Consider the following 115,001-nt stretch of genomic DNA (forward strand, 5'->3'; position numbering starts at 1 on the left):
GATGGACATCAGCAGGACCAGGTTGTCGCCCCCGTCGGTCATGAAGATCGCCCGGCCGTGGAACGAGGTCACCACGACGGCGAAGAGGACCGACAGGACACGGGTCCGCCAGCCCAGCATGAACAGTGCGGCCGTGACCAGCGCCAGCACATAGCAGAGCTCGAAGTAGGCGCGGCTGTCGGACAGGGCCAGAACGCTGAACCAGCCCGTCTGCTCGAAGAGCTGGTGTGCCAGGGCGGGCGTCCACGCAGAACCCGGACCCCAGATCTCGTCACGGTGCGGGAACTCGCGCAGCAGAAAGATCAGGTAGAGCAGTCCGTAGCCGATGCGCAGCACCGACGCCGCGTACAGGGACACCGGGCGGCCGGTCAGGAGGGCCCACACGGCGGTGATCCGGTCGGCCGGCCACCGGCCGACGCCGGCGGACGCGGTCCTCCGCGCCTCAATTTCCACGGCGGGTCACCTTCCACCAGGGCAGGAGCCGGTTCTCGACCGGCGTCGGCGGCCGATTGCCGGCGGCGGGGCCGAGCACGGGGATGGGCAGTGTGACGACGCGGAGCTGGATGAAGTCGAAGGTGCCGTCCTTGCGGGCGGCGGCGCGGTCCGCGGCGATGTTGACCAGGTACTTCTGCATCATCAGGGCACGTTCGGTACGCGCCTTGTCGTCTCCTCCGTGCGAGTCGACGTAGCCGGCCCAGGCACGGCGCAACATGTTCTGTGCCGTGTGGCTCGGGAACGGATCATGCACGACTGCGGAACGGTCCACGGCGGTCAGGTCGAACCAGGGACTCACCTGAACCGATCCGTCGGAGCCGGTGTGCGCGGTTCTCGCCAGAATCTGCCGGTTGACGGCTTCGGGGTCCGGAGCGAAGAGCCGCCAGTTCTGTTCGAAGAAGGGGTACACCCAGGCATTGATCAGCGGGCTGTATCGCTTGGAGACGGTGTTGGCCGGTGCCACGTGGAGGAACACCAGAATCACGTGGACGACACTCACCGTCAGGCACAGGACCACGGTGGTGCACAGTCCGGATTTCAGCGCACGGGCACCTCTCGACAACTTGGGCGGCACGACCGTCGCGTCAGGATATTCCTGCACGACCGGACCTGATTCGGAGTGCTGAACTTCCTTCACATCCGCTGAGTCAATTCCGCGCGACACGGCGTACCCTGTCTTTCTCATTTCAGCTGCTCGCACCTGCTTTCTGCGTCGGCTGCCCCCGACGGCGCGCGGCGGACTCGATGAGAATTCCGCCGCGCGCCGTCATCCGGGGAGCGAGCTGACCGCAGTGCGCTGCCTAGCCCTCGTAACCCTGGGAGTGGTCGTCGCCCTCGTGGCCCTGGGGCACGTCGTCGTAGCCGAAGTTCTCGTCGGACTGCTTGCCGTGCTCGTCCCGGCCGTGGTCGTCCCGGCCGTGGTCATACTTACCGTGCTCGTCCCGGCCGTGGTCGTACTTGCCGTGGTCCTCCCGGCCGTGGTCGAACTCGCCGTGGGCGGGCTTACCGGGGTGGATGTACTGCCCGAGGTCGAGCTTGCCGCCGTGATCCGGCTTTCCGTTGCCACCGTGCCCCGGTCCGCCCGGCCCACCCGGTCCGCCCGGCGCATGGTCGTTCCCGCCGGGGCCGTTTCCGCCGGTGGTGTTTCCGGCGCTGTTGCCCGCGGTGTTCCCACCGGTGGTGTTCCCGGCGGTGTTGCCCGCGTTGTTCCCAGCGGTGTTGCCCGCGGTGTTTCCGGACGAGTTACCGGCGGTGTTGCCCGACGTACCACCGGTCCCGACGATGGGCCCGCCCAGGACGCCACCAGTGACGAGGCCACCGCTGACGAGGCCGCCGCCGAGGAGCCCTCCACTGGTGGCCGTGCCTGCGGTCGTACCGGTGGTGGTGCCTGCGGTCGTACCGGTGGTCGTTCCCGCCGTCGCTCCGCCAGTGGTGGAGGCCGCGCACGCGCCGAGGAAGATCCGGTTGTTGTTGAGGGTCACAGACCCTACCTCGGCCAGCAACCGGCCCTCGACGTTCGTTCCCTGGTTCACGGTGATCGAGTTCTCGGCCATGAGAGTGCCCACGAAGCTGGTGGTGACACCGAGCGACGCGTCTTCGCCGATCTGCCAGAACACGTTGCACGCCGAAGCGCCGTTGGTGAGGAGAATCCGGCTGGAGGTCGCCGTCGTCAGGGACTCGGGAATCTGGAACACCCAGACCGCGTCGGAGCTGCCCTGACCGTCGAGGACCAGGTCGCCGGTGATGCCGACACCGACTGTGGCGTGGTAGACGCCGGGAAGCAGCGCCGGGCCTCCGCCGATTCCCGCCGGAAGCGCGAAGTCCACGGCCTGGCCGGCGGCGTTGTTGAACGCCCCTAGCAGGTCGGACTTGGCCTGGAGGGCCGCAGCGTCCGCAGCGTGGATGGCGCCTCCCACCTGGCCGGGCGGGAATCCGGTGATGGCCGGATTCGGGTGCGTCCCGAGGTCGTGGGCGAGTACCGAGTTGCCGGTGTTGGTGACTCCCTGACCCGCCAGGACGGAGTAACTGGCGATGGTGCCCAGAGGCACGGGCAATGCGATCGCCGACGCCGCCGTCGGCGTCAGGAAGACCATCGCAGCGGAAACCGTCACCGCGAGGGCGGAGGCCAGCACGCCGGACAGCGTGCGGCGGTCAGCTGCTTGAGGGATCTTCAGATTCATCAAAAGGCCATTTTCTGTGGGGGCCGTGGCGTACCGGGCCCTACCGATCACCCGGAAGCCTTCTCACTGCTGCCGCATATTACGCAGAAATATCCTCACCCCGGCATCGACGAGACAGCGGACAATTCGCGCTCATTCAAACAGCGCACAGTGGTGCGTAAATAATTTCATTTACAATTCCGACTGAGCGCACGCCCTCGAACGGGCGGCGCCGTCGGCAACGGAATGCCCCCGTTGGGCACCGCGCAGACGGTGTTCGTCAGCCGGGTCGCTGGGTGCGGTTCTCCTGGGCGAGCCCGTCCGGGTGGGCTGCCGTACGCAGCCCGAGCCCGAGCGAAAGCACCGGGGCGCGTAGCACCACGGGGTCCGACGGCCGGAGAAGCTGCTGGTCCGACGGCCGACGAACCAGCCCGATATCCTGCCGGCCCCACGACAGGAAGGCGTTGCGAAGCGCCGAGTCGGCTTGTTCCACCAACGTCGCCCCCAGCGAGGCGTGATGGCCGGCGAGCAGGCGCTGCTGTAGGCGGTGGGCGAGGCCCTGGTCGTCCGTGTGCGGGTGTACCAAGGTCTCGGTGATCGCGAAGACGTGACCGGACGCCGTGAGCTGCTCGACGCTCCGCGGAAGGGGCCCGTCGGACCCCCGGCACCACGTCCCCTCGCGCCATACCGGGAATCCGTAGGCGCACCCGGCGAAGGCGGTGCTCTCCGCGATCAGCAGGGCGAAGCCGGGCCGCCGGATGGCGCCGGTCAGCCGTCGCGGAACTTCCGGTCCGGTCAACCGAGTTCCTGCCCTGGGTTCCTGAACGCGGTTCCTGAACGCGGTTCCTGAACGCGGTTCCTGAACGCGGTTCCTGAACGCGGTTCCTGAACGCGGTTCCTGAACGCCTATTCCGGCACCGGAGTGCGTGCTGAGCGATTCGATGGGCTACCAGCCGGGAGCACCGGGCAGTACGCGCGTCCGGTCGGTGGGGGTGACGCCGGTGGCCGCGAGAATCCGTTCGGCCGAGGCGTCGTTGTCGTCCCGTACGGCCATGGCCATCGCGGCGCGAGCGAGCGAGGGAGCCGTCTGCGGAGGGATCACCAGGAACATGAAGTGGTCCTGGTCGCCCCGAGTGACGATCATGGTGTCGTCACCGACGGCCGACCAGTCGATGCGGACGGTACGACCGTCTACGACCAGATGCCCCGGCCTCTCGTCCCAGGCGCCCGCGTCGAGGCCGACACGGGCGAGAGGACCCAGCCGGGTGGTCAACGTGGCGAGCAGTCCGGACAGTTGGCTCTCGAGGTCGCGTGACCGCGGCCACCACGCGCCGTCGAACGTTCCCGTGCGCTTGGGCGTCGTCTCCATCCGCAGGACCGCTGTACCGGGGAGTACCGGCTCGGTGCTGGTGTCCGCCAGAAGCCTGATGGGGATCACGAGGGCTCACCCCGCTCCCTTCCCGGTGCGGCGCTCCCGGGCGGCCTCCCGGGAGCGGCCGTGGTGGGGGTGGCGACGCGGTCGCTGGTCTGCCGGTTGGCCAGGTGGATGAGGAGCACGCCCAGCGCGATCATCGCCATGACCACGACCACGGTCCCGAAGGTCTCCATCGTCCTCACATGCCCATCGGCCGAGTCGGGGTCGCGGCGGGTGCGACGGCTTGATCTCCGCCCTCGGGCATGACTGCCCGTATCCGTGGCCGTGCGGCGGGAACGCGGGCCCCATGCCCTCCCTCGGAGTCCCAGACGGCCTCCAGAGACCGGTCGGTCTCCCACGCCGTCCTCAGGCGCACGGCCTGTTCCATCAACCGGCTCGCGGTCGAGGTGCCAAGGGGGTTGCTTGCGGCGGACATCAGCCAGGCAGCTGAGACGGGGTCCGTCTGCGGCGGGATCACCAGAAGGTTCCAGCGGCCCACGCGGTAGGAGAGCAGGAGCAGTTCGTGCGGGTCCTGCTCGGTCAGGAACCAGCCCACCTTCACCACATGCCCGGCGACGGGCACCTTGCGCGGGACGGCCGGCCAATGGGTGGGATTCACCGTGACCCGGGTGATCCGCCCCCACCGCGGCTCCAGCACCGCGGTCAGGGAGGGGAGTTCCGCCCCGAGATCGCGGGAGCGGGGCCACCATGCGCCGTCCAGAAGGGCCGGCACGGCGCCGACAGGAGCCAGCGACAGGCGCAGAGAGGAAGAAGCGGGGGAGGACGACGCAGGCCGGTCCTCGATTGTCGGCGAGAGGGAAATGGTCGCAGCCATGACGCGAACCCTGCCCCGGGCCGACCACGGTCGGCCTGGCCTATTCGATCGCCGAAAACGACACGAGCGTGGTAGCCGGTGCGCGGAATATCCTCGGTATTTTCAGCGTACTCCTCGGCCAGGCCGAACGGTCCGTGCCGTCGGCGGCCGGTCCGCACACGCTGCCCCGTGAGGCGAGGTCCCGGCCCCGTGACGGTGACTCGGCGCGTGCCGGTGAGAGCGCCGGTCACACGCCCCGCCGGGACCGCCGAGCGGAGTAGGGTCGAGGTACCGGGAGCACTTCGCACACCAGATCAGACGCTGATGCCGTTCTCGGCGAGCAGCAGGACCGGAACGTCGAAGACGGGCCCGGGGACAGGTTCGCGCCATGACCGCAACCAGCAGACGTACAGCCGTCATTGACCGGGCCTTCCCACATGTCCTGCGCCCGAGGGAGGTGAGGACGTGGAGACCGTCGTCGTCGCCGCGGCACTGATCGTCGCCGTGATCGCCATGAGTATCGTGATCCACCAGCTCAACACTCAGCACGACGCGAGGATCGCTGCCTACCGCTACAGCGATGCGCTGCCGGGAATCGGCCGCCTGCGGGCGAAGAACCGACGAGCGACGAAGCCGCCCACGGTCGCCGACGACGAGCCGGGCGGTGCCACGGGTGATTCGGCCCGTGCCCCGGCGGAAGCAGTGGGCAGGCCGAGGAGGCGCGAGTCCGTGGAGCCGCCGGAACCGCTCACTGGCGGGAACGTCGACGTGCGCCTCGTCGCCTCGACGCCCGAGGCCGCCCGCCAGGTCGCCGAGGTTCTCCGTCGTCACTTCGCCTCGTCCGAGCAGCGCAGCTACCCCGTCGGCACGGAGGCCGGCGGAACCCGCCTCCACCTCACGGTGGACACTGCCCGCGCCGCAGAGCCTGCCCGCTCCTGGCTGGCAACCAGTCAGTCCTCCGGAAGCGGCCGTACGCAGACGGATGAGATCTGACCCGCGAGATCCGCGAGATCCGCGAGATGCCTGATGCCCGAAATGTGCACCAGGCATAGCATGAAGGTGGGTCGGCACACTCTCACGTGCGACCGACCCGGAAGGGCGACCCCGGTGTGTATACGCCGGGGTCGTTGAAGCACGGCGGGCGCGGCCACCGGAAGGAGGGCGAGATCCGCTCCGCCGACGTCCCGGGTGACGCGCCCATGGAGGCGTGGACCCGTAGGGGCACGGGACGGCACTGTGGAGGGTCTGCGCGAACACCGCTACGGACCGGCATGGCCACTGTCAGCCTCTCCGATCAGCACCGGCACCCCGACGCTGGACCGCTCACCGGCGGCGTGTCTGTGTCCATGGTCCCGGTATCCCTGGTGGTGACGGCATCGGGGAGGACGTGCCGCCCATGACGTAGTCAGCGCGTTGGACCGGTCGGCGATGTGAGCCTGTGCCGGTCGACGGCGTCGTCCCACCATCGCTGCTCGCCGTTGCCCCTCGGGACGGAGCCTCGAGGGACGAGGTGTGCGCTTGCGTCGGGGCACCGCGTCCGGATACGTGGCCGGGGCGCTGGACGCGTCGGCGCCAGTCCGGGCGGCGCCGCTCCACCGGTTGCGCTTCGACGCAAGGCCGGGACACCGGGCACCTGGCGAACACGGCGTAGACGCAGCAACCCCGATGAGTTCCCCATGCCAGGGGGCGAAGGGAAGCAGACAGCGATGACGGACGGTGGGCGCAGACCGGACAGGGTCGGGGTGGACCGGTCGGAGGGGTTCGGCGAACGACTGCTGGGAGTGCTGCTGGACCGTTCCCATGATCTGCCGCCGCAGTTGATCGCCCCACTCGTCGCGGAAGAGGTGGCCAGGGTCGGGGGCCGGGACGTCTCCATCCTCCTGCAGGACTACGAACAGGTGCTTCTGGTGCCGCTGCCGGGCCGGAGGCTGAAGGTCGGCAGCCCCGAGCCGGTCGAGGACTCCCCCGCGGGACAGGCGTTCCTGGGCCGCAGAACGGTGGAGGCGCCGGAGAACGGCAGTGTGCGGATGTACCTGCCGCTGCTGGACGGCAGCGACCAGATCGGCGCGATGGCCGTCACCCTGGACAGCGTCGACGACGACGACCGTCGGTTGCTGCGCAGACTCGCCGGTCTGGTCGCGGACATGATCGTCACCAAGGACGCCTACACCGACCAGTTCTTCCAGGCCCGCCGCAGTTCCCCGATGAGTGTGGCCGCGGAGATCCAGTGGTCATTGCTGCCCCCACTGTCGATGACCACTCCGCAGGTCGAGGTGGCCGGGATCCTCGAGCCCGCCTACGACGTGGCCGGCGACAGCTTCGACTACGCCCTCAACGGCGACATCCTGCACGTGGCCATGCTCGACGCGATGGGCCACGGGCTGGACGCGGCGACCATGGCCACGGTGGCGATCGGCGCCTATCGCCACACACGACGGGCCCATACCGATCTGTCCCTGGTGTACGCGTTCATGGACATGGCCATCAATGAGCAGTTCGGCCACGACCACTTCGTCACCGCCCAGATGATGACCCTGGACATCACCACCGGCCGGCTGCTGTGGGTCAACGCCGGTCACCCGGCCCCGCTCCTGATCCGGGACCGCGCGGTGGCGGACCGGCTGGAGAGCCCGACCACGTTGCCGGTCGGCTTCGGCGGCCAGGAGCCGGTGGTCAGCGAGCGGATGCTGCAACCCGGGGACCGGGTGCTGTGCTTCACCGACGGTCTGATCGAGGAACACCAGGCCGGCGGAGCACAGTTCGGGGAGGAGCAGCTCATCGAGTGGACCAACCGGATTCTCCACGACCGCACGCAGGTACGGGCGGTGGTACGCGCCCTCTCCCACGCCCTGAAACAGGAACGCGGCGGCACCACGACCGACGACGCGACCATCTTCCTGATCGAGTGGCGGGGCGGCGACGCCGATCACCTCGCCACCCTCGACTGAGCCCGCCGGGAATTCGGCCTTCGAGCCCGCTTCGAGCGGTTCCGCACCGCGGTCGAGGCGAAGTACCCGGCAGCTCCCGAGGCGGCGCCGTGCCGTCTGCCTCCTCCGGAGAGTTCCACCGTGACCACGGACACCGCGGTTCGCCCTGCGCCCTCGGAGAAGTCCGGCAGTGACTTCGCCCGGTTGTCGAGAAAGATCGATGATGCCGGCCTGCTGGGCGCCGTCCCGGCCATTGCGCACTGCGGATCACAGCGGTGGCCGGGCTCTACGTCCGCGGGTGGGTCGCCCTCGCGCTCATCGGCGACAGTTGGTGGACACCGGCGGTCGCCGCCTTCCTGGCCGTTGTCTTCGGCCAGGTCGCCCTGCTCGCCCGTGCAGCAGCCCACCGCCAGGTTTTCCGCCGACCCCGAGTACGGCCGCAGGCAGAGGACGCCACCACCGGCTGAAGGCGTGTCCGGCGGGACCGGTTCCCGCGGCCGGTACTCAGGACTGGTTGTCCGCGTCGACGTACGTCCTGGCGGTGTGGGTGATGAAGTCTCGGCTGTCGTCCGGAGTGAGGGCCTGCGCCTGGAGGTGGTCGTGCATCACGCCGTAGTGCCGCACGTCGGACGGTTTCTCCAGGTAGAGACCGCTGGTGAACCGTTCCAGGTACACCACCCCCGCCTCGGGACTGTCGGCGAACCACAGGATGGAGAACTGTCCTGACAGGCCCGGGTGAGCGCCGGCCGTGTAGGGAAGAACCTGCACCGTGATGTGCGGCTCCGCGCTGAGTGCCTTCAGGTGCTCCAGTTGTTCACGCATGATGTCCAGGCTGCCGACGACACGGCGCAGTGCCGATTCGTCGAGGATGACCCACAGGCGCAGCGGGCAGGCCGGGTCGTAGATCCGGTGCTGGCGGCGCAGCCGCACCTTGAGGTGTGTGGCGGCCTGTTCGGCAGTGAGCCGAGGGATCGTTTCGCCGATGACGGCCTGGGCGTAGGCGGGGGTCTGCAGCAGATCGGGCACCATCATGGGCGCGTGAGTGTGCAGCGAGGCTGCCTCCGTCTCCAGGCCGATGTAGACGCTGTCGGAGAGGTCGCCATAGGGGTGCCACCAGCCTCGCTGACCGGATTCTCTGGCCATCTCCATCAGGGAGTCGATGACCTGCTCGTCCGTCACTTCGTAGATCACACACAGGTCGCGCACATCGCGAGGGCTGATGGCACGGTTGCCGTTCTCCAGATGACTGATCTTGGGCTGGGAGACCATGAGCCGCTCAGCCACTTCTGTGCTCTTCAACCCCCTGGTCACGCGGAGCCGACGAAGCTCGGCCCCGAGACGACGTCTCCTGACAGTGGGATTGGTCTTCGCCGCCACGCGCGGTGTACCTCCGGATCCAAATGGCTGTGCCGGAAGGCAGGTTGCCATGGCAACCGGGATGTTGATTACGCGAAATGCCGCCGTCATCACCAACAGCCCAAACGGACTCTTACGTTGGCAATTGCCTTGGCTGAAGGACCTCCCACGCACAGAGGTCAGGCGTCAACGTCCAGTCCCGACCGGGTCGCACAGTCGACATGGCGTGCCTTTCAGAGCGCACAACCACGGTTGACAGCGGTGCTACCGGGCCCCACTCCGGCAGCAGGCAACGGACCTGCGCACGTCAGAAATCTCGAGGCCACGCAAGGGCCGTCGATTCCAGGCTGAGGTCCACGCGCGCGTGCTCACCCGTCGCTCTTGTCGGGGAGGTACGCGCGCGTGGCCCGGCGTCGGCGTCGGCGTCGGCGTCAGCTGTCGCCCTTGCGGGAGCCGAGGGTGAGGTCGACGGTGTGGGACTTGCCGCCGCGCTCGTAGGTGATCGTGACCTTGTCGCCGGGCTGGTGGGTCCAGATCTCGCCGATGAGGGTCGGGCCGCTGTCGATCACCATGTCGTCGAGCTTGACGATGACGTCGCCGGGCTTGAGGCCGGCCTGGTCCGCCGGGCCGCCCGACTCGACCGCGGAGGCTCCGCCCTCGGCAGTGTCGGTGATCTTCGCGCCCTCCGTGGAGTCCGCCAGGGAGACGGACGCGCCGATCTTCGCGTACACCGGCTCGCCGGTCTTGATCAGCTGCTGGGCGACGTACCTGGCCTGGTTGATCGGGATGGCGAAGCCGAGGCCGATCGAGCCGGACTGGGTGGTGCCGCCCAGGCCGCCGCTGCCGGTGGACTGGATCGCGGAGTTGATGCCGATGACGTTGCCCGAGGCGTCCAGCAGCGGCCCGCCGGAGTTGCCGGGGTTGATCGAGGCGTCCGTCTGGAGGGCGCTCATGTAGGAGGCGGCGCTGCTGGTGCCGTCGCTGGAGGCCACCGGGCGGTTCTTCGCGCTGATGATGCCCGTCGTGACCGTGTTGGACAGGCCGAAGGGGGCGCCGATCGCGATCGTCGAGTCGCCGACCGCCACCTTGTCGGAGTCGCCGAGGGTGAGCGGCTTCAGGTCCGAGGGGGCGTTCTTGAGCTTGATGACGGCGACGTCGTAGCCCTGTGCGTGTCCGACGACCTCGGCGTCGTACTTCTTGCCGTCCGGGAAGGTGGCCGTGACCTTGCCGCCGTCGACCGCGTCCGCGACGACGTGGTTGTTGGTGATGATGTGGCCCTGGGTGTCGAAGACGAAGCCGGTGCCGGTGCCGCCCTCGCCGCTGCTGGACTCGGCCTCGATGGTGACCGTGCTGGGCAGCGACTTGGCGGCCACCCCGGCGACCGTGCCCGGGTCGCGCTTGACGTCGCCGCCGTTGGTGGAGGCGGAGACGGTCGTCGAGCCGGTGTCGTCGTCGTTCTTGGCCAGCGTGTAGCCGAGTCCGCCGCCCAGGCCGCCCGCGACCAGCGCGGCGACCAGGATCGCGGCGACGAGCCCGCCCCGGCCACGGCCCGACTTGGGCGCCGGCTGCTGGTAGGAGGCACCCCAGCCGGTTCCCTCGGGACCACCGGGGCCGCCCGGACCACCGAGCCCACCGGTACCGCCGGCAGCGACGTCGCCGGGGCCGGGGGTGCCGTACGCGTGCGTGCTCGCGCCGGCGTCGGCGTAGAGGGGTGTTGTCGGGGCCGGGTTCGGCCAGTCGTCGATGGCGGCCGGAGCTCCCAGAGGGGCCGTTGACGCCTGCGGAGCGGCCGGTGGCGGCCAGTCGCCGTCGGCCGGGGCCGGCGGCGCTCCCTGGGGCGCGGTGGGCGGCGGCCAGTGGCCCTCGGGCGCGCCCGCGGGGGCGTGACCGGCTTCCGGTGCCTGCGCGGGCGCCGCCGGGAGCGGAGTCGTGGGCGCGCCGGCGTCGGGCGCGGGCGCCTGCGGGAAGGCCGAGGGAGATTCCACCGGCACGGGGGGTGCGGACGGGGCCGGGGGTACCTGAGTGCCCTCGCTCTTGCCCTCGTTCTCGGTGCTCACAGCTCTTCTCCTCGATCCACGGCTGTTGTCGTCGGTCGCACTGGGTCACGCTCGTCAACGCTTGTCGCGTTTTCGCGCGCTTTGTCGTCGACCCGGCGCGCTGAAGCTGTGCATGTGCTTTTGTACGTCTCAGCTTTTCCCACGGGCCGTCAGAGCACCATAAGCGGTGGCTGTGGGTCCTTGGCCATTCCTTATATAGGTCATTACGCACAATAAGTGCGCATCATCGAAACATCTCAGAGGGTTCTCAGACGACCGGGCGCCGATGGCACCATGACGCGGTGACCCACGCACGGCAGCACCACATTCAAGTCGTCGCCCACCGCGGGGCTTCCGAGGAGGCCCCCGAGCACACCCTGGCCGCGTACAAGAAGGCGATCGAGGACGGTGCGGACGCCCTCGAGTGCGACGTGCGGCTGACCGCGGACGGCCATCTCGTCTGCGTACACGACCGTCGCGTCAACCGTACGTCGAACGGCCGTGGGGCGGTCTCCGCCCTGGAGCTCGCCGACCTCGCGGCGCTGGACTTCGGCTCCTGGAAGACACGGGAGGCCCGCGAGGCCTGGCACGCGCGCGAGGAGGACCCCGACTGGGAGGTCCGGCCCGAGGACCGTGAGGAGACCTCCGTCCTGACCCTCGAGCGGCTGCTGGAGCTCGTCTCCGACGCGGGGCGCCGGGTGGAACTGGCCATCGAGACCAAGCATCCGACGCGCTGGGCCGGACAGGTGGAGGAGCGGCTGCTGGTGCTGCTGAAGCGGTTCGGCCTGGACGCGCCGGCCTCGGCGGCCGAGTCCCCGGTGCGGATCATGAGCTTCTCGGCCCGCTCGCTGCATCGCGTGCGTGCCGCCGCGCCCACGGTGCCGACGGTCTACCTGATGCAGTTCGTCTCGCCCCGGCTGCGCGACGGGCGGCTGCCCGCCGGGGTCGGGATCGCCGGTCCCTCGATCCGGATCGTGCGCAACCACCCGGCGTACATCGAGCGCCTCAAGGGGGCCGGCCACCGGGTGCACGTGTGGACCGTGAACGAGCCGGAGGACGTCGATCTCTGCGTCGAGCTGGGCATCGACGCCATCATCACCAACCGCCCGCGCGACGTGCTGCGCCGACTGGGTCGCTGAGCCCCACTCGTCGGAAGTCACAGAAGTCACAGAAGTCACAGAAGCCTCGTCCATACCTCTTGACCCCACAGCGCCGTTACAGCATCCTCCGTTCTCAGCCATACCGTCCAAATTCAGCCACTCGCTGACAGGCCCCTCACAGGGAGTGCTCCGGCGCGTTCGGTCCGTGTTCGATCATGACGAATGCGTCTCCGGGGCCGCATTGGCCGGTTTCCGGTACAGGCCAATGGGGCATTCACACCGTGGCGTGGGGCGAAGGAGGTCTCGGGGGTGGCGTTGGTGGTGGCACAGGAGGTGCCCGCGTCGTCGAGCATGGCCGTACCCCATGGCCCTGCGGGCGTGGGGAACGCGAGACACCGCATGCGTGATCAGTTGCGCACGGGTGGGGTGTCGGAATCGGTCATCGACGACGCCGTACTGATCCTTTCCGAGCTCTTGAGCAATGCGTGCAAGCACGGCAGGCCCCTGGGCGACGCCCTGGCCGGGGACGGCGACGTCCGGGCCGCGTGGCGCGTCGATCCGGGTGGCCGGCTGGTGGTCGAGGTCACCGACGGCGGCGGCCCGACCCGTCCGGCCCCGGCCACCCCGTCCGTCACCGCGCACGGCGGCCGCGGGCTCAACATCATCACGGCACTGGCCGACGACTGGGGCGTCCGGGACGACGCCCGCGGCGAGGTCACGGTGTGGGTCATCGTCCACGCGGACGTCTACGACCCCGACGCGGGCTGCCGGCGCGACGACTTCGCGTCCAGGGTCGCGGCTCCTTCGGTGGCGTCGATGCCCGGCCTGAACTTCGCGGACGCGTTCGACGACCTGGACTGACCGGAGACGGCCGGAGACGAGCGCAGGCGGCCAGACAACTCGGAGACCGGCCGGGGACACTCGGAGACCGGTCGGGGCCGGTCGGGGCCGGTCGGGGCCCGTCGGAGCCGGTCGGGGCCCGTCGGAGCCGGTCGGGGAAAGGCAGAGACGGCCCGGGAGATCCGCAGGGCGGAGCGCGGTGATCGTTGTCCACAGCCCCCGCGTCGTCCACAGGTTCCCGTGCCGGAGCGTGCGAACGGCTAGGCTCCCGCCGTACCAGACGAGCCGTACCCGGGAGACACCCAGATGGCCAAGAAGCGACCCCAGACGACGGCCAAGCGGCCGCAGCTCACCGACGCGGACATCCCGGTCGTCGGCGCGCGGGAGCCCTGCCCGTGCGGCAGCGGCCGCCGCTACAAGGCCTGTCACGGCCGGGCCGCCGCGCATGCCGTGACCGAGCTGGTCCAGCGACCCTTCGAGGGCCTGCCGGGCGAGGGCGACTGGGTGGCGCTGCGTGAGCTGGTGCCGGCCGCCACGGTCACGCTGACGCTGAAGGGCGGTCTGCCCGAGGGCGTCCCGTCCGTCACGCTCGCCACCGTGCTGCCGATGGCCTGGCCCGCCCTGCGCCGCGACGACGGCTCCGTGCTGCTCGGCCTGCAGAACGACACGCCGTCGGGCGACATCAGCCGCGACCTGGCCGACACCCTGCGGCGGGCGCTGGAGGCGGACCCCGGCACTCCGGTGACGGCACGCCGGGCCCCGGCCGACGGCCCGCGGATGCAGGATCTGCTCGACGCCGAAGGCGTGTTCGAGCCAGTTGTGCACAGCGGCTTCGAGTTCTGGGTCCCGGACCCGGAGAACGCCGCGCCGGAGGTGGCCGCCTCCCTGGAGCGGGCCAACGCGGCGGCGATCCCGACGGTGAAGCTGACCGGTGTGGACGCCGCGTACTGGTGCGAGACGCCGGAGAAGAACCACCTGCGCTGGGTCATGCCGCACCCGGAGGAGCGGCTTTTGGACGCCCTCGCGCGACTGCACGCGGCGGGCCGTTCGAGCCTCGGGGAGGGCACGCGCCTGGTCGGCTCCTTCCGGGCGCACGGTCTGACGGTGCCGGTCTGGGACCTGCCGAGCGCGGTCACGGCGGACGACGTGGAGAAGCCGGCCACCGAGTTCGCCGAACGGCTCGCCACCGCTCTGGCCTCGGACGCGCCGCTCACGGCCGACGAGCGCCGCGCGCGCGGCGGCCTGACCAACCGACAGGTGACGCTCAGCTGACACACAGGTACGGACCCCGGCCGAACCGACCGACCGGTCAGCGCCCCTTGCGTCGGCGTGCTGCGTGACTCCGCTCACAACTACCGCCCGCGCAGGGTGAGTCGACGCGAGAAGCGCCGATTCGCCGGTGTCCGGAATACCGATGAAAACAAGAGATCGAATTTGCGTGGAGCAGATCTCTTGTTACCGTTCGAGTTGCCCGGTTGCTGATGCATCCCCCGTCGTCAGCAACCGGGTTTTTCCGTGTCCGGCTCCGTTTACAGTGCGCGGTCGCACGTCAACTGCCCGCTTTCGCCCGGGAGTTGCTCCCGGAGCGCAGCAGCAGCGGCCCGTCGTCGGTCGCTCGCGCGAACTCCGCGACCGCCGTGTACGACGCCGGTTCGCCCCGGGTCCGCTCATGGGGCGTCTCGCAGGATTCCGGCTCGTCCTCGGCGCCCACCGCGCAGCGCGTCCGCACGGTGCGCCCCTCGGGCCCCATGAGGCTCAGGAAGGCGTCCAGGGCGCGTCCGGTGGCGTTGCGGTAGTAGGTGCGCGCCCAGCTGTCCTCACCCTGGGACAGCACGCAGGTCTGCGCCTCCACGCCGTCGGGGGAGGTGAGTTCGGGGCCGCAGCGGGCGGCGGTGGCCAGCCCCAGGCCGAGCAGCAGCGGGGACCGGGAGGGTTCGACGGGCGGCGCCTTCGGATCCGTGCCGCCGGTGGCACGTGTATCGGCCACTTCGACCGGTCCGGCCGTACGCCCTTCGTCGCCGGCCGGCCCCGCGGACGCCATGGCCAGAGGTAGCGCGATCGCGCCTGCCACGGCGCCCCCGAGGGCGAGGAGACGAAGGTTCATGTAGCGGAAGATAGAGGGCGGACGCCGGTGTCCTGTCCGGCGCGCGCCCGACACCCCTACAACTCGGGTGCGCTCACACCCGTACGAGTGAGGGCGTCGACGACGGCGTCCACCACGGCCTCGACGTCGGGCACCCAGGGCGAGGCCGAACCGGGCAGCGGCGCGCGCTCCCACCAGATGTCGCCACGGCCCGTCTCGGACGGGGGCAGGGCGATGTAGCCGCCCTCGCCGTGGAAGCGCAGGGAGCCGGGCACGAAGTCCTTGGCGTAGAGCAGCTCACCCAGCTGCTCCATCGTGTACGGCCGGACAAGGATCGACCAGCGGGTGGGCGAGGCGACCACCGGGCCGAGGCGTATGCCCTGCCCGTCGAGCGCCACGAGCGCGCGCGAGGCCGCGAGGGCGGGGAGGCTGACCGCGCAGGGGGCTGTGTCCCCGGTGGCCAGGATGATCGGTGCGGTCGGCCGGTTGGTCCACCACCAGCGCACCATGCGCGCTTCGGTGGTGGCCGCGAGAAGGCCGGGGTCGAAGGGGTGAGCACCGGGGACCGTGCACTCCGGGTCGGGACAGCCGCAGCGGGAACGCCCCTGCGGGTCCGCCGGCACGCCCGGGAGGACGGGCCACTGCCAGTCCGTCGCGAAGGTCAGGGCCGAGTCGATCAACTCAGGTCCTCTGTCGCGGGACTGGGACAGGAGCCTGCGTCGCTTTCCGAGGATCTCGCGCATGAGCGCTCGTTCCTTTCCGTTGCACCGCTGGCAACACCGTGGGCCACATCACATCATGTGTCGATCACTTCACTGTGCGTACCTGTTGGCGCATCACACCCCTGTACCTGTACGGGACAGGGGGAACCCCTCAGGGTCGAGCGGTGGCTGCTTGCGCGGCCACTCCGTCCGACGTGCATCCATCTGGTGCCTGGGCGTGGCGTGGGGTGGCGAAGTCTGGCGTTTACCGTCGCGCGTATTTCTCTCCGCCTCCGCCACGGGAGGATGGGGCACGGTCGTCGATGACTATGACGCCCGGGCCGGTCACCAGGTTCCGGAAGGCTCCCTACGAGCTCCCGACGACACCTGGCCCTTACCGAGTACGTACCCACCAAGACCGCTGTGACGCTCCGTGGAGCAAGCCCAGTCGACCGCAATCACCCCTTACCCGAGGCATTTTTAAGCCAACTTTACGATTACGCAAGGGAGCCGGAAGAACTGTGCCCGATTCTCCCGAAGACCCCACGGACACCAGCAATCCCAGCAGGACAATGCTGGACATCCCCTCACGAGTGCGTGTACATGTGGAGACACCGCTAGCGGCGCAGAATGACATGGGGGTTTGCGATGCTTTTGAGCAATACGCTCCGGTCCGAGAGCCGGACGCCATGAACGCCCCTCACCCTCCGAAAGTGGCTGGAATCGATTCAACGGTTCCCTCGCCCGCACACACTGTCGCGCCCGCGCCCGCCACCCCGGGCACCCCGGGCACCCCGACGGTCCCTGCGGCCCCCTCCGGCGCACCCGGCTCCACCGGCCCGAACGCTCTCCTGACGGACCGGCTCGCCGGCTGGGTCTCCGATCTCACCACCCTCCACGAACTCACCGAACGCCTGACCCGCACGGACGCCCTGCCGGACGCCCTCCAGGAGCTGCTGCACGCGGGAGCCGCCCTCGTGGGCGCCCGGCGCGGTCTCGTCGTCTTCGAGCCCGCCGACCGGCTCGGACCGGACAGCATGATCGGACTGGGGCTCGGCCGCGCCGACCTCGGTCATATCGAGACCGTGCCGCGCAGCGCCCTGTCCTACGGCCGCATCCTCGAGGGGCTGCCCGGCGGCGAGGGGGAGATCGCCGAGCCCGACCTGTTCGCCGAGGACGGCATGGACCCCCGCCACCGCGAAGTGGCCGCCCGCCTCGGCTACGCCGCCAGCTACGCGCTGCCCCTGGAGACGGACGGCGCTCCCGGCCGCCTGGGCGCGGCCGTATGGCTCTACGCCGAACCCGCGGAGCCGGACGAACGTCAGCGCCACCTGATCGGCCTGTACATCCGGTACGCCGCCGAACACCTGGCGCGGCTCCTGGAACTCGAACGCACGCGCGCGTGCATGAAGACGATGGCCGAGGAACTGCTGCCCTCCCGGCTGCCGCGCGTGCCCGGCGTCCAGCTCGCCGCCCGGCATCACACCGGCCCGCGCGGCGGCGGCGACTGGTACGACGCGCTGCCCCTGCCGGACGCCGCCCTGGGCCTCGCCGTCGGGTCCGTCACCGGGTCCGGGCCGAGCGCGGTCGCCGCGATGGGCAGGCTGCGCGCCTCCTTGCGGGCGTACGCCGTGATGGAGGGCGAGGACCCCGTCGCCGTCCTGTCAGACCTGGAGCTGCTGCTCCGGCTGACCGAGCCCGCCCGGTCCGCCACCGCCCTGTTCGCCTACTGCGAACCCGCCCTTCGCAAGATCACTCTGGCCGGCGCCGGGCACTGCCCGCCGCTGCTGGTCGGCGAGCGGCGCACGGAGTTCGCGGAGACCTCCGTCTCCGCCCCGCTGGGCATGCTGGCCTGCTGGGAGGCGCCGAGCGTCGAGCTGGAGGCCGAACCGGGCGAGACGGTTCTGCTCTACACGGACGGCCTGCTGCACCGCACCGGCGACCCCGTCGACCGCGCCTTCGCCCGGCTGCACGCGGCTGCCGCCGGGGTCCCGAAGCAGCTGCGGCACGACCCGGGCGCGATCGCCGACCACGTGCTGCGCACGCTCCTGCCGGACGGGGCGGCCGAGCGGGACAGCGACGAGGACGTGGTGCTGCTGGCGGCCCGATTCGAGTAGCGCGGCGGTGACATCGGGTGACCGGCCCGGCAACAGGTCCATCGGCGCTGGGCCCCCTTACGTACGTCCGTACGATGGAGGGGGTCCAGTGCCGTATCAAGGAGGATGACCGTGGCCGACGAGCTCACCCCGGCTGTGCCGGATGACGCTGCTGCCGCAGCGGGCCCGGAGACTGAGTCCGAGGAGCCCACCAAGCAGCGGAAGAACGGCCTGTACCCAGGCGTCTCCGACGAGCTGGCCGAGAGCATGAAGTCCGGCTGGGCCGACACGGAACTGCGTGACCTGGAGCCGATCGCCCAGGCCGCCGAGACCGCCGCCCGCCGCGCCGCGCTCTCCGCGCGCTTCCCCGGCGAGCGCCTGGTAATTCCCGCGGGCAACCTGAGGACCCGCTCGAACGACACGGAATACGCCTTCCGCGCCTCCGTCGAGTACGCGTACCTCACCGGCAACCAGACGGAGGACGGCGTCCTCGTACTGGAGCCCGTCGCCGACGGCCACAAGGCCACGATCTACCTGCTGCCGCGCTCCGACCGCGAGAACGGCGAGTTCTGGCTGTCCGGTCAGGGCGAGCTGTGGGTCGGCCGCCGGCACTCGCTCACCGAGGCGGCGCAGCTGTACGGCATCCCGGCCTCCGACGTGCGCGAGCTGGCGGACCGGCTGCGCGAGGCCACCGGCCCGGTACGGGTCGTGCGCGGCCACGACGCGGGCATCGAGGCGGCCCTGACCGACAAGGTCACCGCCGAGCGCGACGCCGAACTGCGCGTCTTCCTCTCCGAGGCCCGCCTCGTCAAGGACGACTTCGAGATCGGCGAGCTCCAGAAGGCCGTCGACTCGACGGTCCGCGGCTTCGAGGACGTCGTGAAGGTCCTCGACAAGGCCGAGGCGACGAGCGAGCGCTACATCGAGGGCACGTTCTTCCTGCGCGCACGCGTGGAGGGCAACGACATCGGCTACGGCACCATCGCCGCCGCCGGTCCGCACGCCTGCACGCTGCACTGGGTACGCAACGACGGCCCGGTCCGCTCCGGCGACCTGCTGCTGCTCGACGCGGGCGTGGAGACCCACACCCTCTACACGGCCGACGTCACGCGCACGCTGCCGATCAACGGCACGTACACGGCGATCCAGAAGAAGATCTACGACGCCGTGTACGACGCCCAGGAGGCCGGCATCGAGGCCGTCAAGCCCGGCGGCAAGTACCGCGACTTCCACGACGCGGCACAGCGCGTGCTGGCCGAACGGCTCGTCGAGTGGGGCCTGGTCGAGGGCCCGGTCGAGCGGGTCCTGGAGCTCGGCCTCCAGCGCCGCTGGACGCTGCACGGCACCGGTCACATGCTCGGCATGGACGTCCACGACTGCGCCGCCGCGCGCGTGGAGTCGTACGTCGACGGGACGCTGGAGCCCGGCATGGTGCTGACGGTCGAACCCGGGCTGTACTTCCAGGCCGACGACCTGACGGTGCCCGAGGAGTACCGGGGGATCGGCGTCCGGATCGAGGACGACATCCTCGTCACCCAGGACGGCAACCGGAACCTGTCGGACGGCCTGCCGCGCCGCTCCGACGAGGTCGAGGCCTGGATGGCTTCGCTGAAGGGCTGACACATCGATGGTCGACGGCCGGGTACTGACGGGTGCCCGGCCATCGACATGTCCAGGGGGATCCGGTGGATCCGGGGGACCGTCCAGGGGGGACTGTGTGAACGACTTCTGGTCCGGGGTCGGCGTCGACCTGCATCTGGAACCGGATGCCGCCGAAGGGCGGCGGGCCGGGCTGGAGCGGGCTCTGCGGGACGCCGTGCGGGAGGGGAGGCTGGCGCCCGGCAGCCGGCTGCCGGCCACCCGGCGGCTCGCGGCCGAGACCGGCATCTCGCGCAACACGGTGAAGGCCGCCTACGACCAGCTGGTCGCCGAGGGCTATCTGACGGCGCGGCAGGGCTCGGGCACCCGGGTCGCGGCCCTGCCCTCCGACGCCGCCGAACCGACGGGCGCCGCCGCACGCGCGCGTGAGCCGCGTTTCGACCTGCGGCCCGGGAGCCCGGACGTGGGGGCGTTCCCGGCCGCGGCCTGGCTGCGCGCGCTGCGCCGGGCCATCGCGACGGCGCCCTCACTGGCGTACGACTACGGCGACCCGCGCGGCCGCATCGAGCTGCGCACCGCCCTCTCGGGGTATCTGGGGCGGGCGCGGGGCGTCATCGCACCGCCGGAGCGGATCGTGATCACCTCCGGGTACGTGCAGGGCCTCGCGCTCCTCACGCGCGTGCTGGGCGACGCCGGGATCGCGATGGAGGACCCGGGGCTGCCCTTCCACCGCGAGGTCGTACGACACAACGGCGGGACCGTGACGCCGGTTCCGGTGGACGAGCGCGGGGTGCGCGTCGGGGAACTGGGCGACGCCGGGGCCGTGGTCGTCACGCCCGCGCACCAGTACCCGACCGGTGTGACGCTGCATCCGGGGCGGCGACGGGCGCTGACCGAGTGGGCACGCGCGCGTGACGGGCTGATCGTCGAGGACGACTACGACGGGGAGTTCCGCTACGACCGGCAGCCGGTCGGCGCGCTCCAGGGGATGGCGCCGGGGCAGGTCGTCTATCTGGGCACCGCCTCCAAGACGCTCGGGCCCGCGCTGCGGCTCGGCTGGATGGTGCTGCCGCCGCAGCTGGTGGACGCGGTCGCCGACGCCAAGCTGCACAGCGACCACCACACCGAGTCCATCGGGCAGCTCGCGCTCACCGAGCTGATCCACAGCCACGCCTACGACCGGCACGTGCGCGCGTGCCGGCTGCGATACCGCCGCCGCAGGGACCTGCTCCTGGAACGGGTGGGCGCGCGCCGGGGCGTGCGCGGGATCGCGGCCGGGCTGCACGCGCTGGTGGAGGTCGACGACGAGGCGGAGGTGCTCGCGCGCGCCGAGGCGGAGGGGCTCGCGGTGGGCCGTCTCGGCGAGCACTGGCACACTCCCGGCGCGGGACGTCCCCAAGGGCTGGTCGTGGGGTACGGGACGCCCCGGGAGCGGCTGTATCCGGAGGCGCTGGACGTACTGACGAAGGTCCTGGGCCTGAACTGACCGGGACCGGACCCGGCGGCCTTGACGACGGCGCGGCCGACGACCTGGTCGACGGGCCCCACGCCGTGATTCCTGTCCGACCCGAACCCGCCCCGGCCACGGATCCGGTCCGGGTCCGACGGGGACCGGCCACGGGTCCGACGGGGACCGGCCACGGGTCCGACGGGGACCGGCCACGGGTCCGACCGGGACCGGCCACGGGTCCGACGGGGACCGGCCTCAGATCAGACCAGGGTCGGACGGGATCGGCCTCGGAACGAACCCGGATCGGCCCCGGGTCTGCCCCGGATTGGACCAGCTTCACGGCCTGTGATTGGTGCTGTCGAGCGGCCCACTGCGGATCTAGCGTCATCGGTATGTCGAAGACTCGCCCAAGGCGGCTGCTCGCTCTCGCCCAGTTGAGCAATTCGGTCGGGGACGGCGCGTACTACACGACGTCGGCCCTGTACTTCACCCAGGTGATCGGTCTCGCCCCCGCGCGTGTGGGCCTCGGGCTCACCCTCGGGTGGGCGGTCGGCTCACTGGCCGGGGTGCCGCTGGGGCGACTGGCCGACCGGCGCGGGGCGCGTGGGACGGCGGTGCTGCTGGCCCTCGCGACCGGGCTCGCGGTGGCCTCCTTCACCCTCGTGCGCGGGTTCGTGCCGTTCGTGCTCGTGGCGTGCGGGTACGCGGCCGCGCAGTCGGGGCTCGCGGCGGCCCGGCAGTCCCTGCTGGCCGGGCTGGTGCCCGCCGGGGAGCGGACGGGGCTGCTCGCGCGGCTCCAGGCGACGCTGAACGCGGGTCTGGCGGTGGGCGCCGGGCTCGGCGGGCTCGCGCTGCACGCCGGGACACGGGACGCGTACCTCGCGGTGTTCGTGGTCGACGCGGTGAGCTTCCTGGTGTGCGCCTCGCTGCTCGCCGGACTGCCCCGGGTGGCCCCTGGAGGCGTCCGTCCGCGCGGGAGCGGCCTGGGCGTGCTGCGGGACCGGCCGTACGCCCTGGTGGCGCTCCTGAACACCGTGCTGCTGCTGCGGATGCCGCTGCTCAGTCTGGTGCTGCCGCTGTGGATCACCGAGCGGACCGGGGCGCCCGCCTGGCTGGTCTCCGCGCTGTTCGTGCTCAACACCGCCGTGGTGACGGTGTTCCAGGTACGGGCGGCGCGTGGCGTGACGGGACTGGCGAGCGCCACGCGCGCGGTGCGCCGGGCGGGCTGGGTGATGTGCGCCGCGTGCGCGGTGTTCGCCCTGTCCGCGGGTGCCTCGCCGTGGGTTGCGACGGGCGTGCTGGTGCTGGGGTCGGTGCTGCAGGTGGTCGCGGAGATGGGGCAGTCCGCGGGCTCCTGGCAGCTCTCCTTCGACCTGGCGCCGGCCGACCGCGTAGGCGAGTACCAGGGGTTGTTCGGCACCGGCGTCACGGTGGCCCGTACCCTCGGCCCGCTGGTCCTGACCTGGCTGCTGGTCGAGTGGGGCACGCCGGGCTGGCTGCTGCTGGGCGCGGCGATGGTCGCGGCGTCGTACGCGATGGGCCCGGCGGCCCGGCGGGCCGCAGCCGACCGGACGACCGAGCCCCCGGTCGCGTTGATCCCGGCGACCTGACGGCACCGCACACCCTGAGCACGCACTGAGCACGCCCTGAGGCGGCTTGAAGAGCCCCGTCCTCGTCCGGCTCAGGCCGCCCGGGTGAGTACGGCGACGGGCAGGGCGTCCACGAAGAGCGCGCCCGCCAGGAGGCCCGCGCTGCCGCGTGGGCTCCACGCGCGCGTGTGGAGGTCGGTGTCGAGGTCGGAGAGGGCCGCGCGGCCTGCCGGGGTCGCCGTACCGCCCGCCTCCAGGATGCCGCGGGCACCGGCCTGCACATGACGCAGACCCAGGGGGCCCGCGGTGTGCAGGAGTTCGGTGTCCTGGAGCGTCGACATGACGGTGAGCAGGGCGTCGAGTCGCGCCTCGGGCTCGTCCGCGCCGGCCGAGCGGGCCGCGGCGAGCGCGTCCAGGGCCCGCCGTACGTGCGGGAATCCGGCGCGTGCCTCGCCGCGGGCGCCGGCCGCGCCGTACTTCGCCGAGACCGTCGCGCCTCGCGAGGGCCGCCGTGGAGCCGCCCGGTCGGGGTGGGCGGCGATCCGCTTGGCGGTCGCGGCGACGTCGACGCCCCGCGCGCGGGTGTCGAGGGCGGCCGCCGCGACCAGCAGGCCGAGCGTCCACAGCGCGCCCCGGTGCCCGCCGCCGGCGAGGCCCACCGAGTGTTCGGTGCACCTCCCGATCGCGCCCAGCTCCGCGCGGAGCCGGGGCGTGGGTTCGCCGGTGCGGCGGGCGGCCGCGGCCATCGCCGCGAGGCCGGGTGCGAGCGCCTTGGCCGACCAGCGCAGCCCGCAGTGGTCCTTGCGGGTGACGCGGGCGGCCAGGTCGCGTGGGTCGGGCAGGCCCGGCTTGGGAGCCAGGGCCAGTTGCCCCGTCAGCGCGGCCACCGCGGCCCGCGCGAGCGCCTCGTCCTCACGGCTTGTCATGTCCCGACCTTATGAGGAGGCGGAGGCCGACGGGGCGTCACTCGGCGGGGTGCCCGTCGGGGCTTCGCCGCTCGGGGGCGTGCCGCCGCCTCCGCTGCCCGCGCCGGTGCTCTCGGCGTCGGGGTCGACACCCAGGGTGATGGACCCCTTGTAGCCCTTGGAGGGGTCGGCCTTGTGCACGGCCTTCAGGGTCAGCAGGCCGCTGGAGGTGCCACCGCCGTCGTAGACCATGTCGTTGTCGAGGGTGGTGTAGCTGCCGGAGTGCCGGGAGTAGGGCTCCAGCGTGAAGATCTCCTCGGCGACGTCGTCGGGGAAGAAGAGCTGGCCGGTGTAGTTGACCTTGCCGCCCTCGTAGGTGCCGTCCTCCTTCTCGCCGCCCGTGTGCACCTTGAGGTGGATGTGGCAGGTGCGCGGGGTGTACCAGCCCGGGAAGATCGTCTCGAACTTGACGACCCCGTTGGCGTTGGCGATCTGGTAGCCACGCAGGTACGTGTTGTCGTCGGCGGTGGAGCCGTCCTCGCTCTCCGCCGGGGCCGAGCCGCCGGGGTTGGCGGTCGTGTAGCCGGAGTAGTAGCCCCAGGCGTCGCAGTGCCAGATCTCGACGGCGGCTCCGGGGACCGGCGTGCAGCCGTCGGTGGCGTCGACGACGGTGAGGCGCAGGGTCAGCGGCACACCGCTCTTGCCCTCGGTGATGTCCTTGCGCACCAAGGCACCGTCGAGGTAGTAGGGCCCTTCCGTGACGCTCGTCATCAGCGTCATGCAGCTGCTGCTCGTCGAGGTCGAGGTGGCGGACGCCGACGCGCTCGCCTCGGTGTCCGCGGCCGTGTCCGCGAAGGCCGACTGGTACCCGGCGACGGCGAGTCCGCCGGCCGCGACCGTGCCGCCGGTCACCGCGAGGGCGCGACGCCGGGTGATGGTGGAGTCTTTGTGGTTTCCCGTCATGAACATGAACGTAGGAACGCCACCAGTCAGCGGCATGGGGGAACGCTGAGAGGAACCTGTGAGTGCTGAGAAAGCTGAACTCCCGCTGCCGGAAGGACTCCTACCGGCCCTGACCGGCCAAGATCGGCGCCCGGCGCGCCTGACGGACGGTCAGACGGCCATGAGAGGAGCGTCCTTGCGCCACTTGAGGATCTTGTCGAAACTCACCACCGCGCCGTTGCGCCCCGGCTTGTTGCCGATGTGGACATGGTCGGCGAGTTCCTGGATGAGGTAGAGGCCGCGGCCGTGCTCGGCGTAGGTGTCGCTGTGGACGGAGCGGTCGGCCCGGGAGGTGCGCCCGCCGGCGAAACCCGGCCCCGAGTCGGCGACTTCGATGCGGCACTTCTCGCCGTCGAGATAGGCGGTGACGCGGTACGCCTCCGAACAGCCGCCGCGCGCGGCGCCCCCGCCGTGCTCGACGGCGTTGGCACAGGCCTCGCTCAGGGCGACGGAGAGGTCGTAACTGACGTCGGGATCGACGCCCGCCGTCTCCATCGTGCCGAGCAGCAGGCGGCGGGCGAGCGGAACGCTCGCGGCATCACGCCGCAGATGGAGTGACCACCAGATGCTCATGCTCCAGCCTCCAGGCCGCGGCTCGACATACCGATACGTATTGCCCCTCAAGGCCCTGCGTAAGCGCGAATTCCACGTGATGCCGCCCATATGGGGGATGCCCGCGGCTATGAAATCGGTGTATGTAGGACTCAGGGTCATCAGTCGCACCAGTCATCACAGAAGGTGATCTTCCGCATCGTACGGAATCTTGTGGACCTGCCGTATGGCCGCGGTGAGGCCAGTGCGATGATGAGCCCGCCATGACTGCCCCCCACAGCGAGCGCTCAGGTCGCGATCTACGGCTGCTGCGGGCCTCGGTGTTCGCCGCGGTCTGCGTCGTGCTGGCCGCGGCCGGGCACACCATCGCCTCCTGCGCCACGGTTCCGCTGTGGACACTGGGCGCGGGATTCCTGGGCGCCCTCGCGGTCGTGGTACCGCTCGCCGGACGCGAGCGCTCGCTGCCGGGCATAGCGGTGCTCCTCGCGGTCGGGCAGACCGTGCTGCACACGCTGTTCGGACTCGGCCAGCACACCGCCTCGGTCACTGCTTCCGTCACCGCTTCCGCCTCCACCACGGCGTCGGCCATGTCCGACGCCACGCTCGTCGCCCGGGCGGCCCGGCTGGTGTGCGGGGCAACGGCGGCGGCGATCAGCCCCGCCCAGGCCCAGCGGATCCTCGTCGACGCCCGGCTCTACACGAGCGGTGGCGACGGCGACGCCGCCGCGGGCGCTGCGGACATGAGCGGCATGAGCGGGATGGGATCCGCGCACCACCCCGCGGACGCACTGACCACCGCCGGCACCTCGATGTCCCTGCTGCCGTCCCTGCCCATGCTGCTCGGCCACCTCCTCGCGGCCGTCGCCGCCGGATGGCTGCTGCGGCGCGGCGACACGGCCCTGCTGCGGTTGCTCGCCCTGTCGGCCCACGGCATCGCCGAGGGGGCGCTCGTACGCTCCCTGCGCGGGGCGCTCGCACTGGCGCGCGCCCTGCTCGCCGGGCTGCCCGCCGTACCCGGGGCGGGACCGCGCGTACCGCGCACCGCCCTGCTCGCGACAGCGCCCGCACCCCGTACCACCGCACTCCAGCACTCGGTGATCAGGCGCGGCCCGCCGGACGTATCCCTTCTCGTCCTCGCTGCCTGACGCGACACGACCAGCACTCCACCGCACCCGGGGGGAACGGCCGCTGTCGTGCGGCACGCGCGCGTGCGCACCTCCGTGCCCACGCCTCTCTCACCCGCAGATTCACTCAGAGTGGAGTGCTCGCTGTCATGAAGGCCTCTCGTATCGCCTCCCGCGTCGCCGCCGCCGCTGCCGTCGCCGGTTCCGCCGTTCTCGTCCTGTCCTCGCCCGCCTTCGCGCACGTCAGCGTCGCCGCCGAGGGCACCGCCGCCAAGGGCGGCTACGCGGTCGTCGACTTCAAGGTTCCCAACGAGCGGGACAACGCCTCGACCACCAGGCTCGAGGTCACCTTCCCGACCGACCACCCGCTGGCCTCCGCGATGCCGGAGCCGATCAACGGCTGGAAGATCGAGGTCACCAAGTCGAAGCTCGCCAAGCCCATCGAGCTGCACGGCAAGCAGATCTCCGAGGCCGTCTCCAAGATCACCTGGACCGCCACCGGCAAGGGCATCGAGGCCGGCTACTTCCAGAAGTTCCCGGTCTCCGTCGGCGCGCTCCCCGAGGACGCCGACGAACTCGTCTTCAAGGCGATCCAGACGTACTCCAACAAGGAGGTCGTGCGCTGGATCGAGGTCCAGGAGGACGGCGCGGAGGAGCCGGAGAACCCGGCCCCCGTGCTCGCCCTGGCCGCCGCCTCCGAGGACGAGCACTCCCACGGCACGACCGCCGAGGACGCCTCCGACGAGTCCGCCGACGACGCCAAGGCGGCCGCCTCGACGACCGAGGCGGCCTCCGACTCCGACAGCAGTGACACCACCGCCCGGGTCCTCGGCGTGGTCGGCATCGTCGTCGGCGCAGCCGGTGTGGCGTACGGCGTCCTCGCCGGCCGCCGCCGGACCACGACCGAGGCCTGAGCCCCACCCCCGCGTCGGGCGGCCGTCGTCGCCCGACGCCTGCTTCTCGACGGTGCGCACCGGGGCCGTACGCACGCCCCTGTCGTACAACCCGCCCCGTACACCCCGGTGCGCGCCGGAGTTCACACATCTGGGACATTTTTCTATGCGCAAGAAGACGTTCGCCGTGGCCGCGCTGCTCGCCGCCGCCACCCTCACCCTCTCCGCCTGCGGCAGCGGCGACAGCGGCGGCAGCCCCGTCGCCGTCGTCTCCGAGGACGGCAAGCAGCAGGCCGCGACCGTGCTCGACCAGCCCTTCACCAAGCCCGACCTGGTCCTCACCGACACCCAGGGCAAGAGCTACGACCTCCGCAAGGAGACCGCGGGCCACCCGACGCTGATCTACTTCGGCTACACCAACTGCCCGGACGTCTGCCCGCTGACGATGAACAACATCGCCGTCGCCAAGAAGCAGCTGTCCCAGGCCGAGCAGGACGAGCTGCGCGTCGTCTTCGTCACCACCGACCCGGACCGCGACACCCCGGCCGCGCTCGGCAAGTGGCTCAAGGGCATCGACGCGCAGGTCGTCGGCCTGACCGGGAAGTTCGCGACCATCCAGGCCGCCGCCCGCACCCTCGGCATCTCCGTCGAGGCGCCGCACAAGGACAAGAACGGCAAGATCGTCTCCACCCACGGCACCCAGGTCGTCGCCTTCTCCCCGAAGACCGACGGGGGATACCTCCTGTACGGCGAGGACGCCACCGTCGACGACTACACCAAGGACCTCCCCAAGATCGTCAAGGGCGCGAACCCGTGAGGCGTGCGAAGCCCGCCGGGCCCGTCCGGCTGCTCGCCGCGCCCCTCACCGTGATCACCGGGGCGCTGCTGCTCACGGGGTGCGGGTCGGACTCCGACGGGCGGGCCGAACTGTCCGTCCGGGCCGCCTACATCCCGCAGCCCGTCTCGGACACCATGGCCGCCGGCTTCCTGACCATCGTCAACAAGGGCGGTACGAAGGACGAGCTGACCTCCGTGACGAGCACCGCGGCGGACAGCGTCACCCTCCACGAGACCGTCGGGTCGTCGATGGAGGAGGTCACGTCCCTGGACGTGCCCGCGCACGGTCAACTCGTGTTCAAGAGCGGCGGGAACCACCTGATGTTCGAGAAGCTGAAGAGCAAGCCGGTACGGGGCAGGACGGTGACCGTCGAGCTGCACTTCGCCGCGTCCGACCCCGTCGAGGTCGAGATTCCGGTGGAGTCCGCCACGTACAACCCGAAGACCGGCCACTGAGGGAGGGACCACCTTGACGCAGACCATCGTCCCCCGCGTCCGGATGCTCGTGCTGCTGTTCCTGGCGGTCACCGGTGCGCTCCTGGCCGCCGCCGGGCCCGCATCCGCGCACGCCGCGCTGACCGGCAGCGACCCCGCGCAGGGGGTGGTGGTCGACAAGGCGCCCACACAGGTGTCGCTGACCTTCTCCGAGACCGTCTCCATGAACGACGACTCGCTGCGCGTCCTGGACCCCAAGGGCACCCGGGTCGACACCGGCAAGCCGTCCGAGGTCAGCGGCACGACCTACGCCGTGCAACTGCACTCGGGGCTGCCCGACGGCACCTACACGGTGACCTACCAGGTGGTGTCCGCCGACAGCCATCCCGTCGCCGGCGCCTACACCTTCTCCATCGGCTCCCCTTCCAAGACCAGCGTCTCGGTGTCCGACCAGGCGGCCGGCGGAGGCGTCGTCGGCTGGCTCTACGGCTTCGGCCGGTACGTGTCGTACGCCGGGTTCATCGTGATGACCGGCGGGGCCGCCTTCGTGCTCGCCTGCTGGCAGCGTGGCACCGGTGTACGGGCCCTGCAGCGGCTCGTCGTCTCCGGCTGGGTCGCGATGACCGCGGCCACCCTGTTCCTGCTTCTCCTGCGCGGCTCCTACACCAGCTCCGGCAAGGCCGGTGACATCTTCGACCTCGACCTCCTCGGGGAGGTCCTCCAGACCAAGACGGGCGCGGCCCTGGTGTCGCGGCTGCTGCTGCTCGCCGCGGCCGCGCTGTTCATCGCCGTGCTCTTCGGCGCGTACGACAAGCGCGAGGGCGAGGAGAAGCGGGACCTGACCTTCGGACTCGCCATCGGCGGAACCGTCGTGGCCGCCGGACTCGCGGCCAGCTGGGCCATGGCCGAGCACGCCTCGACCGGACTCCAGCCCGGCATCGCCATGCCGGTCGACGTGCTGCACCTGCTGGCGGTCGCGACCTGGCTCGGCGGACTCACCGCACTCCTCGTCGCCCTGTACCGGGCACCCGCCGACCGGCCCGTCGAGGCCCCCGCCGCACGCCGCTTCTCCCGGCTGGCCTTCAGCAGCGTCCTCGTCGTGGTCGCCACCGGCACCTACCAGTCCTGGCGCCAGCTCGGCTCCTGGTCCGCGTTCACCGACACCCGCTACGGCCAGCTGCTGCTCGTCAAGATCGGACTCGTGGCGCTGCTCGTCGGCGTCGCGTCGGTCTCACGGCGGTGGACGGCACGGCTGGCGGACACGACCACCAAGGAAGCGGTACGCGAGTCCGCACCCGAGAAGGAACGCGTCACGGCGTCGGCCGCGACCGGCGACACCGTCAAGCAGGCGTCCGGCGACGCCGAGCCCGGCTCCGGGAACGCCAAGCGGGCCGCGCAGCTCGCCCGGCAGCGGGCCGCCGTCGACGCCACCCGGCAGAAGCGGCAACGGGACGCCGACCCCCAACGCTTCGGCCTGCGCCGCTCGGTGCTCGCCGAGGCCGGCGTCGCCGTCGTGCTGCTCGCCGTCACGACCGTCCTGACCTCGACCGAACCCGGCCGTACGGAGCAGGACGCCGCTGCGGCCGGCCGGGCCTCGTCCTCCTCCTCGTCCTCCACGGGGGACTCCGCGTCGGGCGCCCTGACCCTGGACATGTCCTTCGACACCGGCGGCACGGACGGCAAGGGCGTGGTCAGCGTCGACCTCGACCCCGCGCGCACCGGCGCCAACGAGATGCACGTCTATGTGACCCGCCCCAACGGCCGCGCCTTCGACGTGCCCGAGGTCAAGGTCGCCTTCACCCTCGAAGCCAAGGACATCGGGCCGCTGCCCGTCACCCCCGACCACATCACGACCGGCCACTGGTCGGCGAACGGCGTGCAGATCCCCATGGCCGGCGAGTGGGAGATCTCCGTGACCGTGCGGACCTCCGACATCGACCAGGTGACCGTCTCCAAGAACGCGCAGATCGGCTGAACCGCACCATGCCCGACCAGTCCATTCCGCAGTCCCGCCCCGAGGCCCGCACCCCCGTGGACACAGAGGAGGGTGCCCCCTCGGACACCCCCTCCCCCGTCGAGGGTTCCGAGGGGCTGACGCGGCGCAGGCTGCTCGGCACCGCCGGCGCCACCGGGCTCGCGCTCGGCGCGGCCGGCGGGGCCGTCGGCTACACGGCCGCGCCCTCACAGGCGACCCCGCTGTCCTCGATCGGCGCCGGCGAGGCGATGTTCCACGTGAAACATCAGCCGGGCATCACCCAGGGTCTCCAGGCCCGCGGCCATCTCGTCGCCTTCGACCTCGCCGCCGGCACGGGCCGCAAGGAGGCCGCCGCGCTGCTGCGCCGCTGGTCGGAGACGGCCCGGCGGCTGATGGCGGGCGAGGCCACCGCCACCGACGACACCGACGTGGCCCGGGACGCCGGACCCTCCTCGCTGACGGTCACCTTCGGTTTCGGCAACAGCTTCTTCACCCGCACCGGCCTGGAGAAGCAGCGCCCGGTCGCCCTGGACCCGCTCCCCGACTTCTCCTCCGACCACCTCGACAAGACGCGCAGCAACGGCGACCTGTGGGTGCAGATCGGCGCGAACGACGCCCTGGTCGCCTTTCACGCCCTGCGCGCGATCCAGAAGGACGCGGGCGCGGCGGCCAGGGTCCGCTGGCAGATGAACGGCTTCAACCGGACGCCGGGCGCCACCGCCCACCCCATGACGGCCCGCAACCTGATGGGTCAGCTGGACGGCACCCGCAATCCCAAGCCCACCGAGTCGGACTTCGACCAGCGCATCTTCGTCCCGGCGGACAGCACGAAGGACCCGGCATGGATGGCTGACGGCTCCTACGCCGTCGTACGCCGTATCCGCATGCTCCTCGACGACTGGGAGAAGCTCTCGGGAAAGGCGCAGGAGCAGGTCATCGGGCGCCGCAAGACCGACGGGGCCGCGCTGTCCGGCGGCACCGAGACGACCGCGATGGACCTGGAGAAGACCGACGCGAACGGCGATCTGGTCGTCCCCATCAACGCGCACGCCCGTATCACCCGCCCCGACCAGAACGGCGGCGCCGCCATGCTGCGGCGACCCTTCTCCTACCACGACGGCATCGACCCGGACGGCACCCCGGACGCGGGCCTGTTGTTCGTCTGCTGGCAGGCGGACCCGTTGCGCGGCTTCGTCACCGTGCAGCGCAAGCTGGACCGCGGCGACGCCCTGTCGCGGTACATCCGCCACGAGGCGAGCGGTCTGTACGCGGTGCCGGGCGGGGCGGCGAAGGGCGAGTACGTGGGGCAGCGCCTGCTGGAGGCGTGAACCCCGGGGCGGGAAGACCGGGGCTTGACGCCCGAGGCTCGACGTCCGGGACGGGAAGGCCGGGAGCCGGAAAGGCCGGGAGCCGGAAAGGCCGGGACGGGAAGTTACGCCTCCCCGGGCGGATTCATTCCTGCGTGGGGCTGTCCTGATACACGTACACCTGCTTCGGCAAGGGCCATTAGGGTGAGGTCATGCCAGCGAGCTATGCGTATCTCGGCCCCGAGGGCACCTTCACGGAGGTCGCCCTGCGCACGCTTCCGGAGTCGGCCACCCGCCAGCTGATCCCGTACGTGTCGGTGCAGTCCGCGCTGGACGCGGTGCGCACCGGCGAGGCCGAGGCCGCCTTCGTGCCCATCGAGAACTCCGTCGAGGGCGGGATCACCACGACCCTGGACGAGCTGGTCGCGGGCACCCCGCTGATGATCTACCGCGAGGTGTTGCTGTCGATCACCTTCGCGCTGCTGGTCCGGCCCGGCACGAAGCTCGCTGACATCAAGACGGTCTCCGCACATCCGGCCGCGCAGCCGCAGGTCCGCAACTGGCTGAAGGCGAACCTGCCGGAAGCCGCCTGGGAGTCGGCCGCCTCGAACGCGGACGCGGCCCGGCTGGTCCAGGAGGGCCGTTACGACGCCGCCTTCGCGGGCGAGTTCGCGGCCGCCCGGTACGGGCTGACCGCCCTGGAGACCGAGATCCACGACGCCGAGAACGCCCAGACCCGCTTCGTGCTGGTGGGCAGGCCCGCCCGGCCCGCGGCACCGACCGGCGCGGACAAGACGTCCATCGTCCTGTGGCAGCGCGACGACCACCCCGGTGGCCTGCGCGACCTGCTGGGCGAGTTCGCGACCCGGGGCGTCAACCTCATGCTGCTCCAGTCCCGCCCGACCGGCGCCGGTATCGGCAACTACTGCTTCTGCGTCGACGCCGAGGGCCACATCTCCGACCGCCGGATGGCCGAGGCACTCATGGGGCTGAAGCGGATCTGCCGTGAGGTGCGCTTCCTGGGCTCGTACCCCCGCGCGGAAGTCAGCGTGGCGGACGTGGCGGCTCCGCTGCCCGGGACCTCGGACAGGGAGTTCGTGACGGCGGCGGACTGGGTGGCGCGCTGCCAGGACGGCCGGTTCTAGAAGCCGTCCCGGCCGGTCCTGTCTGCACATCCGGCCGGTCCTATCTGCACATCTTCGTTATCCACAGAAGTTATCCACAGGGCCGCTTCTCGACCTGGGGACAAGTCGACAACGAAGTGCCACCCGGTCGACAAATCGCCCTACAGCGCCCTGCTGAGGCCCCCACCCCTAGGGTCACCCTTCGCCCACTTGTTTCCTTCCGTTTCCTTCGATCAACCCTTTGGGGCGGCCCATTTCCACCCGAAAGAGGGTCGGGGTCGGGTTTGGGCAAGGAATTACCCAACCCGCACGGCGGTATCGGAATGATCAATTCCCATGTCCACAGATCTTTCGCACACCCTGTGGATAACCGTTCGGGGAGCGGGGCCACCTGTGGACAACACCTCCCCCAAGTCCCCCCTCTCGCAAGGGAATCGAGTCAACGAGGCGCCCGCCTCATGCCCCGTCCCAGGGAGTGAGACACTTTTTATTGACACGTTGGGCAATTCACTCATAACGCAACGTAAGCCATGATTCGGAACGGGTCGCGCACGGTGCGGAATGGTGTCGTGAGCCGCAACCCCGCACGGGTAGCCTTGGCCGCGTGATTGACCTTCGCCTGCTCCGTGAGGACCCCGACCGTGCGCGCGCTTCCCAGCGTGCCCGTGGAGAGGACGTCGCGCTCGTCGACTCCCTCCTGTCCGCCGACGAGCGGCGCAGGTCGTCCGGCGTCCGCTTCGACGAGCTGCGCGCCGAGCAGAAGTCGCTCGGCAAGCTCATCCCCAAGGCCTCCGCGGACGAGAAGGCCGAGCTCCTGAAGAAGGCGAGCCAGCTCGCCGCCGACGTCAAGGTGGCCGACGCCGAGCGCGACGCCGCCGACACCGAGACACAGGAGCTCCTCCAGCGGCTCGGCAACCTCGTGCACCCCGACGTGCCCGTGGGCGGCGAAGAAGACTTCGTCACCCTCGAGACGCACGGCGCGATCCGCGACTTCGGCGCCGAGGGCTTCGAGCCCAAGGACCACCTGGAGCTCGGTCAGATCCTCGGCGCGATCGACGTCGAGCGCGGCGCGAAGGTCTCCGGCTCCCGCTTCTACTTCCTCACCGGCGTCGGCGCCCTGCTCGAGCTGGCCCTGGTCAACGCGGCGATCGCCCAGGCCACGGCCGCCGGCTTCACGCCGATGCTCACCCCGGCCCTGGTCCGCCCCCAGTCCATGGCGGGCACCGGCTTCCTCGGGCAGGCGGCCCAGGACGTCTACCACCTCGACAAGGACGACCTCTACCTGGTCGGCACCTCCGAGGTCCCCCTCGCCGCGTACCACATGGACGAGATCATCGACGCGGACAAGCTCCCGCTGCGCTACGCGGGCTTCTCGCCCTGCTTCCGCCGCGAGGCCGGCTCGCACGGCAAGGACACCAAGGGCATCTTCCGCGTCCACCAGTTCGACAAGGTCGAGATGTTCTCGTACGTCAAGCCCGAGGACTCGCAGGCCGAGCACCAGCGTCTGCTGGCGTGGGAGAAGCAGTGGCTGTCCTCGCTGGAGCTGCCGTTCCGGGTCATCGACGTCGCCTCCGGTGACCTCGGCTCCTCGGCCGCCCGCAAGTTCGACTGCGAGGCGTGGATCCCGACGCAGGGCAAGTACCGCGAGCTGACCTCGACCTCGGACTGCACCGAGTTCCAGTCCCGCCGGCTGTCGATCCGTGTCCGCGAGGGCAAGCAGGTCCGCCCGCTGGCCACGCTCAACGGCACGCTGTGCGCCGTCCCGCGCACGATCGTCGCGATCCTGGAGAACCACCAGCAGGCCGACGGTTCCGTCTACGTGCCCGAGGTGCTGCGCCCGTACCTCGGCGGCCGGGAGATCCTGGAGCCGGTGGCCAAGTGACCACCGCGTTCCCCTACCGCCTGATCGCGACCGACCTCGACGGGACGCTGCTGCGCTCCGACGACTCGATCTCGCAGCGCACCCGTGACGCCCTCGCCGCGGCCACCGCGGCGGGGGCCGCGCACATCGTGGTGACGGGCCGCGGGGTCCCCTGGACCCGGCACATCCTCGACGACCTCGGCTACGACGGCCTCGCGGTCTGCGGCCAGGGCGCCCAGGTCTACGACGCCGGCGCGCACCGCCTGCTGACCTCGGTGACCCTGGACCGGCAGCTCGCCGGTGTGGCGCTGGCCAAGATCGAGGCGGAGATCGGCCCGCTGTACCTGGCGGCCAGCCGCGACGGCCTGGACGGGGATGTGCTGGTCGGCCCCGGTTACGCCCTCACCGGCGCGCTGCCGTCGACGCCGTTCACAGATGCGTCCGACCTCTGGTCCGCCCCGCTGAGCAAGATCTACATACAGCATCCCGAGCTGTCGGACGACGCGCTGGCCGCGGCGGCCCGACGGGCCGCGGGCGGCTTCGTCACGGTCGCGATGGCGGGCGCGGGCATCGTGGAGCTGCTCCCCCTGGGCCTCTCCAAGGCCACGGGCCTCTCCCTCGCGGCCCGCCGCCTGGGCCTCAAGGCCGCTGACACGATCGCCTTCGGCGACATGCCCAACGACATCCCGATGTTCGCCTGGGCGTCCCGCAGCGTAGCCATGGCCAACGCCCATGAGGAACTGAAGGCCGTAGCCGACGAGGTAACCACCTCCAACGACGACGACGGCATCGCCGTCACCCTGGAAGGCATGCTGTCCGCATAGGTATTGCGGTGCTGTGTGGGTTGCGGGGGCGAGGCTGGTGCTCACCCCCCACCCCGCCAAGCCGAACGACCGCGGACGATCAGAGACGCGAGCGCGGCGGCGTGGGCGGACGCCCGACCGCCGTAGACGATCAGGAGCAGGGGGACGCGGTAACCGCAAACCCGACGGCCCGCGCCGACCGCCGAAGACGATCAGGGGCGTCCGCACGCAGGCGCGGACGCAACAGTCGAGCCGACCGCCGTAGGCGATCAGGACCACGGGGATGCGAAGGTCGCGCCGCCCGCCGTAGGCGATCAGGGGCGTCCACACGGAGCGCGGACGCAACGGGTGGGCCGATCGCCGTAGGCGATCAGGGCCGTCCGCACGCAGGCGCGGACGCAACGGGTGGGCCCATCGCCGTAGGCGATCAGGGCCGTCCGCACGCAGGCGCGGACGCAACGGGTGGGCCCATCGCCGTAGGCGATCAGGGGCGCGGGGAACTGCGCGACCAGCCACGACGGGCCCGCACCCAGAATCCCATCAGCACCACCCGCCGAGCTGACGAGCTGACGACCTGACGACCTGACGGCGCCACCAGGCCGACCCACCGGCACGACTCCCGCCAAGTCCCAGTGACAACGCCTCGCGGAGGATGCACGGATCGAACGTGCGCGAGGTTACCCCCGACCACGGCTTAGCAAGCCGGTGCCTTGCCTCTCGGCCAATCCTCCGGGTGGGCGGCCCACGCGAGAGCGACCATTCGCGTGCTCGAAGCGGCCGCCCCGGGCAGCTCCCCTGTACGGAACGGGTTCGACGGAGGGCTAACTACTCCGGAACCCGCCCCTGGCTGCCCTGAAGGGAACTCGACGGACTGCCGTGCATGGACATCGTCGAGCTCCTCCCAGTCTGTGGCACCGGATCCCTTCCGGCCCCGCGGGTACAACCACTGTGCCCATGGGACGAGTTGGGCGCCACCGAATAAAACGCCCGTGCGAGGACCCGGGCCGAGCGACGGCTACCGGCGGCGCCACCGGCGTCGGCGCGCCTTGCTGAAGAACCAGCCCGCGGGCGGGTCGTCGGAGCGCCAGGGCTGCGGCTCGGGCTCCTCCGTCCGCCAGCGAGCGGTCAGCATCCGGGCCCGGGCGGACGGTTCGGACGTCTCGGCGGACCGTATGAAGTCCTCGTCCAGGACAAGGTCGTTCCAGACCTCACCCTCGGCCCGCTCGCGACCACCGCTCAACGCATCGTCGTCCGCCATCCCCGTCCTCCTGGTCATGTCCGTGCCGCCCAGTGTGCCGGGGCGCAGGTGAGGCCACCGTCAAGAAGCGGCCGCCCCGCCCCGCCCCCGGCAGGGCCGGTCACTCCTCGCCGGCGAGCGTCAGCGCCCGCAGCTTCTGTCCCGCGTACCAGGTGGCCAGCACGGTCACCACGACCAGCAGCACCGTCGCCGTGGTCAGTCCGACGTCCGAGGTGACGAGGTCACCACCCGCCACCTTGTGGGCGACGGCCAGCGACCACTGCTGGACGCTGAGCGTGCGCGCGCCCGGGACCAGGGAGCCGAACAGGGCCTCCCAGACGAGGGCGTAGACGAGGCCGAAGACCACCGCGTGCCGGGACACCGTGCCCAGCAGCAGGAAGACCGCCGCGTAGGCGATGGAGGAGACCAGCGCGGCCACCGTGTAGGCGACGGCGATCTGCTGGCCGTTGCCGTTGAGGATGAAGCCGGCGATGAGCGTGGGCAGCGCCGAGAACACCATCGTCACCGCGATCGCCACGATCAGCTTGGTGAAGATGATCGTCGGCCGCTTCAGCGGCTTGGACAGCAGGTACACCACGGAACCGTCGTCGATCTCCGGGCCGATCGCGCCCGTGCCCGCGATGACACCGATGATCGGCACCATCGTGGCGAGCGCGAGCCCGCCGAGCAGGTCGGACGCCGTCTGGTCGTCGGCGCCGGCGAGGCCGCGCACCACCACGGAGATCGCGATCAGCAGCAGGGGCAGGGCGCCCAGGATGAGGGCCCGGCGACGGCCGAGCAGGGCCCGGTAGGTGAGCCGGGCGACTGTGGGGTCGTACATCAGGGCCTCCTACGCCGTGACCAGGTAAGAGAACACGGACTCGAGGGACTCGTCGGACGGCGAGACCGTCAGCAGCCGGATGCCGTGGTCCCTGGCGACCCTCGGCAACAGCGCGGTGAAGCGGCCGAAGTCGACGGCCTGGACGCGCAAGGCGCCCTCGGCGAGGTCGACTTCGATGCCGGACGTGGACGGGTCGGCGATCAGCGCGGCCGCGAGAGCGCGGTCGTCACTGGATCGCACCAGGTAGCGGTGCGGGCGGTCGGTCATCAGACGGCGGATCCGGCGGAAGTCGCCGCTGGCCGCGTGCCTGCCCGCGACGACGACCTCGATGTGCCAGGCGAGTTGCTCGACCTCTTCGAGGATGTGCGAGGAGAACAGCACGGTGCGGCCCTCGTCGCCCATGCGCCGCAGCAGGTCCATGAGCTGCATGCGCTGGCGCGGGTCCATGCCGTTGAAGGGCTCGTCGAGCAGCAGCAGCGACGGGTCGTGGACCAGGGCGGACGCCATCTTCACGCGCTGCCGCATGCCCTTGGAGTACGTGGAGATCTTGCGGTCCTGCGCGTACTCCATCTCGACCGTGGCCAGTGCCTTCTGCGCGGCCTTGGCGCTCAGGCCGTGCAACTCGGCGTTGGCGACGACGAATTCGCGGCCGGTGAGGAAGTCGTACATCGCCTCGCGTTCGGGGACGATGCCGATGTGCTGGTAGATCGCCTCGTTGCGCCAGACCGGCCGGCCGTCGAGGGTGACCGTGCCGGTGGAGGGGGCCAGGAAGCCGCCCATCATGTTGATGAGCGTGGACTTTCCGGCGCCGTTGGGGCCGAGCAGGCCGGTGACGCCGGGGCCGATGGTCATGGTGATGTCGTTGACGGCGACCACGTTGCCGAACCAGCGGGAGACGTGGTCGATGCTGAGCGTGGTCACAGTCCGACCCTTCGGTAGCGGCGCATCAGGAGGCCGTAGCTCGCGGCGATGAGGCCGAGGACGACGAGGACGTAGACGACGCCCTCCCCGTCCGACGGGCCGATCCCGCCCGGGAAGGCGGAGGTGGCGCCCAGGAACGCGGACTGCACGCCGTCGATGAGGGTGACCGGCGAGAACAGGCCGATCCAGGGAATGGAACCGGTGCTGTTCTGCGCGTCGGCGATGGCCTGGAGCGTGGAGACGGCGCCGTAGGAGATGGTCAGGACGGCGATGACGGCGGCGATGCCGAAGCCGCGCCGCGGGGTGACCGAGGCGATGACCAGGCCGAGGCCGGCGAAGAGCAGCGAGAGCAGGGCCACGGAGACGAGTCCTTGAGCGAATCCCTCGGTCTGGTCGGCGAAGTCGAGCTTGGCCAGCAGCGCGCCGATGTACAGCACGAGCAGCGGGGCCGCGGTGAGGACGAAGAGTGCCGAGGCCAGCGCCGCGAACTTCGCGCGTACGTAGTCCGAGGTCTCGATGGGCCGCGAGAAGTACAGCGGCACGGTCTTGAAGCGGAGGTCGCGCGAGACGGACTGGGGCGCCTGCGAGGCGACGTACAGGCTGATGACGGCCTGCATGACGATCGCGTACCGCGTGTAGTCCACGGGGAGTTCGTCCGCCTTGGTGGCTACGGCGACGGCGACCATGATGGCCGCGGGCACGCACATCACCACGAAGAGCAGCATCGGCAGCACCTTCGACTTCACCGAGCGGCCGAGGCCGTAGGCGCCGCGCAGGGACTGCGAGTAGAGGGAGCGGCGGGCGTAGGCGCGGCCCAGACGGGGGCCGTCGTAGCTGCGGTAGCCGATGTTGTGGATGCGGGTCTGGTCACCCGAGGGGGCGGTGACCGGGTGTTCAACTGCCATGGCCGACGGTCTCCTTCCGCTGCTGGTCGTTGCTGGCGTCGCTGTCCGTGAAGACCTCGGAGATGTGGTGCCTGCGCTGTTCCATGCGCACCAGGCCGAGGCCGAGGCCGGCGACCACGTCCCGGACGACGTCGTAGGTGTCCTCGCTCTGCGCGGTCAGCAGCAGGACGTGTCCTGCACCCGGCAGGGCGCTGTTCGCGTCCAGAACGTCCACCCCGCGCGCGTGCAGCGCCTCGCGGACCGCGCGGGTGCCGTCCGGGTGGTCGTCGGTGTCGGTGACCTCGATCGCGAGGGTGGTGGTGGTCTGCGTGAAGTCGGTGGTGGAGCTGGAGCGCAGGAGCTTGCCGCCGTCGACGACGACGACGTGGTCGCAGGTGCGCTCCAGTTCGCCCAGCAGATGGGAGGTGACCAGGACCGAGATGCCGAAGTCGGTGTAGATACGGCGGATCAGGCCCAGCATCTCGTCCCGGCCGACCGGGTCGAGGCCGTTGGTCGGTTCGTCCAGGAAGACCAGCTGCGGGTCGTGGACGAGGGCCTGGGCGAGCTTCACGCGCTGCTTCATGCCGGTGGAGTAGCCGCCGATGGGGCGGTAGCGCTCCTCGTACAGGCCGACATGGCGCAGGGTGTCCGCGGTGCGCTCACGCGCGGCGGTGGGCGGCAGGCCGGACATGCGTGCCATGTGCACGACGAACTCGGTGGCCGAGACGTCGGGCGGCAGGCAGTCGTGCTCCGGCATGTAGCCGACCCGCTCGCGGATGTCGGCGCCCTTGCTCGCGACGTCGAGGCCGAGCACCTCGGCTCGGCCCTCCGTTGCGGGCGACAGACCCAGCAGGATCTTGATCAATGTGGACTTGCCGGCCCCGTTGGCTCCGACGAGTCCGGTCACACCGGGCCCGACGTCCACAGAGAGCCGGTCAAGAGCGGTCACCCGGGGGAACCGCTTGCTCAGGCTTTCGGTCGCGATCACAGTCACGTCATCGAAATTAGTGACGCACGCCACGAAAATCGTCAGACCTCAGAGCCGTCTTCGCCTCAGACCTCAGATGTACGGGTCCGTAGGGGATGCCATGCCTGAGAGCTACGGGGGCGCCCACTGCGGGTTTTCCACAGGCCCCGAACCCGCCTATTGACGCGGCCTCTAACAACTGTCACATTCGGCGATGTCAAGTTACGGGCACGTAGCGCAGTCGACGGGGACCGGGTGGGACGGGGTGGCATGACGACGGCACCGACGGCGGGGACCCGCGAACTCTCCGCCGAGCTGCGGGGATTCAGACGGGTGCAGCGGCTGGCGTACGAATGCGCGCAGGCGGTGGCCGACGCACTGCGACCGGGTGTGACGGAGCGCGAGGCGGCGCGGATGCAGCGGGAGTGGCTGCGCGAGCGGGGCGTGCGTGACTGGTTCCACCTGCCGTTCGCCTGGTTCGGGGACCGCACCGCGTTCACCGGCTTCCGCGTCCCGTTGCAGTTCTTCCCCACCGGCCGCCGACTGGAGCCGGGGATGCCGTTCATCCTCGACCTGGCACCGGTGTACGAGGGGTACACGGCGGACATCGGCTACTCGGGCGCGCTCGGCGCCCATCCGGTGCAGGAGAAGCTGATGGCCGACCTCGCGGCACACCGGGAGCTGATCCTGCGCGAGGTGCGCGAGCGTCGGTCGCTGCGTGAGATCTACGCCGACGTGGACCGCCTCATGGTCCGCCAGGGCTACGCCAACCGGCATCGCGCGTATCCCTTCGGCGTGATCGCGCACAAGGTGGACCGGGTCGGCGAGCGCCGTTTCTCGCCCCGGCTGTTCGGGTTCGGCACGCAGTCCCTCAAGGGCCTGCTGTCCGACGCGCTGCACGGCCACCGGGAGGGCTGGTCGCCGCTGTGGTCGCCGTACCGCTTCTCCGACCATCCGCCGCGGCCGGGCCTGTGGGCGGTCGAACCCCACCTCGGCTTCCGGGGCACGGGCGCGAAGTTCGAGGAGATCCTCGTCGTCACCGACTCCGATGATCCCGAGGAGAGCGCCTTCTGGCTGGACGACGATGTGCCGCATGTCCGGCGCTGGGCAAGCAGGGAAGCGACCACGGACGCGGCAGGGAAGGCGGAGGGGAAGTGACGTTGCCAGAGGGCGCGCGTGAGCGGCGGGTGCGGACCGGCGGGATCGAACTGTGCGTGGCCGAGCTGGGGGATCCCGGTCGGCCGACGGTCGTCCTGGTGCACGGCTATCCGGACAGCAAGGAGGTGTGGTCCGAGGTCGCGTCCCGGCTGGCGGACCGCCACGGGCTCCATGTGGTGCTGTACGACGTCCGGGGGCACGGCCGTTCCGGCGCGCCGAAGCCGCTGCGGGGCGGGTTCACCCTGGAGAAGCTCACGGACGACTTCCTGGCGGTCGTGGACGCGGTCAGCCCGGACCGGCCGGTGCACCTCGTGGGGCACGACTGGGGCTCGGTGCAGTCGTGGGAGTTCGTGACCGTCGAACGCACCAGGGGCCGCATCGCTTCCTTCACCTCGATGTCCGGGCCGTCCCTGGACCACTTCGGCCACTGGATCAACAAGCGTCTGACCAGGCCGACTCCGCGCCGGGTCGGCCAGCTCCTCGGCCAGGGCGCCAAGTCCTGGTACGTGTACCTGCTGCACACCCCCGTCCTGCCCGAACTGGCCTGGCGCGGTCCGCTCGGCAAGCGCTGGCCGGGCATCCTGCGGCGGATCGAGAAGGTCCCCGCGGGCGACTACCCGACGTCGTCGCTGAGTTCGGACGCGGCGCACGGAGCCTGGCTGTACCGGGACAACGTACGGCCCCGCCTGCGCCGCCCGCGTCCGGACGCGCACGCGCACGCGCCCGTGCAGCTCATCACGCCTTCGGGGGACCGGTTCCTGTCGGAGCGGCTGTACGACGAACTGGATGACTGGGTCCCCCGGTTGACCCGGCGCACCCTCCCGGCCGGGCACTGGATCCCGCGCACCCGACCCGACCGGCTCGCCTCCTGGATCGACGACTTCGTCCTGTCGGTCGAGAGGGAGCGGGAGGCCGAGGCGGCGGGAGAGGCCCGGGGGGACGGGACGGCCGGTCCGGTGCGCAAGGCCGCCACCGGCCGGTACGCCGAGCGCTTCGGCGGTCAGCTGGTACTGGTCACCGGTGCGGGCAGCGGCATCGGACGGGCCACGGCGTTCGCGTTCGCCGAGGCGGGCGCCCGGGTGATCGCCGTCGACCGGGACGCCGAGGGTGCGTCCCGCACCGCCGAGATGTCGCTTCTGATCGGCGCACCCGAGGCCTGGGCGGAGGCGGTGGACGTCTCCGACGAGCAGGCGATGGAGAAACTCGCGGCGAAGGTCCACGCGGAACACGGCGTGGTGGACGTGCTGGTGAACAACGCGGGCATCGGGCTGTCGGGCTCGTTCTTCGACACGACGTCCGAGGACTGGCGCAGGGTCCTGGACGTCAACCTGTGGGGCGTCATCCATGGTTGCCGTCTCTTCGGCCGGCAGATGGCCGAGCGGGGGCAGGGCGGCCATATCGTCAACACCGCCTCGGCGGCCGCCTACCAGCCGTCCAAGGCACTGCCCGCCTACAGCACCTCCAAGGCGGCGGTCCTGATGCTCAGCGAGTGCCTGCGCGCGGAACTGGCCGACCAGGACATCGGCGTCACCGCGATATGCCCCGGCCTGGTGAACACCAACATCACCGCCACGGCGACCTTCGTGGGAGTGGACGCGCAGGAGGAGCGACGCCGTCAGAATCGCTCCACGCGCGTGTACGGGCTGCGCAACTACCCGCCGGAGAAGGTCGCGGACGCCATTCTGCGGGCGGTCGCGCTCAACAAGGCGATGGTTCCGGTCACCCCGGAGGCGCGGGCATCGTATGCCCTGTCGCGTTTCCTTGCCCCGGGCGGTGCGGGCGCTGGCACGGGTGGGACCGCCGCTGTGAGCCGCCGCACGGCACTGCGGCGGCCGCCCGCGCACCCGGTATCAGCCACGGCAACGACCTTCGGGGAAACGGCGACTTGACCACTGTCCCGCCCGCCCGGCCCCCGTACCGGATAGAGACGCTCGCCCATCTCACCGGCGCCACCGTCCGCACCATCCGCGCCTACCAGGACCGTGGTCTGCTCCCCCGCCCCGAACGTCAGGGGCGGGCCAACCACTACTCCGACGCCCATCGCACCCGCCTCCACCAGATCGCCGGCCTCCTCGACCGCGGCTATACCCTCGCCTCCGTCAAGGAACTCCTGGAAGCCCACGACACCGGCCGTGGCCTGGGCGGTGTCCTGGGGCTGGTCGCCGAGGTCGACGGTCCGTGGACCGACGAGGAGCCCTCCCGCGTCTCCCGCACCGACCTGGCCGCCCGCTTCGGCGGCACCGCCGACGACGGGGCGATCGCCGACGCCGTGGCGCTCGGCGTGCTGGAACCCGTCCCCGGCGACGAGGACGTCTTCCTCGTGCCCAGCCCCCAAGAGCTGTCGGTGGCGGTGGAGTTGCACGCCGCCGGGGTCCCCCTGGGCGCGATCACCGCGCATCTGCGGGAGTTGAGGGGCCAGGTCGAGCAGATCGCGGCCCGTTTCCTGGAGTTCACCACCGAGCATGTCTTCGCTCGCTGTCTCGACGGACCGCACCACCCGACCGACGCCGACGTGACCGAGGCGGCCTCGCTCGTCCGACGGCTGCGCCCGCTCGCCCGGCAGACCGTGGACGCCGAACTGGCGTGGACCATGCGCCTGTTCGCCGGCCGCCACCTGCGTCGGCACCTGGGCGCGGGCGATACCCCGCCACCCCCGTCGGGAACGCGGTCGGTCCCGATTCCGGTGGAGACGATGCGGGCCGTGGAGACCCTCGTTGGACCGGAGCGGGTTGCGGGTTTTTTCGCGCTCGCGGCCGAACGTGATTTGAACGTCCGGGCCTTGGACCGTCTTGTCTCAAGTCATGGGCCATCAGATAATTTTGATGAAGAGAGTTGAGGAGACTGTCGGTTATCCACAGAAACGCCAACTGATCTGTGGATAAACACAGTTGGCTGTGGACCAAACCTCCGCCCCCAAAACAAAGTGCGTGATCTGTGTCTCTCGCGTCATGCTGAGCGGATGAACGAAATGGACAGGGACGAGAGACGCACCGTGAAGGTGTCGAAGTACCTCTCGAAACACCTGCGGCACCAGCCCGAGCGGATCGGCCTGACGCTCGACGAGGCCGGCTGGGTGGAGATCGACGAGCTGATCGCGGCCTGCGCCGCGCACGGATTCCGCTTCACCCGTGACGAGCTGGACCACGTCGTCGCCGCCAACGACAAGAAGCGCTTCGCGATCGACGGCACCCGGATCCGCGCCAGCCAGGGTCACAGCGTCGAGGTCGACCTCGGGCTGCCCCCGGCGACCCCGCCCGTGTACCTCTACCACGGGACCGTGAGCCGCTCCCTGGACGCGATCCGCGCCGAGGGGCTGCGGCCCATGAACCGGCACGACGTGCACCTCTCGGCCGACCGGGAGACCGCCACCCGGGTCGGAGCGCGCCGGGGCCGCCCCGTGGTCCTCGCCGTCGACGCGGGAGCCATGCACCGCGACGGCCATGTCTTCCACGTCAGCGCGAACGGCGTGTGGCTGACGAAGTCCGTACCCCCGCGATACCTGCGCATTCCGGAACGGCACTGAGGCGCGTCTTCGGCTGCCGCGCCACGTCCGCCTTCGGCATGATCACAGGTATGGACCACCTTCCCACCACTGAGGCCGCCGTCACCGCCCTCCGGTCGATCGCCGCCCAGTACGCGCTCGAGATCACGGTCGCCCACGACATCGGCGCAGATCAGACCTCCCGCCGCACCTCAGCCGGCGTCGGCGTCACCACCGACCCGGACGGCTCGCTGCCGCACGAGGCCTACGTCGAGCTCGGCGGCCGCCCGAGCGTCAGCGTGCGGCTCTACCCCGACGACGACGCCCTGATCACCGTCGACGGCGTGGAGTGCCCCGATGTCGACCGCGACGACGTCCCCGCGTTTCTCCGCTCTCTCTACGACGGCCACGCCTGGGTGAAGAACCGGCGCTTCCCGCCCGCCCACTTCCTGATGGTGCCGCTGCCGCAGGACCGCGTGCACAAGGAATTCATCCTGGTCGGCCTCAGCCCGTGGCTGAGGGGACGCGCACGGTGACTGTTTCACGTGAAACACGGTCGCCCGCATAGGCTCGATGACATGACTCTGCGCCTGAGCACCGTGATCCTCCCGTACCTCCGTTGGCACGAAGGGGGCCGTTCCACCTGGACACGGGCCGAGCAGCTCGGCTTCGACACGGCGTACACCTACGACCACCTGTCCTGGCGCACCTTCCGCGACGGCCCGTGGTTCGGGGCGATCCCGACGCTGACCGCCGCCGCGGCCGTCACCGACCGCCTCCGGCTGGGCACGCTGGTGACCTCGCCGAACTTCCGGCACCCGGTGACCCTCGCCAAGGAACTGATCTCCCTGGACGACGTCTCCGCCGGCCGGGTGACCCTGGGGATCGGCGCGGGCGGCACCGGCTTCGACGCCACCGCCCTCGGTCAGGAACCGTGGACCCCGCGCGAGCGGGCCGACCGCCTCGCCGAGTTCGTCCCGCTGCTGGACCGGTTGCTCACCGAGGACTCCGTGTCGTACGAGGGCGACCACTACTCGGCGCACGAGGCGCGCAACATCCCCGGCTGCGTCCAGCGCCCCCGGCTGCCCTTCGCGGTCGCCGCGACCGGACCCCGCGGGCTGCGCCTCGCCGCGCGGTACGGACAGGCCTGGGTGACCACCGGTGACCCCAAGCTCTACGAGAACGGCACCCCCGAGCAGTCGGCTCAGGCCATTCGCGGCCAGGTGGAGAAGCTCACCGACGCCTGTGCCGAGATCGGACGGGACGCGCAGGAGCTGGACAAGATCCTGCTCACCGGGTTCACCCCGGACCGCGGCGGTCCGCTGGAGTCCCTGGACGCCTTCGTCGACTTCGCGGGCCGGCACCGGGAGCTCGGCTTCACGGAGATCGTGGTCCACTGGCCCATCGCCGACTCCGTCTTCGCCGCGGACGAGAAGGTCTTCGAGCAGATCGCCATGGAGGCCCCGGCGCAACTGCGCTGACCACGGCATCAGGTCATCCGCCGCCCGGCGGTGTCCCCTGTCTGCGGGCTCGCGCCCGACCGTGCGGGCATATGCGCGAGAATGGCCCGGTGACCTCAGCGATTCGACAGCCCGAGACCCCGGCCGCCACCCTCCCGCCCCGGCTGATCGCCACCGATCTCGACGGCACTCTGCTGCGCGACGACAAGTCGGTGTCGCCACGCACGGTCGCCGCCCTCGCCGCCGCCGAGGAGGCGGGCATCGAGGTCTTCTTCGTCACCGGCCGCCCGGCCCGCTGGATGGACGTCGTCAGCGAGCACGTCCACGGGCACGGCCTCGCGATCTGCGGCAACGGCGCCGCCGTGGTCGACCTGCACGGCGGCCCCGGCGCCCACCGGTTCGTGAAGGTGCGCGAGCTGGCGCGCGAGAACGCGCTGGACGCCGTACGGCTGCTGCGGGAGGCGGCGCCCGGCACGATGTACGCCATCGAGCAGACGTACGGCTTCTACCAGGAGCCGGAGTATCCCAAGATGCACCTGGAGATACCCGACACCCTCGCGCCGGCCGAGCGACTGCTGGCGCCGGACGCACCCGGGGCCGGTGAGCCGGTGCTGAAGATCCTCGCGTTCCACCCCACGATCGACCCCGACGCCTTCCTCGCCGTCGCCCGGCTGGCCATCGGCGACCGCGCCAACGTCACCCGCTCCAGCCCCAGTGCCCTGCTGGAGATCAGCGGCCCCGAAGTCTCCAAGGCCAGCACCCTCGCCCTGTGCTGCGCGGAACGCGGCATCTCCCACGAGGAGGTCGTCGCCTTCGGGGACATGCCGAACGACGTCGAGATGCTCACCTGGGCCGGCCGGTCGTACGCGATGGGCAACGCGCACCCGGACGTGCTCGCGGCGGCCTCCGGACATACCGTCGCCAACAACGAGGACGGGGTCGCCGTCGTCATCGAGCGGCTGATCGCCGAGCGGCAGTAGCTCTCCCTCAAGGAACGTCAGCCCTGCTCCCGCTCCACCGGCAGCCACAGTTCGGCGTCGGCCTCGGCCCCGTCCGCGGACAGCCGGGTGCGCAGGATCTCCGGGCCGGGGCGGCCGCGGTACGGGTTGGACGGGAACCACTGCGTGAACACATCCCGCCACAGCTCCTGGATGGCCTGCGGGGCCGGCCCGGAGGTGGTGAAGACGGCCCAGGTGCCGCCCGGTACGGCCAGGGCGGTCGTGTCCTCGGGGGCGGCCGCGGACGTGATCACCCCTTGGTAGTAGTCGAGTTGGGTGCCCTCGGCCCGGCTCGGATCCAGGTCGTCGCAGACCGCGACGATGCCCTGTGGTTCCTGGTCCGACAGCTTCTCCAGGCGCTCCAGGACCTGCCGGTCGATCCCGCGGACGAAGTCGATGATCGCCTGGTTCGGCCCCGAGTGCACCAAGGGGACCCGGGCCTTGAGGCCGACGACGGTGAAGGCCGGCCGGTCCACTATGCGATACCTCATGCTGCTGCTCCCTTCGACGGTGAGGCGGAAGGCCAGCCGGGGCTGGGAGACGAGCGCGGCGCCGGTACGGCGGGCCTCGCCCGGCCCGACGCCGTGCACGGCACGGAACGCCCGCGCGAAGGCCTCGCCCGAGCCATAGCCGTAGCGCACCGCGATCTCCAGCAGTGAGTCCCCTCCGGCGAGCACCTCGGCGCCCGCGACGGTGAGCCGCCTGCGCCGTACGTACTCCGACAAAGGCATGCCGGCCAGCGCGGAGAACATCCGGCGCAGGTGGTACTCCGAGGTGGCCGCGCCGTGCGCCAGCGCAGTCACGTCGATCGGCTCGTCGAGGTGGCTCTCGATGTACTCCATGGCCTGGTTGAGCCGCTCCAGCACTCCGGTCTCCTTCCGCCGTTGCGAGCACCACGCTAGGCGGCGGACGTCCGGCGGGACCCGACATCCTGTGCCCGGTCAAGTCGGGTGCGCGGGAAGAACCTCAGGGCTTCAGCCGACGGGAGCTCCGCGAGCCGCCAGCCAGGGCACCGGGTCGAGCGCCGAGCCCGCGTCGGGCGTGACCCGCACCTCGAAGTGCAGATGCGGACCGGTCGAGTTGCCCGAGGTGCCCGACTGCCCGATCCACTGCCCGGTGGTCACCCCGTCGCCCTGGTCGACGGTGACGGCGGCGAGATGGGCGTACTGCGTGTAGTAGCCGTCGGAATGCCGCACCACGACCTCGATGCCGAACGGGCCCCCGCACGACACCCGCACCACGCGGCCCGCACCGACCGCCCGCACCGGCGTCCCGATCGGCACCGCGAAGTCCTGACCGGTGTGCCGGTTCGCCCAGCGCGTGCCACCGCTGCCGAAGGCGGCGGACAGGGCGTACGTCTCGACCGGTGTGACCCAGTCGCTCACGAAGTGCGTCGGCGGCTGGTCCAGGCGCACGGCCCCGCGGCAGGCGCCCGCCGCCACCGACGCGTCCGCCCGGCCCTGCAACTGCCACCGCGCCTGCTCGAGCTTTCCGTCGATGTCCTTCTTCAGCCGCGCGAGCTCCAGAGCACGCCGCTCCACCGCCTGCCAGGCCTCGACGGCCTTCGCCTCGTCGGCGGCCAGCCGTGTCTCCGCCCGCCGGTTCTTGCCGATCGCGTTGTCGACGGCGAGGTTCGCCTGCGAGAAGACGTGCTGCCCGCGCATCAGCTTGTCGGGGCTGCCCGCCAGGACCAGCTGCGCGACGACCGGCAGCCCGCCGCCACCGCGGTACTGGGCGCGGGCGATGCGCCCCAGGTCCTCGCGCAGCACGGCGATCTCGCGCCGCTCCCGGGTGAGGAGTTCCTCCACGTGCCGGGCCTGCCCCTGCTGCTTCTCCGCCTCGCGCCGGCCCGCCTCGTACCGCTGGGTCGTCACCGCGGCATCCTCGTACAACCGCGCCACCTGCGCGCTGATCCGGGAGTCCGAGCCTTCGCCGGGCTCCCCCTCGGCGGCGTGTGTCCGGGTCGCGAGCAGCCCGGACACACACAGCAGAACCGGAACGAGCAGGACACGGCGGCGAGGTGAGCGCATGTCAGCGATCGTGACCCGGCTACCGGGCCCGAGTCCTGTTCAAGTCGTACGCCTGGGGGACGCCCTGCCCCTGATGGCTCAGTACGGCGCCTGCCACACCAACGTCGTACGGGCGCCGTCGGCCCCGGTTCCCGGGCCGTGCGCGATGTCGCCGCCGAGCGCCTCGGCACGCCGCCGCAGGTTCCGCAGACCGCAGTTCCGGGGAACGGGAAGCGGATGCGTGGACATGCCCTGAGCCTGGTCAGACCTTTCGTCACGGAAAGCCGGACCTGGTCCGGCGGTCATCGCGCCGCCACCAACAGCTCCGTGGCCTCCTCCCGTTCGGCCATCCTCCGCAAAGGTCCCTCGACGGCCGTCAGCGCCGCGTAGGAACCCCGCTGCACCACCCGTCCCTCGTCCAGCACGACCACCTCGTCGACCGCCTCGAGGCCGGCCAGCCGGTGAGTGATGAGCAGTGTCGTACGACCCTCGGTCGCGGCCAGCAGGTCCTGGGTGAGAGCGTCGGCGGTCGGCAGATCCAGATGCTCGGCCGGCTCGTCGAGCACCAGGACGGGGAAGTCGGCGAGCAACGCCCGGGCCAGCGCGAGCCGCTGCCGCTGCCCGCCGGACAGCCGGGCACCGTGCTCGCCCACGAGCGTGTCGAGCCCGTCGGGCAGACCGTCGGCCCACTCCAGCAGCCGGACCCGCGCCAGCGCGACCCGCAGCTCCTCCTCGCCCGCCCCCTTCTTCGCGAGCAGGAGGTTCTCGCGGACCGAGCTGTCGAAGAGGTGCGCGTCCTGCGCGCACAGCCCGACCAGCCGGCGTACGTCGTCGCCGTCCAGGGCACACGCGTCCACCCCGCCGAGCATGTACGAGCCCCCGCCCGCGTCCAGGAACCGCAGCAGCACCTGCGCCAGCGTGGTCTTGCCGGACCCGGAGGGCCCGACGACGGCGATCCGTTGTCCTTGCGTCAGGGTGAGGTCGACCTCGGCGAGCGCGTCCCGGCCCTGCCCGGCGTGCCGGGCGGCCAGCCCCTTGAGGACCAGCGGGAAGGGCGACGCGGGCGCCTGACGGGGACTCTCCGGCTCGCGCACGGGCTCGGGGGAGTCCAGGACCTCGTACACCCGCTCGGCGCTCCTGCGCACCCGTTGGCGGTACTGCACGGCCAGGGGCAGCCCCAGGACGGCTTCGAAGGCGGCCAGCGGGGTGAGGACGACCACGGCCATGGTCACCCCGCTCAGCCGTCCGTCGGCGACGGCCTGGGCGCCCACGAGGGCGGCGGCCGTGACGGTCAGCCCGGAGACGAGCGCGGTCAGCCCGTCGCCGAGGGCGGTGGCGGTCGCCGCGCGTGAGGCGATCCGGGTGAGCACGGAGTCGGCCGCGCGCACCCCCGCGGTACGGACGGGCAACGCGCCCGCGACGGTCAGCTCGGCGGTGCCGGTGAGCAGGTCGGCCGTGCGGGTGGCGAGCACCCCTCGGGCGGGGGCGAGCCGGCGCTCGGCCCGGCGCGCCACGGCACCGGTGACCAGGGGAACACCGACCCCGGCCGTCAGCAGCCCGGCGGCGAGCACCGCCCCGGCCTCGGGCAGCAGCCATGCCGTGAAGGCGACGGACCCGGCCGAGACGACGACCGCGGAACCGGCGGGCAGCAGCCAGCGCAGCCAGTAGTCCTGGAGGGCGTCCACATCGGCGACCAGCCGCGTCAGCAGGTCACCCCGACGGGTCGAGCGCAGCCCCGCGGGCGCCAACCGCTCCAGCCGGCGCCAGACGGCGACCCGGGTGTCGGCCAGCATCCGCAGCACGGCGTCGTGCGACACGAGCCGCTCCGCGTAGCGGAACACCGCCCGTCCGATACCGAAGGTGCGGGTCGCCGTCACGGCCACCATCAGGTACAGCACCGGTGGCTGCTGCGAGGCCCGCGAGATGAGCCATCCGGAGGTGGCCATGAGGCCTACGGCACTGCCGAGGGCAAGGCTGCCGAGCAGCAACGCGAGGGCCAGCCGGCCGCGTCGGGCACCGGCCATGGCGCGGACCCGGGCGAGGACGTCACCGCCGGTCACGGCGAGCCCCGTCCCGGACTCGCCGGTGACGGGCCGGGCAGCCGCCTCTTCCAGCGGGGCGGGAGTGCTCTTGGACACGGCCCCGACATGCGCGAATGTCTCGGCCTCGGTCAGCCGCACCACGCGGTCCGCCACCGCCAGCAGCGCCGGCCGGTGCACGACCAGCAGGACCGTCCGCCCGGCCGCGAGGCGCCGCACGGCCGCCACCACCTCGGCCTCGGTCTCCCCGTCGAGCGCGGCCGTCGGCTCGTCCAGCAGCAGCACGGGCCGGTCCGCGAGGAACGCCCTGGCCAGCGCCAGCCGCTGCCGCTGCCCGGCGGACAGCCCGGCCCCGTCCTCGCCGAGCACCGTGTCGGCTCCGGCGGGCAGTGCCTCGACGAACTCCAGCGCCCCCGCGTCCGCCAGCGCCCGGCGTACGGCCGCGTCGTCGGCGTCGGGACGCGCCAGCCGTACGTTCTCGTCGACGGTCCCGGCGTAGAGGTGCGGGCGCTGCGGCACCCACGCGACCTGAGAGCGCCACTGCTCCAGGTCGGCCGCCGCGAGGTCGACTCCCCCGGCCAGCACCCGGCCCTCGGCCGGCCGCACGAACCCCAGCAGTGCGTTCAGCAGGGTCGACTTGCCCGCACCGCTCGGCCCGACCAGCGCGACCGTCTCACCGGGTTCCACGGTGAACGACACGTTCGTGACAGCGTCGGCGGAGCGCCCGGGGAAGCGGACGGTCACGCCCTCGAAGGCCACCCCTCCCTCGGCCACCGCGACCGTGCCCGACGCCGGTGCCGGCGTCTCCAGCACTTCGAAGATCTCCTCGGCGGCAGCCAGCCCCTCGGCCGCCGCGTGGTACTGCGCCCCGACCTGCCGCAGCGGGAGATACGCCTCCGGCGCGAGCACGAGAATCACCAGGCCGATGTACAGGTCCATCTCACCGTGCACGAGCCGCATGCCGATCGTCACAGCCACCAGGGCAACCGAGAGCGTCGACAGCAACTCCAGCGCGAACGACGAGATAAAGGCGATCCGCAGCGTCCGCATGGTCGCCTGCCGGTACTCGCCGGTGATGCGCCGGATCGACTCGGCCTGCGCCTTGGCCCGCCCGAACACCTTGAGCGTGGGCAGCCCGGCGACAACGTCCAGGAAGTGCCCGGACAGCCGGGACAGCAGCCGCCACTGACGGTCCATCCGCGACTGTGTGGCCCAACCGATCAGCACCATGAAGACCGGGATCAGGGGCAGGGTGCCGACGATGATCGCGGCGGACACCCAGTCCTCGGTCACAATCCGCGCGAGCACCGCGACCGGTACGACCACCGCCAGCCCCAGCTGCGGCAGATAGCGCGAGAAGTAGTCGTCGAGGGCGTCCACACCCCGCGTGGCGAGGGCGACCAGCGAACCGGTGCGCCGACCGCTGAGCCAGTTCGGCCCCAACGCGGTGGCCCGCTCCAACAGCCGCCCCCGCAGCTCCGACTTCACGGCGGCGCTCGCGCGGTGCGCGGCGAGTTCGGTGAGCCAGGCCACCAGCGCCCGGCCGACCGCCACAGCCACCAACAGCAGCAGGGGAGTGCGCAGTTCGGCGATGGACAGGCCGTGCTGGAAGGCTCCCACCACGACCTCGGCGATGAGCATCGCCTGGGCGATGACCAGGGCCGCTCCGACGGCACCCAGACCGACGACCGCCACCAGGAAGAGGCGGGTGGCGCGGGCGTACCGGAGGAGACGCGGGTCGATCGGTTTCACGTGAAACACCCTCTTCTCAAAGAGCATGTTCCACGTGAAACACGCTCTTTCCTCATGGGGTGTGTTTCACGTGAAACACACCCCACATCAGACTCAGTGCACGGCCTCGGCGATGTGCTGCGTACCGATCCGCTTGCGGAACACCCAGTACGTCCAGCCCTGGTAGAGCAGCACGACCGGGGTGGCGATCCCCGCACACCAGGTCATGATCTTCAGGGTGTAAGGGCTCGACGAGGCGTTGGTCACCGTGAGGCTCCAGCTCTCGTCGAGCGTGGACGGCATGACGTTCGGAAAGAGCGTCAGGAAGAGCATCGCCACGGCAGCCACGATGGTGACGCCGGAGAGCGCGAACGACCAGCCCTCACGTCCCGCCTGGTTGGCCACGAGCGCCGCGACCAGGGCGCCGACCGCCACGACCAGGGCGACCAGGCTCTTGGCGTCACCGCTGTCGATCTGCGTCCACAGCAGGAAGATCGAAGCGAACACGGCGGTCGCGAGCCCCACCTTCAGCGCCAGCTTCCGTGCCCGTTCCCGGATGTCGCCGACGGTCTTGAGGGCCGTGAACACCGCGCCGTGGAAGGTGAACAGTGTCAGGGTCACCAGCCCGCCGAGCAGCGCGTGCGGGTTGAGCAGGTCCCAGAGATTGCCCACGTACTCGAAGTCCTGGTCGATCTTGACGCCGCCCACGATGTTGCCGAAGGCGACGCCCCACAGGAACGCGGGAAGGAGCGAGGTCCAGAAGATCGCGGTCTCCCAGTTGCGCTGCCAGCTCTCCTCGGGCCGCTTCGCCCGGTACTCGAAGGCGACGCCCCGCACGATCAGACAGACCAGGATGAGCAGCAGGGGAAGGTAGAAGCCGGAGAAGAGCGTGGCGTACCACTCGGGGAAGGCGGCGAAGGTAGCGCCGCCCGCCGTGAGCAGCCACACCTCGTTGCCGTCCCAGACGGGCCCGATGGTGTTGATGAGCACCCGCCGCTCGGGCCGGTCACGCGCGAGCAGCTTGGTGAGGATGCCGACCCCGAAGTCGAAGCCCTCCAGGAAGAAGTAGCCGGTCCACAGGACGGCGATCAGGACGAACCAGACGTCGTGCAGTTCCATGTCTGTGCAGCTCCCTCGGCCTAGTAGGAGAAGGCCATCGGCTTGTCGGCGTCCCGGGAGTCGCCGCCGATCTTCGTGGGCGGGTTGAGGTCGGCCTCGGTGAGCTCGGGAGGGCCGGCCTTCACGTACTTCACCAGCAGCTTGACCTCGATGACGGCGAGGACCGCGTAGAGCGCCGTGAAGACGATCATCGACGTGAGGACCTCGCCCTGGGAGACCCCGGGAGAGACCGCGTCACGGGTCTGCAGGACGCCGTAGACGACCCAGGGCTGGCGGCCCATCTCGGTGAAGATCCAGCCCCAGGAGTTGGCTATCAGCGGGAAGCCCAGGGTCCAGATCGCCGCCAGCCAGTAGAGCTTGGTGAGCTTGGGGCTGAGCGCCTTGTTCCTGAACAGCACCACATGCGGCACCTCGTCCTCGCCGACCCTCAGGTGCTGCGGCAGCAGGAACTTCTTGCGGGTGAGCCAGAGTCCTGCCATGCCGATCGCGAAGGACGACATGCCGAAGCCGATCATCCAGCGGAAGCCCCAGTAGGCGACGGGGATGTTCGGCCGGTAGTCGCCGGGACCGTACTTCTCCTGTTCGGCCTTGTTCACGTCGTTGATGCCGGGGACGTACGAGCTGAAGTCGTCGTTCGCGAGAAAGGACAGCAGGCCCGGGATCTCTATGGCGACCTTGTTGTGCCCCTCCTCGACGTCGCCGTAGGCGAAGACCGAGAACGGCGCGGGCGCCTCGCCGTCCCACAGGGCCTCGGCGGCGGCCATCTTCATCGGCTGCTGCTTGAACATCACCTTGCCCAGGACGTCGCCGCTGACGGCGGTGAGCAGACCGGCGATGACCACGGTGACCAGGCCCAGCCGCAGTGAGGTCTTCATCACCGGGATGTGCTTCTTGCGGTACAGGTGGAAGGCGGCGATGCCGACCACGAAGGCGCCGCCGGTGAGGAAGGCCGCGGACATGGTGTGGAAGACCTGGCTGAGCGCGGTGTTCTGGGTCAGCACGGCCCAGAAGTCGGTGAGCTCGGCCCTCCCCTTCTCCTTGTTGATCCGGTAGCCGACGGGGTGCTGCATCCACGAGTTGGCCGCGAGGATGAAGTACGCCGACAGGATCGTGCCGATCGAGACCATCCATATGCAGGCCAGGTGGATCTTCTTCGGCAGCTTGTCCCAGCCGAAGATCCACAGACCGATGAAGGTGGACTCGAAGAAGAAGGCGATCAGGGCCTCGAAGGCGAGCGGGGCGCCGAAGACGTCTCCGACGAAGCGCGAGTAGTCGGACCAGTTCATGCCGAACTGGAACTCCTGCACGATGCCGGTGACGACACCCATGGCGATGTTGATCAGGAAGAGCTTGCCCCAGAACTTCGTCGCCCTGAGGTACTTCTCGTTCTCCGTGCGCACCCAGGCGGTCTGCAGCCCGGCGGTGAGGGCCGCGAGGGAGATCGTCAGGGGGACGAAGAGGAAGTGGTAGACGGTGGTGATGCCGAACTGCCAGCGCGCCAGTGTCTCCGGCGCCAAAGCCAGGTCCACGTCGTCACTCCTTACCTCACGCTCGTGGATCACGCTTGTGAAAGCGTTCACATTCACAAGCCAGTATGCCGCACCGATTTTCGATAGGCGAAGGGGGGTCCCCGCCTACTCGCGGAAACCCCCCTGTGACCCCTGCTGACCAGCTGAAACCGGCCCAGGCGACTCGCTACAGGTCCTTGCGGAACCCCTCCGCCACCTTCAGGAAGATGTCGTTCGCCTCGTTCTCCCCGACCGTCACCCGCACACCCTCACCCGGGAACGGCCGCACCACGACGCCCGCCTGCTCACACGCGGCCGCGAAGGGAATCGTCTGCTCGCCCAGCCGCAGCCACACGAAGTTGGCCTGGGTCTCGGGCACCGTCCAGCCCTGCGCGCGCAGCCCCTCGACCACCCGGAGGCGCTCGCACACCAGGGAACCGACCCGGCCGAGCAACGCGTCCTCGGCGCGCAGCGAGGCGATCGCGGCCTCCTGCGCGAGCTGGCTCACACCGAACGGCACCGCCGTCTTGCGCAGGGCCTCCGCTACCGGCTCGTGGGCGATGGCGAAGCCGACGCGCAGGCCGGCGAGGCCGTAAGCCTTGGAGAAGGTCCGCAGGACACAGACATTGGGCCGCTTCCGGTACAGCTCCACACCGTCCGGCACCTCGGGGTCACGGATGAACTCCCGGTACGCCTCGTCGAGCACGACCAGCACGTCACGCGGCACCCGGTCGAGGAACCGTTCCAGCTCGGCCCGCTTCACGACGGTGCCCGTGGGGTTGTTGGGGTTGCAGACGAAGATCAGCCGGGTCCGCTCGGTGATCGCGTCGGCCATCGCGTCCAGGTCGTGCACATCCCCCGGCGTCAGCGGCACCTGCACGGCCGTCGCGCCGCTGATCTGCGTGACGATCGGGTAGGCCTCGAAGGACCGCCAGGCGTAGATCACCTCGTCGCCGGGGCCCGAGGTGGCCTGGACGAGCTGCTGGGCGACACCGACCGAGCCGGTGCCCGTGGCCAGGTGGGAGGCGGGGACGCCGAACCGGTCGGACAGCTCGTTGATCAGAACCGTGCAGGCCAGGTCCGGGTAGCGGTTGAAGGAGGCGGCCGCCGCCGTCACCGTCTCCATCACGCCCGGCAGCGGCGGATAGGGGTTCTCGTTGGAGGACAGCTTGTAGGCCACGGGGCCACTGCCCGCGGCCGGCTTGCCCGGCTTGTAGGTGGGGATCCCCTCCAGCTCGGCGCGCAGCTTGGGGCTCGTCTCGCTCACCGCAGTCCTCCTCGTGACCACCACCGGCTTCAATACTGCTCACCTTATGAGGATTCGGCGCGGGTGCGTACAGGTGAGCAGGGACCGACGCCTCAAACGGAGGGACCTCTGCGACTTCTGAGGACGAAGCCGCACGAAGGCGTACGCGCCTGGGGGCGCGCTGCACATATATCTACGCGCCCGTGGTGCACTCCGTGGCGCGCATCCCTCGTGCAGGTGAGTTGAGACCTCTTCGAGACATCGGTGCGTTGGCAGGCTCATCCGTGCCAACACGTCACGTCCTGGTATCGAGTGCGTCAACTGCCTTTCTTTCCAAGGCACTTGACCCCTTCTGGCCTTGCAGAAACGTGCCTGTCAACGCGTGCATATGCGTCCGCCCTACCCCACCGAATGAGCCCTACTATCGGCTCGCCATGACAGCAGCAGGGAAGCACCAGGTGAGCCGCGCGGAAACCTCACGCCGAGGCAGCCGGCCGGGCCGGGCGGGCATCAGGGACGTGGCCGCCGCCGCCGGAGTCTCCATCACGACCGTCTCCGACGCCCTCAACGGCAAGGGCAGGCTCCCGGACGCCACCCGACGCCATGTCCGCGAGGTCGCCGACCGACTTGGCTACCGCCCCTCGGCGGCGGCCCGAACCCTCCGTACCGGCAAGTCGGGCCTCATCGGCCTGACCGTGACGACCTACGGGGATGAACCTTTCACCTTCACCGAGTTCGCGTACTTCGCGGAGATGGCGCGCGCCGCCACCTCCGCCGCGCTCGCCCGCGGCTACGCGCTCGTCATCCTCCCCGCGACCTCGCGCCACGACGTGTGGTCCAACGTCGCCTTGGACGGCACGGTCGTGATCGACCCCTCCGACCAGGATCCGGTGGTCAGCGAGCTGGTCCGGCAGGGTTTACCGGTCGTCTCGGACGGCCGCCCGGCCGGCACGCTCCCGGTCACCGCTTGGGTGGACAACGACCACGAAGCCGCCGTCCTCGACATCCTCGACCACCTGGCCGACGCCGGCGCCCGCCGCATCGGCCTCCTCACCGGCACCACCACGGACACGTACACACACCTGTCGACCAGCGCGTACCTGCGGTGGTGCGAGCGGGTCGGCCAGGACCCGGTCTACGAGGCCTACCCCGCACACGACCCTTGCGCGGGCGCGGTCGCCGCCGACCGGCTACTGGCCCGCCCCGACCGCCCGGACGCCGTCTACGGCCTGTTCGACCCCAACGGAACCGACCTGCTCGCCGCGGCCCGCCGCTACGGGCTGCGGGTCCCCGAGGACCTGCTGATCGTGTGCTGCAGCGAGTCCACGGTGTACGCCAACACCGAGCCGCCCGTCACGACCCTCTCACTGAAGCCGCGCCGCATCGGCACGGCGGTGGTGCAACTCCTGATCGACGCTATCGAGGGCGACGAGACGGACCGCCCGGTCGAGCAGGTCATACCGACCGAACTGTTCGTACGCACCTCTTCGCAGCGACGCCCCCCTCGGACCACGGTCAGCCCACCCCGGGCGCCGGAGGAGAAGTAGCCCGCCGCCGCTCCCCACGACCGACACCAAGGCTCGGTTCCGTGGGGAGCGGCGGCTTGTTCGGGGGGCGGTGGTTCGGGGGGCCGATGGGGGCTGTGGGGCGGTGAGGTCCGTTCGCGGTGGCTTGGGCGGGAGGGCCGGGGGAGGTCGGACGGGCCGGGGGGGCCGGGCAGTCCGGGGCGGATCGGGCGGATCGCGTCAACGAAAGTTGGCGGGAGGCACGTACGGGCGGTTTACGGCAGTGCCGGAGACATCGGACGTCGCTTCGGCCACAGCCGTCCGATCGGCCTTGCGCCGGCCGCCGAAATCGCCCCTGCCCGGCCGATGCCGTCCCCCGGTCCGTCCGACGGAGCAGCCCGCGAGGGTGAGGTGCGGGTGCGGGCAAGGTACGCGCCGGGTGAGGGCGGGCTGCCGAAGCCCGGCCCAATCGGGGCGAAAGCCGCGATGAACTGGAGTCTTGCTCCGATTCACCACCCCTGGGTCATCACACGGCACGATCCGCATTCCTATGATGGACGCACGGCACCGCGGGCCGCTGCGACCAGGCAGCCCGAAGGGTGCAGATGCGGCGCGATGGTGGAGGGGTCTGATGACTCAGGGGGCCGGTCAGGGACCCGAGGTGGAGCGGACGGCGACGTTGCGCGACTTCCGGGTGCCCGCGTACGTCCATGAGACCGGTCCGTACGACCCCGGCACAGACCCGGGCAATGCCGCGCCGCCGCTCGAGGAGCCGCTGGAGCACCCGGACGGCTACACGCCGACCCAGCGCGACCTGCCCGTCATCAGTCGGCGCGGCGACACCCTCCAGGTGGCCGTGGACCCGGAGGCCGTGCAGGCCCCGCTGCCCGCGACCGGTCCGGGACCGCTGTTCGTCGTCGGCGACGTCCACGGCTACCTCGACGAACTGGTGGCCGCACTCCAGGAGAAGGGCCTGGTCGACTCCGCCGCCAACTGGTGCGCGGGCACGGCCCGGCTGTGGTTCCTCGGTGACTTCACCGACCGCGGCCCGGACGGCATCGGCGTCATCGACCTCGTCATGCGGCTGTCCGCCGAGGCCGCCGCGGCCGGCGGGTACTGCAAGGCCCTCATGGGCAACCACGAACTGCTGCTGCTCGGCGCCAAGCGCTTCGGCGACACGCCCGTCAACTCCGGCGCGGGCACCGCCACCTTCCAGGCGGCCTGGCTGCTCAACGGCGGCCAGAAGTACGACATGGACCGTCTCCAGGACCACCACCTGCAGTGGATGGCCCGCCTCGACGCGGTCGAGGAGGTCGACGGCCACCTGCTCGTCCACTCCGACACCACCGCCTACCTCGACTACGGCGACTCGATCGAAGCGGTCAACGACACCGTCCGCGAGACGATCACGCGCAACGACGCGGACGAGGTGTGGGACCTGTTCCGCAAGTTCACCAAGCGCTTCTCCTTCCGCGACGAGGGCGGCGCCGACGCCGTACGCTCCCTGCTCGATACGTACGGCGGCACCCGCATCGTTCACGGCCACAGCCCGATTCCCTATCTGCTGGGCGAAGTCGGCTCCGAGGACGGCGAGGACAACGGCGGTCCGCACGTCGAGGGACCGCACGTCTACGCGGACGGGCTGGCCATCGCGATGGACGGCGGCGTGACGATGGCCGGAAAACTGCTGGTCCAGCAACTGCCCCTGGAAATCTGAGCGTTCCCGGGGCGGTTCCCGGGTCCACTCCCGGGGCAGAAGTACCCCACTGTGGATCCGTCGGCGACACCGCAGGCCAGAGGCCAATTTCGGCAAACCCCCTGTCACCCCATGCCGTCACCGCTCTACCATCGGGTTATCCGTAGCAGGCTCCCCTCCGTTTCTGCCCGACGGCTCGTTGGCATGCGAGCCCCAAGCCCTACGGAGCATCGGGGGATGCAGATGAACAGCGTTCCGCAGCACCTGAACAGCGAGGACCGCCAGGAGTACGAGCGGATCCTCGACGAGGCGCTGCGCTCCGCCCCACACCACCCGGAACTGGCCGCAGTCGGACAGCGGCTCAACCCCGAACAACTGCGCACCATGGCGCTCAACGCCTCCGCACTCATCACGGTGGCCGCGGCGGCCGAGTACCAGCACTACGTGAAGGTCCGCGAGGAGCTGCGCCACCCCGCGCCGGCCACCCCGTCGTCCACGTCCGAGACCGGCTCCGCGGAGCCGGGCGCGGCCGCGATGGGGCTCGCCACCACCATGGGGGAGGCGGCCCAGGCCGCCGAAGCCGCCGGGGCGGGTGCCGTCGCCGCCGTCCTCACCCCCGTCCTCGCCGGGACCGCCGCGGTGATATTCCTGCTCGTCGGCTACCTCCTCAGGGCACTCGACCCCGAGCAGGCGTTCGCCCGGACCATGGTCGCCGCCGGCTGGACGTTCGGGGCGGTGGCCGTGGCCGCGATCCTCGTCGCCACCGTCGCGCTGCTGCTCACCGCCCTGCGCAACCGGCCCTCCCTGGAGGCCGGGCCGTACGGCGAACTGAGCGAGGAGGTCGACCAGGCCAGGGAAGCCTGGCGAGAAGCCCTGCTGGAACGCGGCATCCTGCCGTTCCTCCAGAAGGCCCTCGCCAGCCCCGGCACGGCGGCCGCCCTGCACACCGAGCCGGCCCGGCCTGCCCCCACCGGCCGCCTCCCGAAGATCGGCTACGACCGCCCTGGCTTCAGCAGCCCGGACGACGGGCGTTCGACGGGCCCGCGCCCGAGCTTCAGCAGCCCGGACTACACCAGCCCGGACTTCGGCGGCCCGGAGCACCAGCCGGAATAGGCACTCGGCTTGCGCCCCCGCCGACCCCGCCGAGGGGAGCGCAAGCCGTACGCCGGGCGCCGGGCGGCTCCGGTGGAGAGCCGGCCTGCGGATCAGTGCTGCCCTGCGGTGCTCAGTGGTGCGCCGTGCCGGACGGAGTCACGGGGGTGGGCAGCCCGGAGTCGTACGTCCGGCCCAACCGGGTCAGAGGATGCCTGCCCGGCCGGCCGCGGTGATCCAGCTCGGGAACTCGGACAGCAGCCGGTCGTAGAGCTCCTGGTCCGGGACGGTGCTGATGTCGTCCACGGAGAAGAACCCCACGTTGTCGACGCGGCGTCCGGGCAGCGTGTCGAACCGCTCCAGGACCCCGTAGTTGGACCGGCCGAGCCCCACGAACTGCCAGAAGATCGGCTCCTCGACCGCCGCCCGCAGCTCCCGCTCGATCGCCGCGTCGCGGTAGACCCCTCCGTCGGAGAAGAACAGCACCAAGGTCGGGGCGGCTGCCGGATTCTCCCGGACATACGACCTGACCTGGGCAACCGCCTTCTGTTCCTCGTTCTGGATGCCGACCGAGCGCATGTCGACCTGCCCCGGTTCCATCCCCTTGCGAGGCTTCTTCCCGCGCCGGAACAGACTGATCTCACCCACCCGCACATGCAGCCGCAGCCACTCGGGTAGCTCGCCCAACCGCAGGTCGGGAAGGCGGGCGGCATCGCTGGCGAAGGTCCAAGCCTGCATCTCGCCGTCGTCGTCGAGCTGCGCCGCCACCGCCGCCATCCGCTCCACAACGTCCGCCACCACACCCCGTGAGTACAGGAACGCCATGGACCCGGAGGCATCGAGGACGAGCACGATCCGCGCGCTGATCCCCACCGCCCCCCGCTTGCTCAGACTGACGGCCACCTGCTCCTTGCGCAGCGACAGCCGCTTACGCATGTCGACGGGAAGCAGTTCCTCCCCCTTGGTCAGACGGGGACCGGACGGTGAGGTGGTGGTCGGCGGGGTGCTGGTCGGTGGGGTGAGCGCGGGCGAGGTGAGGGCAGGTGGGGTGGTGGCCCGGGGGGTAACCGCAGGTGGGGTGACCGGCGGGCGGTTCGGCGGAGCGACCGGCGGGCGATTCGGTGGGCGGTTCGGCGGAGCGACCGGCGGGCGATTCGGTGGGCGGTTCGGCGGAGCGACCGGCGGGCGATTCGGTGGGCGGTTCGGCGGAGCGACCGCCTGCTCAGGCTCGTCGTCGACCGTGATCCCGAAGTCCGTGGCCACCCCCGCCAGCCCGGAGGCGTACCCCTGGCCGACCGCCCGGAACTTCCAGCGCCCCTCGCGCAGATACAGCTCACCGGCGATGAACGCCGTCTCCGTGTCCGCCTGCATCTCGAAGCGGGCCACCTCGGAGCGCCCGTCCCCGCCGAGCAGTCTCAACGTCAGGCCGGTCACCTGGCCGAAGGTGCCGCCGTCGGCCGACGCGCACAGCACCACCCGCGTGATGGCGCCCTCCAGCGAGCGGAGGTCCACCTGGACGGTGTCGGTCATGACACCGGATTCGCTCCGTTTGCCGACGTGCCGCACGGCGCCGGACGTGTGCAGCGGCTGGTTGTAGAAGACGAAGTCCCCGTCGTCACGTACCCGTCCGTCCTCCGCCAGCAGCAGCGCCGAGGCATCGATGTCCGGCCCACCGGCCCCCTCGGCCCAGCTGAGTTCGACCCGTACGTCCGGCACGTCGACCGGAAGATTGGCACCCTTGCTCAGGGATCGCGCTGTCATGAAGCCCAGTCTGCCGAGCCGACGCCCTGAGGCAACCGAACGAACGCGATGGTCTCCTCCTGTCGGTCGTCGTCGAGCCAGCAGGCCGCATCCACCTCGGCATCCATTCCCGGCTGCACTACGGATGCCACAAAGTCGTCTCCGTCGGTGACGACCGCTCATGGCGCTGTCCCCCGGCGTCGGATCTCGGGGGACAGCGCCGATCCAGGGACGTCAGTCGGCCAGCGGCAGGTACACGCGGTTCCCGCCGGCCGCGAACTCCTTCGACTTCTCCAACATGCCCTCGGCGATCTCCTCCGCCGAAGCCCCGTCTGCCGCCCCGGCGCCGAAGCGCTCGTTGATGCTCTGACTGATCTTCATCGAGCAGAACTTCGGCCCGCACATCGAGCAGAAGTGCGCCGTCTTCGCCGGCTCCGCGGGGAGTGTCTCGTCGTGGAACTCCCGTGCGGTGTCCGGATCGAGGGCGAGGTTGAACTGGTCCTCCCAGCGGAACTCGAAGCGGGCGTCGGACAGCGCGTCGTCCCATTCCTGCGCGCCGGGGTGCCCCTTGGCGAGGTCGGCCGCGTGGGCGGCGATCTTGTAGGTGATGACGCCCGTCTTGACGTCGTCCCGGTTGGGCAGGCCCAGATGTTCCTTGGGCGTGACATAGCAGAGCATGGCCGTGCCCCACCAGGCGATCATCGCGGCACCGATACCGGAGGTGATGTGGTCGTACGCCGGCGCGACGTCCGTCGTCAGCGGGCCGAGCGTATAGAACGGAGCTTCATCGCAGATCTCCTGCTGAAGGTCGATGTTCTCTTTGATCTTGTGCATCGGGACATGGCCCGGGCCTTCGATCATCGTCTGAACATGGAAACGCTTCGCGATCCGGTTGAGTTCCCCGAGTGTCCTCAACTCCGCGAACTGCGCCGCGTCGTTGGCGTCCGCGATGGAACCCGGCCGCAGACCGTCTCCCAGCGAGTACGTGACGTCGTAGGCGGCGAGGACCTCGCAGAGTTCCTCGAAGTTCTCGTAGAGGAACGACTCCTTGTGGTGCGCGAGGCACCAGGCCGCCATGATCGAGCCGCCGCGCGACACGATGCCGGTCTTGCGGTTGGCAGTGAGCGGGACGTACGCGAGGCGGACGCCGGCGTGGACCGTCATGTAGTCCACGCCCTGCTCGGCCTGCTCGATGACGGTGTCCTTGTAGATCTCCCAGGTCAGTTCCTCGGCGCGGCCGTCGACCTTCTCCAACGCCTGGTACAGCGGCACCGTGCCGATGGGGACGGGGGAGTTGCGCAGAACCCACTCGCGGGTGGTGTGGATGTTACGGCCGGTCGAAAGGTCCATGACCGTGTCGGCGCCCCAACGGGTCGCCCAGGTCATCTTCTCGACCTCCTCCTCGATGGAGGACGTCACCGCCGAGTTGCCGATGTTGGCGTTGACCTTCACCAGGAACCGCTTGCCGATGATCATCGGCTCGATCTCCGGGTGGTTGACATTGGCCGGCAGCACGGCGCGGCCCGCCGCGATCTCCTCACGCACCACCTCGGGAGAAACCTTCTCCCGGATGGCCGCGAACTCCATCTCGGGTGTGATCTCCCCCCGGCGCGCATACGCGAGCTGGGTGACCGCCTCGCCGTCCCGGCCGCGGCGCGGCAGGCGCGGCCGGCCGGGGAAGACCGCGTCGAGGTTGCGCAGACCGCCGCGCGGTGAGGTGTGCTTGACGCCGTCGTCCTCGGGGCGGACCGGACGGCCCGCGTACTCCTCCGTGTCGCCCCGGGCGATGATCCAGTTCTCGCGCAACGGCGACAGACCCCTGCGGACGTCGGTCTCTACGAGCGGATCGGTGTACGGGCCGGAGGTGTCGTACAGGGTGACCGACTGCCCGTTGGTGAGGTGCACCTGACGAACTGGCACCCGGAGATCGGGGCGGGCGCCCTCGACGTACCCCTTGTGCCAGCCGATGGACTTCCCGGCCTCCGAGTCGTTGACGTCGACCGTGCTTTCGCCGGTCGCGTTATGCGTGAAGGCAGGCGTGCGTGCGTCCTTGTTGGTCATGAGACCTACTCCCTACGCCGGCATTACCCGGTAACAGGTTCGGCGGTCGACGCAGCGGCTACCGCCTGCCGACGTTTCATGTGAAACATCACTCGATTCGAGAGACGTTCCACGTGAAACATCGCGAAGACGGAGGTCAGCGCCCTCTCAGCCCGGTGCTCCGAGCTCCCGCGTGTGCAAAGGTTGTCTCCACGCTAGCGTCAATTCTGGCGCGGTGAACAGAGGGCCCGTGTCGTTCTTGCGATGATCGGTCGGTGACCACGACACACCAGCCCCCGTATCCGCCGCCCGAGCCGCCCCGCCGACCGGGCGCCGGCAGCGGCCCCGGCGATGGCTCCGGCAGCGGCCCCGGCGATGGCTCCGGCAGCGGTGCTGGCAGCGGCAGCGGTTCTGGCGGCGGCAGCGGTTCTGGCGGCGGCCCCGGAGGCGACCGCGACTTCAGTGATGGTCACGATCAGCCGCGTAGCCCCGGCCGCGGTCCGGGATACGCCGGCGGGCTCGGCGGGCTGAGGCGCGTCGGGACTCCCGGCGGTCAAGGATCCGGCTCCGGTGGAGGCCCCGGGCCAAGGCCAGAGCCAGGGGTAGAGCCAGGGGCAGGGGCAGGGGCAGGGGCAGGGGCCCTGCCGAGGCCGGGAAACGGCCGCGGTTACGGAAACGGTCATGGGCCCGGGCCCGGGCCCGGCCGGGGATACCAGAGCGGGCAGGGATACGGGAACGGGCAAGGGTCCGAGAGCGACCGGGAGTTCGGGAACGACCAGGGATACGGAAACAGCCACGAGTACGGGGCCGGACCCGCGCCCGGTCAGGGGTACGGCCCCGGCCATGGTTCCGGTCCTCGTCCTGGCCCGGGCCCTCGTCCTGGTCCTGGTCCTGGTCCTGAGCATGGCCCTGGTCCTGGTCCTGGTCCTGGTCCTGGTCCTGGTCCTGGTCCTGGTCCTGGTCCTGACCATGGTTCTGGTCCTGACCATGGTGCTGGTGCTGGTGACAGATACGGCTTCGACCGCGAACACGGTCATGGGCAGAGCCACGACAGTGGTCATGGTGGCGGCCCCGGGAACGGTCCCATCACGGGCCACGACGGCGGGCACGGCCATCTCCCGGGCCATCTCCCGGGAGATGGGCACGGCTCCGGTTCCGGTTCCGACGGCGGGCACGGTTCCGGTTCCGACGGCGGGCACGGGCATTCGCACAGCCACAGTCACGGCCCGGCCGCCCCCGTCTCCCAACACCTGCGCAAGGTCATCGCGGCCATCATCATCCCGTTCGGGGTCGCGGTGCTGGTAGGGCTCGTGGTGCTGTGGCCCGGTGGAGCCCCGGCGCACGAACGCACCGGGGTCGGCTTCGACCGGCAGACCCAACAGGCCACGGTCACCGAGGTCGTGAGCGTGAGCTGCGCGTCGGTGAACGCCTCGGGCGACACCCCTACCGGCGACACCTCCACGGCCGAGGGCTCCACCGCGCAGCAGCAGGCGAGCGGCGCCTGCAAGCGGGCCACGATCCGGGTGGACACCGGCGACGACAAGGGCCGTACGTTCACCGAGATCGTCCAGCCGGACCAGTCACGGCAGTTGGAGCAGGGCGAGAAGGTCGTGGTCGCCTACGAGCCCTCCGCGCCGAAGGACCTGCAGTACTCGGTCACCGACGTGAACCGCCGCATCCCCATGGCGGTCCTGGCCATCATCTTCGCGGTCGCCGTCGTGGTCGTCGGGCGGCTGCGGGGCGTCATGGCGCTGGTCGCGCTGGCCATCAGTTTCATGGTGCTGAACTTCTTCGTCCTGCCCGCGATCCTCCAGGGGTCGAACCCGCTGGTCGTGGCGGTGGTGGGATCGAGCGCCATCATGCTGATCGCGCTGTATCTCTGTCACGGGCTATCGGCCCGCACCTCCGTCGCGGTGCTCGGCACGCTGATCTCCCTGCTGCTGATCGGCATCCTGGGCTCGGTGTTCATCGACTGGGCCGCGCTGACCGGCAACACGGACGACAACACCGGTCTGATCCATGGTCTGTACCCGTCGATCGACATGAGCGGTCTGCTGCTGGCCGGGATCATCATCGGCTCGCTCGGCGTCCTCGACGATGTGACGGTCACTCAGACCTCTGCGGTCTGGGAACTGCACGAGGCCAACCCCGCGATGGGCTGGCGCGGCCTGTACCGGGCCGGCATCCGCATCGGCCGCGACCACATCGCGTCCGTGGTCAACACGCTCGTCCTCGCCTACGCCGGTGCCGCGCTGCCGCTGTTGCTGCTCTTCTCGATCGCGCAGAGCAGCGTGGGCTCCGTCGCCAACAGCGAACTGGTCGCCGAGGAGATCGTGCGCACGCTGGTGGGTTCGATCGGCCTGGTCGCCTCCGTGCCCGTCACGACGGTCCTGGCGGCCCTGGTGGTCTCCGCCGACCGGCCAGGCCCTGGAAAGGCGCCCGTGACGGCTCCGGAAGCGACTCCTGCGGTTCCGGCGGTGGCGACGGCCGCGGGCAGCACCCAGGCCCGGGGAGGCCGGGGCAGGCGGCGCAAGCGCTGAGGCGGGAGGGCGCCCGAGTGCCGACAACACCGACCCGCTCGGGCGCACGCCTCACTCTTCCCAGTAGGTCGTCCAGCGCCTGCGCCACCAGCTGAAGAAGCGTTCCTGCACAACACCGAACGTGGCGAAGCGTTCCGCCACCACTCGCTTCACCCTCACGTCAGCCGGCGCTCTGCTCCTCCGCCAGGATCCGGTCCAGCGCCTCGTCCAAATGCGCGTCGAAATCGGCTAGAGCACCCTCCTGGCCCAACGGAACCAGCTTGTCGGTGCGATCGAGGAACGCCACGAGCGGGGCCGCCGACGACCGGAACAGCGCCTGGTCGCCGCCGACCTGAAGCCGGATCAGGACCTCCCCCAGCACATCGGGATCCACCGGCGAGACACGGACGTCCCCCTCGCCGCACGGCCTGCCCACCCCGTCGATGAGCAGCTCGCGCCCGAAGGCCCAGGTCACCGGGGCATCACCGGGCAGATGGAAGGTGAGTCGCACGGCATACGGATCGCATGACTCGTAACCCAGCTCCACCGGAATGCGGAACGAGAGCTCCTCGGAGACGAGGAAGCTCATCATGACCTCTGCCTGTACTGCCTGTACGGACTCGCGCATCGCCTTACCTCGTCATTTGCCGCCGCCTGGCCGGGAATGGACCTTCTGACACTGCACGCATCTTGCTGAAAGTACACAACAGATCACAAGGAGTGAGTTTTCAGATACTGATAGAGATCGCCAGCGATCCCAGCAGCCGTCCGACCTCGCTCTGAAGTTGCCGCGCCGCCGGCAACAACCGGTCGGCGTGACGGGCGGGCAGAGAGATCGCCATCGTGGCCGCCGTGGTGCCCACGGTGATCGGAATGGCGGCGCACACCGTGCCCAGCGCGTACTCCTGTCGTTCGACGACCGGCTCCATCCGCCGCATCCGCTCCAGGCGCCGCAGCAGAGTGTGGTTGTCGCGCACGGTGTACGGGGTGATCGACTGAGCGGGGTAGCGGTCCAGGTGGTCGCGGCGGGCGTCCTCGTCAAGCTGGGAGAGCAGGCACTGGCCGATGGCGTGCGCATGGCCGGTCTCACCGAAGTCCGCCCACTCCTCGACCGCCGGATTGCCCGGGGTGTCGGAAACGCACATGATCTCGATCTCACCGTCGCGGTACCTGGCGTAGTACACGGGAACACCGATCGAATCGCGCCACTGGGCGAGGGTGTCGGCGACCGTGCTGCGACGTTTCTGCGCCGCCCCGCTCCTGCCGAGCCGCTCAGCCGCCTCACCGAGGAAGAACAGTCCCTTGTCCCGTCGCAGGTAGCCCTCGTGCACGAGGGTGCGCAGCAGGTGGTAGGCCGTGGGCAGCGCGAGTCCGGTCTCGCGGGCGAGTTGTTTGGCCGGAGCCCCGTACTCGTGCTCCGCGACGGATTCCAGCAGCCGCATGGCGCGCTGGACGGAGCCGATCAGGGTGACGGCGGTATGCGGGTGCTCGGGGGTGGTCGTGTTCGGTGGGCGTTGCAGTGGGGGCGCGGCGGAACGCGGCCGCGCGGGGGGTGCGAACGGCTCTGCCGATGCGGTGTCAACCATGACCAAGGGTCACTTCCGAAGCGCGAGGGGGAGGCCCGTGCGGGGACACGGGAGGGGGTGTGCGCCACTCGCGGGAGTTCGACCCGCGACGAGTTCCGGACTTTAACCGTCTGCCACCGCGTACAGACGGGCTGTCAGGGAAACTTCCCCCGGCCGAGGGAACAGCCGATTCCTGTTACCGCTCCCCGGCCCCCACCATCACCAGTCGCTGCGCGACGAGGAACCCGAAGTGAACTTCCTTACGACGTAGATCAGTCCGCCGACCAGCGCCACGAAGACCAGCAGCTTGAAGAGCAGGCCGATCACGAACCCGACGACGCTGGCTATCAGACCACCGAACACGACCAGGGCGATGACCGGCACCGCGACCCACTTCACCCACCACGGCATTCCCGCGAAGATCTCTCGCATCGCCCTTGTCCTCATCTTCTTCGGTCGATGTCCGGCACCCCTGTCGGGCCGGAGCGTTTCGATGTCCTGCCGCCGATGCTAGGTCCGAAGTGGGTGCCGACGGGGGCCTCGCACCCCTTGTCCTCCCCTGACCGAACCCCTAGGGAACCCCGAGACCGCTGGTCAGCCGGCAGACGGACAGGCTCAGCCCTCGGCCGGCGAGAACACGACCAGGACCCGCAGGTCCTCGCTGATGTGATGGAACTTGTGGGCGACCCCGGCCGGGACGTACACCACACTGCCTCGCGCCACCTGCGTGGTCTCCAGGCCGACGGTGATCGAGGCTCGCCCGCTCACGACGAAGTACACCTCGTCCTGGTTGTGCGGATTCTGCGGATCGTGCGAGCCGGCATCGAGCGCGTACAGCCCGACCGACATGTTCCGTTCACGCAGAAACTGTAGGTAGGCGCCGTCGTTGGCGGCTCGCTCCGCCTCCAGTTCATCCAACCGGAATGCCTTCATCGACCTTGTCCGCCCTCGTCCGGTGCTCGTTCGCGATCTCTCTGCCACGATCAGACACATGAAGAATTTCGTAGTCAAGACGATCGCCAACGCAGGCGCCCTGGCGGTCGCCGTCTGGCTGCTCGACAAGATCACTCTGACCGGTGACAGCACGGGCAAGAAGATCGGCACCCTCATAGTCGTCGCACTGCTTTTCGGCCTGGTGAACTTCCTGGTCAAGCCGGTCGTGAAGGTGCTGACCTTTCCCCTGTTCATCCTCACGCTCGGCCTGATCACCCTGGTGGTCAACGCCCTGATGCTGCTGCTGACCTCGTGGCTGGCCGACAAGGTCGACCTGAGCTTCCACGTGGAGGGCTTCTGGACCGCGGTCCTGGGCGGCCTGATCATTTCCGTCGTCTCCTGGGCCCTCAACGTCGTGATGCCCGACGGAGACTGAGTCCGCGATGACTTACCACGTCTGTTTCGTCTGCACCGGCAACATCTGCCGCTCGCCGATGGCCGAGTCGGTCTTCCGCGCGCGCGTGGACGACGCCGGCCTCGAGGAACTGATCGAGGCCGAGAGCGCCGGCACGGGCGACTGGCACGAGGGCGAGAACGCCGATCCGCGGGCCCTCTCCGTCCTGGAGGGGCACGGGTACGCCCTCGACCACACGGCCCGGCGCTTCGAGCCGTCCTGGTTCGCCCGCCTCGACCTCGTCATAGCCCTCGACTCCGGCCATCTCCAGGCCCTGCGCCTCCTCGCACCCACGAAGGAGGACGCGGCGAAGATACGGCTGCTGCGGTCCTACGATCCCGCGGCAGCCGACGACCTCGACGTCCCCGACCCCTACTACGGGCGCCCGAGCGGCTTCGAGGAGTGCCTTGAGATGGTGGAGAGGGCGAGCGCCGGTCTGCTCGCCGCCGTACGAGACGACGTGGAAGGACAAGTGGCATGAGCGGATCCGCTACCGACGGAGAGCTTTCCGGAGGCCCCGGCGAGGGCACACGCGCGGTGCGGGCGGGGCTGCCCGAGCCGGTGAAGTACGAGCCGACCCTTCCCGGGCCGGTGTTCGCAGCGCACTTCCACCTGCCGGGCGAGCCCACGGGCCCGTACACCTACGGCCGTGACGAGAACCCGACCTGGACCCACCTGGAACACGCCATCGGCGAGCTCGAGGCGCCGGGCCAGGATGACGTCGAGACGCTCGTCTTCGCCTCCGGCATGGCCGCGATCTCGTCGGTGCTGTTCTCCCAGTTGCGGGCCGGGGACACCGTCGTGCTGCCCGACGACGGCTACCAGGTGCTGCCCCTGGTGCGCGCGCAGTTGGAGGCGTACGGCATCGAGGTCCGCACCGCGCCGACCGGCGGCGACGCCCAGCTGGACGTCCTGGACGGTGCGAAGCTGCTGTGGATCGAGTCCCCCTCGAACCCCGGGCTCGACGTGTGCGACATCCGGCGGCTCGTCGAGGCGGCACACGCGCGTGGCGCTCTGGTGGCCGTGGACAACACGCTCGCCACCCCGCTCGGGCAGCGCCCGCTGGAACTCGGCGCCGACTTCTCGGTGGCCAGCGGCACCAAGCAGCTCACGGGCCACGGCGACGTCCTCCTCGGCTACGTCACCGGGCGGGCCGGTGCGCCGATGACAGCCGTACGCCGCTGGCGCAAGATCGTCGGGGCGATCCCCGGGCCCATGGAGGCCTGGCTCGCGCACCGGTCGATCGCCACCCTCCAGTTGCGCGTCGAGCGGCAGAACACCACCGCCATGGCCGTGGCCGAGGCACTGCGGGGGAGGCCCGAGGTGAGCGGGCTGCGGTACCCGGGGCTGCCGGACGACCCCTCTCACAAGGTCGCCTCGCAGCAGATGCGTCGCTACGGGTGCGTGATCTCCTTCACGCTGTCCACGCGCGCGCGTGCCGAGAGTTTCCTCGACGCCCTGCGGCTCGTGGACGACGCGACGAGCTTCGGTGGAGTGCGGTCCACAGCGGAGCGGCGCGGGCGCTGGGGTGGGGACGCGGTGCCGGAGGGCTTCATCCGGCTGTCCGTCGGCGCCGAGGATCCCGAGGACCTGGTGGCGGACGTGCTGCGTGCGCTGGAGGAGTCGGCGCGGTGACCGCCATACGGACGCCCCCCCAGGGTCCCGCCATGGACGACGGACGGTCCGAGCCTCCCCCCTCGTGGCTCGGACCGTCCTCGGTTCTGCGCGCGAAGAACCGCGCCCACAAGGCTAGTTGACTCTGTGTCAGTGTCCAATCACAGTAGCGACTGATACCTATCGACATATTTATAGTTGGGCCCCGCCTCGGAACTGGAGGAAGGCGGGGAAAAGGGAGGACGCTCCGTGGATCTGGCCTTGCTGCGCACCTTCGTGACCGTGCACCGGGCCGGTTCCTTCACACGCGCCGCCGCTCTGCTGGGACTGTCACAGCCGGCCGTCACCTCCCAGATCCGCACCCTGGAGCGGCAGCTGGGCCGCCCCCTGTTCCTGCGGCAGGCCCGCGGCGTGACGCCGACGAGCATCGGCGACGAGCTCGCCCACAAGGCCGCCCCCCATCTCGACGCCCTGGTGGAGATCGCCGGGACCGGCCCCGACGACGAGTCCGCCGTGCGGACGCTGCACCTCGCCGGTCCCCCCGAATTCACCGCCGAGCGGGCCCTTCCCTCGCTTACCGAGCTGTCCGGCGACGACGGCCAGGGGTACGCCCTGCGTGCCTCCTTCGGAAACGCCGAAGAGGTCCTGGAGGGCCTGGCTGCCGGTCATCACGACCTGGCCATCAGCACGGCTCGACCGCGCGGGACACTGCTCACTGCCACTCCGCTGTGCGACGAGGAACACGTCCTGGTCGCCGCCCCGCAGTGGGACGAGCGGATCGATGCCGGGAAGCTGTGCCGCAAGGGCGCGTCCGCGCTGGAGAACCTCCCGGTCATCGAGGTCCACGAGTCCCTGCCCCTGGTCTCCCGCTACTGGGCCTCCGTCTTCGACTCACGCCCCGCCGCCTCGGGCACCGTCATCGTGCCCGACCTGCGCGCGGTCCTCGCGTGCGCTGTCTCGGGCGCCGGTCTGGCGGTCCTGCCCCGCTATCTGTGCACGGCCGCTCTGGAGCGCGGTGACATCGTCGCGCTGCACGAGCCGGTGGTGCCGCCGCTCCGCACCTACGTTCTCGTGGCACGAACAGGAACGCTGGCGACGCCGCATATCGCGCGGGCCCACGAGTGGCTGCTGGGCGCGGCCGCCGCGTGGTACTGACCCGGTTTCCGCGCGGTGGCGAGGAATGAGTTCACCCGGTGATGTCTCACGATGTTTCACGTGGAACCAGCGGGGCCACATTTCTCCCATGACCGTCCGACCCGTGGTCAAGCGCACCGCACGAGCCGTTCTGCTGGACGGCGACCATCTGATCCTGATCAAGCGCACCAAGCCCGGTGTGGATCCCTACTGGGTCACGCCCGGTGGCGGGGTCGAACCGGACGACGCGACGGTGGTGGACGCCTTGCACCGCGAGGTGCACGAGGAACTCGGCGCCAAGATCACCGACGTGGTGCCCTGCTTCGTCGACACCGTCGAACACATCGGTGACGACGGGGGCGCGACCGGAGTGAAGGTGCAGCACTTCTTCGTCTGCCGTCTGGAGTCCATGGACCCGTCCCTGCGGCACGGCCCCGAGATCGAGGAACCCGCCGGCGAGTACGAGATCGTCCGCGTGCCGTTCACCCGGGTCGGGATCGCCTCCGTCCACCTCGTACCGCTGTCGCTGCGGCACTATCTCGACGGCAATATCGAGGGCGTCCGCGCCATGCACGCACCCGACCTCGGCTGAGGTCCTGAGCCCGGCCCGGGGCGTCCTGCGGAGCGCCGGGTCAGCTTCCGGCTGCGACGAGTTCCTCGACCGAGTCGTGGCGTATGCGCTCCTCGGGGATGCCGACGCCACGCAGGGCGTCCACTCCGCTGCGGATCATGCCGGGCGGACCGGAGACATAGGCGTCGTACTCGGCCCAGGGCCCGAAGGCGCGTATCGCGTCGGGCAACTGGAGCAGACCATGCCGGTCGACCACCGGGCGGACCTCCAGCCAGGGGTGCGACTGCTGGAGCCGGAGCATCGTGTCGATGTCGTACAGGTCGTGGTCGCTGCGCGCGCCGTAGAAGACCTCGACCGGGCGCCGGGTGCCGTGCTCGGCGACATCCTCGACCAGCGCCTTGATGGGGGCTATGCCGGTGCCGCCGCCCAGGCAGAGCAGTCCGCTGTCCCTGGTGTGGTCGACGGTCATGGAACCGGCCGGCGGACCGAGCCGGACGACGTCGCCTGGCCGGGCGCGGTGCACCAGAGCGCTGGAGACCCAGCCCGCGGGGACGGCCTTCACATGGAAGGCCAGCAGACCGTCGGAGCGTGGCGCCGAGGCGAAGGAGTAGTGCCGCCAGATCCGCGGCCACCAAGGCGTCTCCAGGCTCGTGTACTGCCCGGCGCGGAAGGGGTAGGGCTGGCTGGGGCGGACGGTGAGGATCGCCACATCCGGCGTTCTGAGGTCGTGCGTGACGACCTCCGCGTACCACCAGGGCGGAGCGCGCAGTTCGTCCACGGCCGCCGCGTCGATCATGACCTGGGAGATCGTGGTGTAGGTCCGGACCCAGGCCGCCTCCGTCTCGGCGTTCCACACGGCGCCCGCGTACTTGCTCAGCGCGCCGATGAGGCACTCGCCGACGGCCGGATAGTGCTCGGCCCTGGTGCCGTACTTGCGGTGACCACGGCCCAGGTTCTGGAGGTATTCGACGAGGACCGCTCTGTTGTCCATGTGCTCGGCGGCGGTGAGCAGTGCCTTGAGGAGCCGGTCCCGTTGGGCGTCCATCGCGGGCGGGAACAGCGAGCGCAGGTCTGGATGGCGGACGAACAGCAGCGCGTAGAAGTACGACGTGACCTTGTCGGCCACCGGGGCCACTTCGGCCATCGTCCGCCGGATGAGAACGGCGTCCGGAGACACGTTGCCGACGGGCGCCGACCGCTGAACGGGCACCAGGGAATCGACGGGCGAGGCGGTGTACTGCTGCACGGCCGAACGGGGCTCGGCCGGCACGGCCCGCTGCGCGGACATGGGCGCTGTCGCGGACCCCGACGGCTGCGGATGCTGCGGCTGCGGCTGCGGCTGCGGCTGCGGCTGCATGGACGTCTGCTGCTGGGCAGGTGTACGAGGCCCCGCGCGGCCTTGCGAGGCGTCAGGTGTCTCGCCCAGGGCCGACGCTTCGGGCGGGGCCGGTGGCCGAGGTCGCGCGGAGGGTGGCGCCTCGGCGGGGTGCCGGATCTGAATGGGGGATCCCTGCCAGGGCGGCGGCTGGGGCTGTGCGCTCGCGGGGGAGGCCATGGCGTCGGGGGTCGACAGGTCCGGGTCCGTCCGGGGCTCGGCGTCCGTGCCGCCCTGGGGCGCGTCACCGTGCGAGTCGACCGTATTGCGGCCCACCGGGCGGAGGGCGGCCAGGCGACGTCCCTCAGAAGCCCCCGGCTCGCCTCGCGGAGCCGGCTCCGGCTGCTTGTGCGGTGTGAACCATCCGTCCCCGCTGCCGGACGTGCCGTTGTCAGCCGACCTGCTGGTCGGAGCGTCCATGGTGTGCCTCGCCTCGAACATCTTTCGGTCGGTCTGCGCACTTCCTGGATCGGAAGGTGCCTGTTTCCCCCGCAGACGGCTTGTCTTTCCGTTCGGTTCCACGACCAGGACCGCCACGGTCCATCCGTATTTCCCCTCCGCACCCACAGGTGAGGCGGGTGTGCGAGATGGGGCGGCACTCTCACCGCAGCATCCCATCCGGTCCGGGCGCCCCGGTCACATCACCGGAAATGCGGGTCTTCGATCTCTCCGTCCCGTTAGGCTGCGTTGCCCTGTTCTCGGTTCGCGCGGAATGTGTGCACCGTGTCGCGCGCACTTCGTTCCGAAAGCGAACCGGAGTCGACCATACCGGCCGCCGTCCGCGGCACAAGTGGCCCCCTTCCGCCCCCGGAACTCGCTCGGGCACGCGAACCGCACGTACGCGTCAATCAGCGGTCGTGGCACACCAATTCATAGGCATCCCACAGATCCTTCCCCACGTAGGAGTGGGTCGCGAGGCCCGCCAGACGGCGGTCCGGGTTGACCGCCACGGAGACCGGTACGACCCCGAACAGATCCTTGTCGGAGAGCGAATCGCCGTAAGCGACACAGTCGTCCCGCGTCACTCCGAACTCCGCGCAGAGCCGGTCGGCGATCAGCACCTTCGCCGCCGCGCTCAGCGCTCCTGCCGGGTCCATGGGTTCGGTGAAAGGGACCGCCGGGAAACGGGATCCATAAGCCGCGTGGGCGCCCCAGCCAGTGAGTCTTTCCACGAAGAAGGAGGGCGAGAGCGACACGACCGCGCAGTACTCCCCTCTGCTCCTTATCTCCGCCCAGACATCGCGGATACGTGCCAGCCACGGCGCCCCCTCGAACGCCGCCGTCACATGCTCCTCAGTGAGATGCGCCCAGAGGTCATACGCCTGCGTCGCGTACTCCGGCGGCCCGATCAGCCCCGCCGAGATCGACTGCTCCAGCACCACCGTCTCGGCCTCCAGACCGAGTTGACGTGAGATCTCCAACAGAGCGGACGTCCCATGCAGCAGCGTGCCGTCCAGGTCGAAAAGGTGAAGTCTCGCCATGGCCCGAGGCTATCGGGCAGGCCTGACACCTCCCTGACGCTGCTTTTCCCGGGCTGCCGTTGGTCTCTGTTTCACGTGAAACACTCCCGCGCTGCCGTCGCATGGGGCGGTGGGAAGTGGGCCGTGAACGATGGGCCATGACATGGCCAAAAGCACGTACGTCCCTGGGGAAACAGGTGGACGTCGGCGGTACGGGTCGGACAGCCTGACCTGCGTGCCGACTCCTTCCCTCACCGCTCTGCCCATCCGTCGTCTGACGCCCCGCGATCTCACCGCCTGCGCCGACCTGTCCGAGGACCGGGGGTGGCCGCGCGAGGAGCACAAGTGGGGCCTGCTCCTCTCGGCCGGAACGGGTTACGGCATCGACGCACCCGACGGCGGACTCGTCAGTGCCTGCGTCGTCACCGAGTACGGGCCGCACGGCCGGCCCACCCTCGGCGCCATCGGCATGGTGCTGGTCGCCGAGCGGCACGCCCGGCAGGGCATCGGCCGGCGGCTGATGCGGCACGTCGTCTCCCTGATGGGCACCACCCCGCTGACCCTGCACGCCACACCGCACGGCCGTCCCCTCTACGAGGAGCTGGGCTTCAAGACCACGGGCCGGGCGGAAATGGTGCGCGGGCGTTTCACGCCGGACGAAACGGCGCCGGACGTCGTCACGCGTGCGGCCACGGCCGAGGACCTCACGGCGATCCTCCGGCTCGACGAGGAGGTCTTCGGCGCCGATCGGACGCAGGTGATCGCTCGCCTGCCCGCGTTCACCGACCAGTTGCGGGTCGCCGAGGACGACGGCCGGATCATCGGTTACGCGGCCGCATGGCCCAACATGGACACCCAGGTCGTGGGCCCGCTGATCGCCAGGGACACGAAGACCGCGAAGGCCCTGCTGGCCTCGCTCGCCGCCCGCACCGACCGGCCGCTGCGCACCGACATCGACGTACGGCACGAGGAACTGCTGGAGTGGGTGAAAGCCCGGGGCCTGGAGCCCGTTGCCTTCAACGCCGTGATGACCTATGGGATCACTGAGTTGCCGGGCGATTGGCGCCGCCGGTTCACTCCGCTGACGGTGGCGGCCGGCTGAAGCCGGGAGACACGACGAACGCCGGTTCCCATGAAGGTCGGAAACCGGCGTTCGTGGTGAACGCGACAGGTCAGGCGAGCGTCTCCACGGCGGCCATGGCGAACCCGTGGTCCTGCTCCGGCGCGCCGCCCCCAACCCCGATCGCGCCGATCAGACGGCCGTCGCGATGCACCGGCACCCCACCCGCGATGAACAGCAGCGGCCGGTCCAGGGCGGTGGGCAGGGTGTGGAAGAGGCCGCCGGGCTGCACGGCCTCGACGAGGTCGGCGGTGGGAGCGTCCAGCTGAAGCGCCGTGTACGCCTTGCGCGTGCTCGTCTCCCCGGAGATCAGCACGGCCCGGTCATCGCGCCGGAAGGCCAGCAGATGGCCGCCGGCGTCCAGGACGGTGACGCTGACCGTGACCTCTGCGGCCTCGGCGGCACGGCGGGCGGCCGTGACGAGGGCCTCGGCGTCGTGGGTGGTCAGGGGAGCGACGGTGGTGGTGCTCATGACGGGTACTTCTCCTTGGGATGGTGCTGAGGCTTGACGAGGTTGGTCGCGGTCCGGGCGACCGGCGGGTCTCACCGCTGGACGGCCGCCTGCCGCTCGGCGGGCGTTCCCCCGGCGACGACGGCACTGGGGGCGCCGGCAGCACCGGAGGCCGTGTCGCGGCGCTCCAGCGCGGCCGAGAGGACAGCAAGGAAGAGGGCGCCCGCGGCAAGCGCGGCGCCGACCCGGTTCGGGGCGGTGTAGCCCGCTCCGGCGGCGATGACGAGGCCGCCGAGCCAGGCGGACAGCGCGTTGCCGAGGTTGAAGGCGCCGATGTTCACCGCCGACGCCAGCGTCGGCGCGCCGTGGGCCTGGTCCAGGACCCGCTTCTGGAGCGGCGGGACGGTGGCGAAGCCCAGGGCGCCGATCAGGACGATCGTGACGGCCGCCAGGACCTTGTTGTGGGCGGTGACCGTGAAGAGCGCCAGGACGACCGCCAGGGCGCCCAGAGAGACGTACAGCATCGGCATCAGCGCGCGGTCGGCGTACTTGCCGCCGACGAGGTTGCCGCCGACCATGCCGAGCCCGAAGAGGACCAGCAGCCAGGTGACGGATCCGTCGGCGAAGCCGGCCACGTGCGTCATCATCGGCGCGATGTAGGTGATGGCCGCGAAGACGCCGCCGAAGCCGAGGACGGTCATCGCCATGGCGAGCAGCACCTGGGCGTTCTTGAAGGCGGCCAGCTCGTGCCGCAGCCGTACTCCTTCGGCCCGCGGCATCTCGGGCACAAGCCTGGCGATGCCGGCCAGGCCCACGACGCCGAGCACGGCGACGACGGCGAAGGTGACGCGCCAGCCGGCGCTCTGCCCGATGAGAGTGCCCAGCGGAACGCCCACGACGTTGGCGACGGTGAGGCCGGTGAACATCATCGCGATGGCCCCGGCCTTCTTGTCCGGGGCGACCAGGTCCGCGGCGACGACCGAGCCGATGCCGAAGAAGGCGCCGTGGGCGAGTGAGGCGACCACGCGGCCGATCAGCATCACGGTGAACGAGGGGGCGACGGCGGACAGCAGGTTGCCGACGATGAACAGGCCCATCAGCATCATCAGCATCCGCTTGCGGGAGACCCTGGTGCCGAGGACCGTCATGAGCGGGGCGCCGAACATGACACCGAGCGCGTAGCCGGTCACGAGGAAGCCGGCCGTGGGGATGGAGACCCCGAAGTCGCCCGCGACCTCGGGCAGCAGACCCATGATCACGAACTCGGTCGTGCCGATTCCGAAGGCCCCGATCGCGAGGGCCAGAAGCGCGAGAGGCATGGGGGTAACACCTTCCCAGACGATTGCAGATGCGCTTTGCGTGCGTCCACAATAGTTGCACACGCTGGCTATACGCAAGCGCCGTATATTGCGAGGTTGCTCTATCCTGGTGTCAGCCGCTCCGGGACGGAGGAGAATTTCCATGACTGCGACGGACCCCGCACTCACCGCGCTCGCCCAGGGCTGGTGCGCCCTCTCCCTGCTGCACGGGAGGATCGAAGCCCACATCGAGCGCGCGCTACAGACCCGGCACGACCTGAGCGTGCGTGAGTACTCCCTGCTCGACGTGCTCAGCCGGCAGCACGACGGCACCGGGGGACATCTGCAGATGAAGCAGGTGGCCGACGCCGTCGTCCTCAGCCAGAGCGCGACCACCCGGCTGGTGACCCGGCTCGAGGACCGTGGGCTGCTCGAGCGCTACCTGTGCCCCACCGACCGCCGTGGCATCTACACCAACGTCACCGAAGCCGGTCTGAAGCTGCTCGCCGAAGCCCGTCCGACCAACGACGCCGCTCTGCGCGAGGCACTCGACGAAGCCGCCAGGAACGCGGAACTGGCCCCGCTGGTACGGGTCGTGGAGTCGCTGAACGCACCCGTCGCAGCCTTGGGCACATAGGGTTGCGGGCATGGGAGATCTTGAAATACGGGCCGCCGTCGCCGAGGACATCCCCGCGATCGTCGGCATGCTCGCGGACGACCCGCTGGGTGCACAGCGCGAGTCACCCGACGATCTCAGCCCCTATCTGACCGCGCTGGAACGACTCACCGCCGACCCGAACCAGCGTCTGGTCGTCGCCGTCCGCGAGGGACACGTCGTCGGGACGCTCCAGCTGACGATCATCCCGGGTCTGTCGCGGCGCGGCTCGACCAGGTCGGTCATCGAGGGCGTGCGGGTGCACGCCGACGAGCGCGGCAGTGGCCTGGGAACGCGGTTCATCGAGTGGGCTGTCGAGGAATCCCGCCGTGAGAACTGCCAGTTGGTACAGCTCACCTCCGACAGCACGCGCACCGATGCCCACCGCTTCTACGAACGCCTGGGCTTCGTCGCCTCGCATGTGGGCTTCAAGCTCCAGCTCTGAAGACCCCCAAGAAGACCCGAAGACCCCGAGCCCGAACAGAAGCGCCTTGTTTCACGTGAAACAGGACGCTTCCTTCTCATGGGCGGTCAGCCGATGCCGCGCCAGCCCTCCGTGTCGATACCACCGGGCACAGCGGCCCCCTCCTCGTACGGCTGACGCGTGAACACGAACGACCCGAGGTCCAGGTGGTCCACGCTCCCGTCCGGCCGCCGTACGGCCCGCAGGAGCTCTCCTGCGTAGTAGCCCTCGAGGCCGGTCCAGGTGCCGTCCCCGTTCGGCCTGAAACGGGAGCGCCTGCCGCCGCCGGACATCGGCCCCAGGGAGAGCAGCCCGTCGGCCGTCACCCGCAGGGCGAGGGGGCTGGTCCCCCAGTGCCACTGGCCCGCCAGCTCCAGGACGGCGGGGTCCACCTCTGTCAGCGGACGCCACGGCTCGGGAATCCGCGGCTCCGCCTCGGCGACGATCCGTACGAGATCGGCGGCCACCTGGGACGTCATGAGCCCTGACGTGCAGTTGGCGAGCACCACCGCGGCCACGTCGTCCGTCACACCGATGGAGAGGGTGGCCAGGAAGCCCGGCACCGAGCCGGAGTGACCCACGAGCAACCGGCCGTCCCGGTGCTGGATCTGCAGCCCCAGTCCATAGGCGGCTCCGTCCGCCACATCCGGCAGCCCCGCCGGTCCCGCGGGCGTCCACATTTCGCGCAGGGTCTCCGCGCTCAGGACACGGTCGTCGCCCCGCGCCAGGAAGGCGGCGAAGCGCGCGAGGTCTCCGGCCGTGGACCAGAGCTGGCCCGCCGGGGCCATCCGCCCGAAGTCCTCGGCGGGCTCGGGCAGCATCACATCGGCCCAGGGATGGACCGCCCAGCCGCCTGCGGCCGGGGCCTGTGATCGGACACTCGTACGGTCGAGACCCAGAGGTTCGAGCACTTCCCGTCGCAATACCTCTTCCCAGGGCGCCCCGCGGAGCTCTTCCACGAGAGCACCGAGGAGTGAGTAGCCGGGGTTCGAGTAGTGGTGACGTCGGCCGGCCGGAAACGGGGCCACCTGGTCGCCGAGGACGTCGGCGAGCTCCGGCCGCAGCGAGCCTGGGGTCCGCTCCCACCAGGGGCCGGGCGACTCGGCCGCCAACCCACCGGTGTGGGCGAGCAGTTCGGCCACCGTGGGCTCCCCCGCGCCGGTCCCGGACAGGTGCTTCTCCAGCGGGTCCTCGAGGTCGAGCACTCCCTCGTCGCGCAACCGCAGCACGAGCACGGCGGTGAAGGTCTTGGTGATCGAGCCGATGCGGTACTGCACGTTCTCGTCCGGCGCGTGCCCGTCGACCGAGGTCCGCGCCCCGTGCCAGACGGCCCGTCCGTCCCGTACGACCGCGGCGACCAGCGACGGGGCCCGTCCCTCGGTCTGGGCCACGGCGATCCGGTGCAGCAGCGCCCGCCGGGTGCCGGGAAGCAGCTCTTCCTGAGGTGTTGTCATGGGCCCAGTCCATCCGCCCGCGCGGCCGGCGTCGAGCTCATTTCGCCCGGGGCACAGGATCAGGTCTGTGCCATGTCCACGAAGCGCGAGTAGTGGCCCTGGAAGGCCACGGTGATCGTGGCCGTCGGGCCGTTACGGTGCTTGCCCACGATGATGTCCGCCTCGCCCGCGCGCGGCGACTCCTTCTCGTAGGCGTCCTCACGGTGCAGCAGGATCACCATGTCGGCGTCCTGCTCGATGGAGCCGGACTCACGCAGGTCGGAAACCATCGGCTTCTTGTCCGTGCGCTGTTCGGGACCACGGTTGAGCTGCGAGAGCGCGATCACGGGGACCTCCAGCTCCTTGGCGAGCAGCTTGAGGTTACGGGACATGTCCGAGACCTCCTGCTGACGGCTTTCGGAGCGCTTGGAGCCACCGGCCTGCATCAGCTGGAGATAGTCGATGATCACGAGCTTGATGTCGTTGCGCTGCTTCAGCCGGCGGCACTTGGCCCGGATCTCCATCATCGACAGGTTCGGGGAATCGTCGATGTACAGCGGTGCGGAGGACACCTCGGGCATCCGGCGCGCCAGGCGGGTCCAGTCCTCGTCCGTCATGGTGCCGGAACGCATGTGGTGCAGGGCGACGCGGGCTTCGGCGGACAGCAGACGCATCGCGATCTCGTTGCGCCCCATTTCCAGGGAGAAGATGACGCTGGGCAGGTTGTGTTTGATCGACGCCGCGCGCGCGAAGTCCAGCGCGAGCGTCGACTTGCCCATGGCGGGACGTGCCGCGATGACGATCATCTGGCCCGGGTGCAGGCCGTTGGTGAGCGAGTCGAGGTCCGTGAACCCGGTGGGCACGCCCGTCATCTCGCCGCTGCGCGAGCCGATCGCCTCGATCTCGTCGAGGGCGCCCTCCATGATGTCGCCGAGCGGGAGGTAGTCCTCGCTGGTGCGCTGCTCGGTGACCGCGTAGATCTCGGCCTGGGCGCGGTTGACGATCTCGTCGACGTCGTCGTCGCCCGCGTATCCCATCTGCGTGATGCGGGTTCCGGCCTCGACCAGGCGGCGCAGCACGGCGCGTTCGTGGACGATCTCCGCGTAGTACTCGGCGTTGGCGGCTGTCGGCACCGTCTGGACGAGGGTGTGCAGATAGGACGCGCCGCCGACCTTGTTGATCTCGCCGCGCTTGGTGAGCTCGGCGGCGATCGTGATGGGGTCGGCCGGCTCGCCCTTGGCATAGACGTCCAGGACCGCCTGGTAGATCGTCTCGTGCGCGGGCTTGTAGAAGTCGTGACCCTTGAGTACCTCGACGACGTCGGCGATGGCGTCCTTGGACAGCAGCATGCCGCCGAGGACGGACTGCTCGGCGTCGAGGTCCTGTGGCGGTACCCGCTCGAAAGCAGTGCCACCGCCTTCCCACTCACCGCTGTCCCGGCCGCGATCGTGCTGTTCGTCACGACCGCGCCCCCCTTCGCCACGCCGCCGGGCAGGAGGCAGACGATCACTGGGCCCGCTGTCGGCCCACGGGTCGTCCAAGGGCTCGGAAATGCTCACCGAGCCACCTCCTCCCGTCCGCCGAGCGGACCTCGCCATGCCTTCTTTCTACGGCACGGCACTGACAATTGAGAGCGCCAACTCCGGTTGTGACGCGTCGGTTTTATGAGGGTTTCCTCGGCCGACGGACGGAGCGGGTGCCGGACCACGGTAGGCCCGTCTGCACCGTCAGCCAATCTGGTTATCCACAGGCCATGTGGACGACGGCCCCTATGCTGTGGAGAACTCCACGAAACCTGTGCACGACCCGGTGGACAGCGTTGTGAACAAGCCCTCGACTTTTCTTGCGAAGCGTCTCTGACCTGCACTTTCCTCATCCACCGGCTGTGCAGAAGAAAAAGTTGCCCGGTCGGACCAAGATCTCTTCGAACGACGCGCGAGAGGAGACGCGACGCGAGGAGAGGTAAGGGTCACACCGCGACTGGATCTCTTACCTGTGGACGATTAGATTGGTGGTCATGACACAGGCCCCCGCGCCCCCCGAGGCTGTCCGACGGCAGCACGATCGAGAGATCGTCGCACTGGCCGTCCCGGCCTTCGGCGCGCTCGTCGCCGAGCCGCTCTTCGTCATGGCCGACAGCGCGATCGTCGGCCATCTGGGCACCGCCCAACTGGCCGGACTCGGCATCGCCTCCGCGCTTCTCATGACAGCCGTCAGCGTCTTCGTCTTCCTCGCCTACGCCACCACCGCCGCCGTGGCGCGCCGCGTGGGCGCCGGTGACCTGCCGGCAGCCATCCGTCAGGGCATGGACGGCATCTGGCTGGCACTGCTGCTCGGCGCCGCCGTGATCGCGGCCACCCTCCCCACCGCTCCGGCACTGGTGGAACTCTTCGGCGCCTCCGAAACCGCCGCTCCCTACGCGACCACCTATCTGCGCATCTCGGCACTCGGAATCCCGGCCATGCTCGTCGTACTGGCCGCGACCGGCGTCCTGCGTGGACTCCAGGACACAAGGACACCGCTCTACGTCGCCATCGCGGGCTTCGTTGCCAACGCCGCGCTGAACGTCGGCCTCGTCTACGGCGCGGGCCTCGGGATCGCAGGCTCCGCCTGGGGCACCGTGATCGCCCAGTGGGGCATGGCCGTGGTCTACCTCGCCGTGGTGGTCCGCGGAGCCCGGCGTCATGGCGCGTCTCTGCGGCCGGACGCCGCCGGCATCAGAGCCTCCGCCCAGGCCGGGGTTCCCCTGCTGGTCCGTACGCTTTCGCTGCGGACCATTCTGATGATCGCCACTGCCGTGGCCGCCCGTCTCGGGGACGACGACATCGCGGCGCACCAGATCACTCTGGGCTTGTGGAGCCTGCTGGCCTTCGCCCTCGATGCCATCGCCATCGCCGGGCAGGCCATCATCGGACGGTATCTCGGTGCCGACGACGCCCGGGGCGCCCGTGACGCCTGCCGCCGCATGGTCCAGTGGGGCATCGCCGTGGGTGCCGTGCTCGGCCTGCTGGTCGTGATCGCCGGACCTCTGTTCCTGCCGCTCTTCACCAGCGACCCTGCGGTGAAGGAGGCCGCGCTGCCCGCTCTTCTGGTGGTGGCGCTCTCCCAGCCCATCTGCGGCATCGTCTTCGTACTCGACGGTGTGCTGATGGGTGCAGGAGATGGCCCGTATCTCGCCTGGGCGATGGTGCTCACCCTGGCGGTCTTCACTCCGGTGGCCCTGCTGGTGCCGGTTCTCGGCGGCGGTCTGACCGCGGTGTGGGGAGCCATGACGCTGATGATGGCGGTCAGGATGCTGACCCTCTGGCTGCGTGCCCGCTCGGGCCGTTGGATCATCACCGGCGCCACCCGCTGACCGTTTCACGTGAAACCGTCGGCCGCATGAAACGGCCGGCCAGGCAGGACGGGCGTTTCACGTGAAACAAGCAAGTGGAAGGGGCCGCACCCCATGGGATGCGGCCCCTTCTCAGCTCTTCGAGCCAAACGCAGCGATCAGGCCGCGACGACCTCGATGTTGACCTTGGCGGCAACCTCGGGGTGCAGACGCACGGACGTCTCGTGGGCGCCCAGGGTCTTGATCGCCGAGCCGAGCTCGATGCGACGCTTGTCGACCTCGGGGCCACCGGCAGCCTTGATCGCGGAAGCGATGTCGGCCGGGGTGACGGAACCGAAGAGACGACCGGCGTCGCCGGAGCGCACGGCCAGACGGACCTTCACGCCCTCGAGCTGGGCCTTCACAGAGTTGGCCTGCTCGATGGTCTGGATCTCGTGGATCTTGCGAGCACGACGGATCTGCTCGACGTCCTTCTCGCCACCCTTGGTCCAGCGGATAGCAAAATTCCGCGGGATCAGGTAGTTGCGAGCGTAACCGTCCTTGACGTCGACGACGTCGCCGGCGGCACCGAGGCCAGAGACCTCGTGGGTGAGGATGATCTTCATTTGTCGGTCACCCTTCCCTTATCGCGCCTGGGCGGTGTACGGCAGCAGCGCCATCTCACGGCTGTTCTTGACGGCCGTGGCGACGTCACGCTGGTGCTGCGTGCAGTTGCCGGTCACGCGGCGGGCACGGATCTTGCCGCGGTCGGAAATGAACTTCCGCAGCATGTTCGTGTCCTTGTAGTCCACGTACGTGACCTTGTCCTTGCAGAAAGCGCAGACCTTCTTCTTAGGCTTGCGCACAGGCGGCTTCGCCATGGTGTTTCTCCTGTGTGATCAAGAAGTTGGGATACGACCCCACCCTCGACTCGGTCGCGCCCGGAGACCCGGGCCCGACCGGCCTAGAAGGGGGGTTCGTCCGAGTAGCCGCCGCCGGCACCGCTGCTGCTGCCGCCGGAGTTCCCACCCCAGCCGCCGCCACCGCCGCCGCTGCCCTGGTTGCCGCCGGCAGGAGTGCCGGTGGCCCAGGGGTCTTCGGCGGGAGCGCTGCCGCTCTGCTGAGCGCCGCCGGAGTTTCCACCCCAGCCGCCGCCCTGCTGGCCGCCACCGCCACCGCCGCCGTAACCACCCTGGCCGCCCTGGCCACCGCGGCCGGAAGCCTTGGTGACCTTGGCCGTGGCACTGCGCAGGCTGGCGCCGACTTCCTCGACGTCCAGTTCGTAGACCGTGCGCTTGACGCCCTCACGGTCCTCGTAGGACCGCTGCTTCAGCCGGCCCTGCACGATGACGCGCATGCCTCGCTGGAGCGACTCCGCGACGTTCTCCGCCGCCTGACGCCAGACCGAGCAGGTCAGGAACAGGCTCTCGCCGTCCTTCCACTCGTTCGTCTGGCGGTCGAAGGTGCGGGGAGTGGACGCGACACGGAACTTCGCGACCGCCGCACCGGAGGGGGTGAAGCGCAGCTCGGGGTCGTCGACAAGATTGCCGACGACCGTGATGACGGTCTCGCCTGCCATGGGGGAACCTCTCGGCGGGTTTGCTGCTGGCTGCTGGTGCTGCTACTCAGAATCCCGAGATCAGCTGAGCGGGAGAGCTCAGTGGGTCTCGGGACGGAGGACCTTGGTCCGGAGGACCGACTCGTTCAGGTTCATCTGGCGGTCGAGCTCCTTGACGACCGCAGGCTCGGCCTGAAGGTCGATGACCGAGTAGATGCCCTCGGGCTTCTTCTTGATCTCGTACGAGAGACGACGACGGCCCCAGGTGTCGACCTTCTCCACCTTTCCGTTGCCCTCACGGACAACGGAGAGGAAGTTCTCGATCAGCGGGGAGACAGCGCGCTCCTCGAGATCGGGGTCGAGGATGACCATCACTTCGTAGTGACGCATGTGGAACCCACCTCCTTTGGACTCAGCGGCCACGGTCGATCCGTGGCAGGAGGGTTGTGATGCGTACGCAACGGTATCGGCCGCCACTGACATTGGGGGTCGACGTGCGACTTCCCCGCTCTCAGCTGGACGGACTCCCTGGCATGCCAGGGCAGACACCGGTGCAGAGGGTACAGAGTACCTGCACACACGCTTCCGGTTGAAATCCGGCGTGGATGACCGTCAGTCTGTACACGTCGGGTGTGTATGGCGCTACGATGCGCCGCCTTCCGCAGGAGGTGCCACATGGCACAGGCATTGCGACCCAATACCGCCGGATCTCTCTTCGCCACCGACGGCAGAGCCCATCCAATCCAGGACATCCTGCTGGCAGTGACGCTGGTGCTCGGGGTGACGGCCTTCATCACGTCGTTCTTCCACAGCCTTCATCTGCTCAGCTCCTGGGCCGGACTGGTGGGAATCCTGACCGGCGCGTACGGACAGTGGATCTCCGAGACCACCCGTGAGCGCTTCGGTCTGATCCTGGGTCTCGGTGCCGCGGCCTTCGGCTTCTTCATCGGGATGGCCCACGGCGGCCTCTTCGGCGGAGTCTGGTGACCCGACCGGCGCCGGTGCCCGCACCACGGACACCGGCCGCGCCGGAAGACGCGTAGGACACCTACGAACCCGGACGGAACGCCCCGGCCGCACGCAGGCCGGGGCGCAGGTCCCGTACGCCCAGTCAGGCCACTCGCAAGGCGCAGTAGGCTTCGGCGCGAGAGCCGGAGCCCCTGTACCCATGGGGACACACCAGCCCGAGGAGCGCCCGGAATGAGCCTGACCCTGAGGACGATCAGCCGCGAGCAGCATCTGGAATACATCCAGAGCCTGCCGTCGGCGAGCCACATGCAGGTTCCGGCCTGGGCCGGCGTGAAAGCCGAGTGGCGTTCGGAGAGCCTCGGCTGGTTCGACGAGCGGACCGGTGAACTGGTCGGCGCGGGCCTCGTCCTCTACCGCCAGCTGCCCAAGATCAAGCGCTACCTGGCCTACCTGCCCGAGGGCCCGGTCATCAACTGGTACGCGCCGAATCTGACCGAGTGGCTGGAACCGATGCTCGCGCACCTCAAGCAGCAGGGCGCGTTCTCGGTGAAGATGGGCCCGCCGGTGATCATCCGCCGCTGGGAGGCCGTCTCCATCAAGGCCGGCATCCAGAGCCCGGACGTGAAGCGGCTGCGTGACATCGAGGCCGACTTCATCGAGCCGCGCGCCTTCGAGGTGGCCGACAAACTGCGCCGCATGGGCTGGCAGCAGGGCGAGGACGGCGGCGCCGGCTTCGGCGACGTCCAGCCGCGCTACGTCTACCAGGTGCCGCTGGCGAACCGCTCCCTCGAAGAGGTCCACAAGAACTTCAACCAGCTGTGGCGCCGCAACATCAAGAAGGCCGAGAAGGCCGGCGTCGAGGTCGTCCAAGGCGGTTACCACGACCTCGAGGAGTGGCAGCGGCTGTACGAGATCACGGCTCTGCGGGACCACTTCCGGCCGCGCCCGCTCTCGTACTTCCAGCGCATGTGGTCGGCCCTCAACACCGAGGACCCCAACCGCATGCGGCTGTACTTCGCCCGCCACAACGGCGTGAACCTCTCGGCGGCGACGATGCTGATCGTCGGCGGCCACGTCTGGTACTCCTACGGCGCATCCGACAACATCGGCCGTGAGTTCCGGCCCTCGAACGCGATGCAGTGGCGGATGCTGCGCGACGCCTATGCGCTCGGCGCGACCGTCTACGACCTGCGGGGCATCTCCGACTCGCTGGACGAGACCGACCACCTCTTCGGCCTGATCCAGTTCAAGGTCGGCACCGGCGGACAGGCCGCGGAATACCTCGGCGAGTGGGACTTCCCGCTGAACAAGCTGCTCCACAAGGCCCTCGACATCTACATGTCGCGCCGCTGACGTCACGTTCAGTGATTCGATACCTCTGACACCTCTGACGCGTTTCCCCACACCGCAGCCACGAGAAAGGTCCCAGGTCCGGCCATGGCGCTCACCCTCTACGTCGACACCGCGCGCTGGCGGGCGCATCACAAGCACGTGCAGGAGCAGTTCCCGGGACTCGTCCCGGTCTGCAAGGGCAACGGCTACGGCTTCGGACACGACCGGCTGGCCGAGGAGGCCACCCGGTTGGGCTCGGACGTCCTCGCCGTCGGCACGACGTACGAGGCCGCGCGCATCAAGGACTTCTTCGGCGGTGACCTGCTGGTGCTGACGCCCTACCGGCGCGGCGAGGAGCCCGTCCCGCTGCCCGACCGGGTCGTGCGCTCGGTGTCTTCGGTCGACGGCGCGTACGGACTCGTGGGCGCTCGGGTGGTCATCGAGGTGATGTCGTCGATGAAGCGGCACGGCATCAGCGAGCAGGACCTGCCGCAGCTGCACGCCGCCATCGAGAACGTCAGGCTCGAGGGTTTCGCCATCCACCTCCCGCTGGACCGCACCGACGGCTCCGACGCCGTCGAGGAGGTCATCGGCTGGATGGACCGGCTGCGCGCGGCCCGGCTGCCGCTGCACACGATGTTCGTCAGCCACCTCAAGGCAGACGAACTCGCCCGGCTGCGGCAGCAGTTCCCGCAGACCCGCTTCCGCGCCCGTATCGGCACGCGGCTGTGGCTGGGGGACCACGAGGCCACCGAGTACCGCGGTGCCGTCCTCGACGTCACTCGGGTGTCCAAGGGCGACCGCTTCGGCTACCGGCAGCAGAAGGCGGCCTCCGACGGCTTCCTGGTGGTCGTGGCGGGCGGTACGTCGCACGGGGTGGGTCTGGAGGCCCCCAAGGCCCTGCACGGCGTCATGCCGCGCGCCAAGGGCGTCGCCCGGGCGGGCCTCGCCACGGTGAACCGGAACCTCTCCCCGTTCGTCTGGGGCGGCAAGCAGCGCTGGTTCGCCGAGCCGCCGCACATGCAGGTGTCCATCCTGTTCGTGCCCTCGGACGCGCCGGAGCCGCACGTCGGCGACGAACTCGTGGCCCATCTGCGGCACACCACCACACAGTTCGACCGGATCGTGGACCGCTGAGGCGCGAGCGCCGAAGAAACGCGGCAAGGGGAAAGGCCGTACGCGGAATCCGTGTACGGCCTTTCCCGTTGGCCCGCTGCCGGGCTCTGACGCCCTGGTCCGCGCCCTGTTCGCTCAGAGCGAACTGTCGGTGGTGTCCTGTTTGCCCCAGTCCACCTGCGGCCCGTCGAAGTGGGATGCGTGCCGGGGCGGATGCCCCGCCGCGCCGAGCACGAAGACGTCCTCCGCTCCGTCGAGCACTCCGCCCGAGGGGTCGTCGTCGCCCGCCTGCCTCACCACGTCCCGCTCCGGCATGAGGATGTCGCGCACGATCACGCCGCACAGGTAGAGCGTTCCCAGCAGGTGCACGCCGATGGCCCAGTGGTAGCCGTCGGCCGGCAGGCCCTTGTGGGCGTCTCCGCTCATCGTGTACGCGAGGTACATCCAGATGCCCAGGAAGTAGGCGACCTCGCACGCCTGCCAGATCAGGAAGTCCCGCCACTTCGGCCGGGCCAGCACCGCCAGCGGCACCAGCCACAGGACGTACTGCGGCGAGTAGACCTTGTTGGTGAGGATGAAGGCCGCCACGATCAGGAAGGCCAGCTGGGCGAAGCGGGGACGGCGGGGCGCGGTGAGCGCCAGTACGGCGATGCCCGCGGCGCACAGCACGACGAGAAGCGTGGCGAGGGTGTTGACGCTGTCGGTGGTGAGTGGATCGCTGGAGTTCTGCGCCATGATCAGCCAGAAGGAGCCGAAGTCGACACCCCGCTCCTGGCTGAACCGGTAGAACTTCGACCACCCGTCGAAGGCGAAGAGCATGACGGGCAGGTTCACCACCAGCCAGGCGACGACCGCACCGCCCGCGGCCTTGCCGAAGTCCCGCCACTTCCCCGCACGCCAGCAGAGCACGAACAGGGGACCGAGAAGGAAGACGGGATAGAGCTTGGCGGCCGTGGCGAGCCCCAGCAGGACGCCGAAGGCAAGGGACCGGCCCCGCGACCACATGAGCATCGCCGCGGCCGTCAGAGCGACCGCCAGCAAGTCCCAGTTGATGGTCGCGGTCAACGCGAACGCGGGCGCCAGGGCGACCAGCAGGCCGTCCCAGGGGCGCCGGGCGTGCGTCCGGGCCACGCAGACGGCGATGACGGCCGCGCACGCCATCAGCATCCCGGCGTTGACCATCCAGTACCACTGTTCCTGGTCCTGGATGCTGCCGCTGCCCGGTGTCAGCCAGTTGGCCACCTCCATGAACACGCCGGTCAGCACCGGGTACTCGAGGTAGTCCATGTCGCCGGGGAGCTTGTCGAAGTACGGCACGAGCCCGTCGGCGAAACCGCGTCCCTGGTAGAGGTGCGGGATGTCCGAGTAGCAAGCGTGCGTGTACTGGGTGGTGGCGCCGAAGAACCAGCCGCCGTTGTAGCAAGGCGCCTTCTGGATCAGTCCTAGGGCGAACATCCCGATCGCCACGAGCGCGATGATCCGCACGGGAGTCCACCAGGACGTCCCGAGCAGGGCCCGACGGCCGAGGGGACCACCGATCAGCTCACTGCCGGCCGCGGCCACCGGGTCATCGCTGGTCGGCTTCACCGGATCCGGCTCGTGCACGCGCGTCGGCGTCGATTCTGCACTGGGCATGAGCCACATCCTGCCGTACGGACCTAGGAAAACGCCGAGGGCCGCCCCACCTCGTTCGGTGGAGCGGCCCCCGTTTCACGTGAAACATGCGCATGTTTCACGTGAAACACCCAAGCCGGGCGACAGTGCGACTAGCCGCCCGGGCCTCCGAAGAAGCCGTTGCTGGTATTTCCTCTGGTGTCGCTCTCCGTCTCCGTGGCAGTCGCCGACGGGCTGGTCTCTCCAGAGCCGCCGTTCCCGTTCCCGTTGGACGTCCCACCCGTGTCGTCGTCGCAGTCGAAGAAGTTCGAGCAGGTTTCGCTCGCCGAGGGCGAGGGCTCGACCTCCGTCCTACTGGGAGACGGTGACGGCGACGGCGACTCCTCCTCGGTCTCGGTGACCGAAGGCGTCGGAGTCGGAGACGGTTCCGCGTTCACGATCTCGCCGATCGGCTGGGGCTCCGGGAAGTCCTCGGACTTCGTGCCCTTCAGCGCCTCGGCCATGTAGTCGTGCCAGATCTGCGCCGGGAACGAGGCACCGTGGATCTTCTTCTGGCCACCCGTTCCGAACATCTTCAGGAACGTACGGTTCTTGTTCGACTCGTCGTCGTCGTAACGGAACATGCTGACCGCGGTCGACAGCTGCGGGGTGTAGCCCACGAACCAGGCCGACTTGTTGCCGTCGGTGGTGCCGGTCTTGCCGGCCACCTCACGGCCGGGCAGCTGGGCGTTGGTACCGGTGCCCTTCTCGACCACGGTCTTCAGGACGTCCGTGACATTGTCGGCGACCTTCGCGGTGAACGCCTGCTTCGTCTCGGTCTCGTGCGTGAAGATCTGGCCCTTCTCGCTCGTGACCTTCTCCACGGAGTACGGGTCACGCTGCTTGCCGCTGGCGGCGAAGGTGGAGTACGCGCCCGCCATCCGGATCGCACTCGGGTCGGAGATGCCGATCGAGAACGACGGGAAGCCGCTGTTGGTCAGGCTGGACTCCTTCAGACCCGCGCTGGCGGCGGAGTCCTTCACCTTGTCCAGCCCGACGTCCATGCCGAGCTGCACGAAGGCGGAGTTCACCGACTCGCGCATGGCCTCCCTGAGGTCGATCTTGTAGTTGGGCGGACTTCCGAGGGAGACGTTGCCGTCATTGGTCTGAAGCCACTCCTCACCCTTCTCGTTCTTCCAGACCGAACCGTCGTAGTTTTCGATCTTGAGCTTGTTCTTGCCGCTGAACAGGCTCTCGGGCGAGACGATGGTGCGCTCGTCCTGCGCCTGCGACGACCCCAGATCCTCGTCGCGCACACCCCAGGTCATGGCCGCCGCCAGCACGAACGGCTTGAACGTCGAACCGACCTGGGCACCGGTCTGGTCGGCGTTGTCGGTGAAGTGCTTGGTGGCGTCCTCACCGCCGTAGATGGCCCGGATGGCACCGGTGTCCGGTTCCACGGACGCTCCGCCGAACTGGACGTGCGTATCCGTCTCCGGCCGTTCCTTCGGCTTGATGTTGGCCTTCTGGACCTTCTTGACCGACGCCTCGAGCTCGTTGACCTTGTCCTCGTCGAAGGTCGTGTAGATCGAGTAGCCGCCCTGCTGGAGCAGGTCCTGGGTGATCCCGGTCTTCTTGCTGTTGGTGACCAGGTAACCGTTGGCGAGGTCGACGAGGTAGCCGATCTGGCCCTTGAGGTCGGTGTTCGAGCGAGGGTTCTGCCACCTGGGGAGGCTGGTGTACTTGGCCCGCACCGTGGCGTCCAGGTGGCCGTACTCGACCATCTTGTCGAGGGTGTCCTGCATCTGGAGCGTGGCCCGCTTGGTGTTGGCCGCGGGCGTGGCGCCGACCGAGTCGACGGAGGTCGCGCCGGCCGGGTCGTAGTACGTGGCGCCCTTCAGCATGGCGGCCAGGAAGGCGCATTCGCCCGGGTTGAGCTTGATCGCGTCCTTGTTGAAGTAGGCGCGGGAGGCTGCCTGGATTCCGTAGGCGTTGCGCCCGTAGTACGCGGAGTTCAGGTAGCCGGCCATGATCTGGTCCTTGCCGACCTCGGCGCCCACCTTGATGGACACGAAGATCTCCTTGAACTTCCGGGAGATCGTCTGCGACTGGTCGTTCAGCATGGCGTTCTTGACGTACTGCTGGGTGATCGTCGAGCCACCCTGCGTCTGGCCGCCCCGGGCCATGTTGAACACGGCACGGGCGATGCCCTTGGGGTCGATGCCGCTGTCGTCGTAGAAGGTCTTGTTCTCCTGCGAGATCACCGCCCAGCGCATCTCCTCCGGGATCTGCGAGAGGTCGATGTTCTGACGGTTCGTCTCACCACCGGTGGCAACCATCTGGCTGCCGTCCTTCCAGTAGTAGACGTTGTTCTGCGCCGTGGCCGTCTTGGCGACGTCCGGAATGCCCACCATGGCGTATCCGATGCCCGCCACGGCCACCAGACTGCCCACGAAGCCGACGAACAGGCCCGCGACGAGCTTCCAGGAGGGCATCCAGCGCTGCCAGCCGTACTTGCCGGCGCGCGGGTAGTCGATCAGACGCTTGCTGTCGGGCGCCGGTCGCCCTCTGCCCCGTCCGGGGCCGGGCGGGGCTCCGCGACGGCCCGCTGCGGGCTCGGCCGCTCTGCGCCGCCCGCCCGAGTCTCTCTGGGACGCGCGCCGGGCATCGGCCCGGTTGCCGTGCGACTGCTCCTCGCCTCCGGCCCCGTGACCCAACCCGTAGTCGGCAGGAGATCCGGTGGCGCCTCGCGGTGCCGCTCGGCGGCCGGAGGACGGACCGGACTGACCGCGTCGGGCCGCGGCACGTCCGCCTTCCTGCGACTGCGGCGGTTTGCGACGGTGCTCGCTCATCGAACGATTACTCCTCGGGCAGGCGCATCCGTGCGCGCCTGGAAAGGGCGGCTGGTTTCCTGTCCCCCCGAAGTACGGATGCGGTCGGTCGCGCATTCACCCGTACTGCACCGAGGACCTCGACGCCCCCCGGCGTCTCATGGGTCCCGGTGGTGTGCATGGCGCACAGACTACGCACCGCCAAAACCCGCCTAGCCCCGAAGTTCATCCCAAACCAGGCAACTTGCCCTCAATGAATCGGTGATGTGATCCCGTTCACCTTCTTCCCTCTTGTCGCATCCGGAAGGTCGTTCTATCGTCTAGATGTATCGAGTCGATACATCAGCGCGACATAAGGCGGAGAGGAGGCGACGATGAGCCGGCGTGCCGGAATCCTCGAGTTCGCCGTCCTGGGCCTTCTCCGCGAGTCCCCGATGCACGGCTATGAGCTGCGCAAGCGGCTCAATACGTCACTGGGTGTGTTCCGTGCGTTCAGCTACGGCACGCTCTACCCCTGCCTCAAGACGCTGGTCACCAACGGCTGGTTGATCGAGGAGCCGGGAAACACCCACGAAGACGCCCTCGCCGCTCCACTCGCGGGGCGTCGCGCCAAGATCGTCTACCGGTTGACGGCGGAGGGTAAGGAACACTTCGAGGAACTGCTCTCGCAGACGGGTCCCGACGCGTACGAGGACGAACACTTCGCCGCTCGTTTCGCCTTCTTCGGGCAGACGTCGCGCGACGTTCGGATGCGCGTACTCGAGGGCCGCCGCAGCCGGCTGGAGGAGCGTCTCGAGAAGATGCGCGCCTCCCTGGCGCGCACCCGGGAGCGCCTCGACGACTACACGCTTGAGCTCCAGCGCCACGGTATGGAGTCCGTGGAGCGCGAAGTGCGCTGGCTGAACGAGCTCATCGAGAGCGAGCGGGCCGGACGAGACCTGACAGGTCCCTCCGGGGAATCCGCTCAACAGAACAACACATCTGGATCGACGGGCGGCCTGCCCCGTCCCGGGGACACTCCCGGGACGGATCTGCCCGACGAAACCGCCACGTGAGCGCCCGTTCAGGGCATCACTCGTACACACAGGGAGCAACCGGAATGGGTTCGGTTCGCGTAGCCATCGTCGGCGTAGGCAACTGCGCCGCCTCGCTGGTGCAGGGCGTCGAGTACTACAAGGACGCCGACCCGGCGTCCAAGGTCCCGGGTCTGATGCACGTGCAGTTCGGCGACTACCACGTCGGTGACGTCGAGTTCGTCGCCGCCTTCGACGTCGACGCGAAGAAGGTCGGCCTCGACCTCTCGGACGCCATCGGTGCCAGCGAGAACAACACCATCAAGATCTGCGACGTCCCGAACAAGGGCGTCACGGTCCAGCGCGGCCACACCCTGGACGGTCTCGGCAAGTACTACCGCGAGACCATCGAGGAGTCCACCGAGGCCCCGGTCGACATCGTCCAGATCCTCAAGGACAGGCAGGTCGACGTTCTGATCTGCTACCTGCCCGTCGGCTCCGAGAGCGCGGCGAAGTTCTACGCCCAGGCCGCCATCGACGCCAAGGTCGCGTTCGTCAACGCCCTTCCGGTCTTCATCGCCGGCACCAAGGAGTGGGCGGACAAGTTCACCGAGGCGGGCGTCCCGATCGTCGGTGACGACATCAAGTCCCAGGTCGGCGCCACCATCACCCACCGTGTGATGGCGAAGCTGTTCGAGGACCGCGGTGTCCGGCTCGAGCGCACCATGCAGCTCAACGTCGGCGGCAACATGGACTTCAAGAACATGCTGGAGCGCGACCGCCTCGAGTCCAAGAAGATCTCGAAGACGCAGGCCGTCACCTCGCAGATCCCCGACCGCGACATGGGCGAGAAGAACGTCCACATCGGTCCGTCGGACTACGTGGCCTGGCTGGACGACCGCAAGTGGGCGTACGTCCGCCTCGAGGGCCGTGCGTTCGGTGACGTCCCGCTGAACCTCGAGTACAAGCTCGAGGTCTGGGACTCCCCGAACTCCGCGGGTGTCATCATCGACGCCCTGCGCGCCGCGAAGATCGCCAAGGACCGCGGCATCGGCGGCCCGATCCTGTCGGCGTCCTCGTACTTCATGAAGTCCCCGCCGGTCCAGTACTTCGACGACGAGGCCTACGCGAACGTCGAGAAGTTCATCCGCGGTGAGGTCGAGCGCTAACTCGGCGCGTACGGAAAATTCGCTCCTGCCAGGGCTGAGAAGGGTCTCCGGGTCGACCGACCCGGGGACCCTCCCCGTATGTGAGGCTGTGCCCATGGCCGTCGTCCGTGATCTGCGCGTTCTGCTGCGCTTCGGGAACTTCCGGCGGCTGCTCGCGGTGCGGCTGCTCTCCCAGTGCGCGGACGGCGTCTACCAGGTCGCGCTCGCCACCTATGTCGTCTTCTCCCCGGAGAAACAGACCTCGGCGGGCGCGATCGCCTCCGCCATGGCGGTCCTGCTGCTGCCGTACTCCCTCGTCGGCCCCTTCGCCGGTGTCCTGCTGGACCGCTGGCGCCGCCGACAGGTCTTCCTCTACGGCAATCTGCTGCGCGCCCTGCTGGCGTCGGTGACGGCCGTCCTGATGATCAGCCATGTCCCCGACTGGCTTTTCTACGTCTCCGCGTTGTGCGTCACCGCGGTCAACCGCTTCGTCCTCGCCGGCCTTTCGGCAGCTCTGCCGCGCGTCGTCGACGGCGAACGCCTGGTGATGGCCAACTCCCTCTCCCCGACCGCCGGCACTCTGGCCGCGGTCGCGGGGGGCGGTCTCGCCTTCGTCGTCCGGCTGGTGGTGGCGGACTCCGACGCCGCGGTGGTGCTGCTGGGATGCGCGCTGTACCTGTCCGCCGCGCTCGCCTCGCTGGCCATGGCCGCGGATCTGCTCGGACCCGACCGTGATCTGGTTCAGCCCCGGCTGACGAGCGCGCTCAGGGGCACCGCCCGCGGCCTCTCGGCGGGCCTGCGTCACCTGGCCGAGCCCCGACGCAGGGAGGCTGCCTGGGCGCTCGGCTCGATCTCACTGATGCGGTTCTCCTACGGCGCCCTGACCGTCATGGTGCTGATGCTGTGCCGGTACGCCTGGTCGTCCGACCCGGACGACGGGCTGGCCCTGCTGGGGCTGGCCGTAGGAGTCTCCGGCGTGGGCTTCTTCGTCGCCGCGGTGGTCACCCCGCCGGCCGCGGGACGGCTGGGTCCGGCCCGCTGGATCGTCGTCTGTTCCGCGGCCGCGGCGGTCCTGGTGCTCGCCCTCATGCTGCCGTTCGCCCAAGTCACCACGTTCGTCGCGGCCTTCGTGCTGGGGCTGGTAACCCAGGGCGCGAAGATCGCCACCGACACCGTCGTCCAGTCGTCCGTGCAGGACGGCTTCCGCGGCCGGATCTTCTCTCTCTACGACGTCCTGTTCAACGTCGCCTTCGTCGGCGCCGCCGCTGTCGCCGCCCTGATGCTGCCGCCTGACGGACGTTCCGCCCCATTGGTGGTCACGGTCGCCGTTATCTACGGAACAGTTGCTGCCGCTATGGCCCGCTTTGAGCGGCGGCAAGTGTCACATCAATGACACAGACTCCTGGTCCAGCTACAGGGTTGTCAGTGGGGGCCGGTAACTTACGTGAGTCTTACTTCGCGAGTGATTTCGCGCCACACGTCTAAAGTTTTCTAGGGGGACCTCCAAGTGTCGACTCCGCCTCCTCAGGGCCAGAACCCGTTCGCGCAGCAGGGCCAGCAGCCCTACGGCCAGCCGCAGGGCCAGGCGCCGTACCCGCCGCAGCCCGGATACCCGCAGCCGGGCGCCGCTCCCTACGGCGCGGTCCCGCCGGAGCAGCCCCGCCGCAAGGTCAGCTTCAAGCTGATCAAGAACGTCGTCATCGTTCTCGCTGTCATCGGTGTGGGCATCGCCGCCTACATATCCAGCCAGGACGACGCCAACACGGCGGCGGTCGGCGACTGCATGCACCGAGGCAGCAGCAGCGACGACAACCCCGACCTCGAGGTCGTCAAGTGCGACTCCTCGCAGGCGCAGTACATCGTGCTGGCGAAGATCGAGGGCACATACACCGCGCTCACGGCCGACAGCAAGTGCGACGAGAAGGCCAAGGACTTCCAGTACTCGTACACCGAGAGCGGTGACGGCAGTAACTTCCTGCTCTGCCTGAAGGACTACAAGAAGTAGGGCAGTTGCTGAAAGGGGCGGTGTTTCACGTGAAACACCGCCCCTTCGCATGTGCGCCTGTCGCGTCACGGGGGTCATGTTTCACGTGAAACATGACCCCCGTGACGCGGACTCAGTCCTGCTCGGCCCACCACTCCTTGAGCGCCGCCACCGCCGTGTCGTACTCCATCGGCCCGTTCTCCAGGCGCAGTTCCAGCAGGTGCTTGTACGCCTTGCCGATGGCAGGTCCGGGGGCGACGCCCAGGATCTCCATGATCTGGTTGCCGTCGAGGTCGGGACGGATCGCGTCCAGCTCCTCCCGCTCCTTCAGCTGGGAGATGCGCCCTTCCAGCCCGTCGTACGCCCGCGAGAGCGCGGCCGCCCTGCGCTTGTTCCGCGTCGTGCAGTCCGAGCGGGTCAGCTTGTGCAGGCGGTCGAGGAGCGGTCCGGCGTCCCGCACGTAGCGACGCACCGCGGAGTCCGTCCACTCACCGGTGCCATACCCGTGGAAGCGCAGATGGAGTTCGACCAGTCGGGAGACGTCCTTCACCAGCTCGTTGGAGTACTTCAGAGCCGTCATGCGCTTCTTCGTCATCTTCATTCCGACCACCTCGTGGTGGTGGAACGAGACGCGGCCGTCGTTCTCGAAGCGACGGGTACGCGGCTTGCCGATGTCGTGCAGCAGCGCGGCCAGCCGCAGCGTGAGGTCGGGGCCGTTCTCCTCCAGGGCGATCGCCTGCTCGAGGACGATCAGGGTGTGTTCGTAGACGTCCTTGTGCCGGTGGTGCTCGTCACTCTCCAGCCGCAGGGCGGGCAGCTCGGGCAGCACATGGTCGGCGATGCCGGTGTCGACCAGCAGCGCCAGCCCCTTGCGCGGGTGCGCGGACAAGATCAGCTTGTTCAGCTCGTCCCGCACCCGCTCGGCCGAGACGATCTCGATCCGGCCGGCCATCTCCTTCATCGCCGTGACGACCTCGGAGTCGACCTCGAAGTCGAGCTGAGCGGCGAAGCGGGCGGCACGCATCATGCGCAGCGGATCGTCCGAGAAGGACTCCTCCGGCGTACCCGGGGTGCGCAGAACGCGCGCCGCGAGGTCCTCGAGGCCACCGTGCGGGTCGATGAACTCCTTCTCGGGAAGCGCCACGGCCATGGCGTTCACGGTGAAGTCCCGCCGGACGAGGTCCTGCTCGATGGAGTCGCCGTACGACACCTCGGGCTTGCGCGAGGTGCGGTCGTAGGCCTCCGACCGGTAGGTGGTGACCTCGATCTGGAAGCATCGATCAACGTCTCCGACGCGGGCGTCCTTCTGGACCCCGACGGTGCCGAACGCGATCCCGACCTCCCACACGGCGTCCGCCCATGGCCGGACGATCTTCAGGACGTCCTCGGGACGGGCGTCCGTCGTGAAGTCCAGGTCGTTGCCGAGCCGGCCGAGCAGCGCGTCCCGGACCGAGCCGCCGACCAGGGCGAGAGAGAACCCGGCCTCCTGGAAGCGGCGGGCGAGGTCGTCGGCGACAGGGGCGACCCGCAGCAGTTCACTGACCGCGCGGTGCTGCACCTGGCTCAGGACGCTGAGATTGTCTTCGTTGGCGTTCGGCACAACAGAAGAGGGTACGTGGCCCGGCCGACCGGGGGCTCCCCGATTTGGAGCGAGGAGACATCTATCCCGATAGCCGGGCAAGACAGCGCCTTACCGTCTACCTGGCCATTCGCCTCCATACACATGGATAGCGGACGATCCGGCCGTCTTCCACGATCTTGTGGAGCGGTCCGCGGCACTTCCCCTCAGCGCGCATCGTTACCATGCGTGGACGCACATTCCGACGACCACTGACGACGACGAGGGACGGGCGAACGCGTGGCCGAGGCGGCAGACTTTCCGGGGATGACTCCCTCACCTGCCCGCCGGTGGCTTCGGCGCACCGGCGCACTGCTCGCCGGGGCGCCCCTGCTGGCCGGTCTGCTCCAGCTGCCCGCCGCCCCCGCGCAGGCCGTCGGCCGGACCTCCGCCAAGGATGCCTCCGCCGCCGGCACAGTGGCTGTCACCGTTGATTCGCTCAGCCCCGCCGCTCCCACCGACGGGGACACCCTGACCGTCTCCGGCACGGTCACCAACAACGGCAAGCAGGCGGTCACCGACGCCCACGTGGGTCTGCGGGTGGGTTCCGCGCTCACCACCCGCTCGGCGATCGAAAGTGCCGCCAAGCGCGCGGACGCCCTCTCCGGCAACGACGGCTCCGAGGTGGGCGGCAAGTACGTAACCGAGTTCGCCAAGCTCACACCGGGCGTGTCCGAGCACTTCAGCATCTCCGTACCCGTCGCCAAGCTCGACCTGGACGACGACGGCGTCTACCCGCTCGGTGTCTCCCTCGCGGGCGAGACGTCCGCGCAGCCGTGGGAGCAGGTGCTGGGCGTCCAGCGGACCTTCCTGCCGTGGCAGCCCGAGGAGGCGGACACCCCGTCCAGGACGACGGTGCTGTGGCCGCTGGTCTCCACCGTCCACATGTCGGCGGAGACCGGTTCGAACGCCCAGCAGACGCCGGTCTTCCTCAACGATGACCTGACCAAGGAGCTCTCGCCCGGCGGCCGCCTCGAGCAGCTCCTGAGCCTGGGCAAGGAGCTCGACGTCACCTGGGTGATCGACCCGGACCTGCTGGCGTCCGTCGACGCCATGACCGGCAGCTACCGGATCCGGGGCGACGGGGACACCACCACGGCCGGCACCCACCAGGCGGTCGCCAAGCAGTGGCTCGACGATCTGCAGGACGCGGTGCTCGGCAAGGAGGTCGTCGCGCTGCCCTTCGCCGATCCCGACCTCGCCTCGCTCGCCCACAACGGCACCGGCGTCGCCGGCTCGCTGAGCCAGCTCAAGGCGGCCACCGACGTCGCCGCCACCACAGTGGAGACCGTGCTCCATGTGACCCCGAACACCGACTTCGCCTGGCCGGTGGACGGCGCCGTCGACCCGTCGATCGTCAAGGTCGCCACCTCGGCAGGCGCCGACAAGGTGATCGCGCGCAGCGACAGCCTGACGGAGAACGGCGATCTCACCTACACCCCCTCCGCGGCCCGGCCCATCGGCGGCGGCACCACGGCGGTCGTCGCGGACGCGCGGCTCTCCACGGCGTTCAAGGGCGATCTGACGAAGGCCTCCACGTCCACGCTCGCCGTGCAGGAGTTCCTCGCGCAGAGCCTGGCCCTGGACCTTCAGACGGGCAAGCAGCGCAGCGTCGTCGTCGCCCCGCAGCGCATGCCGACCGCGAGCCAGGCCCGGTCGCTGGCGGAGGCCGTCACCACGCTCCAGGGCGGTACCTGGTCGCAGTCCCAGCAGCTCGCGGCGGCCGCCAAGGCCAAACCCGACCCGGGCGCCACCACGAAGGTGCCGTCGAAGTCGGCGTACCCCTCCTCGCTGCGCAAGCAGGAGCTGCCCCGGTCGGCCTTCGAGCAGATCGCGTACACGCAGGACAAACTCGACAACTTCAAGGTGATCCTCGCCAACGAGGCCCGGGTGGTGACCCCCTTCGGGCGGGCCATGAACCGTGAGATGTCCACGTCCTGGCGGGGCAGGAGCACCGCCGCGAGCTCGTTCCGCCAGGGTGTGCAGGCCTATCTCGACACCCTCACCGGCCAGGTCAAGCTGATCGACAAGTCGGAGACCAAGCTCTCCGGGCGAAGCGCCACGATCCCGGTGACCGTGCAGAACAACCTGGTGCAGGGCGTCGACCACCTGGTCCTGCGGCTCACCTCGAAGAACCCGACCCGTCTCGAGATCTCCGACGAGGCCTACGCCGAGCAGCGTGTGACGGTCTCCGGCGGGCACACCACGACGGTGAAGTTCACCACGTCCGCCAAGGTCAACGGCCAGACGACGGTGGTCGCCCAGCTGTACACCGAGGACGGCCAGAAGTACGGCGAAGAGGTCGCCTTCGACGTGCGGGTCACCGAGATCACGGCCACGGTGATGCTGGTCATCGGCGGCGGCGTCCTGCTGCTCGTGCTGGCAGGCTTCCGCATGTACACCCAGCGCAAGCGTGCCGCGGCCCGCGAAGCCGAAGACACTGAAGAAACCGAAGAAGACGCAGAGGACGGCGAGGGCGGCGCCGACGAGGCGGGCGAGCCCGCCGACGGCCCGGAGAACGCCGGGGACCACGAGAACCGTCCCGAGAAAGAGTCCGGCGGCCGAGCAGGGGCAGCCGGCCCGGAGCAGCAGAGTGACGAGACACCGGACACCGCAGTGGAAAGCGCCGACCCGTCCGGCACGGGTGAGAGAGTGGACCGTTGAGGAAGTCGTGGCCGGTGGGCCCGGGACGATGAGGTGGGGTAACCATGAACGCGCCGTACGACGGTGACCGCGGCCAGGCCGCGGGCGGCTCGGGCCACCCCGAGGGCCCGCCGCCCGAGCATGGCCAGGTGCCGCCGCAGCACCCGGCGGACATGTACCTCCAGGACGCCTACGACCAGGACCCCTACCGGGCTCAGGACCTCACCGCGCAGGACCCGGTCGCCGAGGCGCTCTACGACCGTGCCGCGCACCCCCCTCCGCCGCCGGGCATGCATCAGCCGCAACAGCCGCTGTACGGCCGGCCCCCGCAGTCCCCGTACGCCCCCGACCCGCATGTGTGGGCCCAGACCCCGGCGCCCGAGCCGGAGGGCCCAACGCAGTACCTGCCGTACGGCGACGACCCCCGTACGACGCAGTTCGTGGGCGTGGACGACCTGGTGACGCACTCCGGCGAGGAGCAGCACCAGCCCGACGCCTTCGCCCACCTCTTCCGGGACCAGCAGCAGGGGGGCACCCGCTCCGCGGAGTCCCCGTCGGTGCCCGGCCCGGCGCCCGCTCCGGGCGGGCAGGGAGCGGTACCGGCGTACCAGGCTCCGGTGCCGACGTCGTCCGCGGCGGATCAGACCATGAACCTCACCGCCACGCCGGCCGCGCCTCCCGCCGCGGCCGCTCCCGCCGCGAAGAAGGGCGGGCGCGCCAGTGGCCTGCTGAAGTCCAGCGCCGTCATGGCGGCGGGCACGATGGTGTCCCGCCTCACCGGCTTCGTCCGCTCCGCGCTGATCGTCTCGGCGCTGGGCGTCGGCCTGCTCGGCGACACCTTCCAGGTCGCCTACCAGCTGCCCACGATGATCTACATCCTGACCGTCGGCGGCGGCCTCAACTCGGTCTTCGTGCCACAGCTCGTACGGGCCATGAAGGAGGACGAGGACGGCGGCGAGGCGTACGCCAACCGCCTGCTCACGCTGGTCATGGTGGCGCTCGGCCTGCTCACGGTCGCCGCGGTCGCCGCGGCGCCCGTCCTGATCCGCCTCCTGTCCGACTCGGTCGCCAGCGACCCGGCGGCCAACGAGGTCGGCATCACCTTCGTCCGCTACTTCCTGCCCTCGATCTTCTTCATGGGCGTTCACGTGGTGATGGGGCAGATCCTCAACGCGCGCGGCAAGTTCGGCGCGATGATGTGGACGCCGGTCCTCAACAACATCGTCATCATCGTGACGCTGGGCATGTTCATCTGGGTCTACGGCACCGCCGCCGACTCCGGCATGAAGGTCACGACCATCCCGCCGGAGGGTGAGCGACTCCTCGGCATCGGCGTTCTGCTCGGCCTCGTCGTGCAGGCCCTAGCCATGATCCCGTACCTGCGCGAGACCGGTTTCCGGCTGCGGCTGCGCTTCGACTGGAAGGGCCACGGCCTCGGCAAGGCGGCGACCCTCGCCAAGTGGACCGTCCTGTTCGTCCTGGCCAACCAGGCAGGCGCGCTCGTCGTCACCCAGCTGTCCACGTCGGCGGGCAAGGACTCGCCGGTCGACGGCACCGGCTTCTCCGCCTACGCCAACGCCCAGCTGATCTGGGGCCTGCCGCAGGCCATCATCACCGTCTCCTTGATGGCCGCCCTGCTGCCCCGCATCTCCCGCTCGGCGGCCGAGGGCGACGCCGGCGCGGTCCGCGACGACATCTCCCAGGGCCTGCGCACCACGGCCGTCGCGATCGTTCCGATCGCCTTCGGCTTCCTCGCACTCGGCATCCCTATGTGCACGCTGATCTTCGGTTCGTCCGGCACCAGCGAGGCCACGAACATGGGCTTCATGCTGATGGCCTTCGGCCTCGGCCTGATCCCCTACTCCGTGCAGTACGTCGTCCTGCGCGCCTTCTACGCCTACGAGGACACCCGGACCCCCTTCTACAACACCGTCATCGTGGCCGCGGTCAACGCGAGCGCCTCGGCGATCTGTTACTTCGTCCTCCCCGCCCGCTGGGCCGTGGTCGGCATGGCGGCCTCCTACGGCCTGGCGTACGCGATCGGCGTCGGCGTCGCCTGGAACCGGCTGCGCAAGCGGCTCGGCGGTGACCTCGACGGCTCCCATGTCCTGCGGACCTACGCCCGACTGTGCATCGCCTCCGTTCCGGCCGCCCTGATCAGCGGCGCGGCCTGCTACGGCGTCGGCCACAGCCTGGGCCAGGGCGTCCTGGGTTCCTTCGCCGCGCTGCTGGCCGGCGGGGTCCTGTTGTTCGGCATCTTCTTCGTCGCCGCCCGCCGCATGCGCATCGAGGAGCTCAATTCGCTCGTCGGCATGGTCCGCGGACGCCTGGGTCGCTGAGTCAGGGGGTAGGCGCACAACCATCGTCCGCCGCCGCGTGTCGTGCATAGCGGCGGACTGTGGGCACAATTGGGTTCGGCGTCGTACGGCGCGCACGAGGTCGGACGGCGCGCACTGAATGGGGAGGCAGGAACGACGGTGGCGGAACGGAGCACAGCTGCCGTCGACGTGGCAGACAACAGCGGTGACAAGCCGCTGACCGCACAAGCGGACCAGTCCACGGCCGACGGGGTGGTCAAGAACCGGGAGCAGGACACGGACAGCGACGAGGCACAGGGGAGCGGCGGGACGGAGAGTCCCGGGAAGGCCTCACCGCCGGAACTGCACAGCGGTCACAAGCTCGCCAGGCGCTATCGCCTCGAAGAGTGCGTCACCCGTCTGGACGGTTTCAGCAGTTGGCGTGCGGTCGACGAGAAACTCCGTCGTGCCGTGGGCGTCCATCTCCTGCCCGCGGACCACACCCGGGCCCGTTCGGTGCTGGCGGCGGCCCGCTCCTCCGCGCTGCTCGGAGATCCCCGCTTCGTCCAAGTACTGGACGCCGTCGAGGAGAACGACCTCGTCTACGTGGTCCACGAGTGGCTGCCCGACGCCACCGAGCTGACCGCGTTGCTCGCGGCCGGTCCGCTGGAGCCCCACGACGCCTACCAGATGGTGAGTCAGATCGCCTCCGCCATGGCCGCCGCCCACCGCGAAGGCCTGGCGCATCTGCGTCTGAACCCCAACGCCGTTCTGCGCACCTCCTCGGGCCAGTGGCGCATCCGCGGCCTCGCGGTGAACGCCGCCCTGCGCGGCGTCACCACCGAGACCCCTCAGCGCACCGACACCGAGGCGATCGGCGCCCTGCTGTACGCGGCGCTCACCCAGCGCTGGCCGTACGAGAACGACGCCTACGGCCTCTCGGGGCTGCCCAAGGACATCGGTCTGATCGCACCCGACCAGGTGCGCGCCGGCGTCCACCGGGGCCTGTCGGAACTGTCGATGCGGGCCCTCGTCAACGACGGCGCGACCGCCTCCCGGCACGACGCCGCCTGCACGACGCCGGAAGAGCTGGTGAAGGCAATCGGTGAGATGCCCCGCATCCGCCCGCCGGAGCCCGCGTTCACCGCCCCGCCCGAGTACCAGCGCACGACGTACCAGCAGGGCACCTACGGCCGTCCCGCGCCGCACCCGGGCGTCACCCGGCAGGTGCCGACCCCGCCGCCCCCGCTGCAGAGCCGCACCGGCAAGGCGCTGAAGTGGGCGGTCTCCGCCCTCCTCATCGCCGCCCTCGGCCTGGGCAGCTGGCAGCTGGCGGACGCCCTGATGGACCAGGACCAGTCCGACGAAACGAACCAGACCCAGACGACGGACGAGGGCGACAAGAACAGCAGCGCGCCCAAGCCGGTCACGACGCTCAAAATCCACGATGCCGCCGAGTACTACCCGGACGGCAAGCCCCAGCACCCCGACGACGTGAAGCTGACCTACGACAACGACAGCTCCACTTACTGGCGGTCGTACTCCTTCGACGACGGACCCGTGCTCGCGCCGTTCAAGAAGGGCGTGGGCATCGTCTACGACCTCAGCTCCGAGCAGAGCGTTTCGGCAGCCTCGATAGGGCTTCGCTACGGCGACGACTACACCGCCGCCAGCCTCTACGCGACCGATTCGCTCTCGTCATCGGCACCGCTCACATCCATGACGAAGATCGCCGACGCCAGGACGTCCGGACAGGAACTGAAGATCTCCGCCAAGACACCGGTGAAGACGCGGTACGTTCTCGTATGGATCACCGCCGCGCCGCACGCGCCGGGCGACCAGTACAGCGACCCCGGCTACAAGCAGGCCATCACCGACGTGAAGTTCACGGGCTGACGTCTCACCGAAGAGGGAGGGGGTCCGATGGCGGAAGGCGCCGGATATGACGGAGCGAGCGATCAGGACCTCCTCACCCGCCACGTAGAGGGCGATCCCGACGCCTTCGGTGAGCTCGTACGGCGTCACCGCGACCGACTCTGGGCGGTGGCCCTGCGCACGCTGGGAGACCGCGAGGAGGCCGCTGACGCCGTCCAGGACGCCCTCGTGTCCGCCTACCGGGCCGCCCACACCTTCCGCGGCCAGTCCGCCGTCACTACCTGGCTGCACCGCATCACCGTGAACGCCTGTCTGGACCGCGCCCGCAAAGCGGCTTCCCGCAAGACCTCACCGGTCGACGACACCGAGCGACTGGAGCAGCTGCTCGAGCCGCACGAGTCGGCGTCCGCGCCCGCCGAACGCAACGACCTGCACCGCCAGCTCCTCGAAGCGCTCGGCACTCTCCCTCCCGACCAACGAGCCGCTCTCGTCCTCGTGGACATGCAGGGTTACCCGGTCGCCGAGGCCGCCCGCGTGCTCGACGTGCCGACCGGGACGGTGAAGAGCCGCTGTGCCCGTGGCAGAGCCAGACTCCTGCCGCTCCTCACTCATCTGCGGCCGGGCGGCACCGGCGGCGACAGAGAAAACGGCACAGGACGGAACCGGGCGCAGGGGACATCCGTCCCACCGGCAGCGGATCCTCGGGACGAGGGGCCGGGCAACGCCGGGACAGGCGATTCAGCTGCTGTGAAGGGCGGAGGTGGGCGAGCGTGACCTCGACGGACACGACCGGGCACCCGGACGTCGCGGAGATCTCCGACCTCACCGAGGGCCTGCTCGCTCCCTCGCGGAGCGTCGACGTGCATCGGCATCTGGACGCCTGCGAGCTCTGCGCAGACGTCCACGCGTCGCTCGAGGAGATCCGTGGCCTTCTCGATACCCTCCCCGGCCCACCGCACATGCCCGACGACGTCGCTCACCGCATCGATGCCGCACTCGCGGCCGAGGCGCTGCTGAAAGCCACGGCACCGGAGAACGCAGACGCCTCGCCGACGGTCGGTGTGGTCACGACCGACGCCGACGCGCTCCATGTTTCACGTGAAACAACAACGCCGGCGGACCGACCCGCAGGGCGTGCCCACGCCACCACCGGCCCGGGCCGCAAGGACCGCAAGCGGGGCGGCCGCCGCAAGATCGCTGTCCTGGGAGCGGCTCTCGCCGCCGCGGCACTGGGACTCGGTTCCGTCCTGGTGTCGTCACTCACGGACGGCGGGGGGCCAGGCAGTTCGGCTCAACAGTCGACCGCGCCGGACAGCTTCTCCGCGAGCGGGCTGGAGGGGCAGGTCACCGATCTCCTCGCCAAGGCCGCGGACTCCCGTGGCGCCCAGAGCCTGGGCATCCAGGGAGAGTCCGGCGCCGCATCGCCCGGCGCCGCATCACCCAAGGTCCTCCGGCAGCCCGTGGTGCCTTCGTGCGTACAGCAGGGCATCGGCCGCAACGATGCGGCACTCGCCGCCGAAGAAGGCACCTATCAGGGGACGGACGCCCTGCTCGTGGTACTGCCGGACGCATCCGACAGCACCCGGATCGACGCCTACATCGTGGACAAGACCTGTGTGGATCATCCGGCGTCCGGTCCGGCGAAGGTTCTGCTGACGAACTCCTACACGCGTCGCTGACGACCGACGTCCCGTCTCGCTGCTGCGCCATGTCCCCCTGGCATCCCCTATGGTGTCGTCCCTCCGTGTGCCCGGACACACCGGGAATGCACGCCCCTTAGGATCCGTTGGGTGGGGTGAGAGTCCAAGTAGCTCCCACCGCTCAACCGATGCAGTCCAGAGACGAGGAAACAAGCCGTGAGCGACGTCCGTAACGTGATCATCATCGGCTCCGGGCCCGCCGGCTACACCGCGGCGCTGTACACCGCGCGCGCGTCGCTGAAGCCGCTCGTGTTCGAAGGCGCCGTCACCGCGGGCGGCGCTCTGATGAACACCACCGAGGTGGAGAACTTCCCCGGCTTCCAGGACGGCATCATGGGCCCCGAGCTCATGGACAACATGCGTGCCCAGGCCGAGCGCTTCGGTGCCGAACTGATCCCCGACGACATCGTCTCCGTCGACCTCACGGGTGAGATCAAGACCGTCACGGACACCGCGGGCACGATCCACCGGGCCAAGGCGATCATCGTGACCACCGGCTCCCAGCACCGCAAGCTCGGCCTGCCGAACGAGGACGCCCTCTCCGGCCGCGGTGTCTCCTGGTGCGCCACCTGTGACGGCTTCTTCTTCAAGGACCAGGACATCGCCGTGATCGGCGGCGGCGACACCGCGATGGAGGAGGCCACCTTCCTCTCCCGCTTCGCCAAGTCCGTGACAATCGTCCACCGCCGGGACACCCTGCGCGCCTCCAAGGCGATGCAGGAGCGCGCCTTCGCAGACCCGAAGATCAAGTTCGTCTGGGACAGCGAGGTCGCCGAAATCGAGGGGGACCCGAAGCTGGCCGGGCTGAAGCTGCGCAACCTGAAGACGGGTGAGCTCTCGGACCTCCCGGTGACCGGCCTCTTCATCGCGATCGGCCACGACCCGCGCACCGAGCTCTTCAAGGGTCAGCTGGACCTGGACGAGGAGGGCTACCTGAAGGTCGTCGCTCCCTCCACCCGGACGAACGTGACCGGTGTCTTCGCCGCCGGCGACGTGGTCGACCACACCTACCGCCAGGCGATCACCGCGGCCGGCACCGGCTGCTCCTCCGCTCTCGACGCCGAGCGCTACCTCGCCGCCCTCGCGGACGAAGAGCAGGCCGAGCCCGAGAAGACCTCCGTCTGACCCCCTCCCGCCCCACCGCGCAGAGAATTAAGGAGCCCCCTGTGGCCGGCACCCTGAAGAATGTGACCGACGCCGACTTCGAAGAGGTCGTCCTCAAGAGCGACAAGCCCGTCCTGGTGGACTTCTGGGCCGAGTGGTGTGGCCCGTGCCGCCAGATCGCTCCCTCGCTCGAGGCCATCGCGGCCGAGCACGGCGACAAGATCGAGATCGTCAAGCTCAACATCGACGAGAACCCGGGTACGGCCGCCAAGTACGGCGTCATGTCGATCCCGACGCTGAACGTGTACCAGGATGGCGAGGTCGCCAAGACCATCGTCGGCGCCAAGCCGAAGGCCGCGCTCGTCCGCGACCTGGAGACCTTCATCTCCGAGTGACACGCTGAGCCGTCCCGCCGACGGCTGATGTTTCACGTGAAACACGAATGGGCCAGCCCTCAGGGGTTGGCCCATTGTTTTGCCGAAGCCTTCAGAGCGGGCGCAGCGCCGGCTCCTTCTGGACCGCCCCCAGCAACCGGTCGAGCGCCATCTCCACGTCTTCCTTCCAGGAAAGCGTCGTCCGCAGCTCCAGCCTCAACCGGGGATGAGCGGGATGAGGACGCACCGTCTTGAAACCCACCGCCAGCAGGTGATCGGCCGGGAGCACACAGGCCGGCTCCTTCCAGCGTGCGTCGCCGAACGCCTCGATCGCTTTGAAGCCCCGTTGCAGCAGATCCTTGGCGGCCGTCTGGACCATCACGCGGCCAAGCCCCTGCCCCTGGTAACCCGGCATGATGAACGCGGTCATCAACTGCACGGCGTCCGGCGATACAGGGCTCGTGGAGAACGCCGTCGAGCGGGGAACGTAGGCGGGCGGCGCGTAGAGCACAAACCCCACGGGAACGTCGTCCACGTAGACGACCCGGCCGCACGACCCCCAGTCCAACAGGACAGCGGAGATCCAGGACTCCTTCTCCAGAGCGGGCGTACCCGCCTTTACCGCGGCCGCACTGCTGACGGGGTCCAGTTCCCAGAAGACACACGCCCGACAGCGTTTGGGAAGGTCTTGAAGGTTGTCCAGCGTGAGCGGTACGAGCCGACGCCCCATGAAGGCTGTTCCTCGCTTCCTTCGCTCGCAGCATCGCGAGCGGCAGTCAGAGCGCTCCGTTCCCTGAGCAGGCTGCCGACGAACCCGCCGACCGCGCCCAGTCCCAGCCCGGCGCTCACCAGTCCGGTCCGGCTCATCGTTCGCATGGCCCCCGCCTCCCGCTCCGAGGTACTGCCAGGTGGATGCGCCACAACCCGATTGCATCGTATCCAGGATGCGATTCCATCGATACCGCCTGAAAGCAAAGGGCGAGCCGTGTTCCGGTACACACCGGACACGGCTCGCTCACATGCCCCTCGGCCGCATACGCTCGGCCAGGCCGCGGCTCAGTCTTCCGACTCCTCGGCGTCGCCGTCCACGAGGCCCTTCTGCAGGACGGGACCTTCGCCGGGGGCGAGCGAGTCGAGGATGCGCTCCAGGTCCTCCATGGAGGCGAACTCGACGGTGATCTTGCCCTTCTTCTGTCCCAGGTCGACCTTCACCCGGGTTTCGAAGCGGTCCGAGAGCCGGGTCGCAAGGTCGGTCAGCGCCGGGGAGACCCGACCGCCGGCCCTCGGCCCCTTGGCACGCTGAGCCGTCTGCGGACGTGACCCCATGAGGGTCACGATCTCCTCGACGGCCCGTACCGAAAGTCCCTCAGCCACGATGCGGTGAGCCAGCCGGTCCTGCTCCTCCGAGTCGTCGACCGAGAGCAGTGCCCGGGCATGACCGGCGGAGAGCACTCCGGCCGCGACCCGGCGCTGAACCGCCGGCGAGAGCTTCAGCAGACGCAGCGTGTTGGAGACCTGCGGACGGGATCGACCGATGCGGTCCGCCAGCTGGTCGTGCGTGCAGTTGAAGTCCTTCAGCAACTGGTCGTAGGCCGCCGCCTCTTCCAGCGGGTTCAGCTGGGCCCGGTGGAGGTTCTCCAGAAGGGCGTCCAGGAGAAGCTTCTCGTCGTCCGTGGCCCGCACGATCGCCGGGATCGCCTCCAGGCCCGCCTCGCGGCAGGCCCGGAAACGCCGCTCACCCATGATGAGCTCGTAGCGCGCGGGGCCCAGCTGGCGTACGACGACCGGCTGGAGCAGTCCGACCTCCTTGATGGAGGTGACGAGCTCGTGCAGCGCGTCCTCGTCGAAGACCTCACGGGGCTGACGCGGGTTCGGCGCGATGTGGTCGAGAGGAATCTCGGCGAAGTGCGCCCCGATGGGCGGCGAGGGCATCTCCACGGAGCTGTTTGCCGACAGCTCCTCTGTTTCACGTGAAACAGGCAGCAGCGCGGCTACCTTCGCCGCGGCCACCCCGCGGTCCGTCGTCAGAACCGGTACGGCTGCGGGGGACATGGAGCCTCCGCCTCCCACCGCGGCCTGCGCCGGTGTCTTCTCCGTCGGGGCAGCAGGGATCAATGCGCCAAGACCGCGGCCCAGCCCCCTCCGTCGCTCACTCACTGAATGCCCTCCACCATGTTCGCGTTGTTCTGGGCGCCGATATGGGCGTGTGTCGCGTCGTAGCTGACCCCGACACCTCTCAGCGCCAGCTCTCGTGCTGCCTCAAGGTAGGAGAGAGCACCGCTCGATCCCGGATCGTAGGTCAGCACCGTCTGTCCATAGCTCGGCGCCTCGGAGATACGGACCGAGCGGGGAATACTCGTCCGCAGCACCTCTTCCACGAAGTGGGTGCGCACCTCCTCCGCGACCTGCGACGCGAGGCGCGTCCGGCCGTCGTACATGGTGAGCAGAATGGTCGACACATGCAGGGTGGGATTGAGATGTCCCCGCACAAGGTCGACGTTGCGCAGCAACTGCCCCAGTCCTTCCAGCGCGTAGTACTCGCACTGGATCGGGATGAGGACCTCGGCACCGGCCACCATCGCGTTGACCGTCAGCAGGCCGAGTGACGGCGGGCAGTCGATGAGAATGTAGTCCAGCGGCTGTTCGTAGGCCTGGATCGCTCGCTGGAGGCGGCTTTCGCGTGCCACCAGGGACACCAACTCGATCTCCGCGCCGGCGAGATCGATCGTGGCGGGAGCGCAGAAGAGGCCTTCCACATCGGGAACGGGCTGAACGACTTCCGCGAGCGGGCGACTGTCGACCAGCACGTCATAGATGGAAGGGACCTCGGCATGGTGGTCGATTCCCAGGGCGGTGGACGCGTTGCCCTGGGGGTCGAGGTCGACCACCAGGACCCGGCCACCGTGTAGAGCCAGGGACGCGGCAAGGTTGACGGTCGTCGTCGTCTTGCCCACCCCGCCCTTCTGGTTGGCGACGACGATCACACGGGTCTGCTCAGGACGTGGCAGGCCCTCGCCGGCGCGGCCCAGAGCCTCCACCGCGAGTTGGGCAGCACGACCGATCGGGGTGTCGTCCATCGGGGGCGGTGTTTCACGTGAAACATCCTCCCCAAACGACTCGGTACGGGGACCGGGGACCGGATCGGTCATCGGTCCCGCGATGTTGGCGTTGGACCGCAAGGATTCACTCTCCTCGACTTCAGGCTCGCAATGAACAGAGCCTCCCATGGCTTCGGGGTGGTGAACCAGTGAGGCCTGTTGTTCTGTGGAGAAATCCACCTCTGTGGACAACTCCCGTCTCTCATCGAGTGAACCGAGAGGCTTGCGGTCGCGGGGTTCGGCTGCGGCGCGGCCGCGGCTGATGATGCCGTGGAGCAGAGAGCGACGTTTCACGTGAAACACGATGCACAGCGTCGGCGGCCGGACCCCTCGCGACACTCCGTGATGCGTAGGTTTGGCAGCTTGTGTGGAGTACGTCTCAGCGGCGCCGACGCGTTCGGCTGGTACGAGCGGCCTTGGCCCGCTTGGCGGCGAATCTCACACCACCCGGGCTCTCCCCGACCTCGACCCGCACCACCGTGGACAGCGGATCCACCACACCCTCACCGACATGCAGGATCGAGGTGCCCACGGCTCCGAGCTTGCTCAGTGCGGTGGACGCGCTCTTCAGCTCTTCCTCGGCGGTGTCGCCCTTGAGGGCGAGCATCTCGCCGTAAGGGCGCAGCAGCGGGATGCCCCAGGTGGCCAGGCGGTCCAGAGGTGCCACCGCACGGGCGGTCACCACATGCACCGGCGGCATCGTGCCCATGACCTCCTCGGCACGACCACGCGCGACCGTCACATGGTCCAGGCCGAGGAGCTCGACGACTTCGGTGAGAAAGTTGGTCCGCCGCAGAAGCGGCTCCAGCAGGGTGATCTTCAGGTCCTCCCGCACCAGCGCCAGGGGAATACCAGGCAGTCCGGCACCCGAACCGACGTCGCAGACGGTCACACCCTCGGGCACGACCTCGGAGAGCACCGCGCAGTTCAACATATGCCTCTCCCAGAGGCGGGGTACCTCTCGTGGGCCGATGAGCCCACGCTGCACGCCTGCCTCGGCCAGGAGCTCGACGTATCGGACCGCATCACCGAAGCGATCACCGAATACCTGTCGTGCCACCTCAGGCGCAGGCGGGAGTTCCGCTGCCTCCGTCACGGGGACCGTCCTTCCGTACCGCATCAGCGCTGCGAGCGCCGACCACCAGAACTACCGGGCTGACAAAGATCGGCCCCGTCTGCGCAACAGACGGGGCCGGGGACACGTACGTACCGAATCAGTTGGGCAGGACGACGACGAAGCG

The 115,001-nt window shown here is 69.8% G+C and carries 101 protein-coding genes, 1 tRNA gene, 2 pseudogenes and 1 riboswitch (2 of these 105 cut by a window edge); of the genes and pseudogenes, 53 read left to right on the forward strand and 51 right to left on the reverse strand.

The window, feature by feature from the left end:
• The 7 genes from ACFWBD_RS07235 to ACFWBD_RS07265 all read right to left on the reverse strand — a co-directional run.
• Window positions 1-453, reverse strand: partial view of an HTTM domain-containing protein gene (locus ACFWBD_RS07235; RefSeq protein ID WP_385663863.1) — the start only. 744 nt of this gene lie to the left of the window's left edge; 453 of the gene's 1,197 nt are visible here — the first part of the coding sequence; it begins with the start codon at window positions 451-453; its stop codon lies beyond the left edge, outside the window.
• Window positions 443-1,132 (reverse strand): DUF5819 family protein, encoded by a 690-nt coding sequence (locus ACFWBD_RS07240; RefSeq protein ID WP_385663866.1) that lies wholly within the window; start codon window positions 1,130-1,132, stop codon window positions 443-445. The genes ACFWBD_RS07235 and ACFWBD_RS07240 overlap by 11 nt, the downstream gene beginning before the upstream one ends.
• Before the next feature lie 163 nt (window positions 1,133-1,295).
• Window positions 1,296-2,675 (reverse strand): ice-binding family protein, encoded by a 1,380-nt coding sequence (locus tag ACFWBD_RS07245; protein ID WP_385663868.1) that lies wholly within the window; start codon window positions 2,673-2,675, stop codon window positions 1,296-1,298.
• A gap of 259 nt (window positions 2,676-2,934) precedes the next feature.
• A complete protein-coding gene (locus ACFWBD_RS07250) occupies window positions 2,935-3,453 on the reverse strand; it encodes a hypothetical protein (protein ID WP_385663871.1) in 519 nt (172 codons plus the stop codon).
• Between the two features lie 147 nt (window positions 3,454-3,600).
• Window positions 3,601-4,092 carry a DUF5994 family protein gene (locus ACFWBD_RS07255; RefSeq protein WP_385663873.1) on the reverse strand — a complete coding sequence of 164 codons (492 nt, stop codon included), beginning with the start codon at window positions 4,090-4,092 and terminating at the stop codon, window positions 3,601-3,603.
• Window positions 4,089-4,262 carry a hypothetical protein gene (locus ACFWBD_RS07260; protein WP_385663876.1) on the reverse strand — a complete coding sequence of 58 codons (174 nt, stop codon included), beginning with the start codon at window positions 4,260-4,262 and terminating at the stop codon, window positions 4,089-4,091. The genes ACFWBD_RS07255 and ACFWBD_RS07260 overlap by 4 nt, the downstream gene beginning before the upstream one ends.
• Window positions 4,263-4,267: 5 nt before the next feature.
• The gene (locus ACFWBD_RS07265; RefSeq protein ID WP_385663879.1) at window positions 4,268-4,903 is read right to left on the reverse strand and encodes a DUF5994 family protein; all 636 of its coding nucleotides are present in this window, start codon (window positions 4,901-4,903) and stop codon (window positions 4,268-4,270) included.
• A gap of 708 nt (window positions 4,904-5,611) precedes the next feature.
• Between ACFWBD_RS07265 and ACFWBD_RS07270 the strand changes: the two genes are divergently transcribed.
• The 3 genes and pseudogenes from ACFWBD_RS07270 to ACFWBD_RS07280 form a co-directional block, all read left to right on the forward strand.
• The gene (locus ACFWBD_RS07270) at window positions 5,612-5,875 is read left to right on the forward strand and encodes a hypothetical protein (protein ID WP_385664186.1); all 264 of its coding nucleotides are present in this window, start codon (window positions 5,612-5,614) and stop codon (window positions 5,873-5,875) included.
• A gap of 713 nt (window positions 5,876-6,588) precedes the next feature.
• Window positions 6,589-7,830 carry a PP2C family protein-serine/threonine phosphatase gene (locus tag ACFWBD_RS07275; protein ID WP_385663882.1) on the forward strand — a complete coding sequence of 414 codons (1,242 nt, stop codon included), beginning with the start codon at window positions 6,589-6,591 and terminating at the stop codon, window positions 7,828-7,830.
• Between the two features lie 120 nt (window positions 7,831-7,950).
• Window positions 7,951-8,240, forward strand: a pseudogene (locus tag ACFWBD_RS07280) (acyl-CoA desaturase); the annotation flags it as partial.
• A gap of 73 nt (window positions 8,241-8,313) precedes the next feature.
• Here the strand turns inward: ACFWBD_RS07280 and ACFWBD_RS07285 are convergent.
• Both ACFWBD_RS07285 and ACFWBD_RS07290 read right to left on the reverse strand, forming a co-directional pair.
• Complete coding sequence (locus ACFWBD_RS07285; RefSeq protein WP_385663885.1) at window positions 8,314-9,186, reverse strand: helix-turn-helix domain-containing protein; 873 nt, start codon at window positions 9,184-9,186, stop codon at window positions 8,314-8,316.
• Window positions 9,187-9,596: 410 nt separating this feature from the next.
• Complete coding sequence (locus ACFWBD_RS07290; RefSeq protein WP_385663887.1) at window positions 9,597-11,222, reverse strand: S1C family serine protease; 1,626 nt, start codon at window positions 11,220-11,222, stop codon at window positions 9,597-9,599.
• A 281-nt stretch (window positions 11,223-11,503) separates the two neighbouring features.
• Between ACFWBD_RS07290 and ACFWBD_RS07295 the strand changes: the two genes are divergently transcribed.
• From ACFWBD_RS07295 to ACFWBD_RS07305, 3 genes are all read left to right on the forward strand, one after another.
• Window positions 11,504-12,340, forward strand: coding sequence for a glycerophosphodiester phosphodiesterase (locus ACFWBD_RS07295; RefSeq protein ID WP_385663890.1), 837 nt, complete (start codon window positions 11,504-11,506; stop codon window positions 12,338-12,340).
• Between the two features lie 183 nt (window positions 12,341-12,523).
• Window positions 12,524-13,162, forward strand: coding sequence for an ATP-binding protein (locus ACFWBD_RS07300; RefSeq protein ID WP_385663893.1), 639 nt, complete (start codon window positions 12,524-12,526; stop codon window positions 13,160-13,162).
• Window positions 13,163-13,447: 285 nt separating this feature from the next.
• Complete coding sequence (locus tag ACFWBD_RS07305; protein WP_385663895.1) at window positions 13,448-14,413, forward strand: DUF5926 family protein; 966 nt, start codon at window positions 13,448-13,450, stop codon at window positions 14,411-14,413.
• Between the two features lie 277 nt (window positions 14,414-14,690).
• On the opposite strand, the gene ACFWBD_RS07310 is transcribed toward ACFWBD_RS07305, so the two are convergent.
• The gene (locus ACFWBD_RS07310; protein ID WP_385663898.1) at window positions 14,691-15,245 is read right to left on the reverse strand and encodes a hypothetical protein; all 555 of its coding nucleotides are present in this window, start codon (window positions 15,243-15,245) and stop codon (window positions 14,691-14,693) included.
• Window positions 15,246-15,301: 56 nt separating this feature from the next.
• Window positions 15,302-15,967 carry a bifunctional DNA primase/polymerase gene (locus ACFWBD_RS07315; RefSeq protein ID WP_385663900.1) on the reverse strand — a complete coding sequence of 222 codons (666 nt, stop codon included), beginning with the start codon at window positions 15,965-15,967 and terminating at the stop codon, window positions 15,302-15,304.
• A 530-nt stretch (window positions 15,968-16,497) separates the two neighbouring features.
• Between ACFWBD_RS07315 and ACFWBD_RS07320 the strand changes: the two genes are divergently transcribed.
• The 4 genes from ACFWBD_RS07320 (at window position 16,498) to ACFWBD_RS07335 (ending at window position 22,680) form a co-directional block, all read left to right on the forward strand.
• The gene (locus tag ACFWBD_RS07320) at window positions 16,498-18,042 is read left to right on the forward strand and encodes a SpoIIE family protein phosphatase (protein ID WP_385664188.1); all 1,545 of its coding nucleotides are present in this window, start codon (window positions 16,498-16,500) and stop codon (window positions 18,040-18,042) included.
• Between the two features lie 105 nt (window positions 18,043-18,147).
• The gene (locus tag ACFWBD_RS07325; RefSeq protein WP_385663903.1) at window positions 18,148-19,641 is read left to right on the forward strand and encodes an aminopeptidase P family protein; all 1,494 of its coding nucleotides are present in this window, start codon (window positions 18,148-18,150) and stop codon (window positions 19,639-19,641) included.
• A gap of 97 nt (window positions 19,642-19,738) precedes the next feature.
• A complete protein-coding gene (locus ACFWBD_RS07330) occupies window positions 19,739-21,106 on the forward strand; it encodes a PLP-dependent aminotransferase family protein (RefSeq protein WP_385663906.1) in 1,368 nt (455 codons plus the stop codon).
• A gap of 356 nt (window positions 21,107-21,462) precedes the next feature.
• On the forward strand, window positions 21,463-22,680 hold the full coding sequence (locus tag ACFWBD_RS07335; RefSeq protein WP_385663909.1) for an MFS transporter: 1,218 nt from the start codon (window positions 21,463-21,465) through the stop codon (window positions 22,678-22,680).
• Window positions 22,681-22,751: 71 nt separating this feature from the next.
• Here the strand turns inward: ACFWBD_RS07335 and ACFWBD_RS07340 are convergent, their stop codons facing one another.
• The 3 genes from ACFWBD_RS07340 to ACFWBD_RS07350 form a co-directional block, all read right to left on the reverse strand.
• Entirely contained in the window at window positions 22,752-23,585 is an 834-nt protein-coding gene (locus tag ACFWBD_RS07340) for a triphosphoribosyl-dephospho-CoA synthase (RefSeq protein ID WP_385663912.1), read from the reverse strand.
• Between the two features lie 9 nt (window positions 23,586-23,594).
• Window positions 23,595-24,533, reverse strand: coding sequence for an intradiol ring-cleavage dioxygenase (locus ACFWBD_RS07345; protein WP_385663914.1), 939 nt, complete (start codon window positions 24,531-24,533; stop codon window positions 23,595-23,597).
• Between the two features lie 144 nt (window positions 24,534-24,677).
• Complete coding sequence (locus ACFWBD_RS07350) at window positions 24,678-25,139, reverse strand: ATP-binding protein (RefSeq protein ID WP_385663916.1); 462 nt, start codon at window positions 25,137-25,139, stop codon at window positions 24,678-24,680.
• A 242-nt stretch (window positions 25,140-25,381) separates the two neighbouring features.
• On the opposite strand from ACFWBD_RS07350, the gene ACFWBD_RS07355 reads away from it, so the two are divergent.
• The 9 genes from ACFWBD_RS07355 (at window position 25,382) to ACFWBD_RS07395 (ending at window position 35,498) form a co-directional block, all read left to right on the forward strand.
• Window positions 25,382-26,263, forward strand: a complete 882-nt coding sequence (locus ACFWBD_RS07355; RefSeq protein WP_385663918.1) for a hypothetical protein — start codon at window positions 25,382-25,384, stop codon at window positions 26,261-26,263.
• A 128-nt stretch (window positions 26,264-26,391) separates the two neighbouring features.
• A complete protein-coding gene (locus ACFWBD_RS07360; protein ID WP_385663920.1) occupies window positions 26,392-27,156 on the forward strand; it encodes a YcnI family protein in 765 nt (254 codons plus the stop codon).
• A gap of 145 nt (window positions 27,157-27,301) precedes the next feature.
• The gene (locus tag ACFWBD_RS07365) at window positions 27,302-27,952 is read left to right on the forward strand and encodes an SCO family protein (RefSeq protein ID WP_385663923.1); all 651 of its coding nucleotides are present in this window, start codon (window positions 27,302-27,304) and stop codon (window positions 27,950-27,952) included.
• The gene (locus tag ACFWBD_RS07370) at window positions 27,949-28,428 is read left to right on the forward strand and encodes a copper chaperone PCu(A)C (protein WP_385663926.1); all 480 of its coding nucleotides are present in this window, start codon (window positions 27,949-27,951) and stop codon (window positions 28,426-28,428) included. The genes ACFWBD_RS07365 and ACFWBD_RS07370 overlap by 4 nt, the downstream gene beginning before the upstream one ends.
• Before the next feature lie 13 nt (window positions 28,429-28,441).
• On the forward strand, window positions 28,442-30,382 hold the full coding sequence (locus ACFWBD_RS07375) for a copper resistance CopC/CopD family protein (RefSeq protein WP_385663929.1): 1,941 nt from the start codon (window positions 28,442-28,444) through the stop codon (window positions 30,380-30,382).
• 8 nt (window positions 30,383-30,390) lie between these two features.
• Entirely contained in the window at window positions 30,391-31,710 is a 1,320-nt protein-coding gene (gene efeB / locus ACFWBD_RS07380) for an iron uptake transporter deferrochelatase/peroxidase subunit (RefSeq protein WP_385663932.1), read from the forward strand.
• Window positions 31,711-31,901: 191 nt separating this feature from the next.
• Window positions 31,902-32,834, forward strand: a complete 933-nt coding sequence (gene pheA, locus ACFWBD_RS07385) for a prephenate dehydratase (protein WP_385663935.1) — start codon at window positions 31,902-31,904, stop codon at window positions 32,832-32,834.
• A 583-nt stretch (window positions 32,835-33,417) separates the two neighbouring features.
• The gene (gene serS, locus ACFWBD_RS07390; protein WP_385663937.1) at window positions 33,418-34,695 is read left to right on the forward strand and encodes a serine--tRNA ligase; all 1,278 of its coding nucleotides are present in this window, start codon (window positions 33,418-33,420) and stop codon (window positions 34,693-34,695) included.
• Window positions 34,692-35,498: an HAD family hydrolase gene (locus ACFWBD_RS07395; RefSeq protein ID WP_385663940.1), complete on the forward strand. Its 807-nt coding sequence runs from the start codon at window positions 34,692-34,694 to the stop codon at window positions 35,496-35,498. Before serS ends, ACFWBD_RS07395 begins: the two co-directional genes overlap by 4 nt.
• Before the next feature lie 625 nt (window positions 35,499-36,123).
• Here the strand turns inward: ACFWBD_RS07395 and ACFWBD_RS07400 are convergent.
• The 6 genes from ACFWBD_RS07400 to ACFWBD_RS07425 all read right to left on the reverse strand — a co-directional run bounded on the left by ACFWBD_RS07400 (window position 36,124) and on the right by ACFWBD_RS07425 (window position 40,348).
• A tRNA-Ser gene (locus tag ACFWBD_RS07400) sits at window positions 36,124-36,208 on the reverse strand.
• A 284-nt stretch (window positions 36,209-36,492) separates the two neighbouring features.
• Window positions 36,493-36,735 carry a hypothetical protein gene (locus tag ACFWBD_RS07405; protein WP_385663943.1) on the reverse strand — a complete coding sequence of 81 codons (243 nt, stop codon included), beginning with the start codon at window positions 36,733-36,735 and terminating at the stop codon, window positions 36,493-36,495.
• A 100-nt stretch (window positions 36,736-36,835) separates the two neighbouring features.
• Window positions 36,836-37,555, reverse strand: coding sequence for an ABC transporter permease subunit (locus ACFWBD_RS07410; RefSeq protein ID WP_385663946.1), 720 nt, complete (start codon window positions 37,553-37,555; stop codon window positions 36,836-36,838).
• A 9-nt stretch (window positions 37,556-37,564) separates the two neighbouring features.
• Complete coding sequence (locus tag ACFWBD_RS07415; protein ID WP_385663948.1) at window positions 37,565-38,476, reverse strand: ABC transporter ATP-binding protein; 912 nt, start codon at window positions 38,474-38,476, stop codon at window positions 37,565-37,567.
• Complete coding sequence (locus tag ACFWBD_RS07420; protein ID WP_385663951.1) at window positions 38,473-39,381, reverse strand: ABC transporter permease; 909 nt, start codon at window positions 39,379-39,381, stop codon at window positions 38,473-38,475. The genes ACFWBD_RS07415 and ACFWBD_RS07420 overlap by 4 nt, the downstream gene beginning before the upstream one ends.
• Window positions 39,371-40,348 carry an ABC transporter ATP-binding protein gene (locus ACFWBD_RS07425; protein ID WP_385664191.1) on the reverse strand — a complete coding sequence of 326 codons (978 nt, stop codon included), beginning with the start codon at window positions 40,346-40,348 and terminating at the stop codon, window positions 39,371-39,373. Before ACFWBD_RS07425 ends, ACFWBD_RS07420 begins: the two co-directional genes overlap by 11 nt.
• A 249-nt stretch (window positions 40,349-40,597) precedes the next feature.
• On the opposite strand from ACFWBD_RS07425, the gene ACFWBD_RS07430 reads away from it, so the two are divergent.
• The 7 genes and pseudogenes from ACFWBD_RS07430 (at window position 40,598) to ACFWBD_RS07460 (ending at window position 47,406) form a co-directional block, all read left to right on the forward strand.
• On the forward strand, window positions 40,598-41,485 hold the full coding sequence (locus ACFWBD_RS07430; RefSeq protein ID WP_385663953.1) for a M24 family metallopeptidase: 888 nt from the start codon (window positions 40,598-40,600) through the stop codon (window positions 41,483-41,485).
• Window positions 41,482-43,294: pseudogene (locus ACFWBD_RS07435) on the forward strand (SDR family oxidoreductase). Before ACFWBD_RS07430 ends, ACFWBD_RS07435 begins: the two are co-directional and overlap by 4 nt.
• Window positions 43,295-43,370: 76 nt before the next feature.
• Window positions 43,371-44,321, forward strand: coding sequence for a MerR family transcriptional regulator (locus tag ACFWBD_RS07440; protein WP_385663956.1), 951 nt, complete (start codon window positions 43,371-43,373; stop codon window positions 44,319-44,321).
• A 123-nt stretch (window positions 44,322-44,444) separates the two neighbouring features.
• Complete coding sequence (locus tag ACFWBD_RS07445; protein ID WP_385663959.1) at window positions 44,445-45,008, forward strand: RNA 2'-phosphotransferase; 564 nt, start codon at window positions 44,445-44,447, stop codon at window positions 45,006-45,008.
• A gap of 50 nt (window positions 45,009-45,058) precedes the next feature.
• Window positions 45,059-45,502, forward strand: a complete 444-nt coding sequence (locus ACFWBD_RS07450) for a hypothetical protein (RefSeq protein WP_385663962.1) — start codon at window positions 45,059-45,061, stop codon at window positions 45,500-45,502.
• A 42-nt stretch (window positions 45,503-45,544) separates the two neighbouring features.
• On the forward strand, window positions 45,545-46,447 hold the full coding sequence (locus ACFWBD_RS07455; RefSeq protein WP_385663965.1) for an LLM class flavin-dependent oxidoreductase: 903 nt from the start codon (window positions 45,545-45,547) through the stop codon (window positions 46,445-46,447).
• Window positions 46,448-46,518: 71 nt separating this feature from the next.
• Window positions 46,519-47,406 (forward strand): HAD hydrolase family protein, encoded by an 888-nt coding sequence (locus ACFWBD_RS07460; RefSeq protein WP_385663968.1) that lies wholly within the window; start codon window positions 46,519-46,521, stop codon window positions 47,404-47,406.
• 17 nt (window positions 47,407-47,423) lie between these two features.
• Here ACFWBD_RS07460 and ACFWBD_RS07465 read toward each other — a convergent pair whose 3' ends face one another.
• The 7 genes from ACFWBD_RS07465 to hisC form a co-directional block, all read right to left on the reverse strand.
• Complete coding sequence (locus ACFWBD_RS07465; protein ID WP_385663970.1) at window positions 47,424-48,290, reverse strand: GyrI-like domain-containing protein; 867 nt, start codon at window positions 48,288-48,290, stop codon at window positions 47,424-47,426.
• A gap of 108 nt (window positions 48,291-48,398) precedes the next feature.
• Window positions 48,399-49,454, reverse strand: a complete 1,056-nt coding sequence (locus tag ACFWBD_RS07470) for a peptidoglycan DD-metalloendopeptidase family protein (protein ID WP_385663972.1) — start codon at window positions 49,452-49,454, stop codon at window positions 48,399-48,401.
• A 78-nt stretch (window positions 49,455-49,532) separates the two neighbouring features.
• Window positions 49,533-49,682 carry a hypothetical protein gene (locus ACFWBD_RS07475; RefSeq protein ID WP_385663974.1) on the reverse strand — a complete coding sequence of 50 codons (150 nt, stop codon included), beginning with the start codon at window positions 49,680-49,682 and terminating at the stop codon, window positions 49,533-49,535.
• Between the two features lie 53 nt (window positions 49,683-49,735).
• Window positions 49,736-53,224, reverse strand: coding sequence for a thiol reductant ABC exporter subunit CydD (cydD, locus tag ACFWBD_RS07480; RefSeq protein ID WP_385663976.1), 3,489 nt, complete (start codon window positions 53,222-53,224; stop codon window positions 49,736-49,738).
• 93 nt (window positions 53,225-53,317) lie between these two features.
• Window positions 53,318-54,322 (reverse strand): cytochrome d ubiquinol oxidase subunit II, encoded by a 1,005-nt coding sequence (gene cydB / locus ACFWBD_RS07485; RefSeq protein WP_385663979.1) that lies wholly within the window; start codon window positions 54,320-54,322, stop codon window positions 53,318-53,320.
• Between the two features lie 20 nt (window positions 54,323-54,342).
• A complete protein-coding gene (locus tag ACFWBD_RS07490) occupies window positions 54,343-55,851 on the reverse strand; it encodes a cytochrome ubiquinol oxidase subunit I (protein ID WP_385663982.1) in 1,509 nt (502 codons plus the stop codon).
• A gap of 166 nt (window positions 55,852-56,017) precedes the next feature.
• On the reverse strand, window positions 56,018-57,097 hold the full coding sequence (gene hisC / locus ACFWBD_RS07495; protein WP_385663984.1) for a histidinol-phosphate transaminase: 1,080 nt from the start codon (window positions 57,095-57,097) through the stop codon (window positions 56,018-56,020).
• Between the two features lie 413 nt (window positions 57,098-57,510).
• Between hisC and ACFWBD_RS07500 the strand changes: the two genes are divergently transcribed.
• The 3 genes from ACFWBD_RS07500 (at window position 57,511) to ACFWBD_RS07510 (ending at window position 61,390) form a co-directional block, all read left to right on the forward strand.
• Window positions 57,511-58,623: a LacI family DNA-binding transcriptional regulator gene (locus ACFWBD_RS07500; RefSeq protein ID WP_385663987.1), complete on the forward strand. Its 1,113-nt coding sequence runs from the start codon at window positions 57,511-57,513 to the stop codon at window positions 58,621-58,623.
• A 589-nt stretch (window positions 58,624-59,212) separates the two neighbouring features.
• On the forward strand, window positions 59,213-60,298 hold the full coding sequence (locus ACFWBD_RS07505) for a metallophosphoesterase (RefSeq protein WP_385663990.1): 1,086 nt from the start codon (window positions 59,213-59,215) through the stop codon (window positions 60,296-60,298).
• Between the two features lie 216 nt (window positions 60,299-60,514).
• Window positions 60,515-61,390 (forward strand): hypothetical protein, encoded by an 876-nt coding sequence (locus ACFWBD_RS07510; protein WP_385663993.1) that lies wholly within the window; start codon window positions 60,515-60,517, stop codon window positions 61,388-61,390.
• Between the two features lie 183 nt (window positions 61,391-61,573).
• Here the strand turns inward: ACFWBD_RS07510 and ACFWBD_RS07515 are convergent, their stop codons facing one another.
• On the reverse strand, window positions 61,574-63,130 hold the full coding sequence (locus ACFWBD_RS07515) for a VWA domain-containing protein (protein ID WP_385663996.1): 1,557 nt from the start codon (window positions 63,128-63,130) through the stop codon (window positions 61,574-61,576).
• A 213-nt stretch (window positions 63,131-63,343) separates the two neighbouring features.
• Entirely contained in the window at window positions 63,344-65,170 is a 1,827-nt protein-coding gene (thiC, locus tag ACFWBD_RS07520) for a phosphomethylpyrimidine synthase ThiC (protein ID WP_385663999.1), read from the reverse strand.
• Window positions 65,163-65,352: riboswitch (TPP riboswitch) on the reverse strand. It overlaps the preceding gene by 8 nt.
• Window positions 65,353-66,234: 882 nt before the next feature.
• Between thiC and ACFWBD_RS07525 the strand changes: the two genes are divergently transcribed.
• On the forward strand, window positions 66,235-67,689 hold the full coding sequence (locus ACFWBD_RS07525; RefSeq protein WP_385664194.1) for a YibE/F family protein: 1,455 nt from the start codon (window positions 66,235-66,237) through the stop codon (window positions 67,687-67,689).
• 160 nt (window positions 67,690-67,849) lie between these two features.
• Here the strand turns inward: ACFWBD_RS07525 and ACFWBD_RS07530 are convergent, their stop codons facing one another.
• From ACFWBD_RS07530 to ACFWBD_RS07545, 4 genes are all read right to left on the reverse strand, one after another.
• Window positions 67,850-68,296: an SsgA family sporulation/cell division regulator gene (locus ACFWBD_RS07530; protein WP_020130693.1), complete on the reverse strand. Its 447-nt coding sequence runs from the start codon at window positions 68,294-68,296 to the stop codon at window positions 67,850-67,852.
• A 100-nt stretch (window positions 68,297-68,396) separates the two neighbouring features.
• Window positions 68,397-69,254: an IclR family transcriptional regulator gene (locus tag ACFWBD_RS07535; protein WP_385664002.1), complete on the reverse strand. Its 858-nt coding sequence runs from the start codon at window positions 69,252-69,254 to the stop codon at window positions 68,397-68,399.
• A 198-nt stretch (window positions 69,255-69,452) separates the two neighbouring features.
• Window positions 69,453-69,665: a DUF5326 family protein gene (locus ACFWBD_RS07540; protein ID WP_385664004.1), complete on the reverse strand. Its 213-nt coding sequence runs from the start codon at window positions 69,663-69,665 to the stop codon at window positions 69,453-69,455.
• Between the two features lie 183 nt (window positions 69,666-69,848).
• Window positions 69,849-70,166 (reverse strand): cupin domain-containing protein, encoded by a 318-nt coding sequence (locus ACFWBD_RS07545; protein WP_385664006.1) that lies wholly within the window; start codon window positions 70,164-70,166, stop codon window positions 69,849-69,851.
• Window positions 70,167-70,224: 58 nt separating this feature from the next.
• On the opposite strand from ACFWBD_RS07545, the gene ACFWBD_RS07550 reads away from it, so the two are divergent.
• The 5 genes from ACFWBD_RS07550 to ACFWBD_RS07570 all read left to right on the forward strand — a co-directional run bounded on the left by ACFWBD_RS07550 (window position 70,225) and on the right by ACFWBD_RS07570 (window position 73,960).
• Window positions 70,225-70,602: a phage holin family protein gene (locus ACFWBD_RS07550; RefSeq protein ID WP_385664008.1), complete on the forward strand. Its 378-nt coding sequence runs from the start codon at window positions 70,225-70,227 to the stop codon at window positions 70,600-70,602.
• A 7-nt stretch (window positions 70,603-70,609) separates the two neighbouring features.
• Complete coding sequence (locus ACFWBD_RS07555) at window positions 70,610-71,101, forward strand: low molecular weight protein-tyrosine-phosphatase (RefSeq protein ID WP_385664011.1); 492 nt, start codon at window positions 70,610-70,612, stop codon at window positions 71,099-71,101.
• Window positions 71,098-72,255 carry a cystathionine gamma-lyase gene (locus ACFWBD_RS07560; protein ID WP_385664014.1) on the forward strand — a complete coding sequence of 386 codons (1,158 nt, stop codon included), beginning with the start codon at window positions 71,098-71,100 and terminating at the stop codon, window positions 72,253-72,255. Before ACFWBD_RS07555 ends, ACFWBD_RS07560 begins: the two co-directional genes overlap by 4 nt.
• 228 nt (window positions 72,256-72,483) lie before the next feature.
• Complete coding sequence (locus ACFWBD_RS07565; protein WP_385664016.1) at window positions 72,484-73,389, forward strand: LysR family transcriptional regulator; 906 nt, start codon at window positions 72,484-72,486, stop codon at window positions 73,387-73,389.
• An 88-nt stretch (window positions 73,390-73,477) separates the two neighbouring features.
• On the forward strand, window positions 73,478-73,960 hold the full coding sequence (locus tag ACFWBD_RS07570; protein WP_385664018.1) for an NUDIX domain-containing protein: 483 nt from the start codon (window positions 73,478-73,480) through the stop codon (window positions 73,958-73,960).
• 40 nt (window positions 73,961-74,000) lie between these two features.
• Here the strand turns inward: ACFWBD_RS07570 and ACFWBD_RS07575 are convergent, their stop codons facing one another.
• A complete protein-coding gene (locus tag ACFWBD_RS07575; RefSeq protein ID WP_385664020.1) occupies window positions 74,001-75,755 on the reverse strand; it encodes a globin domain-containing protein in 1,755 nt (584 codons plus the stop codon).
• A 407-nt stretch (window positions 75,756-76,162) separates the two neighbouring features.
• Complete coding sequence (locus ACFWBD_RS07580; protein WP_385664023.1) at window positions 76,163-76,795, reverse strand: HAD family hydrolase; 633 nt, start codon at window positions 76,793-76,795, stop codon at window positions 76,163-76,165.
• Window positions 76,796-77,009: 214 nt separating this feature from the next.
• On the opposite strand from ACFWBD_RS07580, the gene ACFWBD_RS07585 reads away from it, so the two are divergent.
• The gene (locus ACFWBD_RS07585; protein ID WP_385664026.1) at window positions 77,010-77,876 is read left to right on the forward strand and encodes a GNAT family N-acetyltransferase; all 867 of its coding nucleotides are present in this window, start codon (window positions 77,010-77,012) and stop codon (window positions 77,874-77,876) included.
• Window positions 77,877-77,946: 70 nt separating this feature from the next.
• On the opposite strand, the gene ACFWBD_RS07590 is transcribed toward ACFWBD_RS07585, so the two are convergent.
• Both ACFWBD_RS07590 and ACFWBD_RS07595 read right to left on the reverse strand, forming a co-directional pair.
• Window positions 77,947-78,366 (reverse strand): heme-binding protein, encoded by a 420-nt coding sequence (locus tag ACFWBD_RS07590; RefSeq protein WP_385664029.1) that lies wholly within the window; start codon window positions 78,364-78,366, stop codon window positions 77,947-77,949.
• Window positions 78,367-78,437: 71 nt separating this feature from the next.
• On the reverse strand, window positions 78,438-79,664 hold the full coding sequence (locus tag ACFWBD_RS07595) for an MFS transporter (RefSeq protein WP_385664032.1): 1,227 nt from the start codon (window positions 79,662-79,664) through the stop codon (window positions 78,438-78,440).
• Window positions 79,665-79,806: 142 nt separating this feature from the next.
• On the opposite strand from ACFWBD_RS07595, the gene ACFWBD_RS07600 reads away from it, so the two are divergent.
• Both ACFWBD_RS07600 and ACFWBD_RS07605 read left to right on the forward strand, forming a co-directional pair.
• On the forward strand, window positions 79,807-80,280 hold the full coding sequence (locus ACFWBD_RS07600; RefSeq protein ID WP_385664033.1) for a MarR family winged helix-turn-helix transcriptional regulator: 474 nt from the start codon (window positions 79,807-79,809) through the stop codon (window positions 80,278-80,280).
• A gap of 10 nt (window positions 80,281-80,290) precedes the next feature.
• Window positions 80,291-80,743, forward strand: coding sequence for a GNAT family N-acetyltransferase (locus ACFWBD_RS07605; RefSeq protein WP_385664036.1), 453 nt, complete (start codon window positions 80,291-80,293; stop codon window positions 80,741-80,743).
• An 86-nt stretch (window positions 80,744-80,829) separates the two neighbouring features.
• Here the strand turns inward: ACFWBD_RS07605 and ACFWBD_RS07610 are convergent, their stop codons facing one another.
• On the reverse strand, window positions 80,830-82,215 hold the full coding sequence (locus ACFWBD_RS07610; protein WP_385664039.1) for a serine hydrolase domain-containing protein: 1,386 nt from the start codon (window positions 82,213-82,215) through the stop codon (window positions 80,830-80,832).
• Window positions 82,216-82,274: 59 nt separating this feature from the next.
• Window positions 82,275-83,753, reverse strand: coding sequence for a replicative DNA helicase (gene dnaB / locus ACFWBD_RS07615; protein WP_385664042.1), 1,479 nt, complete (start codon window positions 83,751-83,753; stop codon window positions 82,275-82,277).
• A gap of 458 nt (window positions 83,754-84,211) precedes the next feature.
• Here dnaB and ACFWBD_RS07620 point away from each other — a divergent pair, with 458 nt between their 5' ends.
• Window positions 84,212-85,549, forward strand: a complete 1,338-nt coding sequence (locus tag ACFWBD_RS07620) for an MATE family efflux transporter (protein ID WP_385664044.1) — start codon at window positions 84,212-84,214, stop codon at window positions 85,547-85,549.
• Between the two features lie 137 nt (window positions 85,550-85,686).
• On the opposite strand, the gene rplI is transcribed toward ACFWBD_RS07620, so the two are convergent.
• From rplI to rpsF, 4 genes are all read right to left on the reverse strand, one after another.
• Window positions 85,687-86,133, reverse strand: coding sequence for a 50S ribosomal protein L9 (rplI, locus tag ACFWBD_RS07625; protein WP_020130673.1), 447 nt, complete (start codon window positions 86,131-86,133; stop codon window positions 85,687-85,689).
• An 18-nt stretch (window positions 86,134-86,151) separates the two neighbouring features.
• Window positions 86,152-86,388, reverse strand: coding sequence for a 30S ribosomal protein S18 (gene rpsR / locus ACFWBD_RS07630; RefSeq protein WP_020130672.1), 237 nt, complete (start codon window positions 86,386-86,388; stop codon window positions 86,152-86,154).
• A gap of 83 nt (window positions 86,389-86,471) precedes the next feature.
• Entirely contained in the window at window positions 86,472-87,086 is a 615-nt protein-coding gene (locus ACFWBD_RS07635) for a single-stranded DNA-binding protein (RefSeq protein ID WP_385664048.1), read from the reverse strand.
• A gap of 78 nt (window positions 87,087-87,164) precedes the next feature.
• Entirely contained in the window at window positions 87,165-87,455 is a 291-nt protein-coding gene (gene rpsF, locus ACFWBD_RS07640) for a 30S ribosomal protein S6 (RefSeq protein WP_006604399.1), read from the reverse strand.
• Between the two features lie 285 nt (window positions 87,456-87,740).
• On the opposite strand from rpsF, the gene ACFWBD_RS07645 reads away from it, so the two are divergent.
• The 3 genes from ACFWBD_RS07645 to ACFWBD_RS07655 all read left to right on the forward strand — a co-directional run bounded on the left by ACFWBD_RS07645 (window position 87,741) and on the right by ACFWBD_RS07655 (window position 90,503).
• Window positions 87,741-88,052 (forward strand): hypothetical protein, encoded by a 312-nt coding sequence (locus ACFWBD_RS07645; protein WP_385664050.1) that lies wholly within the window; start codon window positions 87,741-87,743, stop codon window positions 88,050-88,052.
• Window positions 88,053-88,265: 213 nt separating this feature from the next.
• Window positions 88,266-89,387: a lipid II:glycine glycyltransferase FemX gene (locus ACFWBD_RS07650; protein WP_385664053.1), complete on the forward strand. Its 1,122-nt coding sequence runs from the start codon at window positions 88,266-88,268 to the stop codon at window positions 89,385-89,387.
• A gap of 84 nt (window positions 89,388-89,471) precedes the next feature.
• A complete protein-coding gene (locus ACFWBD_RS07655) occupies window positions 89,472-90,503 on the forward strand; it encodes an alanine racemase (protein WP_385664056.1) in 1,032 nt (343 codons plus the stop codon).
• Between the two features lie 114 nt (window positions 90,504-90,617).
• Here the strand turns inward: ACFWBD_RS07655 and ACFWBD_RS07660 are convergent, their stop codons facing one another.
• Together ACFWBD_RS07660 and ACFWBD_RS07665 are read right to left on the reverse strand one after the other, a co-directional pair.
• Window positions 90,618-92,117, reverse strand: coding sequence for a glycosyltransferase family 87 protein (locus ACFWBD_RS07660; protein ID WP_385664059.1), 1,500 nt, complete (start codon window positions 92,115-92,117; stop codon window positions 90,618-90,620).
• A gap of 131 nt (window positions 92,118-92,248) precedes the next feature.
• On the reverse strand, window positions 92,249-94,927 hold the full coding sequence (locus ACFWBD_RS07665) for a transglycosylase domain-containing protein (protein WP_385664062.1): 2,679 nt from the start codon (window positions 94,925-94,927) through the stop codon (window positions 92,249-92,251).
• A 353-nt stretch (window positions 94,928-95,280) separates the two neighbouring features.
• Here ACFWBD_RS07665 and ACFWBD_RS07670 point away from each other — a divergent pair, with 353 nt between their 5' ends.
• The 4 genes from ACFWBD_RS07670 to ACFWBD_RS07685 all read left to right on the forward strand — a co-directional run bounded on the left by ACFWBD_RS07670 (window position 95,281) and on the right by ACFWBD_RS07685 (window position 99,072).
• Window positions 95,281-95,961, forward strand: a complete 681-nt coding sequence (locus ACFWBD_RS07670) for a helix-turn-helix transcriptional regulator (protein ID WP_385664064.1) — start codon at window positions 95,281-95,283, stop codon at window positions 95,959-95,961.
• Between the two features lie 44 nt (window positions 95,962-96,005).
• The gene (locus ACFWBD_RS07675; protein WP_385555553.1) at window positions 96,006-97,088 is read left to right on the forward strand and encodes an inositol-3-phosphate synthase; all 1,083 of its coding nucleotides are present in this window, start codon (window positions 96,006-96,008) and stop codon (window positions 97,086-97,088) included.
• Window positions 97,089-97,182: 94 nt separating this feature from the next.
• On the forward strand, window positions 97,183-98,460 hold the full coding sequence (locus ACFWBD_RS07680) for an MFS transporter (RefSeq protein WP_385664067.1): 1,278 nt from the start codon (window positions 97,183-97,185) through the stop codon (window positions 98,458-98,460).
• A gap of 114 nt (window positions 98,461-98,574) precedes the next feature.
• Complete coding sequence (locus ACFWBD_RS07685; protein WP_385664069.1) at window positions 98,575-99,072, forward strand: hypothetical protein; 498 nt, start codon at window positions 98,575-98,577, stop codon at window positions 99,070-99,072.
• Between the two features lie 112 nt (window positions 99,073-99,184).
• Here the strand turns inward: ACFWBD_RS07685 and ACFWBD_RS07690 are convergent, their stop codons facing one another.
• Entirely contained in the window at window positions 99,185-100,651 is a 1,467-nt protein-coding gene (locus tag ACFWBD_RS07690) for a CCA tRNA nucleotidyltransferase (RefSeq protein ID WP_385664072.1), read from the reverse strand.
• 258 nt (window positions 100,652-100,909) lie between these two features.
• Here ACFWBD_RS07690 and ACFWBD_RS07695 point away from each other — a divergent pair, with 258 nt between their 5' ends.
• From ACFWBD_RS07695 to trxA, 7 genes are all read left to right on the forward strand, one after another.
• On the forward strand, window positions 100,910-103,333 hold the full coding sequence (locus ACFWBD_RS07695; RefSeq protein WP_385664075.1) for a DUF6049 family protein: 2,424 nt from the start codon (window positions 100,910-100,912) through the stop codon (window positions 103,331-103,333).
• Between the two features lie 44 nt (window positions 103,334-103,377).
• Entirely contained in the window at window positions 103,378-105,651 is a 2,274-nt protein-coding gene (gene murJ / locus ACFWBD_RS07700) for a murein biosynthesis integral membrane protein MurJ (protein WP_385664078.1), read from the forward strand.
• A 138-nt stretch (window positions 105,652-105,789) separates the two neighbouring features.
• Window positions 105,790-107,505 carry a protein kinase family protein gene (locus ACFWBD_RS07705; RefSeq protein WP_385664080.1) on the forward strand — a complete coding sequence of 572 codons (1,716 nt, stop codon included), beginning with the start codon at window positions 105,790-105,792 and terminating at the stop codon, window positions 107,503-107,505.
• A 27-nt stretch (window positions 107,506-107,532) separates the two neighbouring features.
• Entirely contained in the window at window positions 107,533-108,258 is a 726-nt protein-coding gene (sigM, locus tag ACFWBD_RS07710) for an RNA polymerase sigma factor SigM (protein ID WP_385664083.1), read from the forward strand.
• Window positions 108,255-109,163, forward strand: a complete 909-nt coding sequence (locus ACFWBD_RS07715; RefSeq protein ID WP_385664086.1) for a hypothetical protein — start codon at window positions 108,255-108,257, stop codon at window positions 109,161-109,163. The genes sigM and ACFWBD_RS07715 overlap by 4 nt, the downstream gene beginning before the upstream one ends.
• A gap of 177 nt (window positions 109,164-109,340) precedes the next feature.
• Window positions 109,341-110,309: a thioredoxin-disulfide reductase gene (trxB, locus tag ACFWBD_RS07720; protein WP_385664088.1), complete on the forward strand. Its 969-nt coding sequence runs from the start codon at window positions 109,341-109,343 to the stop codon at window positions 110,307-110,309.
• 41 nt (window positions 110,310-110,350) lie between these two features.
• Complete coding sequence (gene trxA / locus ACFWBD_RS07725) at window positions 110,351-110,683, forward strand: thioredoxin (RefSeq protein ID WP_351761935.1); 333 nt, start codon at window positions 110,351-110,353, stop codon at window positions 110,681-110,683.
• A gap of 91 nt (window positions 110,684-110,774) precedes the next feature.
• Here the strand turns inward: trxA and ACFWBD_RS07730 are convergent, their stop codons facing one another.
• The 5 genes from ACFWBD_RS07730 to ACFWBD_RS07750 form a co-directional block, all read right to left on the reverse strand.
• Window positions 110,775-111,392, reverse strand: coding sequence for a GNAT family N-acetyltransferase (locus tag ACFWBD_RS07730; protein ID WP_385664091.1), 618 nt, complete (start codon window positions 111,390-111,392; stop codon window positions 110,775-110,777).
• 326 nt (window positions 111,393-111,718) lie between these two features.
• Complete coding sequence (locus ACFWBD_RS07735; protein WP_385664094.1) at window positions 111,719-112,819, reverse strand: ParB/RepB/Spo0J family partition protein; 1,101 nt, start codon at window positions 112,817-112,819, stop codon at window positions 111,719-111,721.
• Complete coding sequence (locus ACFWBD_RS07740; RefSeq protein ID WP_385664197.1) at window positions 112,816-113,889, reverse strand: AAA family ATPase; 1,074 nt, start codon at window positions 113,887-113,889, stop codon at window positions 112,816-112,818. Before ACFWBD_RS07740 ends, ACFWBD_RS07735 begins: the two co-directional genes overlap by 4 nt.
• Before the next feature lie 250 nt (window positions 113,890-114,139).
• Window positions 114,140-114,856, reverse strand: coding sequence for a 16S rRNA (guanine(527)-N(7))-methyltransferase RsmG (rsmG, locus tag ACFWBD_RS07745; protein WP_385664097.1), 717 nt, complete (start codon window positions 114,854-114,856; stop codon window positions 114,140-114,142).
• Window positions 114,857-114,974: 118 nt separating this feature from the next.
• On the reverse strand, window positions 114,975-115,001 hold the 3' portion of the coding sequence (locus ACFWBD_RS07750; protein WP_384112345.1) for a protein jag. 486 nt of this gene lie beyond the right edge of the window; only the last 27 of its 513 coding nucleotides appear in the window; its start codon lies beyond the right edge, outside the window; it ends in the stop codon at window positions 114,975-114,977.

The organism is Streptomyces sp. NPDC060002 (assembly GCF_042737245.1).
Taxonomy (GTDB): Bacteria; Actinomycetota; Actinomycetes; order Streptomycetales; family Streptomycetaceae; genus Streptomyces.

Bases quoted from the DNA above. Each gene is read 5' to 3' on its own strand.
- ACFWBD_RS07265 (WP_385663879.1), bottom strand. From the start codon at position 4,903: ATGGCTGCGACCATTTCCCTCTCGCCGACAATCGAGGACCGGCCTGCG.
- cydB (WP_385663979.1), bottom strand. From the start codon at position 54,322: ATGGAACTGCACGACGTCTGGTTCGTCCTGATCGCCGTCCTGTGGACC.
- ACFWBD_RS07680 (WP_385664067.1), top strand. From the start codon at position 97,183: ATGGCCGTCGTCCGTGATCTGCGCGTTCTGCTGCGCTTCGGGAACTTC.
- ACFWBD_RS07730 (WP_385664091.1), bottom strand. From the start codon at position 111,392: ATGGGGCGTCGGCTCGTACCGCTCACGCTGGACAACCTTCAAGACCTT.
- ACFWBD_RS07650 (WP_385664053.1), top strand. From the start codon at position 88,266: ATGAGCCTGACCCTGAGGACGATCAGCCGCGAGCAGCATCTGGAATAC.
- ACFWBD_RS07340 (WP_385663912.1), bottom strand. From the start codon at position 23,585: ATGACAAGCCGTGAGGACGAGGCGCTCGCGCGGGCCGCGGTGGCCGCG.
- ACFWBD_RS07260 (WP_385663876.1), bottom strand. From the start codon at position 4,262: ATGGAGACCTTCGGGACCGTGGTCGTGGTCATGGCGATGATCGCGCTG.
- ACFWBD_RS07320 (WP_385664188.1), top strand. From the start codon at position 16,498: ATGCTGGACATCCCCTCACGAGTGCGTGTACATGTGGAGACACCGCTA.
- pheA (WP_385663935.1), top strand. From the start codon at position 31,902: ATGCCAGCGAGCTATGCGTATCTCGGCCCCGAGGGCACCTTCACGGAG.
- ACFWBD_RS07645 (WP_385664050.1), top strand. From the start codon at position 87,741: ATGGCACAGGCATTGCGACCCAATACCGCCGGATCTCTCTTCGCCACC.
- thiC (WP_385663999.1), bottom strand. From the start codon at position 65,170: ATGACCAACAAGGACGCACGCACGCCTGCCTTCACGCATAACGCGACC.
- ACFWBD_RS07445 (WP_385663959.1), top strand. From the start codon at position 44,445: ATGAACGAAATGGACAGGGACGAGAGACGCACCGTGAAGGTGTCGAAG.
- ACFWBD_RS07305 (WP_385663895.1), top strand. From the start codon at position 13,448: ATGGCCAAGAAGCGACCCCAGACGACGGCCAAGCGGCCGCAGCTCACC.
- ACFWBD_RS07570 (WP_385664018.1), top strand. From the start codon at position 73,478: ATGACCGTCCGACCCGTGGTCAAGCGCACCGCACGAGCCGTTCTGCTG.
- rpsF (WP_006604399.1), bottom strand. From the start codon at position 87,455: ATGCGTCACTACGAAGTGATGGTCATCCTCGACCCCGATCTCGAGGAG.
- ACFWBD_RS07555 (WP_385664011.1), top strand. From the start codon at position 70,610: ATGACTTACCACGTCTGTTTCGTCTGCACCGGCAACATCTGCCGCTCG.
- ACFWBD_RS07620 (WP_385664044.1), top strand. From the start codon at position 84,212: ATGACACAGGCCCCCGCGCCCCCCGAGGCTGTCCGACGGCAGCACGAT.
- efeB (WP_385663932.1), top strand. From the start codon at position 30,391: ATGCCCGACCAGTCCATTCCGCAGTCCCGCCCCGAGGCCCGCACCCCC.
- ACFWBD_RS07655 (WP_385664056.1), top strand. From the start codon at position 89,472: ATGGCGCTCACCCTCTACGTCGACACCGCGCGCTGGCGGGCGCATCAC.
- ACFWBD_RS07470 (WP_385663972.1), bottom strand. From the start codon at position 49,454: ATGCGCTCACCTCGCCGCCGTGTCCTGCTCGTTCCGGTTCTGCTGTGT.
- ACFWBD_RS07595 (WP_385664032.1), bottom strand. From the start codon at position 79,664: ATGCCTCTCGCGCTTCTGGCCCTCGCGATCGGGGCCTTCGGAATCGGC.
- ACFWBD_RS07310 (WP_385663898.1), bottom strand. From the start codon at position 15,245: ATGAACCTTCGTCTCCTCGCCCTCGGGGGCGCCGTGGCAGGCGCGATC.
- ACFWBD_RS07245 (WP_385663868.1), bottom strand. From the start codon at position 2,675: ATGAATCTGAAGATCCCTCAAGCAGCTGACCGCCGCACGCTGTCCGGC.
- ACFWBD_RS07300 (WP_385663893.1), top strand. From the start codon at position 12,524: ATGCGTCTCCGGGGCCGCATTGGCCGGTTTCCGGTACAGGCCAATGGG.
- ACFWBD_RS07665 (WP_385664062.1), bottom strand. From the start codon at position 94,927: ATGAGCGAGCACCGTCGCAAACCGCCGCAGTCGCAGGAAGGCGGACGT.
- ACFWBD_RS07410 (WP_385663946.1), bottom strand. From the start codon at position 37,555: ATGTACGACCCCACAGTCGCCCGGCTCACCTACCGGGCCCTGCTCGGC.
- ACFWBD_RS07670 (WP_385664064.1), top strand. From the start codon at position 95,281: ATGAGCCGGCGTGCCGGAATCCTCGAGTTCGCCGTCCTGGGCCTTCTC.
- ACFWBD_RS07590 (WP_385664029.1), bottom strand. From the start codon at position 78,366: ATGAGCACCACCACCGTCGCTCCCCTGACCACCCACGACGCCGAGGCC.
- ACFWBD_RS07450 (WP_385663962.1), top strand. From the start codon at position 45,059: ATGGACCACCTTCCCACCACTGAGGCCGCCGTCACCGCCCTCCGGTCG.
- rplI (WP_020130673.1), bottom strand. From the start codon at position 86,133: ATGAAGATCATCCTCACCCACGAGGTCTCTGGCCTCGGTGCCGCCGGC.
- murJ (WP_385664078.1), top strand. From the start codon at position 103,378: ATGAACGCGCCGTACGACGGTGACCGCGGCCAGGCCGCGGGCGGCTCG.
- ACFWBD_RS07405 (WP_385663943.1), bottom strand. From the start codon at position 36,735: ATGGCGGACGACGATGCGTTGAGCGGTGGTCGCGAGCGGGCCGAGGGT.
- ACFWBD_RS07540 (WP_385664004.1), bottom strand. From the start codon at position 69,665: ATGCGAGAGATCTTCGCGGGAATGCCGTGGTGGGTGAAGTGGGTCGCG.
- ACFWBD_RS07420 (WP_385663951.1), bottom strand. From the start codon at position 39,381: ATGGCAGTTGAACACCCGGTCACCGCCCCCTCGGGTGACCAGACCCGC.
- ACFWBD_RS07500 (WP_385663987.1), top strand. From the start codon at position 57,511: ATGACAGCAGCAGGGAAGCACCAGGTGAGCCGCGCGGAAACCTCACGC.
- ACFWBD_RS07365 (WP_385663923.1), top strand. From the start codon at position 27,302: ATGCGCAAGAAGACGTTCGCCGTGGCCGCGCTGCTCGCCGCCGCCACC.
- ACFWBD_RS07515 (WP_385663996.1), bottom strand. From the start codon at position 63,130: ATGACAGCGCGATCCCTGAGCAAGGGTGCCAATCTTCCGGTCGACGTG.
- ACFWBD_RS07355 (WP_385663918.1), top strand. From the start codon at position 25,382: ATGACTGCCCCCCACAGCGAGCGCTCAGGTCGCGATCTACGGCTGCTG.
- ACFWBD_RS07560 (WP_385664014.1), top strand. From the start codon at position 71,098: ATGAGCGGATCCGCTACCGACGGAGAGCTTTCCGGAGGCCCCGGCGAG.
- ACFWBD_RS07530 (WP_020130693.1), bottom strand. From the start codon at position 68,296: ATGCGCGAGTCCGTACAGGCAGTACAGGCAGAGGTCATGATGAGCTTC.
- ACFWBD_RS07360 (WP_385663920.1), top strand. From the start codon at position 26,392: ATGAAGGCCTCTCGTATCGCCTCCCGCGTCGCCGCCGCCGCTGCCGTC.
- ACFWBD_RS07460 (WP_385663968.1), top strand. From the start codon at position 46,519: ATGCGCGAGAATGGCCCGGTGACCTCAGCGATTCGACAGCCCGAGACC.
- ACFWBD_RS07510 (WP_385663993.1), top strand. From the start codon at position 60,515: ATGCAGATGAACAGCGTTCCGCAGCACCTGAACAGCGAGGACCGCCAG.
- ACFWBD_RS07475 (WP_385663974.1), bottom strand. From the start codon at position 49,682: ATGTCCACGCATCCGCTTCCCGTTCCCCGGAACTGCGGTCTGCGGAAC.
- ACFWBD_RS07535 (WP_385664002.1), bottom strand. From the start codon at position 69,254: ATGGTTGACACCGCATCGGCAGAGCCGTTCGCACCCCCCGCGCGGCCG.
- ACFWBD_RS07455 (WP_385663965.1), top strand. From the start codon at position 45,545: ATGACTCTGCGCCTGAGCACCGTGATCCTCCCGTACCTCCGTTGGCAC.
- ACFWBD_RS07605 (WP_385664036.1), top strand. From the start codon at position 80,291: ATGGGAGATCTTGAAATACGGGCCGCCGTCGCCGAGGACATCCCCGCG.
- ACFWBD_RS07275 (WP_385663882.1), top strand. From the start codon at position 6,589: ATGACGGACGGTGGGCGCAGACCGGACAGGGTCGGGGTGGACCGGTCG.
- ACFWBD_RS07350 (WP_385663916.1), bottom strand. From the start codon at position 25,139: ATGAGCATCTGGTGGTCACTCCATCTGCGGCGTGATGCCGCGAGCGTT.
- ACFWBD_RS07315 (WP_385663900.1), bottom strand. From the start codon at position 15,967: ATGCGCGAGATCCTCGGAAAGCGACGCAGGCTCCTGTCCCAGTCCCGC.
- ACFWBD_RS07505 (WP_385663990.1), top strand. From the start codon at position 59,213: ATGACTCAGGGGGCCGGTCAGGGACCCGAGGTGGAGCGGACGGCGACG.
- ACFWBD_RS07740 (WP_385664197.1), bottom strand. From the start codon at position 113,889: ATGGGAGGCTCTGTTCATTGCGAGCCTGAAGTCGAGGAGAGTGAATCC.
- ACFWBD_RS07545 (WP_385664006.1), bottom strand. From the start codon at position 70,166: ATGAAGGCATTCCGGTTGGATGAACTGGAGGCGGAGCGAGCCGCCAAC.
- ACFWBD_RS07580 (WP_385664023.1), bottom strand. From the start codon at position 76,795: ATGGCGAGACTTCACCTTTTCGACCTGGACGGCACGCTGCTGCATGGG.
- ACFWBD_RS07610 (WP_385664039.1), bottom strand. From the start codon at position 82,215: ATGACAACACCTCAGGAAGAGCTGCTTCCCGGCACCCGGCGGGCGCTG.
- ACFWBD_RS07660 (WP_385664059.1), bottom strand. From the start codon at position 92,117: ATGCCCAGTGCAGAATCGACGCCGACGCGCGTGCACGAGCCGGATCCG.
- ACFWBD_RS07675 (WP_385555553.1), top strand. From the start codon at position 96,006: ATGGGTTCGGTTCGCGTAGCCATCGTCGGCGTAGGCAACTGCGCCGCC.
- ACFWBD_RS07635 (WP_385664048.1), bottom strand. From the start codon at position 87,086: ATGGCAGGCGAGACCGTCATCACGGTCGTCGGCAATCTTGTCGACGAC.
- ACFWBD_RS07550 (WP_385664008.1), top strand. From the start codon at position 70,225: ATGAAGAATTTCGTAGTCAAGACGATCGCCAACGCAGGCGCCCTGGCG.
- ACFWBD_RS07600 (WP_385664033.1), top strand. From the start codon at position 79,807: ATGACTGCGACGGACCCCGCACTCACCGCGCTCGCCCAGGGCTGGTGC.
- ACFWBD_RS07345 (WP_385663914.1), bottom strand. From the start codon at position 24,533: ATGTTCATGACGGGAAACCACAAAGACTCCACCATCACCCGGCGTCGC.
- ACFWBD_RS07575 (WP_385664020.1), bottom strand. From the start codon at position 75,755: ATGTTCGAGGCGAGGCACACCATGGACGCTCCGACCAGCAGGTCGGCT.
- rpsR (WP_020130672.1), bottom strand. From the start codon at position 86,388: ATGGCGAAGCCGCCTGTGCGCAAGCCTAAGAAGAAGGTCTGCGCTTTC.
- ACFWBD_RS07325 (WP_385663903.1), top strand. From the start codon at position 18,148: ATGACCGTGGCCGACGAGCTCACCCCGGCTGTGCCGGATGACGCTGCT.
- ACFWBD_RS07430 (WP_385663953.1), top strand. From the start codon at position 40,598: ATGACGACGGCACCGACGGCGGGGACCCGCGAACTCTCCGCCGAGCTG.
- ACFWBD_RS07335 (WP_385663909.1), top strand. From the start codon at position 21,463: ATGTCGAAGACTCGCCCAAGGCGGCTGCTCGCTCTCGCCCAGTTGAGC.
- sigM (WP_385664083.1), top strand. From the start codon at position 107,533: ATGGCGGAAGGCGCCGGATATGACGGAGCGAGCGATCAGGACCTCCTC.